General features: G+C 40.3%; 73 protein-coding genes, 7 tRNA genes, 1 other RNA gene and 1 other annotated feature (1 of these 82 only partly in view). Of the genes, 58 read left to right on the top strand and 23 right to left on the bottom strand.

Features of this window, described 5'->3' with window-relative positions:
• Positions 1–192: the 3' portion of an A/G-specific adenine glycosylase gene (mutY, locus tag ND6B_RS17450; RefSeq protein WP_033102603.1), read on the top strand. 870 nt of this gene lie to the left of the window's left edge; the window shows 192 of its 1,062 coding nt (coding positions 871–1,062); the start codon falls outside the window, past its left edge; it ends in the stop codon at positions 190–192.
• 33 nt (positions 193–225) lie between these two features.
• Positions 226–498, top strand: a complete 273-nt coding sequence (locus ND6B_RS17445) for an oxidative damage protection protein (RefSeq protein ID WP_013464143.1) — start codon at positions 226–228, stop codon at positions 496–498.
• A 58-nt stretch (positions 499–556) separates the two neighbouring features.
• Here the strand turns inward: ND6B_RS17445 and ND6B_RS17440 are convergent, their stop codons facing one another.
• Positions 557–3,340: an ATP-binding protein gene (locus tag ND6B_RS17440; RefSeq protein ID WP_033102604.1), complete on the bottom strand. Its 2,784-nt coding sequence runs from the start codon at positions 3,338–3,340 to the stop codon at positions 557–559.
• Positions 3,341–3,646: 306 nt separating this feature from the next.
• Here ND6B_RS17440 and ND6B_RS17435 point away from each other — a divergent pair.
• The 8 genes from ND6B_RS17435 (at position 3,647) to ND6B_RS17400 (ending at position 10,234) form a co-directional block, all read left to right on the top strand.
• Positions 3,647–3,722, top strand: a tRNA-Phe gene (locus tag ND6B_RS17435).
• Positions 3,723–3,794: 72 nt separating this feature from the next.
• Positions 3,795–3,870: transfer RNA gene (locus ND6B_RS17430), tRNA-Thr, on the top strand.
• A 48-nt stretch (positions 3,871–3,918) separates the two neighbouring features.
• Positions 3,919–3,994 (top strand) — tRNA-Phe (locus tag ND6B_RS17425).
• 59 nt (positions 3,995–4,053) lie between these two features.
• Positions 4,054–4,129: transfer RNA gene (locus tag ND6B_RS17420), tRNA-Thr, on the top strand.
• Positions 4,130–4,169: 40 nt separating this feature from the next.
• Positions 4,170–4,245, top strand: a tRNA-Phe gene (locus ND6B_RS17415).
• A 309-nt stretch (positions 4,246–4,554) separates the two neighbouring features.
• On the top strand, positions 4,555–5,961 hold the full coding sequence (locus ND6B_RS17410) for a TolC family protein (RefSeq protein WP_033102605.1): 1,407 nt from the start codon (positions 4,555–4,557) through the stop codon (positions 5,959–5,961).
• Positions 5,958–7,154, top strand: coding sequence for an efflux RND transporter periplasmic adaptor subunit (locus ND6B_RS17405; protein ID WP_028834372.1), 1,197 nt, complete (start codon positions 5,958–5,960; stop codon positions 7,152–7,154). The genes ND6B_RS17410 and ND6B_RS17405 overlap by 4 nt, the downstream gene beginning before the upstream one ends.
• Positions 7,151–10,234 carry an efflux RND transporter permease subunit gene (locus ND6B_RS17400; protein WP_033102606.1) on the top strand — a complete coding sequence of 1,028 codons (3,084 nt, stop codon included), beginning with the start codon at positions 7,151–7,153 and terminating at the stop codon, positions 10,232–10,234. The genes ND6B_RS17405 and ND6B_RS17400 overlap by 4 nt, the downstream gene beginning before the upstream one ends.
• A gap of 164 nt (positions 10,235–10,398) precedes the next feature.
• Here ND6B_RS17400 and ssrS read toward each other — a convergent pair.
• Positions 10,399–10,582, bottom strand: a non-coding RNA gene (gene ssrS / locus ND6B_RS19805) — 6S RNA.
• 491 nt (positions 10,583–11,073) lie between these two features.
• Here ssrS and ND6B_RS17395 point away from each other — a divergent pair.
• From ND6B_RS17395 to ND6B_RS17380, 4 genes are read left to right on the top strand one after another with little or no spacing between them, the layout of a single operon-like run.
• Positions 11,074–11,637 (top strand): UPF0149 family protein, encoded by a 564-nt coding sequence (locus ND6B_RS17395; RefSeq protein WP_024600851.1) that lies wholly within the window; start codon positions 11,074–11,076, stop codon positions 11,635–11,637.
• Positions 11,638–11,673: 36 nt separating this feature from the next.
• Positions 11,674–12,996, top strand: a complete 1,323-nt coding sequence (pepP, locus tag ND6B_RS17390) for a Xaa-Pro aminopeptidase (protein WP_033102607.1) — start codon at positions 11,674–11,676, stop codon at positions 12,994–12,996.
• Positions 12,997–13,010: 14 nt separating this feature from the next.
• Positions 13,011–14,198: a 2-octaprenyl-6-methoxyphenyl hydroxylase gene (gene ubiH / locus ND6B_RS17385; protein ID WP_033102608.1), complete on the top strand. Its 1,188-nt coding sequence runs from the start codon at positions 13,011–13,013 to the stop codon at positions 14,196–14,198.
• Positions 14,195–15,361, top strand: a complete 1,167-nt coding sequence (locus ND6B_RS17380) for an FAD-dependent monooxygenase (protein WP_033102609.1) — start codon at positions 14,195–14,197, stop codon at positions 15,359–15,361. The genes ubiH and ND6B_RS17380 overlap by 4 nt, the downstream gene beginning before the upstream one ends.
• Positions 15,362–15,521: 160 nt before the next feature.
• On the opposite strand, the gene ND6B_RS17375 is transcribed toward ND6B_RS17380, so the two are convergent.
• Positions 15,522–16,721, bottom strand: a complete 1,200-nt coding sequence (locus ND6B_RS17375) for an alpha/beta hydrolase-fold protein (protein WP_033102610.1) — start codon at positions 16,719–16,721, stop codon at positions 15,522–15,524.
• A 410-nt stretch (positions 16,722–17,131) separates the two neighbouring features.
• On the opposite strand from ND6B_RS17375, the gene rpsF reads away from it, so the two are divergent.
• The 9 genes from rpsF (at position 17,132) to alr (ending at position 23,331) form a co-directional block, all read left to right on the top strand.
• The gene (gene rpsF, locus ND6B_RS17370) at positions 17,132–17,473 is read left to right on the top strand and encodes a 30S ribosomal protein S6 (protein ID WP_008110420.1); all 342 of its coding nucleotides are present in this window, start codon (positions 17,132–17,134) and stop codon (positions 17,471–17,473) included.
• A 43-nt stretch (positions 17,474–17,516) separates the two neighbouring features.
• The gene (gene priB / locus ND6B_RS17365; RefSeq protein WP_008466122.1) at positions 17,517–17,834 is read left to right on the top strand and encodes a primosomal replication protein N; all 318 of its coding nucleotides are present in this window, start codon (positions 17,517–17,519) and stop codon (positions 17,832–17,834) included.
• Between the two features lie 12 nt (positions 17,835–17,846).
• Positions 17,847–18,074: a 30S ribosomal protein S18 gene (gene rpsR / locus ND6B_RS17360; protein WP_002962753.1), complete on the top strand. Its 228-nt coding sequence runs from the start codon at positions 17,847–17,849 to the stop codon at positions 18,072–18,074.
• Between the two features lie 36 nt (positions 18,075–18,110).
• A complete protein-coding gene (gene rplI / locus ND6B_RS17355) occupies positions 18,111–18,563 on the top strand; it encodes a 50S ribosomal protein L9 (RefSeq protein ID WP_008110407.1) in 453 nt (150 codons plus the stop codon).
• 225 nt (positions 18,564–18,788) lie between these two features.
• Positions 18,789–19,340 carry an RNA polymerase sigma factor gene (locus ND6B_RS17350; RefSeq protein ID WP_016900127.1) on the top strand — a complete coding sequence of 184 codons (552 nt, stop codon included), beginning with the start codon at positions 18,789–18,791 and terminating at the stop codon, positions 19,338–19,340.
• Positions 19,333–19,812, top strand: coding sequence for a hypothetical protein (locus ND6B_RS17345; protein ID WP_016900128.1), 480 nt, complete (start codon positions 19,333–19,335; stop codon positions 19,810–19,812). The genes ND6B_RS17350 and ND6B_RS17345 overlap by 8 nt, the downstream gene beginning before the upstream one ends.
• Positions 19,813–19,821: 9 nt before the next feature.
• Positions 19,822–20,760 (top strand): DUF4097 family beta strand repeat-containing protein, encoded by a 939-nt coding sequence (locus tag ND6B_RS17340; protein ID WP_016900129.1) that lies wholly within the window; start codon positions 19,822–19,824, stop codon positions 20,758–20,760.
• Positions 20,761–20,872: 112 nt separating this feature from the next.
• Positions 20,873–22,252, top strand: coding sequence for a replicative DNA helicase (gene dnaB / locus ND6B_RS17335; protein WP_016900130.1), 1,380 nt, complete (start codon positions 20,873–20,875; stop codon positions 22,250–22,252).
• The gene (gene alr / locus ND6B_RS17330; RefSeq protein WP_016900131.1) at positions 22,252–23,331 is read left to right on the top strand and encodes an alanine racemase; all 1,080 of its coding nucleotides are present in this window, start codon (positions 22,252–22,254) and stop codon (positions 23,329–23,331) included. The genes dnaB and alr overlap by 1 nt, the downstream gene beginning before the upstream one ends.
• Before the next feature lie 70 nt (positions 23,332–23,401).
• Here alr and ND6B_RS17325 read toward each other — a convergent pair whose 3' ends face one another.
• On the bottom strand, positions 23,402–23,641 hold the full coding sequence (locus ND6B_RS17325; RefSeq protein WP_004588463.1) for a DUF2960 domain-containing protein: 240 nt from the start codon (positions 23,639–23,641) through the stop codon (positions 23,402–23,404).
• 100 nt (positions 23,642–23,741) lie between these two features.
• Here ND6B_RS17325 and ND6B_RS17320 point away from each other — a divergent pair, with 100 nt between their 5' ends.
• Genes ND6B_RS17320 through ND6B_RS17310 form a run of 3 tightly spaced genes read left to right on the top strand, consistent with a single transcriptional unit; the run spans position 23,742 to position 25,454 of the window.
• Entirely contained in the window at positions 23,742–23,993 is a 252-nt protein-coding gene (locus ND6B_RS17320; RefSeq protein WP_008110382.1) for a hypothetical protein, read from the top strand.
• 30 nt (positions 23,994–24,023) lie between these two features.
• Complete coding sequence (pnuC, locus tag ND6B_RS17315) at positions 24,024–24,647, top strand: nicotinamide riboside transporter PnuC (protein ID WP_013464158.1); 624 nt, start codon at positions 24,024–24,026, stop codon at positions 24,645–24,647.
• A gap of 3 nt (positions 24,648–24,650) precedes the next feature.
• Entirely contained in the window at positions 24,651–25,454 is an 804-nt protein-coding gene (locus ND6B_RS17310) for a phosphotransferase family protein (protein ID WP_016900133.1), read from the top strand.
• On the opposite strand, the gene ND6B_RS17305 is transcribed toward ND6B_RS17310, so the two are convergent.
• Entirely contained in the window at positions 25,451–25,633 is a 183-nt protein-coding gene (locus ND6B_RS17305) for a hypothetical protein (RefSeq protein WP_008110377.1), read from the bottom strand. The genes ND6B_RS17310 and ND6B_RS17305 overlap by 4 nt on opposite strands.
• A 237-nt stretch (positions 25,634–25,870) precedes the next feature.
• Here ND6B_RS17305 and ND6B_RS17300 point away from each other — a divergent pair.
• Positions 25,871–25,945 (top strand) — tRNA-Arg (locus tag ND6B_RS17300).
• A gap of 284 nt (positions 25,946–26,229) precedes the next feature.
• Positions 26,230–27,447 (top strand): HD-GYP domain-containing protein, encoded by a 1,218-nt coding sequence (locus ND6B_RS17295; RefSeq protein ID WP_016900134.1) that lies wholly within the window; start codon positions 26,230–26,232, stop codon positions 27,445–27,447.
• On the opposite strand, the gene ND6B_RS20220 is transcribed toward ND6B_RS17295, so the two are convergent.
• Positions 27,407–27,727 carry a hypothetical protein gene (locus ND6B_RS20220; RefSeq protein ID WP_035112674.1) on the bottom strand — a complete coding sequence of 107 codons (321 nt, stop codon included), beginning with the start codon at positions 27,725–27,727 and terminating at the stop codon, positions 27,407–27,409. The two genes, ND6B_RS17295 and ND6B_RS20220, sit on opposite strands and share 41 nt — an antisense overlap.
• Before the next feature lie 282 nt (positions 27,728–28,009).
• Between ND6B_RS20220 and ND6B_RS17290 the strand changes: the two genes are divergently transcribed.
• Complete coding sequence (locus ND6B_RS17290) at positions 28,010–29,257, top strand: outer membrane protein transport protein (RefSeq protein WP_016900135.1); 1,248 nt, start codon at positions 28,010–28,012, stop codon at positions 29,255–29,257.
• 122 nt (positions 29,258–29,379) lie between these two features.
• Here the strand turns inward: ND6B_RS17290 and ND6B_RS17285 are convergent, their stop codons facing one another.
• From ND6B_RS17285 to pepA, 3 genes are all read right to left on the bottom strand, one after another.
• The gene (locus ND6B_RS17285) at positions 29,380–32,232 is read right to left on the bottom strand and encodes a valine--tRNA ligase (RefSeq protein WP_016900136.1); all 2,853 of its coding nucleotides are present in this window, start codon (positions 32,230–32,232) and stop codon (positions 29,380–29,382) included.
• Between the two features lie 58 nt (positions 32,233–32,290).
• The gene (locus ND6B_RS17280; RefSeq protein WP_013464165.1) at positions 32,291–32,737 is read right to left on the bottom strand and encodes a DNA polymerase III subunit chi; all 447 of its coding nucleotides are present in this window, start codon (positions 32,735–32,737) and stop codon (positions 32,291–32,293) included.
• Positions 32,738–32,909: 172 nt separating this feature from the next.
• A complete protein-coding gene (pepA, locus tag ND6B_RS17275) occupies positions 32,910–34,421 on the bottom strand; it encodes a leucyl aminopeptidase (RefSeq protein ID WP_016900137.1) in 1,512 nt (503 codons plus the stop codon).
• 307 nt (positions 34,422–34,728) lie between these two features.
• Here pepA and lptF point away from each other — a divergent pair, with 307 nt between their 5' ends.
• Positions 34,729–35,841 (top strand): LPS export ABC transporter permease LptF, encoded by a 1,113-nt coding sequence (lptF, locus tag ND6B_RS17270; protein WP_029609988.1) that lies wholly within the window; start codon positions 34,729–34,731, stop codon positions 35,839–35,841.
• Positions 35,838–36,905 carry an LPS export ABC transporter permease LptG gene (lptG, locus tag ND6B_RS17265; protein WP_016900139.1) on the top strand — a complete coding sequence of 356 codons (1,068 nt, stop codon included), beginning with the start codon at positions 35,838–35,840 and terminating at the stop codon, positions 36,903–36,905. The genes lptF and lptG overlap by 4 nt, the downstream gene beginning before the upstream one ends.
• 115 nt (positions 36,906–37,020) lie before the next feature.
• Here the strand turns inward: lptG and ND6B_RS17260 are convergent, their stop codons facing one another.
• The gene (locus ND6B_RS17260) at positions 37,021–37,518 is read right to left on the bottom strand and encodes an RDD family protein (protein ID WP_033102611.1); all 498 of its coding nucleotides are present in this window, start codon (positions 37,516–37,518) and stop codon (positions 37,021–37,023) included.
• Between the two features lie 271 nt (positions 37,519–37,789).
• Between ND6B_RS17260 and ND6B_RS17255 the strand changes: the two genes are divergently transcribed.
• The 5 genes from ND6B_RS17255 (at position 37,790) to ND6B_RS17235 (ending at position 43,257) form a co-directional block, all read left to right on the top strand.
• Positions 37,790–37,874, top strand: a tRNA-Leu gene (locus ND6B_RS17255).
• 591 nt (positions 37,875–38,465) lie between these two features.
• A complete protein-coding gene (locus ND6B_RS17250; protein WP_016900141.1) occupies positions 38,466–39,746 on the top strand; it encodes a sensor domain-containing diguanylate cyclase in 1,281 nt (426 codons plus the stop codon).
• A gap of 1 nt (position 39,747) precedes the next feature.
• Positions 39,748–40,557, top strand: a complete 810-nt coding sequence (locus ND6B_RS17245; protein ID WP_033102625.1) for a substrate-binding periplasmic protein — start codon at positions 39,748–39,750, stop codon at positions 40,555–40,557.
• A gap of 165 nt (positions 40,558–40,722) precedes the next feature.
• Positions 40,723–41,715: a fatty acid desaturase gene (locus tag ND6B_RS17240; RefSeq protein WP_016900142.1), complete on the top strand. Its 993-nt coding sequence runs from the start codon at positions 40,723–40,725 to the stop codon at positions 41,713–41,715.
• Positions 41,716–42,117: 402 nt separating this feature from the next.
• Positions 42,118–43,257, top strand: a complete 1,140-nt coding sequence (locus tag ND6B_RS17235; RefSeq protein WP_013464173.1) for a Na/Pi symporter — start codon at positions 42,118–42,120, stop codon at positions 43,255–43,257.
• 58 nt (positions 43,258–43,315) lie between these two features.
• Here ND6B_RS17235 and ND6B_RS17230 read toward each other — a convergent pair whose 3' ends face one another.
• Positions 43,316–45,385: a TonB-dependent receptor gene (locus ND6B_RS17230; protein ID WP_016900144.1), complete on the bottom strand. Its 2,070-nt coding sequence runs from the start codon at positions 45,383–45,385 to the stop codon at positions 43,316–43,318.
• A 56-nt stretch (positions 45,386–45,441) separates the two neighbouring features.
• Positions 45,442–46,098, bottom strand: coding sequence for a YoaK family protein (locus ND6B_RS17225; protein ID WP_016900145.1), 657 nt, complete (start codon positions 46,096–46,098; stop codon positions 45,442–45,444).
• A 143-nt stretch (positions 46,099–46,241) separates the two neighbouring features.
• On the opposite strand from ND6B_RS17225, the gene ND6B_RS17220 reads away from it, so the two are divergent.
• The 4 genes from ND6B_RS17220 (at position 46,242) to ND6B_RS17205 (ending at position 48,693) form a co-directional block, all read left to right on the top strand.
• Positions 46,242–46,490, top strand: a complete 249-nt coding sequence (locus ND6B_RS17220) for a TIGR03643 family protein (RefSeq protein WP_013464176.1) — start codon at positions 46,242–46,244, stop codon at positions 46,488–46,490.
• Positions 46,491–46,563: 73 nt separating this feature from the next.
• Positions 46,564–46,935: a hypothetical protein gene (locus ND6B_RS17215; RefSeq protein ID WP_016900147.1), complete on the top strand. Its 372-nt coding sequence runs from the start codon at positions 46,564–46,566 to the stop codon at positions 46,933–46,935.
• Positions 46,936–46,944: 9 nt separating this feature from the next.
• Positions 46,945–48,024, top strand: a complete 1,080-nt coding sequence (locus ND6B_RS17210) for an endonuclease/exonuclease/phosphatase family protein (RefSeq protein WP_016900148.1) — start codon at positions 46,945–46,947, stop codon at positions 48,022–48,024.
• A 132-nt stretch (positions 48,025–48,156) separates the two neighbouring features.
• On the top strand, positions 48,157–48,693 hold the full coding sequence (locus tag ND6B_RS17205) for a DUF924 family protein (protein ID WP_016900149.1): 537 nt from the start codon (positions 48,157–48,159) through the stop codon (positions 48,691–48,693).
• 71 nt (positions 48,694–48,764) lie between these two features.
• Here ND6B_RS17205 and ND6B_RS17200 read toward each other — a convergent pair whose 3' ends face one another.
• Positions 48,765–50,141, bottom strand: a complete 1,377-nt coding sequence (locus ND6B_RS17200; RefSeq protein ID WP_016900150.1) for an NAD-dependent succinate-semialdehyde dehydrogenase — start codon at positions 50,139–50,141, stop codon at positions 48,765–48,767.
• Positions 50,142–50,341: 200 nt separating this feature from the next.
• On the opposite strand from ND6B_RS17200, the gene ND6B_RS17195 reads away from it, so the two are divergent.
• From ND6B_RS17195 to ND6B_RS17185, 3 genes are all read left to right on the top strand, one after another.
• Positions 50,342–51,376 carry an NAD(P)H-dependent flavin oxidoreductase gene (locus ND6B_RS17195; protein ID WP_016900151.1) on the top strand — a complete coding sequence of 345 codons (1,035 nt, stop codon included), beginning with the start codon at positions 50,342–50,344 and terminating at the stop codon, positions 51,374–51,376.
• Positions 51,377–51,382: 6 nt separating this feature from the next.
• Positions 51,383–51,949 carry a Crp/Fnr family transcriptional regulator gene (locus ND6B_RS17190; RefSeq protein WP_028834352.1) on the top strand — a complete coding sequence of 189 codons (567 nt, stop codon included), beginning with the start codon at positions 51,383–51,385 and terminating at the stop codon, positions 51,947–51,949.
• A 62-nt stretch (positions 51,950–52,011) separates the two neighbouring features.
• Positions 52,012–52,518, top strand: coding sequence for a YgjV family protein (locus ND6B_RS17185; protein ID WP_024601536.1), 507 nt, complete (start codon positions 52,012–52,014; stop codon positions 52,516–52,518).
• 28 nt (positions 52,519–52,546) lie between these two features.
• Here ND6B_RS17185 and ND6B_RS17180 read toward each other — a convergent pair whose 3' ends face one another.
• Positions 52,547–53,062 carry an NUDIX hydrolase gene (locus ND6B_RS17180; protein WP_013464184.1) on the bottom strand — a complete coding sequence of 172 codons (516 nt, stop codon included), beginning with the start codon at positions 53,060–53,062 and terminating at the stop codon, positions 52,547–52,549.
• Between the two features lie 227 nt (positions 53,063–53,289).
• Here ND6B_RS17180 and ND6B_RS17175 point away from each other — a divergent pair, with 227 nt between their 5' ends.
• From ND6B_RS17175 to ND6B_RS17155, 5 genes are read left to right on the top strand one after another with little or no spacing between them, the layout of a single operon-like run.
• A complete protein-coding gene (locus ND6B_RS17175) occupies positions 53,290–54,630 on the top strand; it encodes a sigma-54-dependent transcriptional regulator (protein ID WP_028834350.1) in 1,341 nt (446 codons plus the stop codon).
• A 17-nt stretch (positions 54,631–54,647) separates the two neighbouring features.
• Entirely contained in the window at positions 54,648–54,857 is a 210-nt protein-coding gene (locus ND6B_RS17170; RefSeq protein ID WP_028834349.1) for a hypothetical protein, read from the top strand.
• 18 nt (positions 54,858–54,875) lie between these two features.
• Positions 54,876–56,360 carry a sensor histidine kinase gene (locus ND6B_RS17165; protein WP_033102612.1) on the top strand — a complete coding sequence of 495 codons (1,485 nt, stop codon included), beginning with the start codon at positions 54,876–54,878 and terminating at the stop codon, positions 56,358–56,360.
• Position 56,361: 1 nt separating this feature from the next.
• Positions 56,362–56,823 carry a response regulator gene (locus ND6B_RS17160; RefSeq protein WP_028834347.1) on the top strand — a complete coding sequence of 154 codons (462 nt, stop codon included), beginning with the start codon at positions 56,362–56,364 and terminating at the stop codon, positions 56,821–56,823.
• A 25-nt stretch (positions 56,824–56,848) separates the two neighbouring features.
• Positions 56,849–58,810 carry a response regulator gene (locus ND6B_RS17155; protein ID WP_033102613.1) on the top strand — a complete coding sequence of 654 codons (1,962 nt, stop codon included), beginning with the start codon at positions 56,849–56,851 and terminating at the stop codon, positions 58,808–58,810.
• 32 nt (positions 58,811–58,842) lie between these two features.
• Here ND6B_RS17155 and ND6B_RS17150 read toward each other — a convergent pair whose 3' ends face one another.
• From ND6B_RS17150 to ND6B_RS17140, 3 genes are read right to left on the bottom strand one after another with little or no spacing between them, the layout of a single operon-like run.
• Positions 58,843–59,844, bottom strand: a complete 1,002-nt coding sequence (locus ND6B_RS17150) for a LacI family DNA-binding transcriptional regulator (protein ID WP_033102614.1) — start codon at positions 59,842–59,844, stop codon at positions 58,843–58,845.
• Between the two features lie 11 nt (positions 59,845–59,855).
• Positions 59,856–61,184, bottom strand: coding sequence for a glycoside-pentoside-hexuronide (GPH):cation symporter (locus ND6B_RS17145; RefSeq protein WP_024601541.1), 1,329 nt, complete (start codon positions 61,182–61,184; stop codon positions 59,856–59,858).
• 15 nt (positions 61,185–61,199) lie between these two features.
• Positions 61,200–62,534 carry a GH1 family beta-glucosidase gene (locus ND6B_RS17140; protein ID WP_033102615.1) on the bottom strand — a complete coding sequence of 445 codons (1,335 nt, stop codon included), beginning with the start codon at positions 62,532–62,534 and terminating at the stop codon, positions 61,200–61,202.
• A gap of 251 nt (positions 62,535–62,785) precedes the next feature.
• On the opposite strand from ND6B_RS17140, the gene ND6B_RS17135 reads away from it, so the two are divergent.
• The 3 genes from ND6B_RS17135 to ND6B_RS17125 all read left to right on the top strand — a co-directional run bounded on the left by ND6B_RS17135 (position 62,786) and on the right by ND6B_RS17125 (position 67,447).
• On the top strand, positions 62,786–64,051 hold the full coding sequence (locus ND6B_RS17135) for a sugar MFS transporter (RefSeq protein ID WP_033102616.1): 1,266 nt from the start codon (positions 62,786–62,788) through the stop codon (positions 64,049–64,051).
• 16 nt (positions 64,052–64,067) lie between these two features.
• Complete coding sequence (locus ND6B_RS17130; RefSeq protein ID WP_033102617.1) at positions 64,068–66,584, top strand: glycoside hydrolase family 3 protein; 2,517 nt, start codon at positions 64,068–64,070, stop codon at positions 66,582–66,584.
• A 242-nt stretch (positions 66,585–66,826) separates the two neighbouring features.
• Positions 66,827–67,447 carry a fumarylacetoacetate hydrolase family protein gene (locus tag ND6B_RS17125; protein WP_033102618.1) on the top strand — a complete coding sequence of 207 codons (621 nt, stop codon included), beginning with the start codon at positions 66,827–66,829 and terminating at the stop codon, positions 67,445–67,447.
• On the opposite strand, the gene ND6B_RS17120 is transcribed toward ND6B_RS17125, so the two are convergent.
• The 3 genes from ND6B_RS17120 to ND6B_RS17110 all read right to left on the bottom strand — a co-directional run bounded on the left by ND6B_RS17120 (position 67,380) and on the right by ND6B_RS17110 (position 69,932).
• Positions 67,380–68,312 (bottom strand): ABC transporter substrate-binding protein, encoded by a 933-nt coding sequence (locus ND6B_RS17120; RefSeq protein ID WP_010390904.1) that lies wholly within the window; start codon positions 68,310–68,312, stop codon positions 67,380–67,382. The two genes, ND6B_RS17125 and ND6B_RS17120, sit on opposite strands and share 68 nt — an antisense overlap.
• 123 nt (positions 68,313–68,435) lie before the next feature.
• Positions 68,436–69,488, bottom strand: coding sequence for an aldo/keto reductase (locus ND6B_RS17115; protein ID WP_028834339.1), 1,053 nt, complete (start codon positions 69,486–69,488; stop codon positions 68,436–68,438).
• 12 nt (positions 69,489–69,500) lie between these two features.
• Positions 69,501–69,932, bottom strand: a complete 432-nt coding sequence (locus tag ND6B_RS17110; protein WP_028834338.1) for an acyl-CoA thioesterase — start codon at positions 69,930–69,932, stop codon at positions 69,501–69,503.
• A gap of 316 nt (positions 69,933–70,248) precedes the next feature.
• Here ND6B_RS17110 and ND6B_RS20250 point away from each other — a divergent pair, with 316 nt between their 5' ends.
• The 3 genes from ND6B_RS20250 (at position 70,249) to ND6B_RS17100 (ending at position 73,199) form a co-directional block, all read left to right on the top strand.
• Positions 70,249–70,425 (top strand): hypothetical protein, encoded by a 177-nt coding sequence (locus ND6B_RS20250; RefSeq protein ID WP_013464196.1) that lies wholly within the window; start codon positions 70,249–70,251, stop codon positions 70,423–70,425.
• A gap of 72 nt (positions 70,426–70,497) precedes the next feature.
• A complete protein-coding gene (dinB, locus tag ND6B_RS17105) occupies positions 70,498–71,553 on the top strand; it encodes a DNA polymerase IV (RefSeq protein ID WP_033102619.1) in 1,056 nt (351 codons plus the stop codon).
• 110 nt (positions 71,554–71,663) lie between these two features.
• Positions 71,664–73,199, top strand: coding sequence for a M17 family metallopeptidase (locus ND6B_RS17100; protein WP_033102620.1), 1,536 nt, complete (start codon positions 71,664–71,666; stop codon positions 73,197–73,199).
• 80 nt (positions 73,200–73,279) lie between these two features.
• On the opposite strand, the gene ND6B_RS17095 is transcribed toward ND6B_RS17100, so the two are convergent.
• A complete protein-coding gene (locus ND6B_RS17095) occupies positions 73,280–74,917 on the bottom strand; it encodes a methyl-accepting chemotaxis protein (protein ID WP_028834934.1) in 1,638 nt (545 codons plus the stop codon).
• A 273-nt stretch (positions 74,918–75,190) separates the two neighbouring features.
• On the bottom strand, positions 75,191–77,416 hold the full coding sequence (locus ND6B_RS17090) for a S9 family peptidase (RefSeq protein WP_033102621.1): 2,226 nt from the start codon (positions 77,414–77,416) through the stop codon (positions 75,191–75,193).
• Positions 77,417–77,523: 107 nt separating this feature from the next.
• Here ND6B_RS17090 and ND6B_RS17085 point away from each other — a divergent pair, with 107 nt between their 5' ends.
• A complete protein-coding gene (locus ND6B_RS17085) occupies positions 77,524–77,922 on the top strand; it encodes an HIT domain-containing protein (protein WP_013464220.1) in 399 nt (132 codons plus the stop codon).
• Positions 77,923–77,953: 31 nt separating this feature from the next.
• Positions 77,954–78,484 carry a hypothetical protein gene (locus ND6B_RS17080; protein ID WP_033102622.1) on the top strand — a complete coding sequence of 177 codons (531 nt, stop codon included), beginning with the start codon at positions 77,954–77,956 and terminating at the stop codon, positions 78,482–78,484.
• A 388-nt stretch (positions 78,485–78,872) separates the two neighbouring features.
• On the opposite strand, the gene ND6B_RS17075 is transcribed toward ND6B_RS17080, so the two are convergent.
• Positions 78,873–80,573, bottom strand: a complete 1,701-nt coding sequence (locus ND6B_RS17075) for a dipeptidyl-peptidase 3 family protein (RefSeq protein WP_033102623.1) — start codon at positions 80,571–80,573, stop codon at positions 78,873–78,875.
• 281 nt (positions 80,574–80,854) lie between these two features.
• Here ND6B_RS17075 and ND6B_RS17070 point away from each other — a divergent pair, with 281 nt between their 5' ends.
• Together ND6B_RS17070 and ND6B_RS17060 are read left to right on the top strand one after the other, a co-directional pair.
• A complete protein-coding gene (locus ND6B_RS17070) occupies positions 80,855–81,694 on the top strand; it encodes an HDOD domain-containing protein (RefSeq protein ID WP_013464223.1) in 840 nt (279 codons plus the stop codon).
• 203 nt (positions 81,695–81,897) lie between these two features.
• Positions 81,898–83,117 (top strand): IS3 family transposase gene (locus tag ND6B_RS17060; RefSeq protein WP_089368775.1). Its coding sequence is split into 2 segments (ribosomal slippage): positions 81,898–82,177 and positions 82,177–83,117, totalling 1,221 coding nucleotides; the frame shifts between segments, so codons are not numbered across the junction.
• Positions 82,176–82,292 (top strand) — a sequence feature (AL1L pseudoknot). (Overlaps the previous gene by 117 nt.)
• Positions 83,118–83,156: the final 39 nt, after the last annotated feature.

Genomic DNA, 83,156 nt, shown 5'->3' on the forward strand with positions numbered 1-83,156 from the left:
ATATTAGCGCCTTTTAGCCATGTGTTCTCACATTTTGAGCTAACCATAAACCCACATGTGCTCAATGTTCAGCAAATCCCTGATGTGGTGAACGACAAGCAATTAATATGGTATCCACTTGATCAATCAATAGAGGTGGGTTTAGCTGCACCGACTAAAAAGTTGGTTAAACAAATGAGCCCAATAGGTTAAACTAGCAGCATTTAGCGTTAGAGAGAATAAATCATGGCACGTACTGTATTTTGTCAAAAGTTACAAAAAGAAGCTGAAGGCCTTGGATTTCAACTTTATCCTGGGGAAATTGGCGAAAAGATTTTTAATAATATATCTAAAGAAGCATGGGGACAGTGGCAGCATAAACAAACGATGCTGATCAACGAAAAGCATTTAAATATGATGGACCCAGAACATCGTACCTTTTTAGAAGAGCAAATGGTTGGCTTTTTATTTGAAGGAAAAGAGGTTGAGATTGAAGGCTATAAGCCAGTAGAAAAATAATCGTTAAAAAAGGGCTATAAAAGCCCTTTTTTGTTGTGCATACCTATGAACAGTTTAGTTAAATCAAGTCATCTTGTTGATCGTGGTTTCTAATTTGTTCTTTTAAAAATTGTGCTGCTCTTGAATATTCAATTTCGAGCTCATCTCTCATCTCAATTAACTCATCGGCATTTATTTCATCAGCCTTACACTTATCCTCAAATGACTGCGCTAAATCAGCCACAATATTAGCCCCCACTGTTTTTGATATAGATTTCAATTGATGGCAGGCAGCTATAATTTCACTTTGACTCTTTTGTAGTACCGCAAAGTTGATTGATTTAATTTGTTCTTGGCTTTGCTCTAAATACATTTTAAAGAAGCGAATTTTTTTAGCATCATCGCCATTTATATATTTGTTGGCAGACTCCATGTTAATAGGCATGGCTGGCTTTTCAGCTGAACTAATTTGTTTTGGCTGTTTATTATCTAAATCGCTCCATTGATTTAATATGTCCTCAAGCGCATTTAACTCAATCGGTTTAGTTATAAAGTCATTAATTCCCACAGCTAAACAGCGTTCTCTTTCGCCTTTTAAGGCATTGGCTGTTACAGCAATAATATAAGGTTGGGCGTCGATTGCTTCTAACAGTGCTGCTTCTTCTCTAATCTTTTCAACCATATCGTAGCCAGACATTTTCGGCATATGTAAATCGGTTAGGATGAGCGAATAGCTGTTTTTACGCCACATCTCTATGCCTTCCTCACCATTATTCGCTACTTCCACACTATACCCTAGTATGTGTAACTGCTCGGTAAGTACCTCTTGGTTTAGTAAGTTATCTTCTACCAATAAAACAAGCCTATTCGCAGCGAGTGCTTCTTCTGAATTTAAGTAATGATTCATGCTTTTAGCTTTTTTTATTTGCTTAGGTTTATGTAAGCCTGCCGCAACCAAAATTGAAAGCATAAAGTTAGATTTGCACAGTGGTGAAGCATTAATATAAAAAATATTTTTATGATTAATAACGGCTTCATCTAGCTTACTTAATACCACCATTTGCTGATTATTATCTTCTAGTGAGTAAAGTAAACTTCTTAGCAAGGTGCTAATGCTACTCATGTCGTCAATACCATCAACAACCCAAATAATATCCTTTGTGTCTTGATGATTTTCTATGTCCTTTTGCTCATGGGCATAGGTTATTTTGGCCCCCATAAATGACAAGTAACGATAAATTACCTTGCCGCGTTCAGCATTATCACTAACAACAACAACATGTTTGCCATTGAGTGTATTTTTATGAGCAAATTCAGTTTTACCTGCCGTTGAAAAAGGCAGTTCAACGGTAAATTCACTACCAATCCCTTCATGGCTTGTAACATTTATTGTACCAAGCATTAGCTCGGTTAAGCTTTTACAAATTGAAAGCCCAAGTCCTGTACCGCCAAATTCTCGGGTAATTGAACTTTCAGCTTGAGTAAACGGGCTGAATATTTTCCTTAATTGAGACTGAGTCATTCCTTTACCATTATCACTTACGCAAAAACGTAGCGTAAAATGATCGGCAGTGTTATGTGCAACTTCTACCGATATTTTCACTCTACCTTGGGTAGAGCCGTTAGTGCTGGTAAATTTAATGGCATTGCTACATAAGTTATAAAGTACTTGGCGAACCCTGACTGAGTCGCCCATAAGGTTATTAGGAATATCGGGTGCAATTGATAAATCGAGTTCTAGGTGACGATTTTTTGCAACTGACGATAACACCTTTGCGACTTCTTCTAGTGTATCTGCAACAGAGAAGGGAGTCGGGTCTATATTGAGCTTTCCTGCTTCAATTTTAGAAAAATCCAAAATATCATCTAAGATACTGAGTAACGAGAATGCAGATTCACGAATAATTGTACTTAAACGTTGCTGTGCACCATCAAGCTCTGTTTGACGAAGTAAATCAATGGTACCGATTACGCCATTCATTGGTGTTCTTATTTCATGACTCATAGTGGCTAAAAAGGTGGTTTTAGTTTCACTGGCTTTTAGCGCTTTTTGCGTTTGTTTTTCTAACTCAAAGGTTCTGCTTTGTACTTCTGTTTCAAGGCTTGTTTGTAATTTTTTTAATTCTTTTTTCGCCGCTTGATCGTCAGCTTGAACCTTACTCACCTTTTTGAGTAACAAATTAACTTGTTGAGCTACCGTTTCTAAACCACCCTCTAGTTGCTCATTTAGGGTGCTTTGATAGTTATCATTTTGCGTAATTTCTTTTAGTTCTTGAGTAAGTGAATCAGTATTTTTATGTAATCGCTTGTTAATGTACTTATTCAACATGAGTGCTAATACAAACAGCACTACCAGTGCAGCAAAGGCAACAAAATAGGCATTTAGTGGTGAGTGTTGATTTGATGGTGTAACTGAGGACTGTGTTTGCTCAATAATAAGCTCTCCAATTACCTGTCCCTCTGATGAGATCAAATGATGAAGAGTATTTTGTTCTTTAATATGTTTATTAACAGCTAAAGGCGCAATTGCTTTACTGTTATTACTATAAACTAACTCGGCTTGATTATTGGCATTAAAACGGTGGAGCGTATATTTATAATCATCATTGAGTAAGGTGGTTATATCGAGTAATTGTGTGACCTTGTCTTGCCCGTATATTGTTAATGCTTCTGCTAAAGGCTGATCAAGACGTTCAGCAAGTTTTGTTAACGATAAAGTAGAGGTTGGAGCAGATGCATTGTTATCAGCATTGCCTTGTGAATAAAGCGCAAAGGCGACTACAAATAATGCGGTTATTATAAGGTTACTAACTAAGAATAAAGGTAGTAGGCCTTTTATTGCTGAAGAGGGCTTGCTCTGCATGAGTTTTCCTGTGGTCTTATTATTAAAACGGTAAGCCTGTACCGAAAGTTATTATTCAATCGTAACACCTAAAAAAAATAATTCACTACGTTTTTTAAACTCTTTTGTTGGATAAATACACTGTATTAACGAAAATAGCCTCGAGTTGTTTGAAAACCGTTCAAACGATTATAAAGAATAAAAAAAAAGTTGACTTGTAGGGGCAAAACTCGTTTAATACGCCGCACGCCCAGATAGCCAGTCAGTAGAGCTAGCTGGGAATTGCATTAAAAATCCGTTAAGATTTTTAATTAGCACTGTTTAAGTGCCTCGATAGCTCAGTTGGTAGAGCAGAGGATTGAAAATCCTCGTGTCCCTGGTTCGATTCCGGGTCGAGGCACCATTATTAAAGTAATAGTGTTTCAAATCATAAGATTAAACGTTATTACACGTGCCTTAGCACACAGTTTAGTGTGCCGACTTAGCTCAGCTGGTAGAGCAACTGACTTGTAATCAGTAGGTCAACCGTTCGACTCGGTTAGTCGGCACCATTTATAAAAGTGAAATTGCTAAAAGCAGTTCACTAGCACTGTTTAAGTGCCTCGATAGCTCAGTTGGTAGAGCAGAGGATTGAAAATCCTCGTGTCCCTGGTTCGATTCCGGGTCGAGGCACCATTTACTAAAAGTTATCAATCTTTAAAATTGATAAAGTGCCTTAGCACACAGTTTAGTGTGCCGACTTAGCTCAGCTGGTAGAGCAACTGACTTGTAATCAGTAGGTCAACCGTTCGACTCGGTTAGTCGGCACCATTTATTTAAATAGTTAATTTAACTATTGCACTGTTTAAGTGCCTCGATAGCTCAGTTGGTAGAGCAGAGGATTGAAAATCCTCGTGTCCCTGGTTCGATTCCGGGTCGAGGCACCATTTATACAAAGCCTCGCATATGCGGGGCTTTTTTGTTTCTAAGTTTTTTCTATCCTGCTCTATTTTTCCAGCACGTCATAAACAGTAAGTCCCTCTGTCCTTTTCGTACCGCTTTGAGAACTTTATTCAGCTTTTTTGGCTAAAAATTAGGTTGTTTATTAATTTGTGATCAATATGTTAATACTTGGCGTATCTACGGCACTTATAATTTCATCGCAAAGTATGTAATGTTATGTAAAGTCAATTGAGCAAAGTTTGCTAAAGTGCTTGAATAACATTCATAAATAGCATTAATCAGGTTTAAACATAATGTGGCAATATAAGCCATCTTTATTGGCAATAAGTATTATGCTGCTAAGTGGTTGTGCGAGTAACTTAAACCCGCAACTACGTGAGCAAGCACCGAATACACTCCCAGATCAGTGGCAACAAACAGCTGTTGAATCAGTAGTTGCTGTCAACGACACATGGTTTAATAAACTTGCTTCACCAACAGTAAAGCAGCTAGTTACTCAAGCGCTAAAAAACAATCAGCAACTATTGCAAAACCGTTTTGATGTAGAAATACAAAAACAGCAATTAATTGTCACCGGTGCCGCTTTATGGCCCAGTTTAGATATTTCAACGCGAGTAGGACGGAGCAAAGATAATCGTCCGGTTAGTTATAATAACTCAAGCTCTGTATCGTTAGAGTTAGGCTATGAAATTGATTTATGGGGTAAACTCTCTGATGCAAAGCGCAGAGACAACCTCAACTACCTTGCTCAGCAAGCTCGCTATGAGCAAACTAAACAACAGCTTATTGCAGATGTTATAACAAATTGGTTTAACTTAATCAGTGCAGAGCAATTACTTGATTTGTTTAAGCGCAGAGAAGCTAACGCCCAGCAAAACCTTGAGATTATTGAGTCGGGTTATCGCCAAGGTTTAAATGAAGCGTTAGATGTTTATTTAGCTCGCAATGAGTTAAACAATGAACGCTCCCGTATAGCAACCCAAAAAGCAAATTTGACTCAAGCTGCACGTAGTCTTGAGCGTTTATTGGGGGAGTATCCAAAAGGATTGATAGCAGCGAATAACGACCTATCTGTAATTAATGACGACATTCCTCTTGGTTTACCGTCGGAGCTTATTACTCGCAAACCTGCGTTGCGTGCTAGTTGGTATCAGTTATTAGCCAGCGACGCTTCGCTTGCGTATGCGCATAAACAGCGTTTTCCGAGTTTAAATTTAGCGGCAGGTTTAAGCGATAGCACTAACAGGGTAAGCGACTTATTTTCTGCTTCAAGTCTTGCGTGGTCACTTATTGGTAGCATTTCAGCGCCTATTTTTGACGCTGGGCGACTCGCTGCGAACGAGGAAATAGCCAGTTTACAAACGCAAAAGCAAGAGCAAGCCTATCTGCAATCTTTATATGATGCATTTGGTGATGTTGAAAATGCTATTACCCAACAACAATCTTTAAAGGCACGCTACCAAAGCACCTTGCAGGCACAAGAAAATGCCTTAGCAGCAGAGCAATTATCGTTTGAACAATATCAAAGTGGTTTAGTGAGCTACACCACCGTATTAGATGCACAAGCACGCTCGTTTGATGCACAAAGTTCACTGATTGAAATTAAAAACCAATTACTCACAAATCGCATTAAATTACATGTTGCTCTTGGGGGCGACTTTGCAAAATCAAGATCCGCACAGGATGAGCAAGCACTATGAAACTCAACAAACAAAAAATAATTGTTCCCGCTGCTATCATTATAGCGACCATTTTTTTGGTAATGTTTATTAAAGGAAACCCGCCTAAAGCATCACGTTTTTCAGCACCGCCAAAAGCAAAAATTAATGTAGCGGTAAAACCATTGCAGTTAATTGACTACCCCGTTGAAATTGATAGCTTTGGCACGGTTAAACCACGAACTCAAAGTATGTTGGTGGCTCAGGTTTCTGGGCTGATTATTGATATAAATGAGCAGTTCCGCGAAGGCGGCTTTTTTGAAAAAGGCGATGTGTTACTTCAGTTAGATGATCGCGATTTAAAAGCAGAAGTTAAATCAGCACAAGCTAATTTGCTCAATGCCGAGCAAAACTTATTAGAAGAGCAAGCGCGAGGCCGACAAGCGCTTACTGATTGGCAACGTTTAGGCAATGAGTCTGAACCGAGTATTTTAGTACTTAGAAAGCCACAGCTAGCTGCAGCGCAAGCACAGGTTTTGTCAGCACAAGCACAATTGGAAAAAGCGCAACTAAATCTTGAACGTACTAAAATTAAAGCCCCTTATGCTGGGCGAGTATTAAACCGCAGCGTTGACTTAGGTCAGGTGGTATCTAACAATATGCAGTTGGCGACAATTTATGCAACCGACAGTGTTGAAATACGCTTACCGATAAAGAATAAAGATCTGCCTTTTATTAATTTACCTGAGCAATATCGAGATGGTGCTAAAAATCAGCGTGGCTCAGCGGTTAATTTCACTTCAGATTTAATTGGCGAGCAACAATGGCAAGGCCAACTTATTCGTACTGAGGGCGCAATAGATGAAAGTGCTCAGCAATTGTATGTGGTGGCTAAAATTAATGACCCTTATAAATCAACCAGTGATAATCAATACCCAGTGAAAATAGGGCAATACGTTAAAGCTAAAATTAATGGCAAAGTCGCCTCTCAGGTACTCGTTATTCCCAATAGTGCGATATATCAAGGCAGTTATGTTTATGTGGTTGAAAATGGCACACTACAGCGTAAAAATATTGCTTTAGCGTGGCAAAATGCGCTGCAAGGCATTGTGAGTAAAGGTCTTGAAGCGGGTAGTCAATTAGTGCTGACGCCACTGGGTCAAGTGAGTTCAGGTACGCCAGTGCAGATAATGGATGCGACTCCTAAAGCACAAAAACCAGGAGAGCAGCCATGATCGCTTGGTTTACACGTAACCATGTGGCTGCCAACTTACTGCTAATTAGTATTGTGTTGGGCGGCCTATTCAGCCTGTCTTCTAAGTTACCGCTAGAGGTGTTTCCCTCGTTTGTTTCTGATCGTATAAATATTAGTGTAAGTTTACGTGGTTCAACCCCAGAAGATGCTGAAAAAGGGGTCACCATACGAATAGAAGAAGCATTACAAGATCTCGAAGGTATTAAACAAATATCGAGCCGCTCTTCTGAGGGGTCATCACAAGTGAGCGTTGAGGTTGATACTGGCTATGACGAGCGTGAATTGTTAGCGGATATAAAGAGCCGTGTCGATGCCATTAATACCTTTCCAGCCGATGCAGAAAAACCAGTAATAGGGTTAATCCAGCGTAAGCGTGAAGTAATAGCAGTCACTGTTTCAAGTGACTATAACGAAAAAGAAACCCTAGAATATGCAGAGCAAGTCCGTGATGAATTACTGCGTATTCCGGCGATTACCCAAGTTGAACTTAGTGGCGTACGTAATTATGAGCTGGCAATCGAAGTAAGCCAAGATACGCTGCGCCAATACGATTTAACCTTGGCGCAAATATCCAGTGCCATTGCCAATTCAAGTTCTGATATTTCAGCAGGAAACCTTAAAACAGAGGGCGGCGATGTACTTATTCGCTCTAAAGGGCAAGCTTACCGCAAAGATGAATTTGCAAGCATTGTGATAAAAAATCAAGCCGATGGCACTATTATTCGCTTAAGTGATATTGCAACCATTAATGATGATTTTGAAGAAACCCCTGTGCGCACCCGCTTTAATGGCAAACAAGCCGCATTTATCGATGTGTACCGCATTGGTCCGCAAAGTGCGATAGAAGTGGCCGATGCAGTTAAAAACTATATTACCAGTGAGCAAGCTAATTTACCGCAAGGGTTTTATTTAAGCTATTGGGATGATGACTCTGAGGTAGTAAAAAGCCGTATTGCTACCCTAACTAGCAATGCTTTACAGGGCGGTATTTTGGTACTGGGGTTACTGACTTTATTTTTAAGACCTGCCATCGCGTTTTGGGTATTTATTGGTATTCCGGTTTCATTTATGGGCGCGTTTATGGCAATGGCCGCCTTTGGCGTGACCATAAATGTGATCAGCTTATTTGGTTTTATATTGGTGCTAGGGATTGTGGTGGACGATGCTATTGTTACCGGTGAAAACGTGTATACCCATTTAAAAACCGCCAAATCGGGCGAAGAGGCTGCTATAAAAGGAACTCAAGAAGTAGCCACGCCAGTTACATTTGGCGTGTTAACCACCGTGGCCGCTTTTTTACCGTTAGGTTTTATAGAAGGCGCGCGAGGCGCTATTTTTGCGCAAATTCCGGTGGTGGTTATTCCGGTATTATTGTTTTCATTGATTGAATCTAAATTTGTGCTGCCAGCGCATTTAAAATATATCAAACTGCGCCAGCAAAAAGGCAAAGGTTCTAAATTAGAGCAACTCCAACAACGTTTTGCAGATGGTTTTGAGCATGCCATTTTAAAATATTACCAACCCGTATTAGGGCTAGCGCTACGCAACAAACTGGCCACAGTCAGTTTATTTATGGGCGTGTTTTTAATTATTTTAACCATGATCACCAGTGGTTGGACTAAGTTTATTTTCTTCCCACGTATTCCCAGTGAAACAGTTCGGGTTAATTTAACTTTTCCTGCGGGAACACCGTTTGAAGTCACGAATAAATACATTATTGATATGTCAGATAAAGCCAGAGAGCTTCAGCGTAAGTATCAAGATGAAGAAACAGGGCAAAGTATTATCCTTAATATTCTAGCGAGCACTGGCGGGCGAGGCGGTGCGGCTAATTCGGGTAGTGTGCGCTTTGAAATCACCCCAGCAGAACAACGAGAGTCTGATATTGGTTCGCGTGAGTTGGTAAAAGAGTGGCGGCAATTAATAGGGGTGATCCCAGGGGCTGAAAGTCTCACATTTAGAGCAGAAATAGGTAGAAGCTCAAACCCAATTGATATTCAATTATCGGGTAATTCCATAACCACACTGCAAACAGTGGCTGAGCAAATTAAACAACGATTGGCCACTTATCCAAGCGTGTTTGATATTGCCGATAGCATGTCTGATGGTAAAGAAGAGCTACAAATAGAGCTAACAGAGCAAGGGCTTGCACTTGGATTAAATAGAGTTGATGTATCAAGACAAGTGCGTAACTCGTTTTTTGGTGTACAAGTACAGCGCATTCAACGCGGGCGTGATGATGTGCGCGTTATGGTGCGCTTACCTATAGATGAAAGGCGCTCAGTTGCTGATTTAAAAGATATATTAATACAAACACCTAATGGTGGGCGAGTGCCGCTGTCACACGTGGCCACTTTAGTACCGGGTCAAAGCCCATCAACCATTACCCGTATTGATCGTTACCGTACTCTTAATGTGTCGGCGGATGTAGAAAAAACCGATACCAATATGACCGTGCTTCAAGCTGATTTAAAAACCTACTTAGATGAACTTGTGCAACAATACCCAGGTGTAAGCCATTCATTAGAAGGTGAAGCCAAAGAGCAGCGCGAATCGTTTGGTTCATTATTGTGGGGAATGGTATTTGTATTTTTTGTAATTTATGGATTGCTCGCAATTCCCTTTAAATCGTACTTACAGCCACTGGTGGTGATGAGCATTATTCCTTTTGGCATGATTGGCGCAGTAATTGGCCATTGGATCATGGCTATGGAGCTTACCATTATGAGTTTGCTGGGAATGCTCGCGTTAATTGGGGTCGTGGTGAACGACTCGTTAGTATTGGTTGATTTTATTAATAAAAAGCGCAGTGAAGGGCTCGATTTAATGGAAGCTGTTAAAACCGCCGGCGTAGCGCGTTTTCGCCCGGTTATGCTAACTAGTTTAACCACCTTTATAGGCTTAATGCCGCTGCTGTTTGAAAAGGCGACTCAGGCGCAGTTTTTAATTCCTATGGCAGTAAGCCTAGGTTTTGGGATTATATTTGCGACCTTTATAACCTTATTACTCGTTCCGGTTAACTATATGCTGATGGAGCGCTTTCAAGGCTGGTTTAAGTAAGTGCAGACTACATAGATAAGTAGAAGTTTCAGGCACTAAGTTTCAGGTACTAGTAAGTAAAGCATCGGACTGTAAAAAATTCAGTTCGGTGTTTTTTATAATAACTAGGTGATTAATAAAATAAGGATATAAAAGTAATTGCTGGGGAATTAAAGTTATTGGAGGTGTTCCCCGAGAATGCGGTGCCGGGTGTCAGTCCTGAAACCTTGAGGTTTCAGGGCGGAAATCTGCGGTTTACCGTAGGCTTCTCGGTACATGCCGAGCTTGCACAATAGTAGACGAACAAAAATCCTGGTATAAAATTTATCGGCTCAGGGACTTAACCAAGCTCCTGCACCCCAGGGAACAAATTCAGTATATAAGACATATTCCAATCCTTAAACCCCAAACGTAAAAAATTAAACCGTTCGCTCAGTTTTCCTGCAAATTTAGGGTCTGTTGACCTTTGCGGATTAAAATTTGTTCAAACTAGGGGCGGTTTAATCGCGGCGCGAGGTTTGTAACCTAGTGGGCTAAGTAAAAACCGAGCAACAAAGAGTAAATCGCCCCTAGGCAGAACCCTTCGGGCAGCGCCTGTTTGGGATTAATGCTACGTTATCGCCTATTTATGGGGAATAACCACACCACATAGGCTCTGCCTTGCCTAAATACCAAACAGACTGCTGCAAATTTAACCTTGAAGGGTCAACAGACCCTAATCTTGTATTTACTTTTAAGATTGCTTTTTGAACTTAATCAGCTTTTCAATCGCTTGCTTTTGACCTCAGTCATAGAATTCATTGGAGTTGCTTTTTATCGAGTGGTAGCATTGCTTTAATTAGCAAAGCGAAGACGTCATTATGAATAACTTACCAGATTACGAAAAAGCCCAACTTCTTTTAGAGAAAAACGAAATATTTGTATCACCTGCTGAAGCGCATGGCGTTATTAGCGGTTTACTTGCTTGTGGGCTAAGCATTGACGATAAAGAATACTTAGGCTTACTGAGCGACGTATTTAATGATGGCGAGTCGTTTAGCAACGATTTAAAACAGTTTTTTGGTAAAGTTTATCAACAAGTTGTTGAAAGCTTTAACAATGAAGAGTTTCAATTTGATTTGTTTTTACCGAGTGATGACGAAACACTCATCGATCAAGCCAATGGGCTCGTATCATGGGTAGCTGGGTTTATGCTGGGCTTTGGCTTAAAGCAAAAAGACTATGGCAAGCTGTCGGCAGATGTAAAAGAAGTGATTAGCGACTTTAGCGAAATTACGCGCCTTGATACAACCTTTGAAGAAACCGAAGAAGATAGCCAAGCACTGCATGAAGTGATTGAGTACGTACGCGTATCGGCGTTACTATGTTTTGCTGAACTTGGCAAAGAGCAAAACCCACAAAGCAATAAAAAAACACTGCATTAATTTAGTAATACAACAAAAGTAATGGGTTAGTTATTAATGGTTGAAATACAAAAGTCAGAGTTTAAAGCGCGCCGCGAGCGTTTATTGGCGGCAATGGATAGCAACAGTATTGCGATAATTCCTGCTGCAACCGAGCTCACACGTAGCCGAGATACTCATTATCCGTTTCGACAAGACAGTGACTTTTTTTACTTAACTGGTTTTAACGAACCCGATGCGGTATTGGTGTTATGCAAAGACAGTGATACGCCTTCTATATTGTTTTGTTTAGATAAAGATAAACTTGCAGAGGTATGGCACGGCAGGCGCATTGGTTTTGAAAAAGCGCAAAGCGAATACTTATTCGACAAAACTTATGCATTAAGTGAACTAAACGAACAATTATTGAATTTGGTGAACGGCCAACAGATTTTATTTTATGCACAAGGGGCGTATCCTGCCTTTGACGGCAAAGTATTTTCAATGCTTAACACTTTGCGCAGTGCCCCTAAAAAAGGGGATGCAGCACCGAGTACAATTAAAGATATTCGCCCGTTATTACATGAAATGCGCCTGTTTAAATCGCCAAGTGAAATTAACATTATGCGTGAAGGCTGTGAAATAAGTGCCCGAGCACACATGCGTGCCATGCGCTTTTCCCACGTTGGCGCAACCGAGTTTCAACTAGAGGCAGAGCTTCATCATCACTATGCAATGAACGGTGCGCCATATCCAGCTTATGGCACCATTGTCGGTAGTGGCGATAACGCTAATATTTTGCACTACACCCAAAACAGCGATGTATTAAACAATGGCGACCTAGTGCTGATTGATTCAGGTTGTGAGCTACAAGGTTACGCAGCCGACATTACCCGTACTTTCCCCGTTAATGGTAAATTTAGCACCGAGCAAGCTGCGCTTTATAATATTGTGCTTAAAGCGCAAGAAGTCGCATTTAGCGAAGTAAAGCCCGGTGGCTACTTATCGCAGGCTAATAAACTCGCTATGCAAGTGCTAACCCAAGGTTTACTCGATTTAGGTATTTTAACCGGCGACTTTGATGAGCTAATGGCGCAAGGAGCCTGTAAAGAATACTACATGCATGGTCTTGGCCATTGGTTAGGACTCGATGTTCACGATGTAGGTGGTTACAAGGTTAATAACCAAGAGCGTGCTTTTGAACCTGGTATGGTACTGACCATTGAACCTGGGCTTTATATTAATAAAGATTCAAACGCACCCAAAAAATACCAAGGCATAGGTATTCGTATTGAAGATAACTTATTAGTAACTGAGTCTGGTCACGAAAACTTAACGATTACCGTGCCTAAAAAAATTAGCGAAATAGAAGCGTTAATGCAAAGCGCTAAAAACGCATAAGCTTGGAGATAAAAGTGGCTAAGCAGTTTGATGTTGTAGTTATTGGCGGTGGTTTAGTGGGCGCAAGTTGCGCACTGAGTATAAGTAAAAAAAATCCCAGCCTACATATTGCCGTGGTTGAAGCAAACCAAGTAACCACAGATTATCACCCAAGTTTTGACGACAGAAGCATCGCACTTGCACAGCAGTCGGTGGAGTATTTACAAAGCCTCAATTTGTTTGAAATAAACGCTCCCTATGCGGCGGCCATAAAAAAAGTCAGTGTGTCAGACAAAGGGCACTTTGGTAAAACCCACATACAGTGTGATGAGTTTACTAAACCCTCATTAGGCTATGTGGTAGAGGTAAACCCATTTGGCAGAGCGCTGCATCAACGTTTAACGCAATCAAATATATCGCTTTTTTGCCCTAATAGCGTAACAGCGATAAAACAAAATGCCGAAAGTAATGAACTGACATTACAAAGCAGCGAAAAACTAAGTGCTAAGCTGTTAGTGATTGCCGACGGTGCACAATCGCCAACCCGTCACTTGCTAGGCTTAGGTTTCAATACCCAGCCTTATGAACAAGGCGCGATTATTGCCAATATAGAAGTGGCTGGTGGACATAACCATCATGCGTTTGAGCGTTTTACTCAAAACGGCCCAATGGCCTTATTACCCATGAGTAATAACCGTTATTCGTTAGTATGGTGTATGCGTCAAGAGCATATTGAGCAGCATATGGCATTAAGTGAGTCAGACTTTTTAAGCGTACTGCAAACCACCTTTGGTTATCGTGCAGGGCAATTTATAAAAGTCGGTATGCGCGCCAGTTATCCGCTGGTTTATGGGCAAATAGAATCGTTAACAGCGCACCGTACTGTGGTAATAGGTAACGCGGCACATGCCATTCACCCAATTGCAGGTCAAGGCTTTAATTTAGGGCTGCGCGACGTACAAGTGCTGAGTGACTTAATAGCAAACAGTGAACACGATTTAGGTAGTTATGCCTTTACTCGTCAATATTCAATTAAGCGCAGTGATGATATAAAAACCGTAATGACATTGACCGATGCACTGGTTCGACTTTTTTCAAACTCATCACGGGTGTTAGCGCTTGGTCGTAGTATTGGGCTATTTTCAATGGATTTATTCCCCGCATTTAAAGCCCCATTGGCTAAACAGTTAATGGGACAAGTTAAACAAGGTACACGTTTATGAAACAAGTACAGGTTTGTATAGTGGGTGGTGGCTGCGTAGGTTTAACGCTGGCGCTAGGGCTTGCTAAAGCGAATATCAGTGTGGTTGTGTTAGATGCAGCGCCAACTCAAGCTCCACCGAGCGATGACTATGGTTTACGTGTAAGCGCATTGAGTATTGCCAGCCAAACTTTGCTCGAGCAGTTAAATGTATGGCCACACATAATAGCTGAGCGTGCTTGTGCTTATACGCACATGGATGTACGCGATGCCGACAGCTTTGGAAAAATAACCTTTAATAACGAGCAGCTTGAGCTTGAGCATTTAGGCCACATTGTTGAAAACGATATTATTCGCTTTGCACTAATAAAAGAGCTTGAGCAGCAAAGTAATGCCACACTCATGTTTAATACCGAGTATCAGCAAATACACCAAAGCGAGTCTGATGTATTTATTAATTTAAAAACTGGCGAACCTATTATTGCTAAGTTGCTGGTGGCGGCTGATGGTGCAAATTCAGCGATTCGTAAACAGTTTAATATGGCGCTGAGCTTTAAAGATTACGACCACCATGCGTTAGTAGCGACAGTTAAAACTAAAGAGTCACACAAAAATACCGCACGCCAAGTGTTTTTACCTACAGGGCCGCTAGCGTTCTTGCCATTGAGCGATGAGCATACTCATTCAATTGTGTGGTCTACCAGCCCTAATCATTGTGATGAATTGTTAGCAATGGACGACACCACTTTTAATAAAGCAGTTATGGCTGCAATAGATGGCCAATGCGGTTTATGTGAAGTGCAAAGTAAGCGCGTCGCGTTCCCACTTAAAATGCGTTATGCCCAGCAATGGGTAAATGGCAACGTGGTGCTAATGGGCGATGCAGCGCATACCATTCATCCATTGGCAGGGCTGGGTATGAATCTGGGCCTAAAAGATGCCGCTTATTTAATCGAGCTACTAAGTCAAGACACCAAAGAATTTGCAAGTACGCGCACACTGCGTGATTACGAGCGCACCCGTAAGCTCGACGCACAAAAACACATTGCCATGATGCAAGGGCTAAAAGAGTTATTTGAAGGTGCCAATCCAGTTAAAAAGCTGATTCGGGGAGTAGGGCTTTCACTCGTTGATAACCTAGGCCCAATCAAACACCTATTCGCCAAAGAAGCGATAGGGAAGTGATAAAGACAAGCGGTCAGTTTTTAGCTGTCAGCTTTCAGCCAAAGAAAAACCGATGTTTAGTTTAAGCATCGGTTTTTTTATAGGCTAATGCTTTCTTTAGTGTAGGCGTACAGCTTGCTGACGCGACGATCGAAGCTCGTAATGCTTTTAAATTAATGAGCTACAAATTCTCTTTTGCTTCATTCACCATATCTTGTAGTGCATCAACTAACAGTGGATCTCGCGAGTTTTGTTTAGCAAGCTTTAGTGCATGTTTCATACTGGTAGCGGCTTCTTTAAACTGTTTGTCAGCCGTGTAACCTTGCGATAATCGCATGTGAGAGTATGCAGCATTAGGATAATCGCGAGTAAAGTGTTTAAGTGTTGTTATCGCTTTTTTAGTGTTGCCAAATTTCTGCTGGCTATGAGCAAATTCTGCGTACACATCTTGTGGAATTTTAAGCTCAAATCCGTACTTATCACTAAGTGCTTGGTAGTAACCGGTAATCAATGATACATCTGCAAATTTTCCGTGCTCGTCAGTCACTTTAAATATTAGGTCGCTAAATAAGTGAATTAGGCTATCGCTAAGTGCTGGAAGTATGGTGCCCATATGAGTAAAAGTGGGATAATGCTTATATTTCCATTTTAGCTGTGTGGGCATTTGTTGCTCTAAATTTACTAAAGTATTTAATACGCCGGTATAAAAGCGTGCGCCTTCACTTGCAACACTAATAAATAACGCTTGAGCGCCTTTAGGGTTTTTAGTGTATTTAGTGATATTACTTTTTAACTCTTCATCACTCCACCAACTATTTGGGCTTATAGCGATGTAGTTGTTAAATAATGCTGGTTGATTAACTAAAGTATAAAGCGCTAATGTACCAGCATTAGAATGACCAATTAAGGTGTTGTAACCATTAGTTGGGTAGTTGCTATTTATATAGGGCATGAGCTCATCAGACACAAACTTTAAAAAATTATCGGTTTGCCCTGCGTCAGGCCATTTATTTTTAACAAAGGTTTGAAACTCCGTTTTAGGCTCACCTTGTACTTTAGGTAAGTAATCACGAACACGGTTGGTTGTATCAATAGCAACAAGCATTGCATTAGGTATCTGCTCGTAATCAACAAGGGATTTTATAACGCCAGACGCCGTATGAAAGTGCTCAACACCATCAAGTAAATAAATAACATAGAGCGGCTGATCGTCTTTTACATTGTCAGGTATGAATATTCTGATAGGTCTGTCTTCGTTAAGTATTTTTGATTGTAGAATGACCTTTTTACCCACGGTTATGTCGGTTGTAGCGGTGTCTGCATAGCTTAAAACAGGTGTACTAAAAGTAACTATTAACACAAGCGATAGTAAAAGCTTCATAAATATCCTTATTAAATAATGTGTTGTTTAATAATTGCACGGCTTTAGATTTGAGTAAATGTTTATATTTTAGGGGCAAATGTAGGGCTTAAGTAATTAAAAGCTCCACTTTTCAAGCGAGCAAGCTCGCGCTTACCTAGTAAATATTAAACACTTATCTTTATTTTACTTATTGATATAAAGGGAGCATCCAATAATGTCTTCCCGAAGCCCGAAGCCCGAAGCCCGAAGCCCGAAGCCCGAAGCCCGAAGCCCGAACCCTTATCTATTAAAGCTTAAAAAAACCTGCTTGCTTAATTATCCTACTAAGCGTAAAATGCGCGCTCATTTCGGCTTTTAAACTATTAATTCCTTGCCTTAAACCGACCGGCCGAAACGGTAGAAGGCTCTATTAACCGTAAGGAATATCCATGCGTCATTACGAAATCGTATTCATGGTTCACCCTGATCAGAGTGAGCAAGTATCTGGTATGATCGAACGTTATACTGGTTCTATCACTGAAGCAGGTGGTACTATCCACCGTCTTGAAGACTGGGGCCGTCGTCAACTGGCTTACCCAATCAACAAGCTTCATAAAGCTCATTATGTTCTTATGAACGTTGAAGCACCAACTGAAGTAATCAGCGAGCTAGAAACTACTTTCCGCTACAACGATGCAGTGCTTCGTAACTTAGTTATGCGTACTAAAAACGCTGTAACTGAAGCGTCTCCTCTTGTAAGAGAAGAGAAGAAAGAAGCACCAGCTGCTTAATTGTTTTGAGTCCTAGCATGGCACGTAGTCAGCAGTTACTATAATGGTTAGCCCATATACGAATCAGCTGGTTATATCGGGGGTTGTTTGTAAAACACCCAAGTTTAGCCAAAGCCCCGCGGGCATACCGCATTGTATTTTTGTTGTAGAACATAAATCAATGCAAGTTGAAGCAGATCTTAACCGTAATAGTTATGTGAGGCTTCAGGTGGTTGCCAGTGGTAAGCAAATGCAACAACAGACTCAACATTTGCACGTTGGGCAGGCATTGCAAGTGAGTGGTTTTTTAAATCGCCACGAAGGTCGTAACGGCCTTAGCCAATTGGTTTTGCATGCTCAGCATATAGAAAGAATTATTTGAGGAATTAATCTCATGGCACGTTATTTCAGACGTCGTAAGTTCTGCCGCTTTAAAGCGGAAGGCGTACAACAAATCGATTACAAAGATCTAGCTACTCTTAGAAACTATGTTACAGAAAGTGGCAAAATCGTACCTAGCCGTATCACAGGTACTAGCGCTAAATACCAGCGCCAGCTAGCAACTGCTATTAAGCGTGCTCGCTACTTAGCCCTTCTTCCATACACTGACTTACATAAGTAAGCAGCGGATTAACACGTTTTTAAAAGGTGTAGAAACATGCAAGTTATTCTACTAGATAAGATCGCTAACCTAGGTGGCCTAGGTGACCAGGTTGTTGTTAAATCTGGCTTCGCACGTAACTTCCTTTTCCCACAAGGTAAGGCAGTTCCTGCAACTAAAGCAAACATTGAAACGTTTGACGCACGTCGCGCAGAACTAGAAGCAAAAATCGCTGAACAGTTAACTGCAGCACAAGCACGCGCTGACAAACTTGAAGCATTAGCAGAAGTTACATTAGTATCTAAAGCTGGTGACGAAGGTAAATTATTCGGTTCAATCGGTACTCGTGACATCGCTGACGCTATCTCAGCTGTTGGTGTTGAAGTTGCTAAATCAGAAGTTCGTTTACCTCTAGGTACTATCCGTGAGACTGGCGAATTTGACGTTGCAATCGCAGTACACTCAGACGTAACAGCTACTATTAAAGTAATCGTTATTGCTGAAGCTTAATTTTTAAAATTAAGTTAAAAAAAACCGTGCTTTGCACGGTTTTTTTGTATCTAAAATTTGTAATTCAAAACAATAAATTGTTTGCTGTGGATTAAATCAAACACTTTTCTAAAATAAAGCTTCATTTTCTACAAATATTTTCTATTTCATTTAAACCTTTCTATTTCTTCTCACGTCTAATAAGTTAAATTGCAATTACATAATTATAAACAGGAAAAATTTGCGATGTTAATGGACGCTAATCAGCCAATAACTGATCAAGTGCAGCAAATGCTTATTGATCAAGTTAAAAACGGCGACCAGTTAGCCTATAAAGCGCTCTATGACATGCATAAAGCAAAAGTTTATGGCTTATGCCTGAGGCTAATTGCCGATGAGGGGCATGCGCAAGATGCAACTCAAGAAGTATTTGTACAGGTATGGCACAAAATAGCGCAATTTGATGGGCGTTCGCAATTTTCTACCTGGCTTTACAGTGTCACCAGTAATATTGCTATTAGCTATGTGCGTAAGCAAAAACATTGGCTTAATAAAGTTATTAGCTTTGAACAAAGCGGTATGGATGAGCAATCTGCAAATGACTGCAATGGCTTAAATGGCTTAGATAAATTAATCGTTAGGCTGCCTGAGCGCGCAAGAATGGTATTTGTACTGTATGCCGTTGAAGGTTATAGGCATGAAGAAATAGCAACCTTGCTAGGCATGGCTGTAGGCTCTAGTAAGGCGCAATATCATCGTGCAAGGCAATTATTAAAACAGTGGTACGAAAATGAGTAAAACAAATTTTGATGACTACTTAAATGAGTCGCTAACACAATTAAATAAAAATATAACACCCGATAAAGAGCTCTGGGATGGGATTGAGCGCGCCATAATGACTAATAAGCAGGCAAGTACAGTTAAGAGTGTAGTTTGGCCGAAGCTAACTGCTATTGCGGCATGTTGTGTGGCTGCTTTGGTTAGCACTATGGTGTTTTTTACATCTCCAGAGACAAATACCGCTGTGGCGATGAGTGATTTTTTTACTAAGCAAAAACAAAGTTTACTTGTTCAATACCAAAGCCAAGCGGCACTAACAGATAACTGGCAAGTGCAGCTACAAGAACTTGAAGATGCTGAGCAGGCTATAAAGCAAACACTTGAAAATGAACCACAAAATAAGGCGCTACTGTCTATGTTAGCGCAAGTATATCAACAACAACTCGACTTAATTAACAAGGTGCATGCACCGCGTTGGCAACAAATCTAGGAGAAATAAATGAAAGCAATAATACTTGGAATCGCTTTATTACCAATGGCTGTATTTGCCGGTGAAAAAATAGAACAACAAATTGAAGTACCAAACGGTGGCGTTATTCATATAGAAAATCAGCGCGGCAATGTAAATATTATGGGCTGGGGGAAAAACCAATTTAAAGTGAGCGGCGAGCTTGATGATAAAGCACAAGGCTACACTCTTAAAACACAAGGTAATAAAACTCAGTTTATTGTAAAAATGCCTGATCTTTCAAATTGGGATAATAACAATAATGGCTCAACGCTAACTATTTTCATGCCGCAAAGCAGTGCGCTGGAGTATGTTGGGGTTAACGCTTCAGTAACTGCAAAAGAGTTAAAAAGAGGCACTGAAATTGATGTAGTCAATGGCGCCATTACTGTAAATGATCTTAACGGCGATATTAAGCTTACTAGTGTTAACGGTGACATCAACGCAAAAAACCTCAGTGGTAAAGTGCAATTTGAAACTGTAAATGGCGCAATTGATGATCAGCAATCTAACGGAGAAGTTCGTTTTAATGCGGTTAATGGGAATATAAAATCAAACTCGACTGCCAATGATATTCGCTTAGAAAACGTAAACGGTGATATCAATCTTACCTTCGATGCAATCAAAGAGTTACAAATAAGCACTGTAAATGGCGAAGTTGAAGTGCGTATTAATCGCCTTTTAAGTGATGCTGATGTAAGTTTTGAATCTGTAAGTGGCAATGCTGAGTTTTACTTTCCAGCTGATTTATCGGCACAATTTGAAGTGCAAGCCCATGCCGGCGGTAAAATTGACAACCAGCTAACGAGCGACCAAGTGCAAAAAGCCAAATATGGCCCAGCAAGTGGAATTAAGTTTAATACTAATGGCACCGATGCCAGTGTAGAAATGAATACCATAAGTGGGACGATTGGACTTAAGCGTCAATAATCATCCATTTTATTTTAAGTTACAAAAAGCAGGAAAGATTTCCTGCTTTGCTATTTGCACAGCCCCGCCAAGTCGATAGAATAGAGCCATTCAATTTTAGTACTGTGAAGTTATGGCCAAACCAGATAAGCAAGTCGACACTCTTAAAGTTCCTCCCCATTCAATAGAAGCTGAACAATCTGTTTTAGGTGGTTTAATGCTTGATAATCAAGCATTTGATCGCGTAGCTGAACTTGTTGTGTCACAGGACTTTTATACCCGTACCCATAAGCTTATTTTTGAGGCAATGACAGCACTGGCTGAAATTGGCGATCCGATTGATTTAATTACTATTTCTGAAAGTTTAGAAAAAAATAATCAGCTTTCAGGGATTGGCGGCTTTGCGTATTTAGCCGAAATAGCTAAAAACACCCCAAGTGCTGCTAATATTGATGCTTACGCTAGCATTGTACGCGAGCGTGCAGTTGTGCGTGAAATGATTGGTGTCGCCAATGAAATTGCTGAGGCAGGCTTTAACCCAGAAGGGCGCACAAGTCACGATTTACTCGACTTTGCTGAGAGCAAAGTATTTAAAATTGCTGAGCAACGTACAAAAAGTAGTGATGGCCCGCAAAGCATTCACAATATACTTGAAAAAACCGTTGATAAAATAGAAGAGCTTTATCAGTCACCACAAGATGGTGTTACCGGTGTAAGCACAGGTTACGCTGATTTAGATAAAATGACGACTGGTCTGCAGCCCTCAGATTTAATTATTGTAGCAGCACGTCCATCGATGGGTAAAACTACCTTTGCGATGAACCTTGCTGAGCATGCAGCAATGACCCAAGACAAGCCTGTACTTATCTACTCACTAGAGATGCCCTCTGAACAAATTATGATGAGGATGCTGGCGTCCCTTGGCCGAATTAACCAAACCAAAGTACGTACTGGTCAGCTAGATGACGATGACTGGGCGCGCCTTTCATCAACCATGGGGTTACTCATGGAAAAAGGCAAAATGTATGTTGATGACGCCTCAGGCTTAACACCCACTGATGTACGTTCACGTGCACGTCGTATTGCCCGCGATCATGGTGGTATTAGTATGATCATGGTCGATTACCTACAATTAATGCGCGTACCTAGCTTGTCAGATAATCGTACCTTAGAAATTGCCGAAATTTCACGTTCACTTAAAGCATTAGCAAAAGAATTACAGTGTCCGGTTGTTGCACTATCGCAGCTTAACCGTACCCTAGAGCAACGTGCTGATAAACGCCCAATTAACTCAGATTTGCGTGAGTCGGGCTCTATTGAGCAAGATGCCGATTTAATCATGTTTATTTATCGTGACGAAGTATACAACGAAGACAGTACTGATAAAGGTGTTGCAGAAATTATCATCGGTAAACAGCGTAACGGTCCGATTGGTAAAGTGCGCCTAACCTTCCAAGGTCAATTCTCTCGCTTTGATAATTACGCGGGGCCTGCTGTAGATGATGATTACTAATGCGCTTAGCTATTGCCGAAATTAACTTACAAGCACTTGCTCATAATTTAGCGCAAGTGAGACAGTTTGCGCCTAACAGTAAAGTTATGGCGGTATTAAAAGCCAATGCTTATGGCCATGGTTTAGTTAAAATAGCGCAGCACCTTAATGATGCCGACGCATTTGCAGTGGCACGAATAGATGAAGCGCTCGCACTTCGAGCAGGCGGGCTGACCAAGCCTATTGTGTTGTTGGAAGGTTTTTTCCATCAAGATGACTTGCCGATTTTATTAGCCAATAACTTTCAAACCATAATCCATGATGAAAACCAGCTCAGAGCACTTGAAAATGCAAAGCTCGATGCACCAATCAGTTGCTGGTTAAAAATCAATACGGGTATGCATCGTTTAGGGGTTGCACCGACGCAATTGAATGATTTTTATCAGCGCTTGCAAGCGACTAATAATGCTAAAGATACAATCAATTTAATGACGCACTTTTCCAGTGCCGATGATGTTAATGATCCCAAAACAGCTGAGCAAATTGCTTTGTTTGATTCATTAGTGCAAGGCAAACAACAAGCACATTGTTTAGCAAATTCGGCCGGTATTATTGCTTGGCCTGCCGGTCATGGCGAGTGGGTGCGTCCAGGCTTGATGATGTATGGTGTATCACCAATGCTTAACACTTCAGGCAAAGATCATCAGCTTAAGCCGGTGATGCGCTTAACCACTAAGGTCATTGCAATTCGCGATGTTGATGCTGCGCAAGGTGTTGGTTATGGTGGCAGTTGGCAAAGTGCTCAGCCGACTAAGCTTGCAGTGGTTGCTATGGGCTATGGTGATGGTTATCCGCGTCATGCTAAACATGGTACCCCAGTAGTGATTGCTGGCAAACGTTATGGTATTGCTGGCAACATCTCTATGGATATGATCAGTGTTGATATTGGTGAAAATGCTGATGGCATCAAAGTCGGCGATGAAGTAGTAATGTGGGGCCCTGAGTTGCCGGTAGAAGAAATTGCACAATGTGCTGATACTATATCTTACGAGTTATTGTGTAATATTACACCGCGCGTAAGTTATGAGTACCAGCGCTAATATTTATTTTAAAAATACCCATTAAGTTTACATTACTAGAATGATCGTGATGCTCACTTAATCGGTATCGCTACTCTTTTATAAAGTAAATATCGCTAAAGCCCATGCGAGCAAATTCTTGATCACGAAAGTTACGCACAGCCGATGATCCTTTAGAGGTCATTTCAATTTGGCGTACCATGTTTAAGTAGTTAGTTAAATCGATACCTTCGGCAGCCGCAATAGCCTGATACATATCGTGGTATTTATCTTTGGCGAAGTTAATTTCGCGCGGTTGATTTTTAAAAGTGTAGGTAATTCTGCGTGCCATAATGAGCTCATTTAAATTGAGTGTTAGTGTAATTTTACACTGTATTTAAGTTGCGTTGAATGATTAGTTGAAATCAAATAATTAAAAAGGTGAGTTTGAAATGAAATTATCAGTAGAGATCAGTAAATACCCGCTCCACCAAGATTACATTCCTTTTATTAAAGGCTTTATCGACAGAGTTAATGCCTACGAAGAGCTTAAAGTGATCACTAATACGATGTCGACCCAAATATTTGGTGATTATGATCTAGTTATGCAAGTGATCAGCACAGAAATTAAACATTCATATGAGCAATTTGGTAAAGCTATATTTGTGTGTAAATTTATTTCGGGCGATTTATCTCCCGAATAACCCCTTAACAAACACGGTCGTTTTATAATGATGGATTTTGTAACGCAAATACTCAGTGGTTTTACTGCTATGTCGCATTGGGAATATATTGCGGTTGCTTTGTCGATGGCGTATTTATTACTGGCCATTAAAGAGAACTTATGGTGCTGGCCTGCGGCTTTTTTTAGTACGCTGATTTATACCATTATGTATTGGAATGGCGCGCTGCTAATGGAGTCGTTACTAAACTTTTATTATATGTATATGGCGGTGTTTGGTTGGGTCGTGTGGCGCAAAGGCAAGGCTAATCAAGCGCAGCGACTAATTACATCCTGGCCGGTAAACCGACATATTATTTTAATTGTACTGACTACATTAGTGTCATTAGCAATTGGCTATGTAATGCAAAACTATACGCATGCAGATTTTGCGTATCTTGATAGTTTCACAACCTGCTTTGCCGTGGTTACTACGTATCTGGTAGCTAAAAAAGTACTAGAAAATTGGCTCTATTGGATAGTCATTGATGCGGCCTCTATGTATTTGTACTATGAAAAAGGCTATTACCCAACCCTTGTTTTATTTGTATTTTATACCGTTATGGCAGCATGGGGATTTAAAACGTGGTACGAAGAATACGAGCAAAGCCAAGCCAAGCCCATGGCGCAACTTTAATCTATGAATCAGCATTCTCAGTTAGTTAATATTTGTAGCGCGTTTTTAGTACCGAGCACAATAACCTCAACAGAGTATTTGGTTAACGGTTTAAGCAACGATAACTTTTTGATCCGTACTGACAGCCAAGCTTATTTATTAAAGTGTTATAAAGCGTATTGGCCACAAGTAGGGTTACATGCCCAATATGAGCTCAGTAAACAACAAGTTTGCTCTGCTCCCATCTGGCTTGATAAGCAAAATAAGCGCGCAGCTTTTAACTATATTGATGGCGACGTCGCTCAGTCTTATTTGGCGATGCCGCTACTGACTAAACTTGTTAAGCTTCATGCGTATACAACTAATAATGAGGCAATGAATATAGCTTTGGAATTGCAAACCTATCAGCATTTATTAGTGTTTAAACAGTATGAAAAGCTCATAAGAAAAACATTAAAAAGCATAGCCAACATGCCCGTAGATAGCGGCTTTTGCCATAACGACTTAGTCAAAGAAAATATCGTGGTAAACCCGCAAGGCGTTTATTTAATCGATTTTGAGTATGCTCAAACAAATGATGTGTATTTTGATCTTGCTGCGTTAGCGGTTAGTTTTAAATTAGATGCTTCAGGCAAGCAGGCTCTGCTTAACAATTACAAAACGCACACCCTATCAGGTCAATTTTATTTATCTATGCATAAACTCAATTGCTATCAGTTAGTTTACTTACTGTTATGTATAGGTTGGTATGAGCAACGCGCTATAAACAATCAGGTTGTTGTATTGCGCGCGCAACTGGATGAGCTTATTGCTTTAATGGAGGGTTAAAGTCCGCCAAAGCGTTCCGCAAGCTCTTTGTATTTTGCTACTTCATCAGCGTCAAATTGCATTTCGCCGTTATCATCTTCTGATTTAGCGATTAATAGGCTTTCTCGAGCAAGGCGTTTAACGCGCTCTGCTTTTACACCTAAAAATTCAGCAACTTGCTCTGTTGACATTAACTTCATAATTACTTCCTCGTGTTTAATCTTTCCGTTCAGTGACAATAATAGATAATATGTGTCTAAAGCGTTACTGTTTTTTTATAGAATATAAACAAATAGCGCTTTTTTTACCTTTTGTGAAGTGATTAGTTTAAATTATAGACATGTAAACGAATCATGCTGGCATTTATACAAAGATGCCTTTATTATTGCGCATGCTAAAGCATTGATATCGCGAGTTGATGTGGCGGCAACAAATGTGCTCTCGTGGTGAAATGGATATCACGTGGCCCTCCGGAGGCTGAGTTGTAGGTTCGATCCCTACCGAGAGCGCCATTTGCGTTTAAAGTATCATTTCCTGTTTCTTCCTCAAAATACCTACAATTATTTAAATTAGTCCGCTGCCTTACCTTATTTAATTTTCGATAATAAAATATGTAGCAATCTATTTTATACCTTTAGGCGTATATTCATTGCTGAGCTTATGGTTTATTCTTGATGGTGCGTATAATTATTGATGTTAATCATTTATTATTACCCTGAACTCAAAAGCTAGACTTTTATAGCTAAATAATGCTATTTAAAGTATATATTCATTAATTATAGAAACCCTCATTTTTATGCTAATCACCTTACCTATATCAGAACTCGTTCCAGGCATGTACGTAAATAGCGTTACTAAGCAGCAGGAGAGTGTGGATGGCATAAAAATTAAAACCAGTGGTTTGGTTCGTGATAAATCAATCATTCAGCGTTTAATTACCGAAGGGGTGCTTGAGCTTCTCATTGACTTTACAAAAAGTGATGTCGCCGTACCTGCTAAATACAAAGAAAAACAAAAACCACAAGCTCCTGTAGCAAAGCAGGAGAAGCCAGTTAAGGCAAAGGTTGCTATAAGCTTAGAGCAAGAGTTTGCAAAAGCCAGTGTGAGTTATGATGCGCACAACAGAAAACTACAAAGTATTTTTGGTGACTTAACATCAGGTTTGTCACTTAATATTGAAGCGCTCAATGAAATAAGTAATGAAATAGTGAGCTCTGTATTTCGTAATGAACACGCCATGACTATTTTAACTCGGATTAAAGATAAGCACAGTTACAACTGGCGTCATATGATCAACTGCACCATTTTTACAGCGGTGTTTGCTAAATACTTAGGTTATAAACGCGCTGTTGTGCAAGAGCTTGCAATGGGGGCTTTAATGCATGACTTAGGTCAGGCTAAGTTACCGCAAGGGATATTTTCCAAACCAGGAAAAGTCACAGGTAACGAAATGACGGCAATAAAAAAGCATGTCGCACAAAGCTTAGGATTGTTAAAAGGCGGAAAAGGTATTACGCCTTTAATGCTTGATATGATTGTAAATCATCATGAGCGTCTTGATGGTTCAGGCTATCCAAGAGGTGTAGATGGAAGCAAATTAAGCCGCCCAGCTCGGATCATTGCTATTGTAGACGTATACGATGCATTGACAGCAGATAGACCGCATCAAGAGGGTGATGAGCCAATTAATGCGCTTCGCTATTTGTTGGCTAACAAACAGCTGTTTGATGCAGAGTTAGTACAGTTATTTATTAAGTGTTTAGGTGTACACCCAGTAGGAACTATTGTTAAGTTAACTAATGAGCGTTTGGCGTTGGTGCTAGAGGGCAATCATTCAAACCCTATCAAACCTAAAGTGAAGCTTTTTTACAATGCTAAACATAACCACCATGTTACCGCAAAAGATATAGATTTAAGCTTAAATAATAACGAGATAAAAATACAGGCAAGTGTCAAACCCGCTGATTATAAGATTAATTTGCCTCGGCTTTTAAAAGAGCATTTACTGCTTTAGCGTTACATCTTCTTTTTTCGTTTGTTTTAACAGAAATATAGCCACCCAAAAAGCAGCTCCCCATCAGCGTTAACCACAACAGTGTGCCTAATTCTACATGCAGCGCTAAGCAGCAAAAACTCAAAGCAATAATCGCCATGGCAATGGCTGCGAGCCAATATTGATTGACAGGATTGTCACATTTCCCAGCACGCGTACACGCGCAATAATTTGCCTTATAAAAGAAATAAACACTAATGCCGCAAAAAATAAGCCCAGCAAGAATAAGTAAAATGATCACAGTTTTCTCCCTTTGTGATTTTATTTGCAGTGTAAATTGCAAAGTATTTTAAGTCAATGCAAATAAGAATTAATCTCATTAGAGTATATACTCTAATACCACACTTCTTGTCCGATGAGTTTTAAATAGTTGTTAAATTGTCGTTAAAAAACGTGTTTTTTGGCCTTTTTTAACGTTTTAGTAAGGTTTTTTATAAAAAATTAAGGTAGGGTACGCAGGTTTGAAACTCTAATAACAACACACATAGCTATCCAAACAGTAAGTTTGGCTAAGGACACAACAATGAAATTTACTAAAACTCTTATTGCGGCATCGCTGGCATTTGTTTCAGCTGATACTTTTGCAGCGGCTTTTCAGCTTGCTGAGCAAAACGTTTCTGGTTTAGGTCGTGCATACGCAGGTGAAGCATCTGTAGCAGACGATGCGTCTGTGGTTGCACGTAACCCAGCATTAATGACGTTGTTTAAAGAGAAGCAACTTAGTGTTGCAGCTATGGCTGTCATTCCTGATGTGAGCCTTGAAGGTACAGGTACAAATAACGGCATACCTGCTAGTGCATTAAACGATGACAGCATCGCACCAAGCGCGATTATTCCAGCGGGTTATTTCACTATGCCAGTAAACGATAAAGTATCGGTTGGGTTTGGTGCTTTTTCTAACTTTGGCCTTGCGACTGAATTTAATGATGATTACGTAGCTGGCCAAATTGCCGGTGAAACTGAAATTGTTACTGTAAACATGAATGCGAGCGTTGCTTATAAAGTGTCAGAACAGTTCAGTTTTGGTATTGGTTTAAACTATATTTATGCTGATGCGACGATAGTACGTAAAGTGGGTGTAAATACACAAATTCCATTCTCAACAAATGTAGTTGACCTAGAGGGTGATGATACTGGTTACGGCTTAAACGTCGGCTTAATGTATCAATTAGATGAAAATAGCCGTTTTGGTTTTAACTACCGTACAGAAACAGATATTACTTTTGAAGGAACATTCTCAAGTCCGGCTCAGTCTATACCAGTTCTTCCAGGGTCAGTAGAAATTACATTACCAGCAATTGCTGAGTTCTCAGGCTCTCATCAGTTAGACGAGAAACTAGGCGTTCACTACAGTGTATTATGGACAGGTTGGAGCAGCTTTGACTCATTAGAAGCGCAAGTTACTGCGCCTACAGGCGATAAGTTTATTGCATTTGAAAAAACAGAAGACTTCTCTGATGCAATGCGTTACTCAGTTGGTGCTGATTACCAGTACAGCGAAAACTTAATGCTTCGTGCTGGTTTTGCTTTTGATGAGTCGCCAGTATCACAACAGCATTTATCAATTTCTATTCCTGATACAGACCGTTTCTGGTTCTCGTTCGGTGGTAACTACGCGATTGATCAAAACTCAAACGTTGATTTAGGCGTGAGTGTATTACGTGGCAAGACACAAAACTTTACTGAAACTGATGATTCAGGCAGCGCGTGGTCTTTTGAATCAAAAGGTCATGCCGTACTTATTGGTGCTCAGTATAACTACACGTTCTAATTCTGCCTAGAGCCTAGAGCCTAGACACAAAAAAGCCGCTTACTTCAAATGAAGTAAGCGGCTTTTTTTATACTTATAAATTAACTGTTTACGAATAGCATAAGCCATCCGTAACGGTTTAATTATAAGCTTTCAATCTTAGTTTTTTGCTCAAGTAGCTTAGTTTTAGCATCTGTAAATTCAGCTAGCTTAGCGTTTTCTTTAGCCAGTACTGCTTCAGGTGCGTTGTTAACAAACTTTTCGTTAGCGAGTTTGTTTTGCACTTGCGCTAGGCCTTTCTCTGCTTTTTCAAGTTGCTTGTTAATACGTGCAAGCTCAGCTTCAACGTCAATTAAGCCCGCCATTGGGAGCATAATCTCAAGGTTGCCAACATAAGAGGTTGCACACGCTGGAGCATCGTCTTTGTTTTCAAGCAGGGTAAACGCTTCAAGCTTAGCTAATGACGCTAGGAATGATTCATTCTCGTTTATACGGCGCACATCATCGCTTGATGCGTTAGCCAGTAAAACGCTAAGTGGTTTACTTGGGCTGATATCCATTTCACCACGAATATTACGAATCGATAAAATGAATTGCTTAACCCACTCTAAATCGTCCATTGCTTGTGCATCAACATTGGCTTGGTTATAAACAGGGAAGCCCTGAACCATAATACTGGTACCCGCTGTTTCAAGGCCAGCAAGTGGTGCAACACGTTGCCAAATCGTTTCAGTGATGTAGGGCATCATTGGGTGCATTAAGCGTAATAAGCTTTCAAGTACGGTAATAAGGGTATGACGTGTACCGCGTTGCTGTGCTTCATTACCTTTAAATAATACCGGCTTCGTCAGCTCTAAGTACCAATCACAGAACTGGTTCCAGGTGAATTCATAAAGCGTGTTCGCCGCTAAATCAAAACGGTAGTTATCAAGATGCTCGGTGTAGGTTTTAACCGTTGCTTCATATTGGCCTAAAATCCAACGATCAGCTAACGAGTACTGTTTTTCACTGTCGTTAAAGCCACAGTCTTGCTCTTCTGTGTTCATTAATACGTAACGGCTTGCGTTCCACAATTTATTACAGAAGTTACGGTAACCTTCAAGACGGTTCATATCCCAGTTGATATCACGACCGGTTGATGCCATGGCAGCTAAAGTAAAGCGCAGTGCGTCGGTACCGTGTGCTTCAATACCGTTTGCAAATACTTTGCGGGTATCTTTTTCAATTTTAGCGGCAAGTTTAGGCTGCATCATATTACCAGTACGCTTTTGTACTAAGTCTTCAAGGCCAATGCCGTCAATCATGTCTAGTGGGTCAAGTACGTTACCTTTTGACTTAGACATTTTATCGCCGTTATCGTCACGTATTAGGCCAGTTACATAAACTGTTTTGAATGGCACTTGTGATTTACCATTTTCATCTTTTATAAAATGCAGCGTCATCATGATCATACGCGCGACCCAGAAGAAAATAATATCAAAACCGGTTACCAACACGTCAGACGGGTGGAAGGTTTTTAAGTCATCAGTATTCTCTGGCCAACCTTGAGTTGAGAATGTCCAAAGTGCTGATGAGAACCAGGTATCAAGAACGTCTTCGTCTTGGCTTAGTGCTACGCTATCTGCAATGTTGTTGTCGCGGCGTACTTCTGCTTCATCACGACCAACGTATACGTTACCTTCGCTGTCGTACCAAGCTGGAATACGGTGACCCCACCAAAGCTGGCGTGAAATACACCAATCTTGTACGTCGTTCATCCACGAAAAGTACATGTTTTCGTATTGCTTAGGTACAAATTGGATGTCGCCGTTTTTAACTGCGTCTTTTGCAGGTTCAGCAAGTGGTGCAACACGCACATACCATTGGTCAGTAAGTAGTGGTTCAATAACAACACCAGAGCGGTCACCGTAAGGAACGGTTAAGCCATGGTCTTCAATTTTTTCAAGTAGGCCTAGCTCTTCAAATTCAGCAACAATCGCTTTACGTGCGTCAAAACGGTCAAGGCCATGTAAGCGCTCAGGAATTGGCGCGTCAAATTCAAGTTCTTTGCCGTCAAAGGTGTAGGTTTCACCTTTTGTTAAAATAGCCGCGTCTTTATCAAAGATATTAATCATCGGCATTTGATGACGTTTACCTACTTCGTTATCGTTAAAGTCGTGCGCTGGCGTGATTTTTACACAGCCTGTACCTTTGTCTTTATCGGCATGCTCATCGGCAACAATTTTAATACGACGATTAACAATCGGTAGTAAAATCTCTTTACCGATTAGGTCTTGATAGCGTTCGTCATCTGGGTTTACTGCAACACCTGAGTCACCCAGCATGGTTTCTGGGCGCGTGGTTGCAACAACAATGTAGTCTTTACCGTCTTGTGTCGTTACACCATCAGCAAGTGGGTAACGTAAGTTCCACATGTGACCTTGCTTGTCTTTGTTTTCAACTTCAAGATCAGAAATAGCCGTGTGTAATTTTGGATCCCAGTTAACCAGGCGTTTACCGCGATAAATTAGGTTTTCTTTATGAAGGCGTACAAACACTTCTTTAACAGCTTCAGACAGGCCATCGTCCATAGTAAAACGTTCACGGTCCCAATCAACAGAAGCACCAAGGCGACGTAATTGTTTGGTAATCGTGCCACCAGACTCGTTTTTCCATTCCCAAATTTTATCGATGAATGCATCACGGCCTAAATCGTGGCGTGTTTTACCTTCTTCTGCCGCAAGCTTACGCTCTACTAGCATTTGTGTGGCAATACCTGCGTGGTCAGTACCTACTTGCCACAACGTATTGTTACCTTGCATACGTTTAAAGCGCGTTAAGGTATCCATGATAGTATCTTGGAAAGCGTGGCCCATGTGTAAGCTACCCGTGACATTTGGCGGCGGGATCATAATTGAATATGGGGTGCCTTGGCCAGATGGCTTAAAGTAGCCTTTTTGTTCCCAGTCTTGATAGAGAGACTGTTCAATATCTTGCGGATTGTAGGTTTTATCCATTACACAGAACCTTAAATAAGTACTTAAATGAGTTAGTTAGCTTTGTACGCAGTGAGCGTTAGCGATTAATATCTTGCGTGGTGATATTGGCACCGAGTTGGCGTAGTTTTTTAAAGCGCTCACGAGCGGCTTGTTTGGCTACGGGCTCTACGGGTACAAAATCAAAAACTTGGTTAAACCGACGAATAAAATCCGGTAAGTGATTGGCCAAGTTAATTAATACTTTACGATTACCAACGGGTGGTGTTGTGCCTATTTCTACAGGTGCGCCGCCTTTTGGGCCTTCGCCTTGTAAATTGTGAGGTACAAAACTGTCGGCATCAAATGTCCAAATAGTTTCGTCAATGCTGTTGGCGGTTTCTTCGCTATCTACAAAAATAAATACGCGTTGACCAAGCCGATACTGTTGCCCAGCTATTTGAGCTGCTAAAGCAAAGTGATCATCGGCTTTAGCTAATGACTCATCTTGTTGCTTTAAAATGAAAAACTGGGCATTCATGTTCATTGTATCGGGATTTCCCATGACATTGATTGTGCTGTTATTAAATACACACAAATTAAGAAGGGGATTTTGCCATATAACGGGGTTTGCTTCAATTAATACCCAATAAATAAGGCGCTTTAAAAGCGCCTTATTTTATACTCTACATTGAGCTGTGAAGCCCTGTGTTAGTTTGTTAGTCGTGAGTTGCTTCGCTAATACCAGCTCGGTTTAATAAATACTGAGTCAGCATAGGAACAGGACGACCTGTTGCGCCTTTTTTAGCGCCGCTGCGCCATGCAGTACCGGCAATATCTAAATGAGCCCAGTTATACTTTTTAGTAAATTTAGATAAGAAACAGGCCGCGGTAATAGTACCTGCAGCGCGCCCACCTAAATTAGTAAAGTCGGCAAACGGGCTTTCAAGTTGATCTTGATAATCATCCCATAATGGCAGTTGCCATGCACGATCGCCACTTTGCTCAGACGCTTTTAATAAATCATGCGCCAGTGGATTATGATTAGCTAATAAACCCGTAGCATGGGCACCTAAAGCAACAATACATGCACCGGTTAAGGTTGCAACATCAATCACGGTTTCTGGTTCAAAACGTTCAACATAGGTCAGCGCATCACATAATACTAAACGGCCTTCTGCATCGGTGTTAAGTACTTCTACCGTTTGCCCAGACATAGTTGTTAGTATGTCTCCTGGGCGATAGGCGTTTGAGCTTGGCATGTTTTCACAGCCGGCTAAAACACCAATTACGTTTATAGGTAGCTGCATTTGTGCAAGTGAGCGCATAGCGCCAATAACACCAGCTGCGCCCCCCATGTCGTATTTCATTTCATCCATGCCTTCGCCTGGTTTTAATGAAATACCACCTGAGTCAAAGGTTAAGCCTTTACCAACGAGAACGATAGGCGCTTGGTCATCGCCTGCGCCTTTGTAGTTAATTACTGACATAACTGATTCGTTATCACTGCCACGACCTACTGCTAGGTATGAGTTCATTCCTAGTTCGGCCATTTTATCTTCGCCAATTAGCTCAACAGTGATGTTATCAAAATTAGCTTCCAGTTCTTTGGCTTGCTCGCCAAGGTACGCTGGATTACAAATATTAGGCGGCATATTAGCAACGTCTTTACACAGCTTACTACCTGCTGCAATCGCTAAACCATGCTCAATAGCACTTTCGCCTATAGTAAGTTCACGGCGCGTAGGCACATTAAACACCATTTTACGTAGTGGGCGGCGAGGGTCTACTTTTTTACTTTTCAGCTGATTAAAGGTGTAAAGGCAATCTTGTGTTGTTTCAACAGCTTGACGTACTTTCCAATAGGTATCACGCCCTTTAACATGTTGTTCAGTTAAAAAGCACACGGCCTCCATTGAACCCGTTTCGTTTAGCGTGTTGATAGTTTTAGAAATAATTTGCTTATATTGTTTATCGTCAAGTTCGCGTTCTTTACCGCAGCCAACAAGTAAAATACGCTCGCTTAAAATATTGGGCACATGATGCAATAGTAGTACTTGTCCTGGCTTACCTTCTAAGTCGCCACGGCGTAATAAATTAGAGATATAACCATCGCTAATTTTATCAAGTTGTTCACCAATGGGGGATAACCTGCGTGGTTCATATACACCCACAACAATACACGCACTGCGTTGTTTTTCTGGGCTACCACTTTTTACGTTGAATTCCATTGTCACTCCTGATTTTGAGTCATCTATAGAAGCTAAATTGGGACTAAAAATGTGTTTTCTAGTCTTTTTACCTAAATTTTTAGGTCTAGCGCTAATATTAGTAGATTTTACTCGACTCTTACTGTGTATTTGAACTTTATATGCTTAAGGGTAACTAATGCAACATTATATCGTGATGTTAGGTAGGATAATTAATATTGATGGCTTATAATATGTGCTTAATACTCATTTAAAATGAGTGAATTAACTAGTTCACTCATCGTTTTTTATTATTATATTGAAATTCCATGTTTAACAGGGGCGAATGTTGCTAATTTTCCGTTATTTGACCACTGAGGTTTTAAAATCGCAGGTCGCCGTATTTTTAACTTTAATGACCATATTTTTGTCGCAAAAGTTTGTTGTTATTCTTGGTGATGCCTCAGAGGGGAGTATCCCAGCAAAACTCGTGTTCGCAATGATTGCGCTTAAGTTGCCACAGTTAGCATCATTAATTTTACCCCTGAGTTTATTTTTAGGAATTATTTTAGCTTATAGCCGTATTTACGCTGACAGTGAAATGACAGTACTTAAAGCTTGTGGCGTGAGTGAGTGGTATGTGGTGCGCATTACGCTTATTTCTAGTGTCATCTTAGCGTTACTCGCCGCGGTACTTACCTTGTATGTTGCACCTTGGGCTAGCGAGCAAGAATATCAATTAAAAGAGCAAGCAAAGGCGGATGCTGGATTATCGGCGCTTAGAGCTGGGCGTTTTCAACAAACCGGTAACGAAAAAGCCGTGGTATTTATTCATAATATTGAAAATGGCGGCAAAGAACTTAATAAAGTATTTGTTGCGCAGTTGCCAGATAGTGAAAAAGGCGATTTAGCGCGTTTAGTATACGCTGAGCAAGGCGTTGTAATTGAAGCACAAAATGGTGAGCAGCAGTTAGTACTTACTGATGGTAAACGCTACGAAACTGATGGCGAAGCGCCTTCGCTTAACTTAACTGAGTTTGATGGTTACAGCGTACAAATTCGCGAACAAGAAATAGAGCATCAACGTCGTAAATTAGAAGCTGTGCCAACCCGTGAACTTATGTCAATTAATACTCCCGAAGCAATTGCACAGTGGCAGTGGCGTTTAGCGATCCCACTTTCCATTCCGTTATTAACTTTGCTGGCCGTGCCTTTGAGTGTAGTAAACCCTCGCCAAGGTAAATTTGCAAAATTGGTACCCGCTATCAGCTTGTATTTAGGCTATTTTATTTTACTTAATGCGGCCAAATTTGCAGTAGAGGATGGCAAAATTCCGCCATCAATTGGACTGTGGTGGATTCATTTAAGTGCATTATTTATTGGTAGCTTATTAATTATTAGAGGTCGTCCATTGGGTGCTTGGCTTAAAGCTGTCGTCACTAAGCGGGAGCAAAACCTATGATGAAAACACTTGATTGGTACTTAGGTCGTAGCATTTTGCAAACCACAGGGTTTGCGTTAATGGTGCTCGTGGGTATTAGTACATTAATAAAGTTTATTGAGCAGCTTAAATCTGTAGGGCGCGGGAGCTACGATATAATGACTGCCATGCTGTACACTATTTACAGTATTCCAGATGATTTAGTGGTGTTTTTTCCTATGGCTGCACTTATTGGTGGCTTAACTGGATTAGGAGCGCTTGCCTCAAATAGTGAGTTGGTAGTAATGCAAGCGGCGGGGATGTCGCGTTTACAAATTATTGGCTCAGTAATGAAAACAGCTATTTTTATGGCATTGTGCGTAATGGCTTTAGGCGAGTGGGGCGCTCCTGCTGCACAGCTGCACGCTAAGGAAATGCGTAATCAAGCGATTCATGGTGGTGATGTGTTTAATGCGCAAAAAGGAGTATGGGCTAAAGATGGTAATAACTTCATTAACATTGAAGATGTTGACCAAAATGGCATGCTGCGCGGCGTTAATATGTATCATTTTGATAAATCTTTATCACTAACACAAATCACCAAAGCAAAAGAAGCCGTAGGGCGAGATAGTGGTTGGCTATTGCGCGATGTAAATAAAGTGATGATCAGTGAAGAGTTAATTACCACTGAACAAGTTTCTGAAGAGTTTTATCCGTCGCAGCTTACCGCCGAAAAGCTAGGCGTGGTATCGGTAAAACCAGAATCACTGTCGTTTTCCGGGCTATGGTCATATTTAGCTTACTTACAACAAAATGAGCAAGACACCAGCACCTATGATTTAGCGCTCTGGCGTAAATTAATGCAGCCCGTGTCTATTGCCGTAATGTTGTTGGTTGCTTTATCGTTTATATTTGGTCCACTACGCACTGTAACTATGGGCGCCCGCATAATTATGGGGGTGGTAACCGGTATTGTGTTTCACCTAACCAATGAGATATTTGGCCCTGTGGTAATGGTATATCAAATTCCTGCAATTATAGGCGCCGTTTTGCCGAGTATCTTATTTACTGGGTTTGCAGCTTATTTAATGAATAAGCGGGTATAACTAAATTTAAAGCTTAAATAAAAAAACGCGGCCTTTGTAAAAAGCGCCGCGTTTTTTTATGCTTTAACTTGAGGTTATACCAATTCGCTTAATTAAGTATTATTGCGGATTGATATCATAGTTCGCGATAAACGCGTTTATTTTCTTCTTTGGTGAGCGTAACCACTTCGGTTTTTGATAAGTAATCTTGTAGTGCTTTTTTATTTTTAAAATCCACTAATACCACTAAATTACCTAAACCCAGCAATGCGCTGATACTGCGGATAATGGCTTGTGGCCAGCTAATTAAGTTTCCCTGATGGGTTTGTACTTTTAATCGCCACGCACGCATACCAATTGTTTGCCCGCTTTTAGTCCAAAAATAACCAAAAAACACCAAACCAACCAGAACTAACAGTGAGCTGCGAATCCCTGAAAGTAACAGTGAGTTCTGAATACGTGCTGAGACATCTTCAGCGCCATTAAGAGCAATAACATCAAGGGAAATAAGCCCTTGAATAGCAAATAAATACAATACCACCGTTAGCATCGCAAAAGCGATAATAGCTAATGTATCGTACACCAATGACGCAAAACGGCGCCAAAACCCTGCCCGTGGAAACTCAGCCAACATAAATATACTCTCACTGTTAATGTGCGCGATAGTTTAGCAAATAAGCCGTCAAATACTACCTATTACGCTACGTGCTTAACTCGATATTGGCTCAAATGTTAATGGGTGCCTAAATGTTAAGCGGTTGATCATGCTTAATACATAAAACGCTTGCCGCTTTGCTTATTGTTTGTATAATGCTAGGCAACGAGATGGAAGAGGATACATAATCTTTCACTCTAAAGTGGTTTTTCTTTATCTTCTCGTGTTTAGAAGGTTAAAGAAAAATGATGCCAGCGTGATGAAATTGGTATACATGGGGGATTCAAAATCCCCTGCCGCAAGGCGTGCCGGTTCAAGTCCGGCCGCTGGTACCACTTTTTATAGCCCCGACCAAATTGGTTGGGGTTTTTTTATGCCTTAAATTTGAGTGGCTGGACTTGAGCGGCACGTGAGGTGCCGCTGTTATAAGTAAAAGTCCGGCCGCTGGGTGAGAGTGAACCGAAACGTAGTTTCGCAGTGACTCGAAGTGAGTTCATGGATGAACGATGGATGCAGCTTCAGGGATGAATTATTTATTCAGCTATATACGTTATAGCCCCGACCAAATTGGTTGGGGTTTTTTTATGCCTTAAATTTGAGTGGCTGAACTTGAGCGGCACGTGAGGTGCCGCTGTTATAAGTAAAAGTCCGGCCGCTGGGTGAGAGTGAACCGAAACGTAGTTTCGCAGTGACTCGAAGTGAGTTCATGAATGAACGATGGATGCAGCTTCAGGGATGAATTATTTATTCAGCTATATACGTTATAGGCCCGACCAAATTAGTTGGGTTTTTTTTATGCCTCAAATTTGAGTTGCCTAAAGCCGCCAGAAATGAGAACACTTATTCCTTATGCTGTTCTTTGCTTCCATTAAGAATGTAATTAACCTAAGCTCAACTATAAAGTTTATTAAGAAGTGCCATTGTTAATGTTTGCAAGTTACCGTAGTCCAAACAGTTTATCTAAAAAAATGATGCGCGTTATTTTCTCTATCTACTTGTTTGTAACCTGCCTCATAACAAGCATGCAGTTTTTAACTGAATACTTAAAAACACAAAACTCAATCTCCTATGAATTAAAACAGTTGCAAGAAACTGTCCAGGGTCCTGTTTCGACGAGTTTGTGGCAATATGACCAAACACAGTTAGGTGTACTCGTTGATGGGCTTATTAAAATGCCGGTTATTGAGGGGGTTGATGTTTTTGACAAACATGGCAAAAGCATGATTTCTAAACGTTCTTACACTCAAGCCTCACTTCCTCTCTCAATTTTTGAAACTAAATCTGAGTTGTATTGGACGCTTAATGGTAAACGGATTTTTCTTGGCACTTTGGTGCTCTATTCATCGTCTGAGGTGGTTTTAGATCGTGTTTTATTTGGTTTTTTCTTAATTGCTATTACGGCAATGATAAAATTATCAATTTTGTTTGGGTTATTTATTTGGGCTTTCGATCGTTACCTAGCCAGGCCTTTAAAAGAATTGATGCAACAAGTTAATGAGGTCCAATCAAGTAAAAATACACGTAAACGGATCAATCTTTCACATATTGAAAACAACGAGCTCAGCCAGCTCCAAGATCATATGAATACGATGCTCTTTAGTATGGAAAGGGATCGGGAGCGATTACTCGAGGATGAAAAATCTAAGCGAGATTGGCTGGAAGAGGCCGTTACAAAACGTACAAAAGATCTACAAGTATTAAATGAAAAACTTAAAACGCTTGCAACAAGAGACTCTTTAACGGGTACTTTAAATCGGGGGAGCTTTTTTGATACAGCAAATCATTTGCTAGAACTTTCTCAGCGACAGAAATTACCCGCATCTTTTATTTTAATTGACTTAGATTACTTTAAAAACATTAACGATACGTATGGACATTTTGTTGGTGATAAGGTGCTTATTCATTTTACCGACACAGTTCAGAGTATGATAAGAGAGTCTGACCTTATTGGTAGAGTGGGTGGAGAGGAGTTTGCACTATTTCTTCCAAATACAGGGCTTGATAACGCGTTCAAACTCGCTAATAAAATAAGAAAGGCTGTGGTTGATTCAACCTTAGAAGTTGATGGTGAGACTGTAATCTATACTGTAAGCATAGGCGTTGCCTCATCCGAGCTAAAAGACTGCTCAGTTACTGAGTTATTCAAAGTCGCTGACTTGAAGCTTTACTGCGCTAAAGATAAAGGACGTGATCGTGTTGAAAAATAAAATGTTTAAAGGTAAAAAAAAGATCTCTCAAGTGCTGCTTATATCCTTATTGTTAGCATTGAGTATAGGTAACTTTAGTCATGCCAATACATTAAAAGTTTGCTACGACCAATGGCCTCCTATGACTATATTTCCGTCAGAGGGTTTTCCTGCCCGCGGCTTTGTGATTGATATGCTAGAGCAAATATATACATCAAAAGGCTATCAATTAGAGTATTACGAAGTGCCTTTGGCAAGGGGGCTCGATATGGTTGCGGATGGTCTTTGCGATATGTTGCCAGAATATTTATTTTCGCAAGACACCGAAGTGGGTTTCGAGTACGCCACAGAGGCAACATTTGCATATCCAACTGCTTTTGTTGTTAGGCAGGATGAATCCTGGCGCTATGATGGGATTCAATCTATACAAGGAAAGCGTGTTGCAACAGGGCCTGGGTGGGATTACAGCTCGGTAAGTGTTGATTATCAAAATTATATTGATGATCCAAATAATTCTGATTTAGTGGAAGTAATCGCGGGCTCTAGCGATGTGGTAGAACGGATTTTTCAGATGATTAAAGCGGGCAGAATCGATCTATATGCAGATAATATGCTGGTTTTACAGTACATGTTGAATCGATTTGATTGGAACAATGGATTAAAAATAGTGCGTCCAGGCTTAGAAAATAAATTGGTTGAAATACCTATTTTTTCAAATAAAATGCCCGCTGAAAGAAGGAAAACGCTAATAAATATATGGAACAGTGGCCGTTTATCTATCAAGGGAGATAAACAAAAAATGCTTCTTAAAAAGTATAATGTGGCTTTATAAGTGCTTTAAAATGCCCCAATAGCACGTGCTAAGAAAGTGAGATATTTAATTTGATTATGATCTTATACTTTTTTTCCCCGTAAATTAATTAGTATTAAATTACTTTGTACTGAGTTTTTTACTCGGATATTATATACCTCAACCTCTTGTTGCGAATAAAACATCATGACTCAATTGACCGCAAAACAGAATATTCAAGCCATTGTTAAAGCGATTAAGGCGGAAGAAGCGCTGCTTCGTCAAAAACATCCATTGTTAATGCATCAAAACACCTTGGGAATGGCTATCTTATTGCTCTCGCTAAGTGCGTTAATTGGGGTTGGTACTTTGTATTACTTTGCCATTATCCCTGCTTGGCTTTGTATTATATTAGCCGCTATAGCCACCTCTATTTCGCACGAGCTTGAGCACGATCTTATTCATAAGCAGTACTTTAGCAACCAGCCTTTTTTACACAATTTTATGATGTTTACTGTGTGGTTGATGCGCCCTAATACGATTAGCCCGTGGTATCGTCGCAAGATGCATTTGCATCACCACAAAACGTCGGGCACTGAGCAAGATTTAGAAGAACGTTTGGTAGGTAATGGTATTAAAAACCCGTTTTTACGTGCATTGGTGATTGTTGATGGATTGCTTGGTTTATTAATTAACGCAAAACGTTTTAGTAAAGAAATTAAAGGATTTAGCTTTTTTAAAGTGTTTAACGCAGGTTTTCCAATTACTACTGCTTATTTTGCTATTTTATACAGTGTGATAGCGTTTCATTTAATTAATTTATTTACCCCGATTGCGGCTGACTCACCGGCATTATTGCTCGATGTAATGAATGTGTTCGAGTTTTTAATGGTGGTGCTGATAGTGCCTAACATTGTACGTTCGAGCTCACTTAATTTTGTTACCTCCAGTATGCATTATTACGGCGGTGTTAATAATATGCTTGAGCAAACTCACGTAATTACTAGCCGTTTGTTTATGCCGTTTAATTTGTTTTGTTTTAACTTTGGGCATACTCATACTATTCATCATTTTGTGCCGAATCAGCCGTTTTATTTACGTCAAATGATTAGCAAAAAAATTCTTGAAGTGATGCGCCAGCACGGTGTGCGTTTTAATGATTTTGCTAGTATAAAAAAAGCTAATTTGTATCAATCATAAAGCTCGTTTTTACTCAATCTTCGAGGTTGCTGCTTTATTAACCTTGCCTAGCCTAATGCTAGGCAATACCCCTAGTAAAGTCAGATAAAGCTTATAAAACTTCCCTTTAATACCAACTTAATCTATTACTCAGACCTTTTTAAATTTAGTCCTTAATTGATCCCACTTAGCGCTTTGTTATGTAATTGAATACTAAGTTTAATTTTTTGATTTTAATTGATTGTTTTTAAAGTTATGGCTTGCCTTATACTCAATTTTTCACCCTTATGTTTTTATGTTATGAATAAAAAAGCACGTTAATCGAATTGAAATATTTCTGTAATATTTAGGTGTTCTAATGCGCTCTGAAACAAAAACGTCATCAAAATGCCATAATCGGTAAGACAAAACTGAGATTTAAACATGAGTGAATCAAAGCGCAATACGCTATTAATAAAAACGCTTAACTGGGCTGCTATCGCCTTTTTAGTTTATTTAGTCCTTGTAGCCGTTGGCACTGTCAGTGGTGGTTTTAAATTAGCGTCGGGCGGTACTGAGGGAGCGAAAGAGATTTTTGCATTCGCAACCAACCCGTTTATCGCATTATTATTAGGTGCTTTAGCAACCGCTTTAGTGCAATCATCATCAACGGTTACCTCAGTTATAGTGGGGCTAGTTGCTGGCGGTTTACCGTTAAGTATTGCTATTCCAATGGTGATGGGTGCAAATATTGGTACCACTATTACTAACACCTTAGTGTCTATTGGCCATATTCGCTCTAAAGAAGAGTTCCAACGTGCATTTGCGGCATCAACTGTTCATGATTTCTTTAATTTATTTGCCGTTATTATATTTTTACCGCTAGAAATAATGTTTGGTTTGCTGCAAAAAATGTCTGCTGCTTTATCGCACTTATTTATTGGTGATGCCGACTTATCATTAAAGAGCTACAACTTTATTAAACCACTCGTAAAACCAGCTGTGGGCGTAATAAAAGATGCATTTAGTTTTTTAGATACAAAAATGCTAGGTGCAGCGATGGTTATTGCAGGTATTTGTTTGATTTTATTTGCCGTAACTACATTAGGTAAATTACTTAAAAAAGCGCTGGTTGGCACTGCAAAAGATATACTGCATGGAGCCATTGGGCGCGGGCCTATCGCGGGTATCACATCAGGTGCGGCAGTAACAATTATGGTTCAGTCATCATCAACGACAACCAGTTTGATGATCCCACTTGCTGGAAGTGGTGTGTTTACTACGCGTCAAATTTACCCATTCACACTGGGAGCTAACATTGGTACAACCATTACTGCTTTATTAGCGGCCACATCAATTACAGGGCCTATGGCTGAGGTTGCGCTAACAATTGCATTGGTACACGTTATGTTTAATGTATTTGCAGTTGCACTTATTTACGGCGTTCCTGTGCTGCGTGAAATACCGCTAAAACTTGCTGAAAAGCTAGCCGAAATTGGTACAAATAATAAATCAGCAGCATTAGGCTATATACTAGGATCGTTCTTTGTGGTGCCTGGTTTAATTGTACTGGCCGTTCGATAAGTAGAAATAAACGTATAAAAGGAATGCGCTATATAATTTATATAGCGCATTTTTTGTTTTACCACTGGTAACTTACAGACAACATGGCATTACGTGGTTTACCTGGGAAGTAACGATCCCCAGTAAAGCTGGTGTAATCGGCGCGCTCAGCGTAGGCTGTGTTAGTTAAGTTTATAATTCGGGCACTCAGTAATAGCTGTGGACTAATTTGCCACTGGCCGCGCAAGCTTAAAATATCGTGGCCTTGATATTCATGTAAGTTTTCAGGGTCGGAAAAGTAGCGGCTCACATAGTGCCATTGCAGCGCAAGGCTAATACTCTCGTTGGCTTGCCAGTTAAAATCGATATTAGCAACCTTTCGAGGTGCGGTATCAATATCGTTACCTTTAATATTAATGCTGCCAATAACTTGCTCATTCGAGTACGTATGCTTGGCATAGGTGCCTGCAAAATTAACAGATAAGTGCTGATTAAAGCTATGCGCTAATTCAAGCTCAATACCGCGATGCCGAGTTTGGCCGTCATTAACAGTAAAAAAGTCACTGTCGCGGTAGATGGTATTGTGCTTGCTCATCGCATACATCGATAAGCCATAGCGAGTATTGTTGTACACCCCTTTAATACCCATCTCAGCATTATTAGCTATTTCTGCGTCTAAGTCGGCAGTACTTTGCTCGCGTTGTAATTGATAGAGCTCAGCCGCTTGGGGGGCTCGATAGCCTCTTGAAAAATTAGCGTATAATGTATTGTTAGTATTAAGCTGATAGCTCACACCTAGTTTTGGCGAAAGATTATTAAAGCTATTTTTAGTGCTTTCGGGGCGACTATAACGACAGCCACCAAAACCACATTCGCTGCCATCCTCTTTTGTACGCCCTGCAAGCATATTATTTTGATAGTCATATTGCATGTGCTCATAACGCAGTCCTGCGCTAATAAGCCAGTCATTAAGCTGCCAATCAATAGCGGCAAATGGAGCGTATAAGGTGGCATCGACTTGGTAATCGTAATGTTTACCTTGCGGCACAGTGGCCACTAAAAACGCAGAGCCTTGGGTGGGGTTATCTTGGGTTTGTAAAAAATCGGCTTGGGTAAACTCACCATCAAAGCCAAGCTTTAAGTTCGTATTGTCGTTCACATAATGTTGATAAAGTGATTGTAGGCCAAACCCCGTTTGACTGTTTTTTTCGAGCGGAGTACCGGGTAAAAAGTGTTTAAAAAAGTCCATGCTTTGGTCACGAATATAAGGAGTAACAACAAGCGTGTTCTCACCTAATTGCCAGCTTGCTTTACTCCAAGCCCTAAGCGATCGGGCTTTTCTAAAGGCGTCAGGATCAAAATTTTGCTGTGCAATATCTTCATCTTTATAGCTTTGAAAGCCACTAATATATCCTGCGGTTTGTTGGTCTAAGTCGGTATAGGTCAACCCCGATATTAAACTTAAGTTGTTGTTAGCGTATCGATGTCGCACATTTATTTTTTGTTGTTTAACGCTTTCATCATCTCGGTAACCGCCATCATCGGTAAAGCTGGCATTAATACCGAACCCTGAATTATCCATAGCATGGCCTGCACGCAATTTATAGCGAGCATAACCGTAAGAGCCATAATCAACACCCAGCAAACCACCACCTTGGGTCGTGTCTGGTGTAATGACGTTAATTACGCCATGCACTGCATTTGAGCCATACAGTGCAGAGCCTGGGCCTTTTAATACTTCAATACGCTGTGCCATTTCGCTATGTGCTTCAAACAGCTCATTAATATTACAAAATCCAGCTGCACGAAGTGCAATACCATCTTCAGCAGTTAAAATCCCTCCACAGGCACCCGTACCCGAAAGCACCTGCGAGCGCAGAGCGGGTAAATACTCTTGACCATTACCACGTTGTATATTGGCACCTGCAACGCGTTGCAGTGCTTCTTCTACATGGGTAGGGGCTATAAGCTCCAGTTGTGATTCGCTTAATACACTGATCACCAAAGGTAATGGGGTGGAGAGCGCTTCACTACGTGATGCTGTGGTGGTGATACGTTCAATTGATTGCGCGGTATCTTCAGCACACGCACTATTAATTAAACTTAACTGACTGCATAACAATAAAGGGGGTAAATAGTAATATTTCATAAATTCCAGCACATCGGCAATTTGATAAGTTTAGGGTAGGGGATTTTGTGAATTGGTTAAAGCACACTCAACCTATAAACCCGATAAGTAATCGATAAAACAATACAAAAAATGCCGGGCACAACTAAAGTCAGCACTGAGTAATGTTTAAATAGCAATACGCCTACCACTCCGCCGGTTAAAAAACCGGCAATAATTAATACAAAAACAATGCACTTTCTAGTATCGAATGTTTGTCCTTTTAGGGCTTTTCCAAACATTAACCCTAAGTCGGTAAATATACCGGTTAAATGAGTGGTACGCACTACAGCGCCGCTGTAGTTAGTGGCCAAAGCATTTTGTAAGCCGCAGGCAGCAGAGGCAAGTGTAAGTGCGTAAGGGTAAGAATATTGAAGTAGCTGTGCGCTTAACAGCAGTAAAATACCCTCAATAAATAAGAGCGTATCGTAATGGCGTCCTAACTTAAGTGACCCGCCTGAGAGCATTAACCCTGTTAATGCCGAGCCAAATATAAAGCTCAGTACAATCGCAATTAAAAATAACGCTGCATTGATGTTGGTAGTAAGTTCAATAGCTAATGAAGTCACCGACCCCGAAACATGAGAAATTGCTTGCTGTTCAAATCCTAATAAACCTACTGCGTTTACCATACCGGCAATAAAAGCGAGGGTAAACGCACCATATTCGACCCACTTAGGTAGTTTTGTAAACATCCTTTTAGCTCCGGTTTCAGTGTGTAGATTAATCATACACTTAATTAAAGTTAATAAATGAAAAGAGATTATATTTTTAACATCACAAGCAAGTGATGATCGCTAAATTTAACTTTTGCGTACTAACCAAATTTGGAATTAATATGTTTAACCAAGAACAGCAATCACGCATTATAGAAATGGCATGGGAAGACAGAACGCCATTTGAAGCCATTGAAAATCTGTATGGGCTAAATTACTCTCAGTTAGTTAATTTCATGCGTGACCACATATCTAGCGGCTCATTTAAAGTATGGCGTAAGCGCCATGCTGGGCGTAAAACTAAACACCTAAAGTTACGCGACCCCGCGATTATGCGCAGTCATTGTAAAACACAGTACAAGCAGCGTTAATTTTTCTCATTTCATGTAATGTTCAGGCTTAGCCGTTAATACTCTTCAGTAATGATCACACTGGAGAACAGCCATGAAAACACTAATCAGTATTTTATTAATGGTTTTTACGCTAACGGCAACAAACGCATTTGCAGTGCCACACAAAGACAAACATGAAAATAAGCATGCTAATAAACACCACTGGAAAAAGCATAAATATAACCAATACCATGACAAAAAACGAATCTCTAAAAAACAAGCAAGGCATTTAATTCGCCAAGGGTGGACTCCACCAGGATGGCACACCCGTTATCATCAAGGCGATATCCTCGAGCGTGATATTTATAAGCGTGCTAGAGTAATAGACCGAGAAAGAGACACAGTGCGAGTTGAAGTTGATCGCACTATTATTCATCTAGTGCACGACACTCGTGAAATACTCTCTATTTTACAGCGCTATTAGGATTTATAAATGCTCACTGTATTGGTCATAGTTACTGGCTTGTTGTTATTAATAACCTTATTACCCCTGTCATACAGTCAGCATTACTTGATACGTAGTTGCGACTTTGTGCGCTTGCAGGTGTGCTACCTAGCAAGCGCTGTAATTATCGTTGCACTAATAGGTATGTGGCAAATCGACTTTATTGCATACTCATTAATAGCGGCTGTTGCTTTAATTATTTGTGCGCTTCAAGCTAAGTGGATTTATCCCTACACTTGGTTTGCTAAAAAAGAAGTATTAACAGCGCCAAAAAGTAGTGATCATAGCATCAGAATCTTATCCGCTAATGTACTGATGTCGAATCGACATAGTGAGCAATTAATCAACTTAGTCGATAAATATCAGCCCGATTTACTTATCACCTTAGAAAGCGATAGTTGGTGGCAAGATAAATTGTCCGTGCTTAAAAAAAACTACCCTTATCAAGTACAGTGCCCAAAAGATAACCGCTACGGCATGCATGTATTTAGTAAATTTAACATACTCGATGCACAAATTTGTGAACTCATAGAAGATAATATTCCCTCTATTCATATTTTGTTTGAAAATCATCAAGGGCTAAAAATGCAAGGCCACTTTATTCATCCTGCCCCACCGAGCCCAACAGAAAAAGATTCATCGCGTCCGCGCGATAGCGAACTAATAATGGTGGCTAAAGCGCTTAAAAATCCAAGCCGCCCGACGATAGTCGCCGGCGATTTAAATGATGTAGCTTGGTCACGCAGCACCCGTTTATTTATGCAAATCAGTGGCTTTTTAGACCCACGTAAAGGACGGGGCTTTTATAACACTTTTCATGCTGGTTACTTTTTTATGCGCTGGCCGCTCGATCACTTATTCCACTCTACAGGTTTTACTGTAAAGCGTATCAAACGTCTTGCTAAATATGGCTCCGATCACTTTGCTCTGCTTACCGAACTTGTTTATGAAGATGCTAATCAGCAATCACTCGAAACAAAGCCCAGCGAGCTTAAACAGCAAGACATACAAGAGCTTGCTATGAGCAAAGCCGATAAACGTAAAGTGCCTAGGTTTGAAAAAGGCTAGATGAAGTACAGATGTTAGGCTAAAGGCTTTAGGCGAAAGGCAAAATTAATACATTAGGGTCGTGCTTTTAAATTTGCGGGATTTTATATAGCGAGCTATTTAGTTGAGTGTTAATTAACAAAGAGATTCATTATGTTTAATAAAATTATCGACTTTTGGTTTACAGAGCTTGAGCCTAAGCAGTGGTGGCAAAAAGACGAGGCGTTTGATTTGATGATTCAGGCTCGTTTTGGCCAATTACACCAGCAAGCGAGTGCGAGTGAGTTATTTCAATGGCGTGAGAGTGCATTAGGCAGCCTAGCTGAAATTATCGTGCTTGATCAGTTCTCGCGCAATATTTATCGTGACAAGCCAGCATCATTCGCCTGTGATTCAATGGCTTTAGCTTTAGCACAATCGGCCATTACAAAAGGGTTTGATAAGAAGTTGACGGATGAGCAGCGAGTATTTTTGTATATGCCTTTTATGCACAGCGAATCGCAGTTAATTCATAAGGAAGCAGTCCGGCTATTTAAGGCGTTAGGTATTCAAAATAACTTAGACTTTGAGTATCAACATAAAGCGATTATCGATAAATTTAATCGTTACCCGCATCGAAATAAAATACTGGGGCGGGAGTCTACAGAAGAAGAACGCGAGTTTTTAAAACAGCCCAATTCAGGTTTTTAGATTCATCAGGCAAAAAAACACCGCGCTTATTACAAGCGCGGTGTTTAGTTTTATTAACCAGGTACCTGATATTAGCTATTAATCATGATGCTTTTAACATTCACAAACTCGCGAATACCAAAGCCGCCATGTTCTCTGCCATAGCCACTGTCTTTAACACCGCCAAATGGTAGGTTCGGTTGTGCCAGTCCGTAACCATTTATGTTGATCATACCGGTATCAAAATGCTTTTTAGCCAGCTCAATGGCTTTTTTCTCATCTTTTGAAAAGATACCGCCGCCTAGTCCATAACGGGAGTCGTTGGCAATACGCATAGCGTCGTCATTATCTTTGGCTTTAATCAAAGATGCGACAGGGCCAAATAATTCGTCATCATATGCAGGCATCCCTGGTGATAAATTTTCTAACACGGTAGGCGGGTAGTAATAGCCTGTTTGCTGCGGAATTTCGCCGCCTACAATTACTTTTGCGCCTGCATTTACCGAGTCTTGCACTTGCTGATGAATTTTGTCGCGTAAATCTTCGCGTGCCATAGGACCCAGTTCCGTATCTTTATCCATAGGGTCGCCCATTTTAATTGCTTTAAATTGCTGGCTCAGCGCTTCTTTAAAGTCATTGTATAATGAGTCAACTACCACAAAACGCTTGGCAGCCACACAGGTTTGGCCATTGTTAATAATGCGACCCTGCAAACAGGTTTTAACTGCCAGTGCGAGGTCAGCATCATCAAGTACAACATAAGCATCGTTACTACCAAGCTCTAATACCGTTTTTTTAACGTGCTTACCGGCCTGCTCAGCTACTTTTTTGCCTGTGCCATCACTTCCTGTGAAGGTAACGCCACTAATGTGTTTATGAGAGATAAGTGCGCTGGCTGTTTTTCCGTCAATTAGTAAGTTACTAAAGCAATGCTCAGGGAACCCAGCTTGTTTAAATAAGGTATCTATTTTTTCAGCCATACCAAATACATTGCCCGCGTGTTTTAATACCGTGGTATTACCCGCCATAATATTTGCGGCACTGTATCTAATAACTTGATAAAGTGGGAAGTTCCATGGCTGAATACCTAGCAACACGCCAGTAGGGCGATAACTTATAATTGCACGACCGCCTTGCATATCGCGTTCTTCGTCGCTCAGCATATCGGCGCCATGTTCTGCGGTATAACGGCAAATGTCAGCACAAAGCTGCACTTCTTGAAAGCCTTGTTCGTACACTTTACCCATTTCTTCGGTCATCAGTTTAGCAAGCGCTTCTTTTTGCTCTTCAAATAAAGAGGCTAGCTTATTCAGGTATTTAGCGCGCTCAGTAAACGAGGTTAATCGCCATGTTAAGTATGTTTCATGAGACTTTTCGATCACTTGTTCTGCTTGAGCTTGAGAAAGCAGTGTATAGCTATTGATGACTTGCTCGGTTGCTGGATTGATCGTATCTACTGTGTTACTCATTTTACCTCCTAACAAATTATGTAATAGGGTAGGTGCAAAACCAAAGCCAGTTGGGCGATAGTTTATAAAAATTCATAACTTTTTGTTAATAATGGTTTTTATATTACTTTATACAAAAATCTAGATTTTGTTTGTTCGTTGTTTTTGCTATGGTTCTGTAAATACTGCAAGTTGTTGAAAAAGTTACAGGGAGTAGTTAGATGATACAGTCATTGTTTAATATCGATTTACCTCTTATTCAAGCGCCTATGGCGGGTGTACAAAACGTTGAATTGGCTGCAAGCGTTTGTGAAGCTGGCGGGCTAGGGTCGTTGCCTTGCGCTATGTTATCGCCAGCACAGTTAGTTGAACAGCTCGACTTACTTACTCAAAAAACAGATAAACCATTTAATCTAAACTTTTTTTGTCACTCGGTTACTGATTACACCAGCCAACAAAAGCAGCAATGGCATAATATGCTGACCCCTTATTTTGCAGAGTATGAAATTGACCCGCAAAGTTTAACCGCAGGGGCATCCCGTCAGCCTATAAACCAAGCCGTTGTTGATATTATTGCACCTTATAAACCGGCGGTTGTGAGTTTTCATTTTGGTTTACCTAAGCACGCTATTGTGGCGCAAATAAAAAGCTGGGGCACTAAAGTAATTTCAACGGCGACCACTTTAGATGAAGCTATTTGGCTCAGTAAAAATGGCGCTGATGCTGTTATTGCTCAGGGTTTAGAAGCTGGAGGGCATCGAGGGCATTTTTTATCAATGGATTTAAGCTTGCAACAAACCACTAAGCAGTTAGTTAAGCGTTGTGTTGAGCATTTATCATTACCGATTATTGCTGCAGGAGGTATTGCAACGCCAGATGATGTAAAGCATATGAAAGCGCTGGGAGCCAGTGGAGTTCAAGTTGGTAGCGCTTATTTATTATGTAAAGAGGTAAAAACATCTGCTTTACATCAGCAAGCTATTTTAGAGCAGGCTCAAGATAGCACCGCACTAACTACTTTGTTTTCAGGTCGAGCCGCGCGGGGTATTCAAAACCGCGTCATGCTCGAGTTAGGTACTATGCCTGAGGGCGTGCCTTCGTTTCCTCACGCTAGTAGCGCAATAACTGCATTAAGAACATGCGCTGAAAAAGCAGGCCAAAGTGATTTTTCGCCTTTATGGTGTGGTCAAAAGTATGTGCCTCGGGTGGGGGTATCAGCTGCGGATATTACGCATATTTTAATGGAAAAATGGTAGAGTTTAATGTCTGATAACCCACTTTTATCGCTTGGCGATAGTTATGAAGTGCTTATAAATAAGCTTAAAACACAATTGGCAGGTATTTACCCTCAACAGCTTGTCGCGCGCAATACCGTGTTATTGCCCCAAGGCGATGTACAGCGTTATGGCTATTTAATTGTGGAGGGGGTTTTAGGTGCTATTCATGATGATATTGATGGCGGGCAAAAATGCAAAGAGTTTTATTTTAAAAATGAGTTTGCATTGCTGTTTGCCAATTGGATGACCTCAAGCCCCGCTTTTTACCAATTAAAAGTAATTAATGAAGCCAGTGTAATTAAAGTACCGCTAACACTATTTGAGCAAGCACAGTACCAACTTATTAAGCAGCAGCTAATTGCGCAGCAACTAATATTTAAAGAAGCCAAAGAAGCATTTTTATTACTCAACAGCCCCGAGCAGCGATACTGTTACTTGCTTAAACATAAACCGCATTGGTTGGCGCAGTTAAGCTTAAGCCAAGTGGCTATGTATATAGGTATTTCGGCCATTTCGTTATCACGAATTCGTAAGCGACTTAACTTAAGTTAAGTGCTGTTTATATAAAGCACTATACACTCCTCATTTTTATGCCTTTAGTGCCTTGGAGTGTTATGTTTTTAATTGCCCAATCATTGGTTGCCGTCGCGACTTTACTCGACTTAGCTTCATTTCAGTTTAAGTCCCGACGCATTATCTTATGTTGTTTATTTACCTCTGTGTTATTAACCTCAGTCCACTTTTTTATTTTGGGTTATAACAGTGCCGGCTGCTTAATGCTTATTGCCGCGTTACGTTATTTTTACTGCATATACTTTAAGCATACTTGGGCCATGTTTGGATTTATGGCAGTGAGTTGTTTAGCCGTTTATTTAACATGGCAAGATTGGTTTAGTGGCTTTGCGCTGGTGGCGACATTAATACAAACCATTGCTTCATTTCAAAATAGAGACTTGCACTTGAGGTTATGTATGGTGGTGGGAACCTCTTTTTGGATAACGCATAATATTTTTGCTGGCTCCCCTGTGGCAATAATTATGGAAAGCCTATTTTTAAGTAGTAACTTATTTGGTTTATATCGATTTTATATTAGTAAAAAAGTCTTGCTGAACCTCAAGTAGGAACGTAAAATGCAGCAATGTAAACTTATTAAAAGAACTGTTTGGCAATTTCTTTTAATAAAAAGGTTTCTCGAATAATCGACAATCCTTGTTTATCGCTATTAGCTAATGTGCGTTCGTTGTGAGCTATCGCCTCAAAAATATTTACCCATTTAGCTTGCATACCATTTTGTTGCTCATAGTGCTCAAGCTGTGCTTGGCCGAGTTGTTCGTTAATTTCGCATACATAACAGTATGACTTTATATGAATAATATCAAAGTCATCTTTGTACCAAGGACGATATTCTTCATAGAGGCCAAACTCACTACAGATTTTTATATTTTGCGCGCCAGTTTCTTCATTAAGCTCTCTGATAAGTCCTTGTTCAATGCTTTCGTGTAAGTCTACGCCACCACCGGGTAAACTAAAATCGTCATAGCGCTGAGTGTACATTAATAAAATGTACTGCTGTTTAAATACAATTGCGCGAGCAGTAGGGCGAGTAAACTGACGACCTTGAGTAATATTAATAGTGGGGTGAATAGTGGTTTTTAATAGGCGCATAACGACTCCAGCAATAAAGGTAAATTATATCAGTTGGTTGTATTAATTACTTCATTGTTAAAAAGTAATTAACTGAAAAGATTGTTAATTTAAGCGTTTATACATATATCTGTAGTTATAATGGCGAACTATTAAAAAATAAAATGTCATTGTTTTAGTCCTGCTCTGAATACCTTTCATTTGTTTAAAGGGGTGAGTAGAATAATAAAAAAGCATAGGGATTAATCATGTTAAATATACTTTTAGTTGATGACGACATCGAATTTAGTGATGTTATTTGTCACATTGTTGAGTTTCTTGGGCATAATATTCAAACTGCGACCAGTTTAGAAGAAGCGCATCAGTGGTTTGAGAATAATTCCTTTGATCATGTATTACTGGATTTCATGTTACCCGATGGCAGTGGCTTGCATTTATTAGATCATTTAAAAATGATTGGTCAATCTCCTAAAGTCACTCTTATTTCAGGTCACCCATCGGTTAAGGGGATTTTAGCCGATATGTGTGAGCCCAATGTAACGCATTTATTAAAGCCGCTGCAGCGAGAAGATTTAGAACTGGTTTTAAACGGTCCTAAAAAAACTGTTAAAAAAGCTAAGAAAAACGCTATCACCCATCATTTTGATACCTTAATTGGTGAATCTGAGGCAATGCAAAAGCTCTATACTATGATAGAGCGTGTTGCTAAAACACAGGCTAACGTAATGTTAGTAGGTGAAAGTGGTGCCGGTAAAGAAGTGGTTGCACAAGCGATTCATAATGCCAGTCAATGCGAAGGACCTTTAGTTGCTAGCAACTGTGGCGCCCTTTCAAAAGAGCTTATTGGCAGTGAATTATTTGGTCATGAAAAAGGTGCCTTTACAGGGGCGATAGCCCGCAAAGAGGGCGTGTTTGAACAGGCAAATGATGGCACCTTATTTTTAGATGAAGTCACTGAAATGCCCATTGGCATGCAGCCTAATTTATTGCGCGTATTAGAAACAAAAAAAGTAACAAGGGTAGGTGGCAACCGAGAAATTCCAACTAACTGCCGCGTTATTTCTGCGACCAACCGTTCTTTAATCGATTTAGCCCAAAATAATATTTTACGTGAAGATATATACTTCAGGCTTGCCGTATTTCCTATTGATATACCGCCATTACGTGAACGAAAAGACGATATTCCATTATTGGCAAAAGTCTTTTTAGAGCAGTTAAATGACGAAAATGGCACTGCTTTTAGCTGGACGAACGAGCAACTTAAAGAGCTGCAAACGTACGACTGGCCAGGTAATGTACGTGAACTTCGTCATGCAATTCATCGCGCTTTTATTATGAGCGATCCACAAACAAGCGATGTGGCACTGCCTGATAACCTAGAGTCACCTTTTTCACGAGTAAATAATCAAGCTCAGGAAAATCAGGTTTCTGCAGGACAAACCATTGAAGAAGTTGAAAAAGAGCTTATTCATGCAACACTCGATAAAGTACAAGGTAATAAAACATTGGCTGCACAAATGTTAGGTATAAGTACTAAAACGCTTTATAACCGCCTTAACGCATATGGTGGCATTGGCGAATATAAATAAAACAACATGAGGATAGTATGGCATTAACTAAACAAATAAAGCCTTTAAACGAATTAGTACATGATGCGCGGGCACCGTTAAATCGTATTTCAATGAATGCTGAGCTTATCAAGCTAGTACTTGAAAACGATATGCCCGTCGAAAAAGCACTCGAGGCACTCGATAAAATAATTGTTAATTGCCAAGCATGTAGTGACAGTTTACAGCTTATTTCAGACTCAAAATAATAAAAACCAGGACGATAAATGATTAAACGCAAACAGCAAGGCAAAGCAAATGTTATATGGGCGTTATTTATCTCCATAATACTATGCATTATTGTAGGTAATGCATTTTTAGCGGTTAATACCATACAAGGCTTAACGCGTACTCAGCAAAGTTTAGATAACACTAATATGCTAAGTACAGCCATTGAGCAAATGCATCTCTCTGTAGTGCAGGCTGAATCAGGGCAGCGCGGGTATTTATTAACGCAGGACGATGATTACTTAGCTCCATATTACGATGCGGTTGCACAAATTGAATCGCAAACCGATTATGTTCGCTCTTTAAACTCTGAAATTGAGGGGCAAGCTGAGCGTATTGCAACGTTAATTTTATTAGTTGATAGTAAAATTGCTGAGCTTAAAAGCACAGTTCAATTAGCATTAAATGACAAAGAAGAACGTGCAATGCTCATACTCAACTCTCATAAAGGGCGTGACCTATACCGAGAGATTCGTGTACTTGTTAATGATATCCAAGATCGTGAGCTGTTATTTAAAGTCAGTCACTTTTCTAAATTAGCGCAAATAAAAAACGAGGCAAAAATCACTTTTGCAATTACAGCCATCACGAGTGCTTTACTTATTGGCGGTATGTTTTTACTTGCGCGGCTTAACTTAAAAAATGCGGCGGTATATCGAGCTGAGCTCGAAATGCAAAACGAAACCTTAGCCAGTAAAGTGACCGAACGTACCCAAGAACTTACGTTATATTCTGATGAGTTAAGTCGCAGTAACCGTGAGTTAGAAGAGTTTGCTTTTGTTGCCAGTCATGACTTGCAAGAGCCGCTGAGAAAAATTCAAGCATTTAGCGATCGTCTTGAAAGCATGTTTAAAGACGAGTTAGGTGAAAAGGGAACTGACTACATTGCTCGAATGAAAAATGCTGCGCAGCGCATGTCTAATTTAATTAATGATTTATTAGAGTTCTCTCGAGTAACAACTCGAGGTAAAGATTTTACCGACACCAATCTAAATAGCATACTTAATGATATTTTAAGCGATTTAGAAATAGCCATTAATGAGTCTAATGCGCAAGTGATAACGGTTGATATGCCAATCATTCAGGCTGATCCGAGTCAAATGCATCAGCTGTTTTTAAACTTAATTTCAAATGCTGTGAAGTTTAGAGCGCCTAACGTAAACCCTGTTATTGATATTAGCTTTGAACGAATTAGCGAGTTTAGTGAAGACCATAATAGTAAAGTAAGTTGGCATGTTATTACTGTAAAAGATAATGGTATCGGCTTTTCAGCTGAGTATGCAGATAAAATATTTGTGCCATTTCAGCGTTTACATGGGCGTTCTCAATATAAAGGAACCGGCATAGGTTTATCTGTGTGTCGCAGAATTGTAGAGCGACATGGCGGAACTATTACAGCAATAAGCACCCCTAATGAAGGCGCAACCTTCATTATTAAACTACCTGTGGATGCAGAGTTATTCACATTACAAGGAGAGGCATAATATGCCATTAACAAACGTAAAACCCATTACCATTTTAATGGCAGACGATGATGAAGATGATCGTTTATTAACCCAAGATGCCCTCGCTGAAAGTCGCGTTTTAAATGAATTACACTTTGTTGAAGACGGTGTAGAGCTTTTAGAGTATTTAGAGCGTAAAGGGAAGTTTGAAGATAAAACCCTGTCACCAAGACCTGGCTTGATTTTACTCGACTTAAACATGCCGAGAATGGATGGACGTGAAGCACTTCAAGCGATTAAAGCCAACCCTAATTTAAAAGGTATTCCCGTTGTTATTTTAACTACTTCAAAGCAAGAAGAGGATATGGTTAAAGGTTACGATTTAGGTGCGGCTTCATATATTACCAAGCCAGTAACTTTTGATGGTTTAGTTGAGTTGATGAAAACGTTAGGTAAATACTGGGTTGAATTTGTAGAGCTACCAAGCACGTTTAACGATTAAGCATATAATTAAAATAGGAGACGCTATGTTAGCAAAGGCAACGAAACTGCTATTGGTTGAAGATGATGAAGATGATTACATTCTTACTCGTGACTATTTAGAGCAGCTCAGTTCCCATGTGTTTGACATAGACTGGATAAGCTCTCCTGAGCAGGCAATACATGTACTAAGTAAAAATGAGCATGATATTTGCCTGCTTGACTATCGCTTAGGTGCCTCAGATGGCTTAAGTGTTTTAAAGCAAGCGATTAAGAATGGCTTTTGTGGGCCTATTATCATGTTAACGGGGCAATCTAACGATGCGCTAGATTCGGCTGCGCTTGATGCTGGTGCGGTTGATTACTTAGTTAAAAGTGAAATGAGTGGTAGCCGGTTTGCCCGTTCTATTCGTTATGCATTAGCGCGCCGCGATGTAGAAGATGAGCGAGTTGAGCGTTTAAAAGCGGAGGCTGAAAACCGTTCAAAAGACCGCTTTTTAGCGCATTTAAGCCACGAACTGCGAACTCCCTTGTCGTCTATTTTAGGCTATACCGAACTACTTATGCTCAGTGATTTTAGCAAGCAAGCTGAAAATGAGTTGGGTGTTATTTATCGTAATGGCAAACACTTATTGAGCTTACTGAATGATGTTTTAGATTTATCTAAAATTGCAGTCGATAAGCTTGAGCTAAGCTTGGGGGATGTTAATCTTGATAGCCTAATGGCCGACGTGTTTACGCTAATGCGTGTATCAGCCCTTGATAAAGGTTTATCATTAAAATTTGAATCACTGGAGCCTTTGCCATTAGTTATTCGTGTAGATGCTACTCGGGTACGACAAATTCTCATTAACCTGATCAATAATGCGATAAAATTTACCGAGCAAGGCGAAATTATCGTTAATGCATGGACAGAGACGGTGGCTGATCGTGAAATGCTCTTTTTTAGCATTAAAGATTCAGGCTTGGGTATTGCTCCAGAAAAACAAGCACTCATCTTTAAGCCTTTTGAGCAAATTGCCGATGTAGAGTCGCGCTCAGTAGGTGGTGCGGGCTTGGGATTAGCTATTTGTTCTGAGCTACTTAGTCGTATGCAGGGTACTATTTCATTAGATTCTTATGTAGGTGAGGGCTCAACGTTTACCATTTCCTTATACCCTGGTGATATCAGACAGGTAGAGCGCAATTTATTAAAACTTGATTTAACCCCCAACATGCAGCAAAAAGTAGCGCCATGCGAAGTAAGTGGCAAAGTGTTGGTGGTGGATGACTTACGCGATTTACGCGTGTTAGTTGGCCATTTAATTGGCTCAGCGGGTGCAGATGTAGATTATGCCGATAATGGCAAACAAGCGCTTGATAAGGTTAAAAAGCAACTCGCAGAAGGGCGCGCCGCTTACGATATTATATTTTTAGATATTCATATGCCGGTGATGGGCGGAAAAGAAGCAGCCATTGAACTTAGAAAGTTAGGGTTTAAAGGGGCGATTATTGCTTTAACCGCGGCCACCATGAAAGGCATTCATAACGAACTAACCGCGTTAGGGTTTGACGATATGATTGCCAAACCTGTGGATTCAAACTTACTATACCAATGCTTAGAGTCAGCGCTGGGGGAAAAAACACAACGTGTTTCATCGATACAGCCAACGCCAAAACATAATACTAGCATAAAGCGTTTTTTATTAGTGGAAGACGATGCTGATGCCGGACAAATTACTCAGTTATTATTAGAAAGTTTGGATGTAGACACGGATATAGCAACAAGTGTCAAAGACTGTAAGGCGACGCTTGAGCATAACAGTAATTACGACAAAGTATTACTCGATATGCATTTACCCGATGGTTCAGGTTTAGAGCTTGCTGGGTTTATTAAAGAACACTATCCTGATATTCAACGAGTTATTATTAGTGGAATGGAGCCTGATGCCGTACACATTAGACAGCTAGAAATAGAGCAAGTTTTGCTTAAACCAATAAACTTGGCGTTATTAAGTAAACTTGTTTAACGCCACTATTTGCCAATTTATATAATAATTAGCTAGGTAATATTAACGACCGATTGGCGTATGACTAATTCGGGCTGAAATAAAGTTTGAATAGGCTGTACGCTTTTTTGATATACATGGCTCAGTACCCACTGTGCAGCTACTTTACCCATTTCATCTATTGGGTAATTAATAGTGCTTAAAGGGGGGTATACATGGCGGGTAAAGAACACGTTATCGTAGCCTATTATTGAAAGTTGTGCGGGTAGTTCAATGCCATGCTCTCTGGCACTGACCATTGCACCCGTTGCCATTTCGTCATTGGCGCACACTAAGGCGGTAATGGCGGGATTTTTTTTATAAAGAGCAGTAAATCCTTCGTAGCCGCTGTCCTCTATAAAGTCACCTTCATACAAACTGTTTTCATCAAACTCAATGGCATGTTCAGCAAGTGCTTGTTTATGTCCGTTTAAACGTTCTTGAGCGTCTTTTTTCCATAAAGGACCGCTAATGTAAGCAATGTTTTTGTGACCAGACTCAAGAATGTATTTAGTCGCTAAATAGCCCCCTTTAACATTATCAAGAATAATACAGCGATCGGCGAGCTCAGGAATATGGCGATTAAGTAAAACAAACGGCGTTTTACCTTTGCTCAGCTTTATTAAATATTCATCGCTAACCGCTTCAACATGCAAAATAAGTGCATCACAATTACGGCTAATTAAAAACTCTATGCCTTGTTGTTCTCGCTCTGCGTCACTGTGCCCTGCGGTAATAATAACGTGTTTACCTTGTTTTCTGAGGGTGTTTTCTATGCCGCTCATCATAGGGCCATAAAAAGGACCTTTTAACTCAGAAACCAATAAGCCAGCACTATTAGAGCAATTAGAGGCCAGTGATTGCGCAATAGAATTTGGGCGGTAGCCTAATTCTTCCATCGCTAAAGTCACTTTTTTTCTGGTTGCATCACTTACGTTTGCATTGTTGTTCATTACTCTTGAAACAGTGGCAAGTGATACCCCTGCAAGCTTTGACACCTCATAAATGGTGGCCATACTATTCCTTGTTACAAATTACTTTTTTGTGTTAAATCGGCGGTGATTTTTTTTATGGTTTTGTTATCTAAGTTGTATTTAGTCATTATTAAAGCCACAAGTATACTGCCAATAGCAGGGTAGAGTGTAAATGAGGTTAAAATACCGCTTTTAGTTGCTTCGCTTAATTCTACATTGGCTTGATACTGATAATACGCAAGTAACCAACCCGCTATAGCGCCGCCTAATGCGAGCCCCAATTTGATAAAAAATACCACGCTTGCATAAACCAAACCCGTGAGTCGTTGACCATTTTGCCAAACTCCGTAGTCAATAGCATCTGCCATTTTTGCCCACAATAAAGGTGTCGCCATTTGAGTGAAAAAGCACCATAAAAAATACATTAAAAAGGCGAGTAAAACTTGCTCATTAGGGACAAAAAAAGCAAAACAGCTCAATATGGCAGAAATATATTGCAGATAAATATAAGCCGTTTTTTTATCTAAGCGTTTACTTAAAGGTTGCGCACACGCACAGCCTATAATATTACCGACCATACCTAAAGTCACAAATTCGGTGATTAAATCTTCTTTTCCAAGAACATACTTTACATAGTAAATAGCTAATGTCGTGCGCAGCACCATACTGGTCAATAATATCAGTGCTGCCATACACAATATTTTAAACGGCTGATTTTGCCATAAAACGTGAAGTTGTGTTTTTAAAGATAATTTATGTGGTGGATTTATCACCCGCTCTTTGGTGTAACGAAAACAAATTAGAAATAACACTACACCAAGACAACTCATAACCAGCATGGTGAGTTGATAGCCCAACTCGTTATTACCCTCCCCAAACCACTTTACTAAAGGTAAAGTGCAGCTCGTAACCAATAACCCCCCCAGCATGCCAAACACAAATCGATATGATTGAATAGAAACCCGTTCGTTAGGATTGCTACTGAGTACGCCGCCAAGTGCCGAATAAGGAATGTTAATTGCGGTATAAACCAACATTAGCAAGGTGTAGGTAACGAACGCGTAAATAATTTTGTTGCCGTCATCCATCGCGGGGGTAGTAAAGGTAATCACGCTTATAACAGCGAAGGGGATGGCAAGCCAAAGTAGATAAGGTCGGTAGCTACCGTATTTTGTATGAGTGGCATCGGTCAGGGCGCCCATTATTGGGTCTGTAACTGCATCAATGACTCTGACGACTAAAAAAAGGGTACCAACAACAGCAGGCGAAATACCAAAAATGTCGGTGTAGAAAAAAGTTAAAAATAGCATTACGGTTTGAAAAATAATATTACTGGCCGTATCACCTAGGCCATAAGCTATTTTTTCTTTTTTACTCAGCATAAAAGCCACTCATTATTATTTTTGGCGCTGTTTAAGAAAATCACGATACGCAATTGCGCTTTGTTTTAAGGTGCGTTGTTGAGTTTGGTAATCAACATAGACTAGCCCAAAGCGTTTTTCATAGCCATAGGCCCATTCAAAATTATCCATTAAACTCCATGCAAAGTAGCCTTGCACATTAACGCCTTGCTCAACGGCATTATGAACGGCATTAAGGTGTGTATGGTAGTAATTGATACGATGTATGTCATCTACTTTTCCATCTATTAATACATCGGCCATCGCTGCACCGTTCTCAGTTATATATACTTTGGGTAGCGTGTAACGATCATTTAATGAAAGTAGGAGTTCACACAATCCCTGTGGGTATATTTCCCAGCCCATATCAGTAGTGGCAATATTCTCTAAAGGAGCTTCGCTAAACCAATGATCTGGCGTATTTTTGTAATGGATACGAGTATAGTAATTAACCCCTAAAAAATCGATTTTTTGGCTAATAATTGCCATGTCGCCATTTGCAACATCAGGTTTTGCATCATTTGCAAGCTCCTTAATCACTTCAGGGTAGCGGCCTTCCAGCACTGCCTGAATATACCATTGGTTATGATAGTCATCAGCTAATTTAGCAGCGCGTTCATCGTCAGGAGTAAATGGATAGGCAGGGCTAAAATTAAGCACAATACCGGCCTCTATCTTAGGGCAGTTTTTGCGTATCACTTGCATCGCAAGTCCATGGGCTAGTAGTAAATGGTGCGCCGCTTGGCGTCCTGCTTTTTGACTTTTTATGCCTGGTGCATGTACCCCTATTTCATAGCCTAGGTAGGCACTACAAAACGGTTCGTTTAAGGTCGCATAAGAATCCACTAAGCCCTCTAGTTGCTGAGTTACTATATGAGCGTAATGAGCAAATTTATACGCGGTATCGCGATTTAGCCAACCACCGTTGTCTTCTAAATGTTGTGGCAAATCCCAGTGATATAAAGTGACATAAGTTTTAATATTGCGTGCTTTAAGAGCTTGTAGTAATGACTTATAGAACGCCATGCCCTGAATGTTTAAACTTCCATCTTGGTGTAAAACGCGGGGCCAAGAAATAGAAAGTCGATAGGCATCAACGGCTAAATCGGCAATCATTTGAACGTCTTGTTGCCAATATTTTACATGCTCACAGGCGTGATTGCCGTTACTGTTATCTGCAATGGTGTTTGGTTTGCTACAAAAAGTATCCCAAATACATGGTAGGCGCGTGTTGTGGCTTCCCTCTATTTGAAAAGAGGCCGTGGCAACACCAAAAATAAACGGCGATTTTAAAAGGGCTGACGTGCCTGGCAAATAAATTGTTTTAAACACAATGAGATACGTCCTTAAGCTTGCAGTAATAATGCGCTTTACCGTAATTAGCTAAGCAATAGAAATTGTATAATACAGCAATGTAAGCGCTTACAATATTATTTGTAAATAAATTGATAAATTTTCTCTGTATGCTATAAATGTAAGCGCTTACATTTGGTGTTGCAACTATTATCTGCTTTTTAAGTTTTACTAAACGCAATTAAATAGAGGTAACAATCTGATAATTATAAATAATTAGAGATTATACTATGGCACATATCACACAGCCACTACCGGCAGCAGAAAACAGCCAAAAACCAGGGTCTACACACACCTTTGCGTTAACATCGCTTACGACCTTGTTTTTTATGTGGGGTTTTCTTACCTGCCTGAACGATATTTTAATTCCGTATTTAAAGGGAATGTTCTCCCTTAATTACACCCAAGCAATGTTGGTACAATTTTGTTTTTTTGGTGCCTACTTTGTTATGTCAATTCCTGCAGGAAAACTCGTTAGTAAAATAGGTTACCAATTTGGTATTGTTGTTGGTTTGGTTGTCGCTTCGATAGGGTGTGCATTATTCTACCCCGCTGCAGAGGCACATGTTTACGAACTATTTTTACTTGCTTTATTTGTGCTTGCTTCAGGGATCACTATTTTACAAGTCTCTGCTAACCCTTATGTAAGCGTATTAGGGCCTGCAAAAACAGCGTCTTCGCGTTTAACTATGACCCAAGCTTTTAACTCTTTAGGAACAACGGTTGCGCCATTATTTGGTAGTTGGTTGATTTTGTCTGAAATTAGTCAAGCTACAGCCGAACAAGTTAAGTTCCCTTACTTAATGCTCAGTGCAAGTTTACTGACACTGGCTATTATTTTTGCTTTTTTGAAGTTACCTAAACTCGGTAAAGCGATTGATAGTGAAGCTGAAAATCAAGGTGACACTGAGTTTGTTGACTTAGGCAGTGTTTGGAAATATCGCCATCTTATTTTGGGCGCTATTGGTATTTTTGTTTATGTAGGTGCTGAAGTTGCGATTGGTAGCTTTTTAGTCGGCTTTTTAACCCTTGACCATATTGCAGGTTTACCTGAGCAACAAGCTGCACATTATATTAGCTATTATTTTGCAGGTGCAATGATAGGGCGATTTGCTGGCGCTGCGATTATGCAAAGATTAAATGCAGCCAAGGTGTTAGCTTGTCATGGTATTTTGGCCGGTGTGTTAGTGTTAATTGCAATGACAGGTCAAGGGTCACTCGCTATGTGGGCTATTTTATTGGTTGGTCTGTGTAACTCTATTATGTTCCCTACTATTTTTAGTTTAGCGCTTCAAGGCTTGGGTAAATACACCTCACAGGGGTCGGGTATTTTATGCTTAGCGATTGTAGGTGGAGCTATTATTCCATTACTACAAGGTATGCTGGCTGACAATATCGGTGTGCAGTTAGCGCTTATACTGCCTATTGGCTGCTATTTATATATTACTTACTTCGCGCTGTTTGGTGCAAAAAAAACAACGTCAACTCGTCTTTAAGTTTTAGGTGAATGCTATGATTATTAAACGAACTTTTTCAGTCACTGCACTGATGCTAGCAGCAATAACCAGCAGCGGTTGTTCGCAACCCTCTAACAGTGCTAGCGATGCGACAAATCAAAAAGAAATTTGGCCAACAATAGAAACCGGTATTAAAAGCGATGCTCAAATGGAGCAAAAAATCGCAGATATGCTAAAGACCATGACGCTAGAGCAAAAAATAGCGCAAATGATCCAACCTGAAATTCGTCATATTACGGTTGAAGATATGCGTAAATATGGCTTTGGCTCCTATTTAAATGGCGGTGGCTCGTTTCCAAATAACAATAAACATGCAACCCCCGAAGACTGGGTTGATTTAGCTGAAAAGATGTATCAAGCGTCTATTGATGATTCTCTCGATGGCAGCACGATTCCTACAATGTGGGGCACTGATGCGGTACATGGACACAACAATGTGATTGGTGCGACTTTATTTCCGCATAATATTGGTTTAGGGGCGGCGAACAACCCTGAACTTATTGAAAAAATTGCCGCAGCAACGGCGCGTGAAGTTATGGTTACCGGTATTGACTGGGTATTTGCACCTACGGTTGCCGTAGTGCGAGATGATCGTTGGGGTCGCACTTACGAGGGGTATTCTGAAGACCCTGAAATAGTAAAAGCATATTCAGCCTCAATTGTTAAAGGCTTACAAGGCGCTGTTGATGAAGACTTTTTATCAGATACGCGGGTAGTTAGTACGGTTAAGCATTTTTTAGGTGATGGCGGTACTGTGAATGGCGATGATCAAGGTAATAATATCGCCTCTGAAGAAGAATTATTTGCGCTTCATGCTCAAGGTTATGTTGGTGGTTTGGGTGCAGGTGCACAAACGGTAATGGCCTCGTTTAATAGCTGGCATGGTGAAAAAATTCACGGCAGTAAATATTTACTGACCGATGTGCTTAAAGATAAAATGGGTTTTGATGGCTTTGTTGTCGGTGACTGGAATGGCCACGGGCAGGTTAAAGGTTGTTCTAATAGTAACTGTGCTCAAGCGGCTAATGCGGGCTTAGACGTATACATGGCACCGGATGAGTGGAAACCATTATTTAGCAACTTGGTTAACCAAGCTAATAGCGGTGAAATCCCACTCAGTAGAATTAATGATGCAGTAACGCGTATTTTACGCGTTAAAATGCGTGCAGGGTTATTTGATAAACCAAGCCCTGCGAAGCGTCCCCTGTCTGGAAAAACTGAAATTATTGGTAGTAGCGAACACCGTGCAGTGGCTAAACAGGCTGTACGCGAGTCTTTAGTATTACTTAAAAATAAGCAGCAGTTACTGCCATTATCACCTAAAACCAACGTATTAGTCGCAGGCATAGGGGCTGATAACATAGGTATGCAGTCGGGTGGTTGGAGTGTTACGTGGCAAGGTACAGGTAATAAAAACAGTGATTTTCCTGGTGGCAGCTCTATTTATGCAGGTATTAAAGATACTGTAGAGCAAGCTGGTGGCAGTGCAGCGCTGAGCGTTGAAGGGGAATATACAGCACGCCCTGATGTCGCCATTGTGGTGTTTGGTGAGCAACCATACGCAGAGGGTAATGGTGATGTTGATAACCTCGAATACCAGCGCGGTAATAAAAGCGACTTAGCGCTACTGCGTAAGTTTAAAGATGCGGGAATTCCTGTTGTTTCATTATTTATAAGCGGTCGCCCTATGTGGGTTAATGCTGAGCTTAACGCCAGTGATGCGTTCGTTGCTATTTGGCTTCCAGGTAGTGAAGGCGATGCTATTAGCGATGTCTTGTTTAAAAATGCAGACGGTTCAATTAATCATGACTTTAAAGGGAAATTATCGTTTTCATGGCCTAATAATCCAATTGATAATGAAAACCGTAACGACGAAGCTTACAGCCCATTACTTCCTTATGGTTTTGGTTTAACTTACAACGATAGTAATGTCTTAAAAGATGACTTGCTGGAGCAAACTCAACAGACTGAAAAACTGGATGATTTAGTATTGTTTGAGCGTGCAATTAAAGCACCGTGGTCACTGGTTTTAAAAAGTGGTGAGCAACAAAAAACGGTGGCGAGCAGTCGCGAGTCATTAGGTGCGGTGAGCATCCAAACATTTGATAAAGAGGTGCAAGAAGATGCGCGCGCTATTCGTTTTAATGGCCAAGCAATGGCTGGGGTTAATTTAGCCGCGGCATTCCCATCTGACTTACGCTCATACGTTGAGAGTAATGGCCAACTGCAAATGCAAATTAAAGTAGATAAAGCCGCGGCTAGTCCGTTATGGGTTGGTATGGGGTGTGGTGATAGTTGTCAGGGTAAGTTTGATATTACTGATAACCTTGAGCAATCAGGTCAATGGCAAACATTAAACATCAACTTAAGTTGTTTTGCAGAGCAAGGTGTTGATTTAGCACAAGTGTTCACCCCTTGGCAGTTAAGCACGCAAGGTGATTGGCATGTATCTATTGCTAAGCTGGCTATTACAGCAAATGCTGTCGAGCAAAGTAGTGTTACTTGTAAGTAGTCAATAACCTATTAACAAACATCAATAAGCAGGTACTAAATGTACCTGCTTATTGCTTTAAAACCGCGTATACAAAAACCTACCAAATTAGTCCCTTCTTACTTTCATTCCATTCTATGTGATTGATTATATTCAGCTCAATAGTTATCATAAAAACATAATAAAACTGCATTCGCTTTTGCGTTAATTATTTGAGAGTATGCCGAAATATTAAACGCGTTATGTAATTAACAGGTGAGAGAATGAATCAAATAAAGCTGGCTTCGCAGAACATACAGCCTTCAAAAATAGTCTGTGTGGGGCGCAATTACAGTGCGCATATTGCTGAATTAAACAACGAACACCCTGAGCAAATGGTAATTTTTAATAAGCCTAATAGCGCGATCACTAATACCTTACTCTCTTCCCATAACGGTGATACATTACATTATGAAACTGAATTGTGCTTTGTGATTAAAAATAAGCAGCTTGCAGGGGTAGGGATTGGACTCGATTTGACTAAGCGAGCTTTGCAAAGCAGTTTAAAAGAAAAGGGCTTGCCGTGGGAACGTGCTAAAGCATTCGATGGCTCAGCATTATTTAGTGAGTTTATTGAATTAACGCCAGAAATGACATCGTTTATATTTGAATTACATATTGATGGCAAGCCGGTTCAACATGGTGATAGCCAACTTATGTTGCACCAACCTGCACAAATATTGGCTGAGGTTAGTCAGTTTATGAGCCTCGAAGAAGGCGACATTATTATGACTGGCACTCCTGCTGGCGTAGGGATGGTTAGTACTGGACGAGAGTTCAACGTTGCTCTTTATTCTGGTCAGCAGTGTTTATTGGAGCATCATTGGTCTGTGAGTCAAAGTTAATTATGTGTTGATAATATTGTTTATCAAAATTATCGATATGTTCACTTAGCCAGTGTCGCTGGCTTAGTTGATGAGCCGCTGATTCTAGTATGGTACTTTCTAATGCCGCATTAATTTTCTTAATTGCCTGATTAGCAAAATCATTAGGCGCATTAGTCGCACAGCCTACAGCTCCTTTGATTAATGAGCGCGTATTTTGAGCTATGGGTATACTAACTATTTTTATAGGGTGTTGTTGCTGGTTAAAGTAACTGGCCATAAAAGGGTAATCGAGCGAGTAGTCTAAAAAGCCATGCCTCAACCTATCGATCACAACGCCACTCTCATTATCACTACTTAAGCTCAAGGACACGTTATGATGGCTCAAAGAGTTTTCAATAATCATATTTATGTGTGGTGAAAAACGTCGTGCTGCGGCTTGTCCATAGGTAAAGCGTTCATCGCTAAGTAAACTAATTAAATTTATAGGATTACCATGTGCTTTAGTAAGTGTTTCTGCTTTTTGGTTAGTTGTAATAATACTAAACTCAGGGTAGATAGAGGTAGGACGTGAGTATGTATAGACTTCGTTGGTGCTCTTTTTATGGATTACGCATGGAAAGCAGACATTTTTGCCTTCTTTGATATATTTATTAATTCGTTTTTGTGGAACAAATAATCGAGTATGTTTTACATCCTTTATACTACTGATTAGTTGCTTAGTTAAATTATCACACAAGCCCATTTGAGTATTCTCTGAGTCTAAGTGAAAAGGTGGTGTGTTGCTTTGTAGCCATAAAATTTCAGTGAGCTGATTTTTAGATTGGCTAATACTGTTACTCGAGAATATTAAAAATAGCAGGCAGAAATAACGAGCTGTATCCATAAAAAGCTGATAATTCTTTATTAAATGACTGTATTTAATTATACCTTAGCGCTTAAAAAATAAACATAAAGAATAGCAAAGAATCAACATTATTGAATAACATTTACCCTTTGCTTGATTTCATTAGTAAGGCATTGGATTATTTCTAAATATGATATCAATCGCTGATAACACGTCATCGCTTAGTGTTAGGTCAAACGCATCAATGTCTTCCTTTAATTGCGCCATAGTAGTGGCACCAATAATAGATGATGTCACTCCATCAACTTGATTACTCCAAGCCAGCGCTAATTGAGCTGGGGTGATAGCGTGTGCATGGGCAAGTTCAACATACTCTTTGGTCGCCTGTTGTGATTGTGGCGTATCACGAAAAATACCGTTACGCTGCATAAATGTCCAGCGGGAGCCTTCAGGGCGTGCTCCATTTAGGTATTTACCGGTTAATAGCCCTGCGGCCAATGGTGACCAAGGTAAATAAGCAATATCTTCATGTACACATTGTTCTATTAAATAAGGCCAATCTTTGGCATGTACTAGGCTAAACTCGTTTTGGATAGACACCATTTTTGGCAAGTTATGCTCTTTTGATAAATTTAAAAATTGGCTAATTCCCCAAGGCGTATCATCAGAAAGCCCACAATGCTTAATTTTTCCTGCTTTAACACACGCATCTAACCCCTCTAAAATATCAAGCATATCAGCGGTGTGTTGTTTTGCATCGACATCAGTAAATTTAAGCATGCCAGGCCATTGCCTTGCAAAATGAGGAGTGCGACGATTTGGCCAATGTAATTGGTATAAGTCAATATAATCTGTTTGTAAGCGCTTTAGAGACTGATCAACGGCATCAATAACAGCTTGGCGAGTAATATCACCGCCATCACGGATCCATGAAAGCCCATTACCGGCAATTTTAGTTGCAATAACAATGTCTTTTCGTTTTTGTGAATTACGTGCTATCCAATTGCCTATAATTTCTTCTGTTTTACCGTAGGTATCGGGAGAGGGAGGAACAGCATACATTTCTGCTGTATCAATAAAGTTCACACCCTGCTCAAGCGCATAGGCTATCTGTTGGTCGGCATCATGTTGGGTGTTTTGTACTCCCCAGGTCATGCTACCTAAACACACTCTTGAAACGCTAACACCACTACTGCCTAATTGACTATATTGCATTGCTAATCCTAATTATTCGGTTTGAGAGTTTGCTTTTAAAGCCGATAACAATGGCTCAGTGATCGTGGCTTTTTGGCCTGTTTTAAAGTCAAACATCACCACTTTTGACATGCCGGTGGTTGTTATCGCGTTTTGCGCATGACTAAACACACTGTAGTTCATTACAAATCGGTCAGATTTAATATCACTAATGGTAATACCTACGCTCAATGTGTCGGGAAAGGTAACTGGACGCTTATAGCGAATATTATTTTCACTGATCACAGGCCCCGTGGCTTTTGAGTTGATGGTATCAAATAAATTTAATTTATTTAAAAAATCGATTCTGGCTATTTCAAAATAACGCAGGTAAACACAGTTATTAACATGCTGTAGGGCATCCATATCGCCCCATGCCACAGTAATATCGGTATGAATAGGGTGTTGTTGTTTAAACGTTTCCATGTATTTATTGCTCTTAGTTTTAAAGCATTTAGATTAGCAATATGGTCGGATGAGCTCAAGGGAATTATAACTAGGGGTGGAGCTACTCTGTATTGCCCTCATGGATGTAAATAAGGGACGTAAGCAGGACATGGAAGCTTTGCGCCTTTTTTATTTAAACAATTAGGCTATAAACCTCGCGCCGCGAGTAAACTGCCTCAGATTGAACAAACCTTAACCTTAAAAGAACAACAGTGCTAAATAAAAACCCTTGAGTAAAAATTGTACCTCTTTAAATTCATGGCTATAGTAACTATTAACACACAAGGAGATAACTATGCAGAATATAATTAATTGGTTATTGGCATGCACCGTTTTTATAGCGTCGTTTACTTGTTACGCTATGGGTAATGAGGCTGGGGCAATTGTTTTGATTTTATTAGGCTTTTCTTTAGAAATTTTATTTTGGATGTATTGTTTTAATAAGCCAAAGAAAAGTAAACGCTCTTTTTAAGCAATAACATGCTTGCTAATTAAAAGTGATTCCACAATAATGGCTGTATAAATAAACAGTTGTTATTGTGTGATGAAAAAGTTTATTCATATAGATATGGACTGCTTTTATGCGGCCGTAGAAATGCGCGACAATCCTAAGCTTGCAAGCGTACCACTGGCAATTGGCGGAAATAGTCGCCGTGGAGTGCTCTCTACCGCTAACTATATTGCTAGAGAGTATGGGGTGCGCTCTGCTATGTCTAACTATCATGCCAAACAGCTTTGCCCTGACTTAGTTATTGTGCCTGGCAGAATGGCTGTTTATAAACAAGTATCAACACAGATCCGCGCCATTTTTAACCGCTATACTGACCTTGTAGAACCTCTTTCGCTTGATGAAGCATATTTAGATGTGAGCCATAGTACTGCTTTTAAAGGTAGTGCAACGTTAATTGCTGAGCAAATTCGTACCGATATTTTTAATACCACAGGACTGACTGCATCTGCAGGGATTGCCCCAATTAAATTTATAGCCAAAATTGCTAGTGATGAAAATAAGCCCAATGGCCAATTTGTAGTATTGCCTGAGCAGGTTGACTCGTTTTTAGCCCAATTGCCATTAGGTAAAATTCCAGGGGTGGGTAAAGTAACTCTAGAAAAGCTTAATTTAAAAGGGTTATACACGGGGCAAGATGTGCGCGAAAAAGGGGCTAATTGGATGCAACAGCATGTGGGTAATTTTGGTGTGTCGTTATATCAAAAGTGCATGGGTGAGCATATAGGGCGCGTTTCCACCGAGCGGGTACGTAAGTCATTGAGTGTGGAACATACTTATGAATACAACAAAAACAGCCTAGATGAATGCCTTGAACAATTACCGCAACTGTTAGATGAACTCGTGGTTCGATTAAATAAACAGCAACTACAACATAAAATTAATAAATTAAGTGTTAAAGTTAAATTTGCTAATTTTGTAGTGACCTCAGCAGATCAAGCTGCGCATCAATTAAACACGGCTATTTTTAAAGAGTTACTCGCCAAAGCCTATCAACGTGGATTACAACAACCGGTGCGCTTATTAGGAATTGGCGTGGGTATTAAAAATCAACCAGAGCATAATTTACAGCTCAGTATTTTAGATGTGTAAAACGTGTAACTCCAAGTTGCCAGTAAATATGCAGGTTATCGCAGTTCACTGGTTATAAATTGCTAAATAAATAATAATAGGGACTACGTTTTCTAACAGGATCCTTTTTTATGGCATATCCAAAAGCAGTACTGGCTAAGCCGGTAAGTGCAAGCCTAGATTGTACATCGCATGATGCACTTATTATTATCAGCAACGACTTTTCTCATTTACCAAATACGCCACTGCGTGATGCAATTTTAGACCAAGCCCAAGTAGACTCTCGCATAGGCAATCAAGTCACCTTGTTAGTGATTGCCGGTAAACGTGTCGTGTTAGCGCCAACAGGCCCTTTAAACAGAGATTATGACGACGTTCGTCGTTATTTTGATGCAGCCAAATTAGCCATTAATGAGGCAAAAGCATCAGGTAGTGTTAACCCTGCTATTTATTTACCCGCTTTAAATACGGATAGCCGTTATCAACATGCTCTTGAAGTGGCTTACTTAGGCGCATGCCAAGCATTATGGCAACCCCTAGAAGCGCGTGAGTTTCATGGTCAAGGTATTGAACCTATTACTCAAATAGGCTTAATTGATGCCAATGAGCAAACAATCAAAGCAGTCAATGCGTTAGCTGCGGGGCAATATGCCGCACGTGATTTATGTGGCACCGAGCCTGAACGCATGGCACCACCACGTTTTGCTGATTATTGTACTGAGTTATTTGAAAACAGTGCGGTGAGCGTTGATGTGATTGATGATTTAGCTGCCATTGATAAGCATTACCCCATGCTAAGTACCGTTGCTCGCGCATCGTATGCGGTAGAGCGTCATCATCCACGCGTTGTTAAACTTGAATACGTGCCTGAGGGCGAAGTAACCCGAACACTGATGTTTGTTGGTAAAGGTTTAGTCTATGACACGGGCGGTGCAGATTTAAAAGTCGGTGGTTTTATGGCGGGCATGAGCCGCGATAAAGGCGGTGCGGCCTCGGTTGCTGGATTTATGAAAGCAGTAGCCGATTATCAGCCTAAAGGGGTTAAAGTGATTGCTTTTTTAGCGGTTGTACGCAACTCTATTGGTTCAGATTGTTTTGTCCCTGATGAAATAATTACTAGCCGAGAAGGTGTGCGAGTACGTATTGGTAATACCGATGCCGAAGGGCGTTTAGCTATGGGTGATTTACTCAGTGAAATGAAAGATTTAGCTAAAAACGAAATAAATCCAACGCTGTTTACAGTGGCAACCTTAACAGGGCATGCTGCGCGCGCGATGGGGCCTTATGGCGCATATGTTGAGAATGGGCCCGCGCGTAGTGCTAATATTTCACGCCAATTAGCCGATTGTGGTGATTTATGGGCTGACGGTGCTGAAGTGTCGCGTTCACGCCGTGAAGATTATGATTTTATAAAACCACGCACTTTAGCTGACGATGTGCTTTCTAGTAATAATGCGGCTTCTGCTGTCACAGCGCGCGGCCATCAATTCCCTATGGCATTTTTAGCTGTGGTAGGTGGATTAGATAAGCATGGTAATGAATCTACTTTACCACTTCCTTATGTACATATGGATATTGCTGGTAGTGGCGTTGAAGGCGGCGACTGGCAACATGGTAAACCAACTGCAGCGTCAGTAAGCAGTTTATTTGCCCGCTATTGTTTATAACTCCCTATAAATAATCCTAAAAAGCCCTGAAAATCAGGGCTTTTTAATTGGTGGAAGATATTTATTATCCGGAGTTAAGGTTAACTAAGCTTAAAGCGCGATACCACGCTTGATAACTCAACACTGCTTTGTTTGAGTTTGTCGCTAGCGCGAGTTAAATCTTTGGTGTTACCCAATGATTGCTCTGTAGATTGTGATAAATCATTAATTCTTAAATTCACCTCGTCTGCGGCTGATGTTTGCTGCTCTGTGGCGCGAGCAATTTGGCCGTTCATATCAGTGATCACCGATACCAGCCTGTCTATTTCATCAAGTGATTCATTAGCTGAAGAGGCTTGTTCAACCGTAGAAATAGAAATCTCTTGGCTAGATTTTACCGCTTCAACTGCAGCTTTAGCCCCTTCTTGCAGCTTAGCTATCATAGCTTGAATCTCATCAGTGCTTTTACCTGTCCGGCTGGCAAGTGTTCTTACTTCGTCGGCTACAACTGCAAAGCCTCTTCCATGTTCACCTGCTCTTGCAGCTTCAATAGCTGCGTTTAGCGCTAACAGATTGGTTTGTTCAGCAATGCTTCTAATAACATCAAGTACTGAGCCAATATTATTACTCTCTTGAGCAAGGTCGGCGGTCACTTTGCTCACGGTTTCTATATTACTAGAGAGGGTTTCAATGGCGGTAATGGTTTTCGACACTACATTTTTACCCGTTGATGCGTTACTAGCAGCATCATTTGCGGCTTGCTCAGCAGCTTCGGCATTACGGCTAACATCATGAATTTGATGAGTCATTTGCTCCATTGCCGCGGCTACTTGGGTGCTACTGTCGTTTTGAAGCTCAATAAACGACTGGCTGGTTTTGCTAGAATCATCTACAGCATGGGCATGCTCGTTTACATCGTTTGCGCTTTTGGCAACCAGCACCAAAGACTCCCTAATTTTGGATACAAACAAGTTAAATGACCGCGACAGCTGAGATATTTCATCATTGCCATTTTCGTTGAGAGTACGGGTTAAATCCCCCTCACCTTGAGATATATCTTTCATCATTTCAGCTGCTAAACGAGTCGGCGTTAAAATACTGCGACCAATAAAGTAGCTAAAAAGTACGACAACGACGATCATAATCATTACATTGATAACGATAATAGTACGTTGCTGCGAAAAGGTGTTGTCTATGGTATCAAGGTAAACGCCCGAGCCGATGATCCATTGCCATTGATTAAAGCCTTTTACATACGCAATTTTATCTACGGGTTTGTCGCTGCCGGGTTTTGGCCACTTGTAAGGCACATAGCCTTCGCCGGATTTTTTAACAACATCAACCATTTCAACAAACAAAGGGGTGCCATCAGGGTCTTTATTATTCGTTAAATCTTTCCCTTCAAGCGCTGGTTTAATTGGGTGCATTACCATGGCTGGCTGATAATTGTTGATCCAAAAATAGTTAGTATCATCGTAACGCAATGAGCGTATTGAGGCCATCGCTTGAGATTGTGCTTGTGCACGAGTGAGTGTTTGACTTTGTTCAAGCGCTGCGTAGTGTGTAATGATGCTATAAGCAGTTTCCACCACATTTTTAGTTTTTAGATATTGCTCATTTTTAAGCGATTTATATTGATTACTTAAACTCGAAATACTCAATACAATTAAACCAAAAATTACAATCCCTACTAAAATGGCTAAACGTTGAAATATAGTAAAACGACGGAGGTTTGGCATATGCATGTTCCCGTATTAGAGCATTATTTCTCTTAAATAAGCATAGTTAAAATATAGGCTAATACGGTTTTATTTTCCTTATATTGTACTTTTAATACTCTCTTTGTTAACTAGTTTGCGTAAATACAATAAAAAGGATAGGCCGAACTTTTATTTAACGGGTGCTTATAATGAATTTAATTATTGTTTGTTGACGTTTCAATATAGCTTATCTGCATAAAAAAAGGCTGATACTTATATCAGCCTTTAGTCGAATAATTAACCCAGTTTTAGTTACTTTGTATTAAAATTACGGTTAAAGAAGTTTGTAATAGTTTGATGTAAATGAGTTTGAACTTGTTTACCGCGAAGGCTATGTTTTGAGCCCGGGTAAGTCATCATTTCAAACTGTTGATTGTTATCTTGCAGCTGTTTAAACAATTTAGTGGCATGGGTAAATAATACGTTGTCATCGGCCATACCATGGTAAATCATTAATGGGCCTTTTAAGCCTTCAGCGTATGGGAACACCGCACTGTCGATATAGCCTTGGGCATTAGTATCTGGGTGACCCAAATAGCGCTCGGTGTAATGGGTGTCGTATAGAGCCCAGTCGGTAACCGGAGCACCAGATACACCCGCGCTAAAGTAATCGCCTGCTTTAAACATAGTCATCAGCGCCATATAACCACCGTAGCTGTGGCCATAAATACCAATGCGAGCAGGGTCTACGTAATCAAGGGTAAGTAAAAACTCAACGCCTTTGATTTGATCCGCCACTTCTACAACGCCTAAGTGCTTATAAATCGCATCTTCAAACTTTTTACCGCGATTGTAAGAGCCTCGGTTATCAAGTTGAAAAATTACATAACCTTGTTGCGCCATGTATTGAAAGTATAAGTTTTTGCTGCGCCAGCTATTGGTTACTCGCTGAGCATGAGGACCACCGTAAACGTTTACAATAACCGGATGCTTTTTACCCTTTGCCATATTTGCTGGTTTAAATAAACGGTAATGCATAATTTGGCCGTCTTCAGCGGTAATTGTGCCGTATTCGGGCTGGGCTAAATCAGTTAGATACGGGGTAAGTGGGTGAGAGTCATCAAGCTTATTCTCTTCAAGCCACGTAATAAACTCACCATTAATTTTGCGCAGTGCAGCTGAATTTGGCTTATTAACCGATGAGCTATTATCAATGAAAGTTTTATTATCTTTCGCTAGAACGACATTATGGTATTGGCCTTTTTCAGTAATGCGCTTCATAGCCCCTTTTTTAAATAAAGGCGCACTGTATAAATGGCTCTCTAGCGGGGTATCTTTACGTGCAGCAAAGTAAACAACGCCATTTTTTTCATCTATCCCTTTTAGGCTATCTACGACCCAATCACCTGCGGTAATCTGGCGGATAAGTTGGCCGTTATTACGATATAAATAAAGGTGCTTAAATCCATCTCGCTCTGAGGCCCATACAAAATGCTTTTTATCTTTTAAAAATTCAAGGTCAAAATGCAAGTTGATCCAGGTATCACTTTTTTCAGTTAAAGCAACGGTTTGCTGTTTTGTTTTAGTGTTGTAAAAACGTAGTTCTAAGTTATGTTGCGAGCGGTTTTGCCATTGATAAGAGAGCGTATTGCTGTCGCTTAGCCACTTAGCGCGGGCAATATAAATATCTTTATCGTCGCCTAAGTCAATCCAGTCAACTGCTTGATCATTAAGCTTTACCACCCCAAGTTGAATGTCAACATTATTGGTGCCAGTAAATGGATAACGCTGGTTAAATAGTTTTACTTCATCAGCATAAATTTCGTTACGAATCGCTTCTTGAACAGGGCTTTCATCAACGCGAGTAAAGGCGATTTTAGATTCATCATTTGCCCACCAATAACCGGTCATACGGCTCATTTCTTCTTGCGCCACAAATTCGGCCATGCCGTTTTTAATTACGCCACCGCCATCTTTACTTAACTGAATTTCTTTACCTGAAGCCAGCTCTAGTGCATATAGGTTTTGCTCTCGGATAAAGGATACGAAATTTCCTTTTGGAGAGAAACGCGCATCGGTTTCAAATACGTCTGTGTTAGTCAGCTTTTTACTATTTTTAGCATCTAAGTCATAGTAATAAAGATCGCCATTAAGAGGGAATAACAGTGCTTTCCCATCTTTTGACCATTTATATTCAAGGATACCTTTTCCAAAAATACGTTGGCGTTCGCGGCGTGCTTTTTCTTCATCGGAGAGATTTTCTGGGCCTGAAAATAACTGCGCCGAATCAACTAACAACCGGTTGGTATTATCTTTTAAATTATATTCCCATAAATCGTAGCGGTTATAGTCATCGGTTTTACCTTGTAAGTAGGTAACCCGGCTACCATCAGGCGAAAACTTAAGTTGTACCGGAGATTTGCCTGCTAAGCTCGGATCATCAAATATACGCTCAAGCGTTAGCGGCTCAGCTTCTGCGCTTAATGCGCCCGCGAGTAGGGGAATTGCCAGTGAGAGATGTTTTAGTTTTTTTAACACAGGATTGCCTTTACTTACATAAAATTATCTCGATGGTAAAGCACAAGCGTGTGCAACTGCAACTAAATGCTATAAAGTGTGCGGTAAAATAATCTAAGGACTTTAACATGAGCAAAACATCATTTACCTTAGCACCTGAACTGAAAAGAGATTGTATTGAACTGGCTGATTGGCCACTTTGTAAGGTGTTGCTATTAAACGACAGCCAATATCCTTGGTTTGTATTGGTCCCCAGAATAGCGGGCTTAAAAGAGATTATTGATTTAACCGAGCAGCAACAAATTACTTATTTACACGAGTCAGCGAAACTCAGTCATTTGTTAATGGAGGTGTTTAATCCTGATAAGTTAAATGTAGCCGCATTGGGTAATATGGTGCCACAACTACATATTCATCATATCGCGCGTTTTAAAACAGATATTGCATGGCCTGCGCCGGTATGGGGCAAGTTTCCGAGTGTGCCTTATACTAATGAGCAGATAGAGCAATTAAAAGCGCATTTTTAAAAATCAAAATGAGTTACTTTGAGGGGATAGTATGAAATTAATCAAACAACTCTGTACAAGTGTATTTATTGCAGCCATTGCAGTGTCAGCAGTGATAGCGGGCGAGCAGCCAGTAGCTGTAGATGTGGTAAATAACGCTAATATTAAAAACTTTGCAGCACATAACAACTTAGTTTTTTCAGCAGCGCAACCGACTGATGAGCAGTTTAAGCAACTATCGCAAGCTAAGGTGAAGCACGTTATTAATTTACGTGCAGCAGATGAGCAAGACTGGGATGAAGGCGCGTTAGTCAATTCTTTAGGAATGAATTACCACGCAATTGAGATTGCAGGTGCACAAGATGTAAACAACGACAATGCAAAAAGATTAGCTAGCCTTTTAGAAGAACTTAAAGGTGAGTCAGTGGTTGTTCATTGTGCGAGCAGTAATCGTGTTGGTGCGCTAATGGCTATTTCAGCTCATCAACAAGGTGCAGATATAGAGTCTGCGATTGAAACCGGAAAGCAGTGGGGAATGGCAAGCCTTGAGCCGGTTGTTCGTAAAGTGATGAGTGATAAATAATTAGACTGATAAGTAATAAGGGTCTGTTGACCTTTCAAGGTTGAATTTGCAGCAGTCTGTTTGGTATTTAGGCAAGGCAGAGCCTATGTGGTGTGGTTATTCCCCATAAATAGGCGATAACGCAGCATCAATGCCAAACAGGCGCTGCCCGAAGGGTTCTGCCTAGGGGCGATTTACTCTTTGTTGCCTACATGGATGTAGGTAAGGGGCGTGAGCAGGACGCGGAAGCTTTGCTTGGTTTTTACTTAGCCCACTAGGTTACAAACCTCGCGCCGCGATTAAACCGCCCCTAGTTTGAACAAATTTTAATCCGCAAAGGTCAACAGACCCTAGATAAAAAAAGCGTTACAGTGTAACGCTTTTTATATGTGAGCTAATTTAGCGCATATTAATTAAGGCCAAGTACATCTTTACCTTGTTTGAAGGTTACATCTACAGGGATGTTCGCTTTGCTTAACTTTTCTAAATCTTTAGCTAGTTCCGCTTTAATATCGCCATGAGTTGCAATCAGTTGATCAACTTTTTCGTAATCACCGTCACCTTGCAGGGTTAAAATAAGGCGCGATAATTTAGCCATAGCGTCGCCCATTTTATCCATGTTGATGCTATACAAGCCGTCTTCATTTTTAGAGAAGGCACCTTCTTGAGCAAAAAAGTTAAAGCGGATCATATTTGCTTTACCATGTGCACTTGAAGCACCAAAGCGCACTGAGCGGAAAATACCCGCCATAAAAGTGGTGTAGTAATCTTCTAATGTACCTTCGGTGATTTCACCTTTTTTAAGTAACTGTTCAACCATGTATAAACCAAGAATATCGGCTTTACCTTCTTCCAAGGCGCTAGCGTGCTCTTGAAGTGATTGGCGAACAGTACCTTTACCCGTTATGGTGTTTTTAATTCCTAAACCGTGAGCTACTTCATGGAACATAGTGTTAGCAAAAAATGCATCAAAGGTAATGTGTTTACGTTGCTCTGGCACAATTAACTGCTCTGCGATAGGAACTAAAATTTTATCAAACTTCGCTCGCATTGCATTTTTAAGCTGTAAGCGACGTGTGCCTTTTTCTAGCTGTACTTGCTCATCATTTGGTAAGTTAATTGCAATGGTTTTACTGCCGGCATTTGAGTGCCCAGCATAATAAACAACATCGTAGGCATTTAAGTCAGCATCTGATCCTGGTACTTCTTGCTTGTACTTGCTATCAACAGGTAAGCCTTTTTGCAGCTCAGGTAAAAAGGCAGCAAATTTAGCCAGGCGTTCGCTCCATTTTAAATCTTTAATTAGTACATACGATTCATAGGCAGCACGGTAACCAAATAATTGGTCTTCGTAGTTTTCAATTGGGCCAATAACAACATCGATAGGATTATTTTTCATATCCATCCAAGCAAAGTCAGAGGCTTGGAAATCATCGCTTTGTATTGCGTCAGCTCGTAAGTTTAGGTAGTTGGCAAATTCTTTGTCGTCAGCTAATTTGCTGGCGTCTCTAAGTAGCTCAGCTGCTTGGGCAAGTTCTACGGCATATTCTTCTGAATAAGGCGTGCTGTATAAATTACCTAGTTCATCGCGTTTAATAAGTGAGTAAAGCCCTGTTTTATCTTTTACATCAGCGTTATTAAGCTCTTCTTTGGTGATGTCGGCCGGATAAAAACCGGCCCCAAGCGGCTTTTCTTTGTAGCCAGATAAAAATACTTCATCGCCATTTAAGCGATCCCATGGGCCGTAGTTAATATCAGCAAACTGACGTACTTTTTCATCATCTAATTGTGCTAAAAAGCTTTGTTTATCTTCACCAAATGCTTGTTTCCAAAATAAATCGTCCATAATTTTTGAAGCATCAATAAGCTTGGCAACCATGGCTTTTTGGTTCTCAGATAAGTGTGACAAATCGCTTTGTAAGCTAAAGTCTGTGTATATGTCTAAGCGTTGACGGTCAATATTAACGAGTGTTGGCCCAGAAGGCGCTTGAGAAGCCGTTGGCGCTGAGCTTTGCGGCGTATTGTTTGAAGACGGTGCTTGCTCAGAACAGGCACTAAGAAAAACGATGCCAGAGAGCAGTATTGCTTGGCTAATTTTATTTAAGATCATTATATTGCCTTTAAAAAGTCTATTTTATAACTTGTATACTGTAAGTTAAGGTACTGAATGAGTATTAGTGTGCCTTAGCATGCTTGCATTAAAGCAAAACATACTAGCAAATAGCAAGTATTAGACGTTAGAGTGCACTAATGAGGGGCCGCTGGTAAATAATCAATAATTATCTACAATTCTTTCTATTTTAGGTATATGTTTAATACTACTAAGCTTTGAAATAATTAATAATATAAGACTTGCTGTAAAGTGTAGGTCATTAAGCAAAGGGATATTTTATGTCTACAGAAAATGCCTTACTCACTATTTTAGTTGACAGAATTAACAACGACACACTGGTGTTGCCTACGTTACCTGAGGTAGCGATTAAGGTTCGCCAAGCCGCAGATAACCCCGATGTTAATTTGATGCAAATGTCAGATGTGATAGCACATGATCCTGCATTGTCGGCGCGGATGATCAAAGTCGCAAATAGTGCAATTATGGGCCGAGCTGTAAAGGTGTCTAACTTGCACCAAGCCGTTACACGTATTGGGCTTAGGCAAATAAAAAATATTGCCACAGCCATGGCGATGGAGCAGTTATTTGTATCTAACAACGAGTTAATAAAAGGCTACATGGGAAAGGCGTGGCATAAAACGCTGCATGTGGCCTCGCACTCTATTTCATTAATGGAGTTTTACTTAAAAAGAAATACCCATACATCGCTAAATCGCGATGCCATTACATTAGCTTCATTAGTTTATAATATTGGGGTGTTACCCATTTTAACTGAAGCAGAGCGTCACCCTGAAGTGTTTGCAAGCCCCAGCTTTTTAGCCCATGCGATTCAACGTTTAAGTGGTAAAATTGGTGGTTCAATCATGAAAGCATGGGAATTTCCTGATGTGTTTGTTGAGGTCGCGCAGCACTGGGCAGATGTGAATCATCGTACTGCTGAGGTGAGTTATATCGACTTTATTCGTGTTGGTGCAATCCTTGAGGGAACCTTACAAGTATCTGATAAGTCAGCAGCGCTGCAAACGTATATTGATAAAGGCATATTTCCTTCATTAGAAATGTTAGAGAGTGAAGAGTATTTGCATATGGTTGAAGACGTAAAAGAAATGTTTAGTTAATACCAATTTTATTAAAAACATGATTATTCTAGCGTATTAAATAATCCGCTACCTGCGTTAAAAATTATTTATATAGAACAACTATGTATCATAATTTTTGCCTTGTTATCGACTTATTTCTTTGTCGCTATAATAGATCACTAATTTAATGCATGAATCGCCCCGTGTTTGCCAGAGACTCAATAACTTGAGAAACTGGAACTATGAAAAAATCAAATCGCTATACATCAGAATTTCGTGAACGTGCAATTAGGCTTGTTACCACACAACAGCATGAATACCCTTCTCTTTGGGCTGCGCTAGTATCGATTTCAGATAAACTGGGATGTACCCCAGAAACACTTAGAGCATGGGTCAAGAAATCTCAAGCTCAACCGTCTAAACCCTCTTCTAATACGCAATCAACTGAAGAACGCCTTGCCGTCTTAGAGCGCGAGAATAAAGAGCTCAAGCGAACGAATGATATCCTGAGGCAAGCTGCCGCTTTTTTCGCCCAAGCGGAGCTCGACCGCAAACAGAAGTAATAGTGGATTTTATTGATGCTTGCAGAGAGCATTACGGTGTCGAGTCAATTTGCAAGGAATTGCCGATTGCACCATCAACGTATTATTCTCATAAACAGATACAAAGAGAGCCTGAGCGACTGTCTAACCGCAAAAAGCGTGATGCTGAGCTGATAATACTCATTCGCGAAGTGTGGGAGGATAATATGTCAGTTTATGGTGCAAGAAAAATATGGAAGCAGCTACAGCTTGACGACCATCAAGTCGCCCGCTGTACAGTCGAACGATTGATGCGAGTTATGGGAATTCAAGGTGTTCGTCGGGGTAAAGCACATAAGACAACGATACCTGACGAGCAACAAGATAAGCCACTTGATTTAGTTAATCGTCAATTTACTGCTGAGCAGCCAAATCAACTTTGGGTAGCTGACATCACCTATGTTGCCACATGGAGTGGGTTTGTTTATGTCGCTTTCGTGATAGATGTTTTTTCACGATACATTGTAGGTTGGCGTGTATCAACGACAATGCACACAGAGCTTATTCTTGATGCGTTAGAGCAAGCTATTTGGCATCGTGGCAACCCCGAAGGGTTAATTCACCACAGCGACAGAGGCAGCCAATATTTGTCTATACGATACACTGAGCGACTTGCTGAAGCTGGAATTCAAGCGTCTGTAGGCAGTGTGGGTGACTCTTATGACAATGCATTGGCTGAAACAATAAATGGATTATTTAAAACAGAGATTATTCGCAGAAATGGCCCGTGGAAGAATGTTGATGCTGTTGAATACGCAACGTTAGAGTGGGTCAATTGGTTTAATAATCAACGCTTATTATCTTCAATTGGGTATATTTCACCAGCTCAATATGAAACAGACTACTATGATAATTTAAACGAGTCAGGTAAAGTGGCCTGACTTAAACAAACTGGTCTCCGATGAACTCGGGGCGATTCA

The sequence above is a fragment of the Pseudoalteromonas sp. ND6B genome (assembly GCF_000764215.1).
In the GTDB taxonomy this organism is placed as follows: domain Bacteria; phylum Pseudomonadota; class Gammaproteobacteria; order Enterobacterales; family Alteromonadaceae; genus Pseudoalteromonas; species Pseudoalteromonas tetraodonis.

What these genes read in the sequence shown, in the direction of transcription:
- ND6B_RS17245 (WP_033102625.1), top strand. Translation starts at nt 39,748, where the DNA reads ATGTTTAAAGGTAAAAAAAAGATCTCTCAAGTGCTGCTTATATCCTTA.
- ND6B_RS17190 (WP_028834352.1), top strand. Translation starts at nt 51,383, where the DNA reads ATGTCTGATAACCCACTTTTATCGCTTGGCGATAGTTATGAAGTGCTT.
- ND6B_RS17260 (WP_033102611.1), bottom strand. Translation starts at nt 37,518, where the DNA reads ATGTTGGCTGAGTTTCCACGGGCAGGGTTTTGGCGCCGTTTTGCGTCA.
- ND6B_RS17320 (WP_008110382.1), top strand. Translation starts at nt 23,742, where the DNA reads ATGAAATTATCAGTAGAGATCAGTAAATACCCGCTCCACCAAGATTAC.
- ND6B_RS17230 (WP_016900144.1), bottom strand. Translation starts at nt 45,385, where the DNA reads ATGAAATATTACTATTTACCCCCTTTATTGTTATGCAGTCAGTTAAGT.
- ND6B_RS17405 (WP_028834372.1), top strand. Translation starts at nt 5,958, where the DNA reads ATGAAACTCAACAAACAAAAAATAATTGTTCCCGCTGCTATCATTATA.
- dinB (WP_033102619.1), top strand. Translation starts at nt 70,498, where the DNA reads ATGAAAAAGTTTATTCATATAGATATGGACTGCTTTTATGCGGCCGTA.
- ND6B_RS17280 (WP_013464165.1), bottom strand. Translation starts at nt 32,737, where the DNA reads ATGAACATGAATGCCCAGTTTTTCATTTTAAAGCAACAAGATGAGTCA.
- ND6B_RS17175 (WP_028834350.1), top strand. Translation starts at nt 53,290, where the DNA reads ATGTTAAATATACTTTTAGTTGATGACGACATCGAATTTAGTGATGTT.
- ND6B_RS17295 (WP_016900134.1), top strand. Translation starts at nt 26,230, where the DNA reads ATGCTAATCACCTTACCTATATCAGAACTCGTTCCAGGCATGTACGTA.
- ND6B_RS17155 (WP_033102613.1), top strand. Translation starts at nt 56,849, where the DNA reads ATGTTAGCAAAGGCAACGAAACTGCTATTGGTTGAAGATGATGAAGAT.
- ND6B_RS17410 (WP_033102605.1), top strand. Translation starts at nt 4,555, where the DNA reads ATGTGGCAATATAAGCCATCTTTATTGGCAATAAGTATTATGCTGCTA.
- ND6B_RS17160 (WP_028834347.1), top strand. Translation starts at nt 56,362, where the DNA reads ATGCCATTAACAAACGTAAAACCCATTACCATTTTAATGGCAGACGAT.
- ND6B_RS17220 (WP_013464176.1), top strand. Translation starts at nt 46,242, where the DNA reads ATGTTTAACCAAGAACAGCAATCACGCATTATAGAAATGGCATGGGAA.
- ND6B_RS17130 (WP_033102617.1), top strand. Translation starts at nt 64,068, where the DNA reads ATGATTATTAAACGAACTTTTTCAGTCACTGCACTGATGCTAGCAGCA.
- ND6B_RS17095 (WP_028834934.1), bottom strand. Translation starts at nt 74,917, where the DNA reads ATGCCAAACCTCCGTCGTTTTACTATATTTCAACGTTTAGCCATTTTA.
- ND6B_RS17180 (WP_013464184.1), bottom strand. Translation starts at nt 53,062, where the DNA reads ATGCGCCTATTAAAAACCACTATTCACCCCACTATTAATATTACTCAA.
- ND6B_RS17215 (WP_016900147.1), top strand. Translation starts at nt 46,564, where the DNA reads ATGAAAACACTAATCAGTATTTTATTAATGGTTTTTACGCTAACGGCA.
- pepA (WP_016900137.1), bottom strand. Translation starts at nt 34,421, where the DNA reads ATGGAATTCAACGTAAAAAGTGGTAGCCCAGAAAAACAACGCAGTGCG.
- ND6B_RS17080 (WP_033102622.1), top strand. Translation starts at nt 77,954, where the DNA reads ATGAAATTAATCAAACAACTCTGTACAAGTGTATTTATTGCAGCCATT.
- ND6B_RS17325 (WP_004588463.1), bottom strand. Translation starts at nt 23,641, where the DNA reads ATGGCACGCAGAATTACCTACACTTTTAAAAATCAACCGCGCGAAATT.
- ND6B_RS17290 (WP_016900135.1), top strand. Translation starts at nt 28,010, where the DNA reads ATGAAATTTACTAAAACTCTTATTGCGGCATCGCTGGCATTTGTTTCA.
- ND6B_RS17375 (WP_033102610.1), bottom strand. Translation starts at nt 16,721, where the DNA reads ATGAAGCTTTTACTATCGCTTGTGTTAATAGTTACTTTTAGTACACCT.
- ND6B_RS17380 (WP_033102609.1), top strand. Translation starts at nt 14,195, where the DNA reads ATGAAACAAGTACAGGTTTGTATAGTGGGTGGTGGCTGCGTAGGTTTA.
- rpsR (WP_002962753.1), top strand. Translation starts at nt 17,847, where the DNA reads ATGGCACGTTATTTCAGACGTCGTAAGTTCTGCCGCTTTAAAGCGGAA.
- ND6B_RS17150 (WP_033102614.1), bottom strand. Translation starts at nt 59,844, where the DNA reads ATGGCCACCATTTATGAGGTGTCAAAGCTTGCAGGGGTATCACTTGCC.
- ND6B_RS17250 (WP_016900141.1), top strand. Translation starts at nt 38,466, where the DNA reads ATGTTTGCAAGTTACCGTAGTCCAAACAGTTTATCTAAAAAAATGATG.
- ND6B_RS17350 (WP_016900127.1), top strand. Translation starts at nt 18,789, where the DNA reads ATGTTAATGGACGCTAATCAGCCAATAACTGATCAAGTGCAGCAAATG.
- ND6B_RS17070 (WP_013464223.1), top strand. Translation starts at nt 80,855, where the DNA reads ATGTCTACAGAAAATGCCTTACTCACTATTTTAGTTGACAGAATTAAC.
- ND6B_RS17085 (WP_013464220.1), top strand. Translation starts at nt 77,524, where the DNA reads ATGAGCAAAACATCATTTACCTTAGCACCTGAACTGAAAAGAGATTGT.
- ND6B_RS17145 (WP_024601541.1), bottom strand. Translation starts at nt 61,184, where the DNA reads ATGCTGAGTAAAAAAGAAAAAATAGCTTATGGCCTAGGTGATACGGCC.
- ND6B_RS17445 (WP_013464143.1), top strand. Translation starts at nt 226, where the DNA reads ATGGCACGTACTGTATTTTGTCAAAAGTTACAAAAAGAAGCTGAAGGC.
- ND6B_RS17120 (WP_010390904.1), bottom strand. Translation starts at nt 68,312, where the DNA reads ATGGATACAGCTCGTTATTTCTGCCTGCTATTTTTAATATTCTCGAGT.
- rplI (WP_008110407.1), top strand. Translation starts at nt 18,111, where the DNA reads ATGCAAGTTATTCTACTAGATAAGATCGCTAACCTAGGTGGCCTAGGT.
- rpsF (WP_008110420.1), top strand. Translation starts at nt 17,132, where the DNA reads ATGCGTCATTACGAAATCGTATTCATGGTTCACCCTGATCAGAGTGAG.
- ND6B_RS17225 (WP_016900145.1), bottom strand. Translation starts at nt 46,098, where the DNA reads ATGTTTACAAAACTACCTAAGTGGGTCGAATATGGTGCGTTTACCCTC.
- ND6B_RS17115 (WP_028834339.1), bottom strand. Translation starts at nt 69,488, where the DNA reads ATGCAATATAGTCAATTAGGCAGTAGTGGTGTTAGCGTTTCAAGAGTG.
- ND6B_RS17395 (WP_024600851.1), top strand. Translation starts at nt 11,074, where the DNA reads ATGAATAACTTACCAGATTACGAAAAAGCCCAACTTCTTTTAGAGAAA.
- ND6B_RS17210 (WP_016900148.1), top strand. Translation starts at nt 46,945, where the DNA reads ATGCTCACTGTATTGGTCATAGTTACTGGCTTGTTGTTATTAATAACC.
- lptG (WP_016900139.1), top strand. Translation starts at nt 35,838, where the DNA reads ATGATGAAAACACTTGATTGGTACTTAGGTCGTAGCATTTTGCAAACC.
- ND6B_RS17400 (WP_033102606.1), top strand. Translation starts at nt 7,151, where the DNA reads ATGATCGCTTGGTTTACACGTAACCATGTGGCTGCCAACTTACTGCTA.
- alr (WP_016900131.1), top strand. Translation starts at nt 22,252, where the DNA reads ATGCGCTTAGCTATTGCCGAAATTAACTTACAAGCACTTGCTCATAAT.
- ND6B_RS17125 (WP_033102618.1), top strand. Translation starts at nt 66,827, where the DNA reads ATGAATCAAATAAAGCTGGCTTCGCAGAACATACAGCCTTCAAAAATA.
- ND6B_RS20250 (WP_013464196.1), top strand. Translation starts at nt 70,249, where the DNA reads ATGCAGAATATAATTAATTGGTTATTGGCATGCACCGTTTTTATAGCG.
- ND6B_RS17135 (WP_033102616.1), top strand. Translation starts at nt 62,786, where the DNA reads ATGGCACATATCACACAGCCACTACCGGCAGCAGAAAACAGCCAAAAA.
- ND6B_RS17285 (WP_016900136.1), bottom strand. Translation starts at nt 32,232, where the DNA reads ATGGATAAAACCTACAATCCGCAAGATATTGAACAGTCTCTCTATCAA.
- dnaB (WP_016900130.1), top strand. Translation starts at nt 20,873, where the DNA reads ATGGCCAAACCAGATAAGCAAGTCGACACTCTTAAAGTTCCTCCCCAT.
- ND6B_RS17200 (WP_016900150.1), bottom strand. Translation starts at nt 50,141, where the DNA reads ATGAGTAACACAGTAGATACGATCAATCCAGCAACCGAGCAAGTCATC.
- ND6B_RS17195 (WP_016900151.1), top strand. Translation starts at nt 50,342, where the DNA reads ATGATACAGTCATTGTTTAATATCGATTTACCTCTTATTCAAGCGCCT.
- pepP (WP_033102607.1), top strand. Translation starts at nt 11,674, where the DNA reads ATGGTTGAAATACAAAAGTCAGAGTTTAAAGCGCGCCGCGAGCGTTTA.
- ND6B_RS17345 (WP_016900128.1), top strand. Translation starts at nt 19,333, where the DNA reads ATGAGTAAAACAAATTTTGATGACTACTTAAATGAGTCGCTAACACAA.
- ND6B_RS17310 (WP_016900133.1), top strand. Translation starts at nt 24,651, where the DNA reads ATGAATCAGCATTCTCAGTTAGTTAATATTTGTAGCGCGTTTTTAGTA.
- ND6B_RS17340 (WP_016900129.1), top strand. Translation starts at nt 19,822, where the DNA reads ATGAAAGCAATAATACTTGGAATCGCTTTATTACCAATGGCTGTATTT.
- ND6B_RS17240 (WP_016900142.1), top strand. Translation starts at nt 40,723, where the DNA reads ATGACTCAATTGACCGCAAAACAGAATATTCAAGCCATTGTTAAAGCG.
- ND6B_RS17305 (WP_008110377.1), bottom strand. Translation starts at nt 25,633, where the DNA reads ATGAAGTTAATGTCAACAGAGCAAGTTGCTGAATTTTTAGGTGTAAAA.
- ND6B_RS17075 (WP_033102623.1), bottom strand. Translation starts at nt 80,573, where the DNA reads ATGATCTTAAATAAAATTAGCCAAGCAATACTGCTCTCTGGCATCGTT.
- ND6B_RS17170 (WP_028834349.1), top strand. Translation starts at nt 54,648, where the DNA reads ATGGCATTAACTAAACAAATAAAGCCTTTAAACGAATTAGTACATGAT.
- ND6B_RS17100 (WP_033102620.1), top strand. Translation starts at nt 71,664, where the DNA reads ATGGCATATCCAAAAGCAGTACTGGCTAAGCCGGTAAGTGCAAGCCTA.
- priB (WP_008466122.1), top strand. Translation starts at nt 17,517, where the DNA reads ATGGTTAGCCCATATACGAATCAGCTGGTTATATCGGGGGTTGTTTGT.
- ND6B_RS17185 (WP_024601536.1), top strand. Translation starts at nt 52,012, where the DNA reads ATGTTTTTAATTGCCCAATCATTGGTTGCCGTCGCGACTTTACTCGAC.
- ND6B_RS17440 (WP_033102604.1), bottom strand. Translation starts at nt 3,340, where the DNA reads ATGCAGAGCAAGCCCTCTTCAGCAATAAAAGGCCTACTACCTTTATTC.
- ND6B_RS17110 (WP_028834338.1), bottom strand. Translation starts at nt 69,932, where the DNA reads ATGGAAACGTTTAAACAACAACACCCTATTCATACCGATATTACTGTG.
- ND6B_RS17165 (WP_033102612.1), top strand. Translation starts at nt 54,876, where the DNA reads ATGATTAAACGCAAACAGCAAGGCAAAGCAAATGTTATATGGGCGTTA.
- ND6B_RS17235 (WP_013464173.1), top strand. Translation starts at nt 42,118, where the DNA reads ATGAGTGAATCAAAGCGCAATACGCTATTAATAAAAACGCTTAACTGG.
- ND6B_RS17205 (WP_016900149.1), top strand. Translation starts at nt 48,157, where the DNA reads ATGTTTAATAAAATTATCGACTTTTGGTTTACAGAGCTTGAGCCTAAG.
- pnuC (WP_013464158.1), top strand. Translation starts at nt 24,024, where the DNA reads ATGGATTTTGTAACGCAAATACTCAGTGGTTTTACTGCTATGTCGCAT.